This is a genomic window from Roseburia sp. AM23-20 (assembly GCF_003470905.1).
Lineage (GTDB): Bacteria > Bacillota > Clostridia > Lachnospirales > Lachnospiraceae > Roseburia > Roseburia rectibacter.
This window is the reverse complement of record NZ_QRHS01000001.1, coordinates 288,358-389,707: the sequence shown is the minus strand read 5'-3', so window position 1 is coordinate 389,707 and position 101,350 is coordinate 288,358. Positions and strand designations below refer to the sequence as shown.

Annotated in this window: 87 protein-coding genes, 3 tRNA genes, 1 other RNA gene and 1 other annotated feature (1 of these 92 cut by a window edge); of the genes, 79 read left to right on the top strand and 12 right to left on the bottom strand. The window is 41.5% G+C overall.

Annotation, left to right across the window (positions count from 1 at the left end):
* The first annotated feature begins 970 nt into the window (after positions 1-970).
* From DW650_RS01770 to DW650_RS01710, 13 genes are all read left to right on the top strand, one after another.
* On the top strand, positions 971-2,644 hold the full coding sequence (locus tag DW650_RS01770) for an alpha-glucosidase (RefSeq protein ID WP_118208922.1): 1,674 nt from the start codon (positions 971-973) through the stop codon (positions 2,642-2,644).
* Between the two features lie 238 nt (positions 2,645-2,882).
* Positions 2,883-4,520 (top strand): Na/Pi cotransporter family protein, encoded by a 1,638-nt coding sequence (locus DW650_RS01765; RefSeq protein WP_118208921.1) that lies wholly within the window; start codon positions 2,883-2,885, stop codon positions 4,518-4,520.
* 19 nt (positions 4,521-4,539) lie between these two features.
* Positions 4,540-5,385, top strand: coding sequence for a DUF368 domain-containing protein (locus DW650_RS01760; protein WP_117920957.1), 846 nt, complete (start codon positions 4,540-4,542; stop codon positions 5,383-5,385).
* Positions 5,386-5,528: 143 nt separating this feature from the next.
* Positions 5,529-6,521: a polysaccharide deacetylase family protein gene (locus DW650_RS01755; protein WP_118208920.1), complete on the top strand. Its 993-nt coding sequence runs from the start codon at positions 5,529-5,531 to the stop codon at positions 6,519-6,521.
* A gap of 24 nt (positions 6,522-6,545) precedes the next feature.
* A complete protein-coding gene (locus DW650_RS01750; RefSeq protein WP_118208919.1) occupies positions 6,546-7,397 on the top strand; it encodes a polymer-forming cytoskeletal protein in 852 nt (283 codons plus the stop codon).
* 6 nt (positions 7,398-7,403) lie between these two features.
* On the top strand, positions 7,404-8,099 hold the full coding sequence (pyrH, locus tag DW650_RS01745) for a UMP kinase (protein WP_006858906.1): 696 nt from the start codon (positions 7,404-7,406) through the stop codon (positions 8,097-8,099).
* Positions 8,100-8,171: 72 nt separating this feature from the next.
* Positions 8,172-8,726, top strand: a complete 555-nt coding sequence (gene frr / locus DW650_RS01740) for a ribosome recycling factor (RefSeq protein ID WP_117920962.1) — start codon at positions 8,172-8,174, stop codon at positions 8,724-8,726.
* Between the two features lie 112 nt (positions 8,727-8,838).
* Complete coding sequence (locus tag DW650_RS01735; protein ID WP_243006828.1) at positions 8,839-9,552, top strand: isoprenyl transferase; 714 nt, start codon at positions 8,839-8,841, stop codon at positions 9,550-9,552.
* Between the two features lie 30 nt (positions 9,553-9,582).
* Entirely contained in the window at positions 9,583-10,389 is an 807-nt protein-coding gene (locus DW650_RS01730; RefSeq protein ID WP_118208918.1) for a phosphatidate cytidylyltransferase, read from the top strand.
* A 15-nt stretch (positions 10,390-10,404) separates the two neighbouring features.
* The gene (locus DW650_RS01725; protein ID WP_118208917.1) at positions 10,405-11,550 is read left to right on the top strand and encodes a 1-deoxy-D-xylulose-5-phosphate reductoisomerase; all 1,146 of its coding nucleotides are present in this window, start codon (positions 10,405-10,407) and stop codon (positions 11,548-11,550) included.
* Positions 11,551-11,578: 28 nt separating this feature from the next.
* Positions 11,579-12,610, top strand: coding sequence for an RIP metalloprotease RseP (gene rseP, locus DW650_RS01720; protein WP_118208916.1), 1,032 nt, complete (start codon positions 11,579-11,581; stop codon positions 12,608-12,610).
* A 13-nt stretch (positions 12,611-12,623) separates the two neighbouring features.
* Positions 12,624-13,673 (top strand): flavodoxin-dependent (E)-4-hydroxy-3-methylbut-2-enyl-diphosphate synthase, encoded by a 1,050-nt coding sequence (gene ispG, locus DW650_RS01715; protein ID WP_118209035.1) that lies wholly within the window; start codon positions 12,624-12,626, stop codon positions 13,671-13,673.
* 21 nt (positions 13,674-13,694) lie between these two features.
* Entirely contained in the window at positions 13,695-18,230 is a 4,536-nt protein-coding gene (locus DW650_RS01710) for a PolC-type DNA polymerase III (protein ID WP_118208915.1), read from the top strand.
* A 105-nt stretch (positions 18,231-18,335) separates the two neighbouring features.
* On the opposite strand, the gene DW650_RS01705 is transcribed toward DW650_RS01710, so the two are convergent.
* Entirely contained in the window at positions 18,336-19,364 is a 1,029-nt protein-coding gene (locus tag DW650_RS01705) for a DUF5050 domain-containing protein (RefSeq protein ID WP_118208914.1), read from the bottom strand.
* A 191-nt stretch (positions 19,365-19,555) separates the two neighbouring features.
* Between DW650_RS01705 and pheA the strand changes: the two genes are divergently transcribed.
* From pheA to DW650_RS01680, 5 genes are read left to right on the top strand one after another with little or no spacing between them, the layout of a single operon-like run.
* On the top strand, positions 19,556-20,686 hold the full coding sequence (pheA, locus tag DW650_RS01700) for a prephenate dehydratase (protein ID WP_118208913.1): 1,131 nt from the start codon (positions 19,556-19,558) through the stop codon (positions 20,684-20,686).
* A gap of 50 nt (positions 20,687-20,736) precedes the next feature.
* The gene (locus DW650_RS01695; RefSeq protein WP_117920946.1) at positions 20,737-22,032 is read left to right on the top strand and encodes an ATP-binding protein; all 1,296 of its coding nucleotides are present in this window, start codon (positions 20,737-20,739) and stop codon (positions 22,030-22,032) included.
* 22 nt (positions 22,033-22,054) lie between these two features.
* Complete coding sequence (locus DW650_RS01690) at positions 22,055-23,587, top strand: Ppx/GppA phosphatase family protein (protein ID WP_118208912.1); 1,533 nt, start codon at positions 22,055-22,057, stop codon at positions 23,585-23,587.
* A 15-nt stretch (positions 23,588-23,602) separates the two neighbouring features.
* Entirely contained in the window at positions 23,603-25,741 is a 2,139-nt protein-coding gene (locus tag DW650_RS01685) for an RNA degradosome polyphosphate kinase (RefSeq protein ID WP_199654175.1), read from the top strand.
* A gap of 53 nt (positions 25,742-25,794) precedes the next feature.
* Positions 25,795-26,607 carry a Cof-type HAD-IIB family hydrolase gene (locus DW650_RS01680; RefSeq protein ID WP_117920943.1) on the top strand — a complete coding sequence of 271 codons (813 nt, stop codon included), beginning with the start codon at positions 25,795-25,797 and terminating at the stop codon, positions 26,605-26,607.
* A gap of 41 nt (positions 26,608-26,648) precedes the next feature.
* Here the strand turns inward: DW650_RS01680 and DW650_RS01675 are convergent, their stop codons facing one another.
* Positions 26,649-27,518, bottom strand: coding sequence for a PHP domain-containing protein (locus tag DW650_RS01675; RefSeq protein ID WP_117920942.1), 870 nt, complete (start codon positions 27,516-27,518; stop codon positions 26,649-26,651).
* Positions 27,519-27,745: 227 nt separating this feature from the next.
* On the opposite strand from DW650_RS01675, the gene DW650_RS01670 reads away from it, so the two are divergent.
* From DW650_RS01670 to DW650_RS01645, 6 genes are all read left to right on the top strand, one after another.
* Positions 27,746-28,189 carry a chemotaxis protein CheW gene (locus tag DW650_RS01670; protein ID WP_015560470.1) on the top strand — a complete coding sequence of 148 codons (444 nt, stop codon included), beginning with the start codon at positions 27,746-27,748 and terminating at the stop codon, positions 28,187-28,189.
* A 41-nt stretch (positions 28,190-28,230) separates the two neighbouring features.
* Entirely contained in the window at positions 28,231-29,931 is a 1,701-nt protein-coding gene (locus tag DW650_RS01665) for a methyl-accepting chemotaxis protein (RefSeq protein ID WP_118208910.1), read from the top strand.
* Positions 29,932-30,194: 263 nt separating this feature from the next.
* Entirely contained in the window at positions 30,195-30,692 is a 498-nt protein-coding gene (infC, locus tag DW650_RS01660) for a translation initiation factor IF-3 (RefSeq protein ID WP_118208909.1), read from the top strand.
* Positions 30,693-30,711: 19 nt separating this feature from the next.
* Complete coding sequence (gene rpmI, locus DW650_RS01655; protein ID WP_006858928.1) at positions 30,712-30,909, top strand: 50S ribosomal protein L35; 198 nt, start codon at positions 30,712-30,714, stop codon at positions 30,907-30,909.
* Positions 30,910-30,934: 25 nt separating this feature from the next.
* Positions 30,935-31,291 (top strand): 50S ribosomal protein L20, encoded by a 357-nt coding sequence (gene rplT, locus DW650_RS01650; protein WP_006858929.1) that lies wholly within the window; start codon positions 30,935-30,937, stop codon positions 31,289-31,291.
* A 90-nt stretch (positions 31,292-31,381) separates the two neighbouring features.
* Entirely contained in the window at positions 31,382-32,119 is a 738-nt protein-coding gene (locus DW650_RS01645) for a PHP-associated domain-containing protein (protein WP_117920939.1), read from the top strand.
* Between the two features lie 42 nt (positions 32,120-32,161).
* On the opposite strand, the gene DW650_RS01640 is transcribed toward DW650_RS01645, so the two are convergent.
* Positions 32,162-33,001: an AraC family transcriptional regulator gene (locus DW650_RS01640; protein ID WP_117920938.1), complete on the bottom strand. Its 840-nt coding sequence runs from the start codon at positions 32,999-33,001 to the stop codon at positions 32,162-32,164.
* 201 nt (positions 33,002-33,202) lie between these two features.
* Between DW650_RS01640 and galE the strand changes: the two genes are divergently transcribed.
* The 17 genes from galE (at position 33,203) to DW650_RS01555 (ending at position 48,799) form a co-directional block, all read left to right on the top strand.
* On the top strand, positions 33,203-34,219 hold the full coding sequence (gene galE / locus DW650_RS01635; RefSeq protein WP_117920937.1) for a UDP-glucose 4-epimerase GalE: 1,017 nt from the start codon (positions 33,203-33,205) through the stop codon (positions 34,217-34,219).
* A gap of 170 nt (positions 34,220-34,389) precedes the next feature.
* Positions 34,390-35,463, top strand: a complete 1,074-nt coding sequence (locus DW650_RS01630) for an NAD(P)H-dependent flavin oxidoreductase (protein ID WP_118208908.1) — start codon at positions 34,390-34,392, stop codon at positions 35,461-35,463.
* 128 nt (positions 35,464-35,591) lie between these two features.
* A tRNA-Glu gene (locus tag DW650_RS01625) sits at positions 35,592-35,663 on the top strand.
* A 34-nt stretch (positions 35,664-35,697) separates the two neighbouring features.
* Positions 35,698-35,769: transfer RNA gene (locus DW650_RS01620), tRNA-Glu, on the top strand.
* Between the two features lie 34 nt (positions 35,770-35,803).
* Positions 35,804-35,875: transfer RNA gene (locus tag DW650_RS01615), tRNA-Glu, on the top strand.
* Between the two features lie 281 nt (positions 35,876-36,156).
* Positions 36,157-36,624 (top strand): ribosome maturation factor RimP, encoded by a 468-nt coding sequence (rimP, locus tag DW650_RS01610; protein ID WP_117920935.1) that lies wholly within the window; start codon positions 36,157-36,159, stop codon positions 36,622-36,624.
* Between the two features lie 32 nt (positions 36,625-36,656).
* On the top strand, positions 36,657-37,865 hold the full coding sequence (nusA, locus tag DW650_RS01605; protein WP_118208907.1) for a transcription termination factor NusA: 1,209 nt from the start codon (positions 36,657-36,659) through the stop codon (positions 37,863-37,865).
* Positions 37,866-37,880: 15 nt separating this feature from the next.
* Entirely contained in the window at positions 37,881-38,171 is a 291-nt protein-coding gene (rnpM, locus tag DW650_RS01600; RefSeq protein ID WP_006858061.1) for an RNase P modulator RnpM, read from the top strand.
* 10 nt (positions 38,172-38,181) lie between these two features.
* Positions 38,182-38,490 carry a L7Ae/L30e/S12e/Gadd45 family ribosomal protein gene (locus DW650_RS01595; protein ID WP_117920933.1) on the top strand — a complete coding sequence of 103 codons (309 nt, stop codon included), beginning with the start codon at positions 38,182-38,184 and terminating at the stop codon, positions 38,488-38,490.
* Between the two features lie 5 nt (positions 38,491-38,495).
* Positions 38,496-41,435: a translation initiation factor IF-2 gene (gene infB / locus DW650_RS01590; protein WP_118208906.1), complete on the top strand. Its 2,940-nt coding sequence runs from the start codon at positions 38,496-38,498 to the stop codon at positions 41,433-41,435.
* A gap of 12 nt (positions 41,436-41,447) precedes the next feature.
* Positions 41,448-41,843, top strand: coding sequence for a 30S ribosome-binding factor RbfA (gene rbfA, locus DW650_RS01585; protein ID WP_117920931.1), 396 nt, complete (start codon positions 41,448-41,450; stop codon positions 41,841-41,843).
* A 38-nt stretch (positions 41,844-41,881) separates the two neighbouring features.
* A complete protein-coding gene (locus tag DW650_RS01580; RefSeq protein WP_199654173.1) occupies positions 41,882-42,835 on the top strand; it encodes a DHH family phosphoesterase in 954 nt (317 codons plus the stop codon).
* A gap of 14 nt (positions 42,836-42,849) precedes the next feature.
* Positions 42,850-43,785, top strand: coding sequence for a tRNA pseudouridine(55) synthase TruB (gene truB / locus DW650_RS01575; RefSeq protein WP_118208904.1), 936 nt, complete (start codon positions 42,850-42,852; stop codon positions 43,783-43,785).
* Positions 43,782-44,711 (top strand): bifunctional riboflavin kinase/FAD synthetase, encoded by a 930-nt coding sequence (locus tag DW650_RS01570; RefSeq protein ID WP_117920928.1) that lies wholly within the window; start codon positions 43,782-43,784, stop codon positions 44,709-44,711. Before truB ends, DW650_RS01570 begins: the two co-directional genes overlap by 4 nt.
* 108 nt (positions 44,712-44,819) lie before the next feature.
* A complete protein-coding gene (locus DW650_RS01565) occupies positions 44,820-46,025 on the top strand; it encodes a C40 family peptidase (RefSeq protein WP_117920927.1) in 1,206 nt (401 codons plus the stop codon).
* A 151-nt stretch (positions 46,026-46,176) separates the two neighbouring features.
* Positions 46,177-46,443 carry a 30S ribosomal protein S15 gene (gene rpsO / locus DW650_RS01560; protein WP_006858056.1) on the top strand — a complete coding sequence of 89 codons (267 nt, stop codon included), beginning with the start codon at positions 46,177-46,179 and terminating at the stop codon, positions 46,441-46,443.
* Between the two features lie 262 nt (positions 46,444-46,705).
* Complete coding sequence (locus DW650_RS01555; protein ID WP_118208903.1) at positions 46,706-48,799, top strand: polyribonucleotide nucleotidyltransferase; 2,094 nt, start codon at positions 46,706-46,708, stop codon at positions 48,797-48,799.
* Positions 48,800-48,963: 164 nt separating this feature from the next.
* Here the strand turns inward: DW650_RS01555 and DW650_RS01550 are convergent, their stop codons facing one another.
* Positions 48,964-49,659: a hypothetical protein gene (locus DW650_RS01550; protein WP_118208902.1), complete on the bottom strand. Its 696-nt coding sequence runs from the start codon at positions 49,657-49,659 to the stop codon at positions 48,964-48,966.
* A 2-nt stretch (positions 49,660-49,661) separates the two neighbouring features.
* Entirely contained in the window at positions 49,662-51,185 is a 1,524-nt protein-coding gene (locus DW650_RS01545; protein WP_118208901.1) for a DUF1538 domain-containing protein, read from the bottom strand.
* A 209-nt stretch (positions 51,186-51,394) separates the two neighbouring features.
* On the opposite strand from DW650_RS01545, the gene DW650_RS01540 reads away from it, so the two are divergent.
* Positions 51,395-52,315: a S8 family peptidase gene (locus tag DW650_RS01540; protein ID WP_118208900.1), complete on the top strand. Its 921-nt coding sequence runs from the start codon at positions 51,395-51,397 to the stop codon at positions 52,313-52,315.
* A gap of 91 nt (positions 52,316-52,406) precedes the next feature.
* A complete protein-coding gene (gene cls, locus DW650_RS01535; RefSeq protein ID WP_118208899.1) occupies positions 52,407-53,942 on the top strand; it encodes a cardiolipin synthase in 1,536 nt (511 codons plus the stop codon).
* A 52-nt stretch (positions 53,943-53,994) separates the two neighbouring features.
* On the opposite strand, the gene DW650_RS01530 is transcribed toward cls, so the two are convergent.
* A complete protein-coding gene (locus tag DW650_RS01530) occupies positions 53,995-55,212 on the bottom strand; it encodes a D-alanyl-D-alanine carboxypeptidase family protein (protein WP_118208898.1) in 1,218 nt (405 codons plus the stop codon).
* A gap of 132 nt (positions 55,213-55,344) precedes the next feature.
* On the opposite strand from DW650_RS01530, the gene DW650_RS01525 reads away from it, so the two are divergent.
* The 15 genes from DW650_RS01525 to DW650_RS01455 all read left to right on the top strand — a co-directional run bounded on the left by DW650_RS01525 (position 55,345) and on the right by DW650_RS01455 (position 71,336).
* Positions 55,345-56,094, top strand: coding sequence for a segregation and condensation protein A (locus tag DW650_RS01525; protein ID WP_118208897.1), 750 nt, complete (start codon positions 55,345-55,347; stop codon positions 56,092-56,094).
* Between the two features lie 24 nt (positions 56,095-56,118).
* A complete protein-coding gene (scpB, locus tag DW650_RS01520; protein WP_117920961.1) occupies positions 56,119-56,688 on the top strand; it encodes an SMC-Scp complex subunit ScpB in 570 nt (189 codons plus the stop codon).
* Positions 56,689-56,782: 94 nt separating this feature from the next.
* Positions 56,783-58,027 carry a D-alanyl-D-alanine carboxypeptidase family protein gene (locus tag DW650_RS01515; protein WP_118208896.1) on the top strand — a complete coding sequence of 415 codons (1,245 nt, stop codon included), beginning with the start codon at positions 56,783-56,785 and terminating at the stop codon, positions 58,025-58,027.
* A 177-nt stretch (positions 58,028-58,204) separates the two neighbouring features.
* Positions 58,205-59,638 carry an acyl-CoA carboxylase subunit beta gene (locus DW650_RS01510; protein ID WP_118208895.1) on the top strand — a complete coding sequence of 478 codons (1,434 nt, stop codon included), beginning with the start codon at positions 58,205-58,207 and terminating at the stop codon, positions 59,636-59,638.
* A 12-nt stretch (positions 59,639-59,650) separates the two neighbouring features.
* A complete protein-coding gene (locus DW650_RS01505) occupies positions 59,651-60,391 on the top strand; it encodes an OadG family transporter subunit (protein WP_118208894.1) in 741 nt (246 codons plus the stop codon).
* 66 nt (positions 60,392-60,457) lie between these two features.
* Positions 60,458-60,817, top strand: coding sequence for a biotin/lipoyl-containing protein (locus DW650_RS01500; protein ID WP_118208893.1), 360 nt, complete (start codon positions 60,458-60,460; stop codon positions 60,815-60,817).
* Positions 60,818-60,833: 16 nt separating this feature from the next.
* On the top strand, positions 60,834-61,982 hold the full coding sequence (locus DW650_RS01495; protein ID WP_055193117.1) for a sodium ion-translocating decarboxylase subunit beta: 1,149 nt from the start codon (positions 60,834-60,836) through the stop codon (positions 61,980-61,982).
* Positions 61,983-62,027: 45 nt separating this feature from the next.
* A complete protein-coding gene (locus tag DW650_RS01490) occupies positions 62,028-63,446 on the top strand; it encodes an oxaloacetate decarboxylase subunit alpha (protein ID WP_117920916.1) in 1,419 nt (472 codons plus the stop codon).
* 150 nt (positions 63,447-63,596) lie between these two features.
* The gene (locus DW650_RS01485) at positions 63,597-65,402 is read left to right on the top strand and encodes an ABC transporter ATP-binding protein (RefSeq protein WP_117920915.1); all 1,806 of its coding nucleotides are present in this window, start codon (positions 63,597-63,599) and stop codon (positions 65,400-65,402) included.
* Between the two features lie 96 nt (positions 65,403-65,498).
* Positions 65,499-66,431, top strand: coding sequence for a MurR/RpiR family transcriptional regulator (locus DW650_RS01480; protein WP_118208892.1), 933 nt, complete (start codon positions 65,499-65,501; stop codon positions 66,429-66,431).
* Positions 66,424-67,686 (top strand): NAD(P)/FAD-dependent oxidoreductase, encoded by a 1,263-nt coding sequence (locus DW650_RS01475; RefSeq protein WP_118208891.1) that lies wholly within the window; start codon positions 66,424-66,426, stop codon positions 67,684-67,686. Before DW650_RS01480 ends, DW650_RS01475 begins: the two co-directional genes overlap by 8 nt.
* A 70-nt stretch (positions 67,687-67,756) precedes the next feature.
* Complete coding sequence (gene cmk, locus DW650_RS01470) at positions 67,757-68,431, top strand: (d)CMP kinase (RefSeq protein WP_117920912.1); 675 nt, start codon at positions 67,757-67,759, stop codon at positions 68,429-68,431.
* Between the two features lie 17 nt (positions 68,432-68,448).
* Positions 68,449-69,318: a 4-hydroxy-3-methylbut-2-enyl diphosphate reductase gene (ispH, locus tag DW650_RS01465; RefSeq protein ID WP_118208890.1), complete on the top strand. Its 870-nt coding sequence runs from the start codon at positions 68,449-68,451 to the stop codon at positions 69,316-69,318.
* A complete protein-coding gene (rpsA, locus tag DW650_RS01460) occupies positions 69,299-70,423 on the top strand; it encodes a 30S ribosomal protein S1 (protein WP_117920910.1) in 1,125 nt (374 codons plus the stop codon). The genes ispH and rpsA overlap by 20 nt, the downstream gene beginning before the upstream one ends.
* Positions 70,424-70,553: 130 nt before the next feature.
* Positions 70,554-71,336, top strand: coding sequence for a CheR family methyltransferase (locus DW650_RS01455; protein ID WP_117920909.1), 783 nt, complete (start codon positions 70,554-70,556; stop codon positions 71,334-71,336).
* 109 nt (positions 71,337-71,445) lie between these two features.
* On the opposite strand, the gene DW650_RS01450 is transcribed toward DW650_RS01455, so the two are convergent.
* Positions 71,446-72,549: a ribonuclease H-like domain-containing protein gene (locus tag DW650_RS01450; protein ID WP_118209034.1), complete on the bottom strand. Its 1,104-nt coding sequence runs from the start codon at positions 72,547-72,549 to the stop codon at positions 71,446-71,448.
* Positions 72,550-72,843: 294 nt separating this feature from the next.
* Here DW650_RS01450 and rsxC point away from each other — a divergent pair, with 294 nt between their 5' ends.
* The 7 genes from rsxC (at position 72,844) to DW650_RS01415 (ending at position 80,066) form a co-directional block, all read left to right on the top strand.
* Complete coding sequence (rsxC, locus tag DW650_RS01445; RefSeq protein WP_118208889.1) at positions 72,844-74,172, top strand: electron transport complex subunit RsxC; 1,329 nt, start codon at positions 72,844-72,846, stop codon at positions 74,170-74,172.
* An 87-nt stretch (positions 74,173-74,259) separates the two neighbouring features.
* Positions 74,260-75,210: an RnfABCDGE type electron transport complex subunit D gene (locus tag DW650_RS01440; RefSeq protein ID WP_117920907.1), complete on the top strand. Its 951-nt coding sequence runs from the start codon at positions 74,260-74,262 to the stop codon at positions 75,208-75,210.
* Position 75,211: 1 nt separating this feature from the next.
* Complete coding sequence (locus DW650_RS01435) at positions 75,212-75,823, top strand: RnfABCDGE type electron transport complex subunit G (protein ID WP_006858036.1); 612 nt, start codon at positions 75,212-75,214, stop codon at positions 75,821-75,823.
* Positions 75,823-76,545, top strand: coding sequence for an electron transport complex subunit RsxE (gene rsxE, locus DW650_RS01430; RefSeq protein ID WP_117920906.1), 723 nt, complete (start codon positions 75,823-75,825; stop codon positions 76,543-76,545). The genes DW650_RS01435 and rsxE overlap by 1 nt, the downstream gene beginning before the upstream one ends.
* Positions 76,546-76,559: 14 nt before the next feature.
* Positions 76,560-77,156, top strand: coding sequence for an electron transport complex protein RnfA (locus DW650_RS01425; protein WP_006858034.1), 597 nt, complete (start codon positions 76,560-76,562; stop codon positions 77,154-77,156).
* A gap of 13 nt (positions 77,157-77,169) precedes the next feature.
* Positions 77,170-77,961 (top strand): RnfABCDGE type electron transport complex subunit B, encoded by a 792-nt coding sequence (locus tag DW650_RS01420; protein ID WP_118208888.1) that lies wholly within the window; start codon positions 77,170-77,172, stop codon positions 77,959-77,961.
* 179 nt (positions 77,962-78,140) lie between these two features.
* A complete protein-coding gene (locus DW650_RS01415; protein ID WP_118208887.1) occupies positions 78,141-80,066 on the top strand; it encodes a [Fe-Fe] hydrogenase large subunit C-terminal domain-containing protein in 1,926 nt (641 codons plus the stop codon).
* A 102-nt stretch (positions 80,067-80,168) separates the two neighbouring features.
* Here DW650_RS01415 and DW650_RS01410 read toward each other — a convergent pair whose 3' ends face one another.
* Both DW650_RS01410 and DW650_RS01405 read right to left on the bottom strand, forming a co-directional pair.
* Positions 80,169-81,638 carry a methyl-accepting chemotaxis protein gene (locus DW650_RS01410; protein WP_118208886.1) on the bottom strand — a complete coding sequence of 490 codons (1,470 nt, stop codon included), beginning with the start codon at positions 81,636-81,638 and terminating at the stop codon, positions 80,169-80,171.
* A 157-nt stretch (positions 81,639-81,795) separates the two neighbouring features.
* Positions 81,796-82,599 carry a hypothetical protein gene (locus DW650_RS01405; RefSeq protein WP_117920902.1) on the bottom strand — a complete coding sequence of 268 codons (804 nt, stop codon included), beginning with the start codon at positions 82,597-82,599 and terminating at the stop codon, positions 81,796-81,798.
* Between the two features lie 242 nt (positions 82,600-82,841).
* Between DW650_RS01405 and thrC the strand changes: the two genes are divergently transcribed.
* Positions 82,842-84,332 (top strand): threonine synthase, encoded by a 1,491-nt coding sequence (thrC, locus tag DW650_RS01400; protein ID WP_118208885.1) that lies wholly within the window; start codon positions 82,842-82,844, stop codon positions 84,330-84,332.
* 105 nt (positions 84,333-84,437) lie between these two features.
* Here thrC and DW650_RS01395 read toward each other — a convergent pair whose 3' ends face one another.
* Both DW650_RS01395 and DW650_RS01390 read right to left on the bottom strand, forming a co-directional pair.
* Complete coding sequence (locus tag DW650_RS01395) at positions 84,438-85,331, bottom strand: chemotaxis protein CheX (RefSeq protein WP_117920900.1); 894 nt, start codon at positions 85,329-85,331, stop codon at positions 84,438-84,440.
* A gap of 2 nt (positions 85,332-85,333) precedes the next feature.
* Positions 85,334-85,711: a response regulator gene (locus DW650_RS01390; protein ID WP_006858027.1), complete on the bottom strand. Its 378-nt coding sequence runs from the start codon at positions 85,709-85,711 to the stop codon at positions 85,334-85,336.
* 203 nt (positions 85,712-85,914) lie between these two features.
* On the opposite strand from DW650_RS01390, the gene DW650_RS01385 reads away from it, so the two are divergent.
* The 3 genes from DW650_RS01385 (at position 85,915) to DW650_RS01375 (ending at position 88,594) form a co-directional block, all read left to right on the top strand.
* Positions 85,915-86,256, top strand: a complete 342-nt coding sequence (locus DW650_RS01385) for a hypothetical protein (RefSeq protein WP_117920899.1) — start codon at positions 85,915-85,917, stop codon at positions 86,254-86,256.
* A gap of 117 nt (positions 86,257-86,373) precedes the next feature.
* Positions 86,374-87,048, top strand: coding sequence for a response regulator transcription factor (locus tag DW650_RS01380; RefSeq protein ID WP_117920898.1), 675 nt, complete (start codon positions 86,374-86,376; stop codon positions 87,046-87,048).
* Positions 87,038-88,594 (top strand): sensor histidine kinase, encoded by a 1,557-nt coding sequence (locus DW650_RS01375; protein WP_118208884.1) that lies wholly within the window; start codon positions 87,038-87,040, stop codon positions 88,592-88,594. Before DW650_RS01380 ends, DW650_RS01375 begins: the two co-directional genes overlap by 11 nt.
* A gap of 29 nt (positions 88,595-88,623) precedes the next feature.
* Here DW650_RS01375 and DW650_RS01370 read toward each other — a convergent pair whose 3' ends face one another.
* Complete coding sequence (locus DW650_RS01370) at positions 88,624-89,988, bottom strand: citrate/2-methylcitrate synthase (RefSeq protein WP_117920896.1); 1,365 nt, start codon at positions 89,986-89,988, stop codon at positions 88,624-88,626.
* 173 nt (positions 89,989-90,161) lie between these two features.
* Between DW650_RS01370 and DW650_RS01365 the strand changes: the two genes are divergently transcribed.
* The 10 genes from DW650_RS01365 to pheT form a co-directional block, all read left to right on the top strand.
* A complete protein-coding gene (locus tag DW650_RS01365) occupies positions 90,162-90,581 on the top strand; it encodes a cytidine deaminase (RefSeq protein WP_117920895.1) in 420 nt (139 codons plus the stop codon).
* Positions 90,582-90,680: 99 nt separating this feature from the next.
* A complete protein-coding gene (locus tag DW650_RS01360) occupies positions 90,681-91,733 on the top strand; it encodes an FIST signal transduction protein (protein ID WP_118208883.1) in 1,053 nt (350 codons plus the stop codon).
* Positions 91,734-91,745: 12 nt separating this feature from the next.
* A complete protein-coding gene (locus DW650_RS01355; protein ID WP_117920893.1) occupies positions 91,746-92,708 on the top strand; it encodes a methyl-accepting chemotaxis protein in 963 nt (320 codons plus the stop codon).
* Positions 92,709-92,830: 122 nt separating this feature from the next.
* The gene (pckA, locus tag DW650_RS01350; protein ID WP_117920892.1) at positions 92,831-94,435 is read left to right on the top strand and encodes a phosphoenolpyruvate carboxykinase (ATP); all 1,605 of its coding nucleotides are present in this window, start codon (positions 92,831-92,833) and stop codon (positions 94,433-94,435) included.
* Between the two features lie 229 nt (positions 94,436-94,664).
* Positions 94,665-95,738, top strand: a complete 1,074-nt coding sequence (locus DW650_RS01345) for a 5' nucleotidase, NT5C type (protein WP_117920891.1) — start codon at positions 94,665-94,667, stop codon at positions 95,736-95,738.
* Between the two features lie 66 nt (positions 95,739-95,804).
* Positions 95,805-95,997: non-coding RNA, 6S RNA (ssrS, locus tag DW650_RS01340), on the top strand.
* A gap of 251 nt (positions 95,998-96,248) precedes the next feature.
* Complete coding sequence (locus tag DW650_RS01330; protein ID WP_118208881.1) at positions 96,249-98,504, top strand: SpoIID/LytB domain-containing protein; 2,256 nt, start codon at positions 96,249-96,251, stop codon at positions 98,502-98,504.
* On the top strand, positions 98,501-99,358 hold the full coding sequence (locus DW650_RS01325) for a YihY/virulence factor BrkB family protein (protein ID WP_118208880.1): 858 nt from the start codon (positions 98,501-98,503) through the stop codon (positions 99,356-99,358). The genes DW650_RS01330 and DW650_RS01325 overlap by 4 nt, the downstream gene beginning before the upstream one ends.
* A gap of 43 nt (positions 99,359-99,401) precedes the next feature.
* Positions 99,402-99,631: a binding site (T-box leader), on the top strand.
* A 112-nt stretch (positions 99,632-99,743) separates the two neighbouring features.
* On the top strand, positions 99,744-100,763 hold the full coding sequence (pheS, locus tag DW650_RS01320; RefSeq protein ID WP_015560506.1) for a phenylalanine--tRNA ligase subunit alpha: 1,020 nt from the start codon (positions 99,744-99,746) through the stop codon (positions 100,761-100,763).
* 25 nt (positions 100,764-100,788) lie between these two features.
* Positions 100,789-101,350, top strand: the beginning of a protein-coding gene (pheT, locus tag DW650_RS01315) for a phenylalanine--tRNA ligase subunit beta (protein WP_118208879.1). Its footprint extends 1,856 nt past the window's final position; only the first 562 of its 2,418 coding nucleotides appear in the window; the start codon lies at positions 100,789-100,791; its stop codon lies beyond the right edge, outside the window.

The window sequence follows — 101,350 nt, the reverse complement described above, 5'->3', positions numbered from 1 at the left end:
TGACATGAGTTTCCTCGTGTAGGGTGGTTCCGGGGGTTTTCGATTGGCAAATTGCATCAAGCCGGGACTCGTTTTGTTCCGTTGTACGAAAATAAGAAAGTCTAAGTATGCCTGATTTATATTGTGGCGGAGTGACGTGTGCGTCTTAAATGTGCCATCCGGGCACATTAAGACTTGTGCTGCCGTCCGTAGCAGCACAACACTGTATTGCGGACAGGCAGTCTAAGATTGACTAATTTTCTCCAAAAGTCACAAAACAGGTCCCGGCTTAATGCGATTTGCCAGCCACTAAGTTGTGAACCACCCTTCGCCGGAGAACTCATTTTACAACCTTGGGGGTGCGTAAATTTTTAGTGTTTTGTGTCTGAATCTGATAAAAAATATTTCCAAATAACTATGTTTAATAGATTATTATTGGTTTGATAATACTGGAAAATCCGCACTTACGCCCCCCGATTTTGAGATGAACCGCCCACCCAAATGGTGTTTCATAACCTGGAGGCTGGCATCTTGCGCAAAGCCGGAGCTGATTTTGTGACTTTGGGAGAAAATTAGAAAATCTTAGTGTGTCTGTAGATACACAGTGATGTTCTGCCACGGATGGCAGAACAAGGCTTCACGAGCCACGGATGGCTCGTTGAACGCCGGTCACGTCACTCCGAGAAAATCTAACTCAGACACACTTAGACTTTTCTTATTTTCGTACAACGGAACCAAAATTAACTCCGGCTTTGCGCAAGATGCCACTCACAAACCTGCGACACACCATTGGGACGGGCGATTTATTTCATAAACAAACCAGCATTTGTCGGGCAGCTATGATAGCAGTATTGTACAATATTATCCAACCATAATGCAAGAAAAACGAATAAAAATCAAATATAATATTTACATCAGCTGAAAAAGAAAACAGAATTATGCAAAAAATATAAAAAAGAATATTGAAATAAAATGTGTCAGGAGGAAAAAAATGAAAAGAAAATGGTGGCATGACAAGGTAGCATATCAGATCTATCCAAAGAGTTTTCTGGATACAAACGGAGACGGCATTGGTGATCTGAGAGGAATTATCTCAAAACTGGATTATTTAAAAGAACTTGGCATTGATATCATCTGGCTTTCTCCGATTTATAAATCACCGTTTATTGACCAGGGATATGATATATCTGATTACTATAAGATTGCAGAAGAATTTGGAACTATGGAAGAATTTGACGAGCTGCTTGCCGAAGCAAAAAAGCGTGACATGTACATTGTTATGGATCTTGTGGTAAACCATTGTTCGAGTGAACATGAATATTTTAAGGCGGCTTTAGCTGATCCGGACGGACCTTATGCAGATTATTTTTATTTTGTAAAGGGAAAAGATGGAAAAGAACCAAGCAATTATCGTTCTTATTTTGGTGGAAAGGCATGGGAGCCGGTGCCGGGATCGGATAAATACTATCTGCATATGTTTGCTAAGGAACAGCCGGACTGGAACTGGGAAAACAAAGAAGTACGGGATAAGATATATAAGATGATCAACTGGTGGTTAGATAAGGGACTTGGTGGATTCCGTATTGATGCGATCATTAATATCAAGAAAGATACAAGTTTTCCTTCCTATGAACCGGATGGGGATGATGGTCTGGTGTCATGTGTGAAGATGGTAGAAGAGACAGACGGCGTCGGAGAATTTTTAGAGGAGATGAAACATGAGACTTTCGAGAAATACGACGCTTTTACAGTTGGTGAAGTATTTAATATGAAAGAGGACGAATTAAGGGAGTTTGTCGGGGATGATGGTCATTTCTCAAGCATGTTTGATTTCTCTGCACATGAACTGACCTATGGTGAGCATGGATGGTATGACAGCAAAAAGATAGATTTTAAACGCTGGCGAGAAATTTTGTTTGCTTCCCAGAAAGAGATGGAGGGCATTGGGTTTAAGGCAAACATCATTGAAAATCATGATGAACCGAGAGGTGCAAGCCGTTACCTTCCGGATTATGCGCAGAATGAAATGGGCAAAAAAATGCTTGCCACAACTTCAATCCTGCTTCGGGGAATCCCGTTTATTTATCAGGGACAGGAAATCGGTATGACAAACTGTCATAGAAACGATATTTCAGAATATGATGATATCAGTACAAAAGATCAGTATCAGGTTGCAATCGAGGCAGGATGTACGAAAGAAGAAGCATTGGCATGCTGCTATGAAAACAGCAGGGACAATGCGCGTACACCAATGCAGTGGAGTGCAGATGAAAAAGGAGGCTTTAGTGTACATGTGCCTTGGCTTGCAATGAATCCAAATTATAAAGAAATCAATGTCCGTGAGCAGGAAGGACGGGAGGACTCAGTACTTTCCTATTATAAAAAGCTGATCGCACTGCGCAAATCACCGGAATTTAAAGAAACTTTTGTTTATGGAAGAGTAGTACCAGTTTATGAAGATACGGATACAATATTTGGATTTATGCGTATTGGAGAAGAAAACGGACAGAAAATACTTGTAATCGCAAATTACGGAAAAGATGCGGCAGAGTTGATGCTGCCGGGAGAGGTAAAAGAAATTTTGCTGTCAAATACAGGTAGAAAAACTCTGCCGGGTGAGAAGATTATGCTGGAGAGTCTTGAGACAGCAGTACTTTTTCTGTAAGCAGGCATATAATAAACAGCATCTTTCTGGAACAAATATAATGACATTTGGCAGATGCAGGCATTACATAGAATTGACAAAAACTTCATAAAAAAAATACAGGAAGCGTTAAGAATCCGATATCCCGGTTGACGGTAAAAAATACGTCTGATATGTTAAAAGAGTGTGTAAAAAGCGGCAATGACGTGTTTGCAGGAAAAACGGAAAATGCCGTAATAACTAAAAAAAGAGGGATAAAATGGGAGCAAAAGAATTTGCATCATTATTAGGAGGACTGGCGCTTTTTCTGTATGGAATGAACATGATGAGCCAGGGGATGGAGGCTGCTGCCGGAAATAAGATGAAACAGATCTTAGAGCGGCTGACAACGAACCGGTATTTAGGTGTTTTAGTAGGAGCAGTGATCACTGCGATCATACAGTCATCCTCCGCAACAACAGTTATGGTCGTAGGTTTTGTTAATTCCGGCATGATGACATTGCGGCAGGCAGTCGGAGTGATCATGGGTGCTAATATCGGTACGACCATTACAGGACAGCTGATCGCACTTGATGCCGGGGCGATCGCACCGTTTATTGCGTTTTTAGGTGTTGTGCTGGTTGTTTTTCTGAAACAGCCAAAAGTAAAAAACATAGGAGGTATTTTAGCAGGGCTTGGTGTTCTTTTTATTGGAATGGAAATGATGAGCACAGCAATGATGCCGCTTCGGGATTCCAAAGCGTTCATTGTTATGATGACAAAATTTTCCAATCCTCTGCTTGGAATTTTAGCAGGTGCAGTTTTTACAGCATTGATCCAGTCCTCATCAGCGTCGGTTGGAATCCTTCAGGCTCTTGCGGCAAGTGGGGCGATTTCTTTTTCTGGAGCAGTGTATGTGCTGTTTGGACAAAATATCGGTACCTGTATTACAGCAGTGTTAGCGTCGATTGGAACAGGCCGGAATGCTAAGCGGACGACGATCATCCATCTTTCATTTAATATCATAGGAACAGCAGTCTTTACGATACTCTGTATGCTGACGCCACTGACTTCCTGGGTAGGAGGACTTACACCTGCAAATCCGGCAGCGCAGATCGCAAATATGCATACGCTGTTTAATATTGTAACAACAATATTATTGCTTCCGGCGGGAAATCTTCTGGCAAAACTGGCAGAAAAGATTCTGCCGGATGTGGACGAGCCGGAGGAGGGAATGTATTTAAAGTATTTAAAAAATACAAAACCGGTGACGGAAGGGAAAATCGGCGTATCAGCAATCAATTTCGAACTGACACACAAAGAGATAGCGAGAATGCTTGAGATCGCAAAGAAAAATGTTTCTGACAGTTTTACGGCATTTTTAAACTGTGATGATGGATTTATTCCGAAAGTGGAAGAAAAAGAGGAGTACGTGGATTTTTTAAACCGAGAGATTTCAAAGTACATATCCAAAAACATGGCACATGAGACAAATACGCAGGGAAGCAGGATATTAAGTGCCTATTTCAAAGTGACCAGCAACATAGAAAGAATCAGTGATCATGCAATGAATGTCTGCGGATATTCTGAGTGGCTGAAGGAAAAAGATGTCAGATTTTCAAAAGAAGTAAAGGAAGAAATTTTGCAGATGCAGCAGACCTGCGAGGAACTTTTGACGCTGCTTTTAAATGAAAATATGGAGGCGCTTGATGGATTAAGCCGTATTTCGGCACTCGAACAAAAGATGGATGACATGACAGAGGATTACAGAAATCGTATGATGCACCGGATACAGGAAGGTACTGCGTCAGGTGAGGGGAGTGTTCTCTATACAGAGATGCTCACTGATTTTGAGAGAATCGGAGATCATGCATTAAATATTGCACAAGAGATGACAGAAGTAAGGTTGGCAGAATAACAGAAGTTGGAGGAATATTATGTCATTTTTAAAAGATGTATTGCGGGGAATCGCAATCGGTGTTGCAAATATCATTCCGGGTGTCAGTGGAGGAACTATGATGGTTTCCATGGGAATATACGGGGATGTGATCTCTGCTGTGACGGAAATGCCTAAACATTTTTGGAGGAGTGTCAGGCTTTTACTGCCATATGCAGTTGGGATGCTGTGTGGGATCGGTGGATTGTCGTTTGTGATCGGATATTTTTTTCTGGAATTTCCGTTTGAGACAGCAATGTTATTTATTGGTCTGATCTTTGGCGGAGTACCACTTTTATTGCCAAAAGTAATGGGAAAACGTGCTTCGGTTTCGGAGATATTGCTGTTTTTACTGTTCTTTGGACTGGTCGTATGGATGCAGTTTTGGAAACAGGGAACAGATGTTTCTTTAGAACCCGGTATACAGAGCAGTATGTCCTTATTTCTGGTCGGAACAGTAGCTGCAGCGACCATGGTCATTCCAGGTGTCAGTGGATCAATGCTTTTGATGTCTCTTGGGTACTATACGCCGGTCATAAACAGGATCAGTGAATTCCTGGCTGCATTGCCGGGATTAAGGTGGGAAGTGCTGTTTTCGTGTGCGGCAGTTCTCATTCCGTTTGGCATTGGTGTAGTGCTGGGAATATTTCTTGTTTCAAAACTCGTGGAATATCTCCTGAAAAAACAGGAGAGAAGAACTTATTTTGCGATTATGGGACTGGTCATTTCATCACCGATCGCAGTTCTTTCGGGAATGAATATTGTTTCCATTGGGATTGGACAGCTTTTGCTGGGAATATTACTTTTTATTGGCGGTTTTTTTATTGCAAATATGCTTGGAAAATAAAATAGTAGAAGATAAATAAAAATAATCAGACAATAACAAAAAAAGTGCGGAAAAATTAATCAATTTTTTTGCGCTTTTTTATTTGAAAAATAAAAAAATGTGTTACAATAGATAGGTACTAACGATTACCTTGGGGGTATTGTATGCAGGATAAAGATTCAGAAATGCTGAATCACCAGCGGAAACGCAGAAAAAGGATTGCGAAGATCCGAAACGGTATTATCTTGATTGTAGCAGGATGGATTGTTCTTTCCATGATTCTGATCGTGGCATTATTTTTTAAGATGGTGTCACTGGAACATAAGATAGACCGGCTGGTGACAAGCAGCAGCGAACAGAATACAGATCAGGTCAATGCAGGCGCTGCCGCAAAGCTGAGTGGCGGTGTGATAGCAGAGGAAACAGAAGATACGGAAATTATGCAGACGGAGATGACCTGGGATAAAGTAACACCTCCGGCTACGGGAATATCCGATGAAGATAATATGGCATCGGACGGAGATTTACATAAGGTATACTTAACATTTGATAATGTACCGTCTGAACATACGTCTGAGATTTTAGACGTATTAGAAGAATATGGTGTGAAAGCTACTTTCTTTGTGAATGGAAGCCAGGATGAAGAAATGATTCCTGTTTATAAAAGGATTGTAGATGAGGGGCATACTCTTGGCATGAATTCTTATTCAAATCAGTATAGTGTGATCTATCAGTCAGAGGAAGCGTTTGAGCAGGATTATATGACACTGAAGAATTTCTTAAAGCAGACCACAGGAGTGGACAGCTTTTATTATCGTTTTCCGGGAGGAAGCAGTAATCTCATCAGTAATGTGCCGATGGATTATTTTATCCATTATCTTAATACGCAGGGAATTGTCTATTACGACTGGAATGTATCGGCTGGAGATGGCGCTTCAACTGTGTATACATCTGAGGAAATAGTTGAAAATGTGACAGATGATGTAGTAAAATATAAAACGTCGGTGGTTTTACTGCATGACGGGAAAGATAAGTCAGCAACGGTAGAAGCTTTAGGACCTTTGATTGAGGCTTTAGAGGGAATGGGCGCACAAATATTACCGATTGATGAAGATACACAGGTTATTCAGTATGTGAAAGCAGACACAGTGGAATAACTGAGAATAAATGGAGGAATGAACATGGGATTTTTCAAGGATTTTAAAGATGACTTCTCACAGGCAGTCAATGAACTGATGCCTGCAGATGACAACCTGGAAACCAGCACGAACGAAGATGACGTTGAGGTTAATACGTTAGAAGGCGAAGTGGATGTTGAGACAGAACTTTCCAAGCTGGATGGTCTGTTAGAACAGGTGACAAAGCAGGAAGCTGAGAAAGCAGCCGCAGCAAGAAGTGCCGCAGAAATGGCAGCACAGCATGCAAGTGTACAGCCGGAAAAAACAGCAGCACCTGTAACAGAAAAAAATGAAACAGTTTCAAATATTACAAAAGCAACCCAGGAGGAAAGAAAAATGGCTGACAATACAACAGCACCTGCAACTAATAACCAGAGCGCACCGGTATCTGATGAGGTATCTGTAATCACAGAGGGAACAATCATCAAAGGTGACATTGTATCAAACGGTTCTTTAGATGTAAGAGGACAGGTAGAAGGAAATGTAGGATGTAACGGCAAATTAGTTGTAACTGGTGTCGTAAATGGAAACAGCAGTGCGTCTGAGTTTTTTGCAGATGCAGCAAAGATCGAGGGAGAGGTTGTCAGCACAGGAACCGTTAAAATCGGTCTTGGTTCTGTTATCATCGGTAATGTAACTTCCACTTCCGCAGTGATCGCAGGAGCTATCAAAGGTGATATCGATGTACAGGGACCGGTTGTTGTAGACACATCCGCAGTTGTTATGGGTAACATCAAATCCCGTTCTGTACAGATCAACAACGGCGCAGTAATCGAGGGATTCTGTTCACAGTGCTACTCTGACGTGGATGTACAGAGCCTGTTCAATGGTAATGCTCAGAAAGGAAACGAGTAATCGAATATGAAGAGAGTATTCTTAAAATTAAGCGGTGAAGCTTTAGCTGGTGAAAAACATACCGGATTTGACGAGCCGACTGTTACAGAAGTGGCGCGACAGGTAAAACAGATTACAGATCAGGGCATTCAGGTCGGCATCGTGATCGGCGGAGGTAATTTCTGGAGAGGAAGAACCAGTGAAACCATTGATCGTACAAAGGCGGATCAGATAGGAATGCTTGCGACAGTTATGAACTGTATCTATGTTTCTGAAATTTTCCGTTCCGTTGGAATGAAAACACAGATCCTGACACCATTTGAGTGTGGAAGCATGACAAAACTGTTTTCAAAAGACCGTGCAAATAAGTATTTTGAAAAAGGAATGGTCGTATTTTTTGCAGGAGGAACCGGACATCCGTATTTTTCAACGGACACAGGCATTGTGCTCCGTGCGATCGAGATGGAGGCAGAGGGAATCTACCTTGCAAAAGCAATTGATGGTGTTTATGACAGCGATCCAAAGATCAATCCTTCCGCTGTAAAATACAGCGAGGTATCTATACAGGAGGTTATTGACCGCAAACTTGCAGTGGTTGACCTTACTGCATCGATCATGTGTATGGAAAATAAAATGCCGATGTTTGTTTTTGGACTGAACGAGGAAAACAGCATTGTAAAGGCAATGACAGGCGATTTTAATGGTACGAAAGTAACCGTATAATTCATGACAGCAGAATGTTTACAGAATATACATTCTATTGCAATAAAAACCGCGAAAGGTATGGAAAAATATATGGATGAAAGATTAGTTCAGTTTGATGAAAAAATGCAGAAAACAATGAATAACCTGTCTGAGGAGTTTGGAAGCATCCGTGCCGGACGTGCTAATCCGCATGTCCTTGACAAGTTAAGAGTTGACTATTACGGAACACCGACAGCAATCCAGCAGGTGGCAAACGTTAATGTCCCGGAACCGAGAATGATTCAGATCCAGCCGTGGGAAGCATCCATGGTAAAAGAGATCGAGAAGGCAATCTTAACATCGGATCTTGGAATCAACCCGACCAATGATGGAAAAGTGATTCGTCTTCTTTTCCCGGAACTCACAGAGGAAAGACGTAAAGAACTGGCAAAGGATGTTAAGAAAAAAGGTGAGAGTGCAAAAGTTGCAATTCGTAATATCCGTCGTGATGCCAATGATTCTTTCAAGAAGTTAAGTAAGTCTGCAGATGTGTCCGAGGACGAAGTGAAAGAGTTAGAGGACGGCGCACAGAAAATGACTGATAAATATATCACTGAGATCGATAAGGCTGTTGAGGCAAAAACAAAAGAGATCCTGACAGTTTAAGGATTTTTGTGTAGAATATAGAGGTGAGGACATGACAAAAGCGTGTCCTCATTTTCGCTTTATGAAATGAAAATGATTTTTCATGAAAAGTAGGCAGGAACGGAGGATCAAAATGAAAATTCCACAGCATGTAGCAATTATCCTTGACGGAAACGGAAGATGGGCGAAAAGTAAGGGAATGCCAAGAAATTATGGACATACAGTCGGAGCAAAAAATGTGGAAACAGTCTGCAAAGCAGCACATGATATGGGAATCAGATATCTGACCCTGTATGCTTTCTCAACAGAAAACTGGAACAGACCTGAGGGAGAAGTGGCAGCGCTCATGAAGCTTCTCGAAAGTTATCTGAAGAACTGTATCAAAACAGCAGACAAAAATAATATGCGTGTGCGTGTGATCGGAGATACCACACGTTTAAGTGACCGGTTCCAGGCACAGATTACAGAACTGGAAGCAGCTTCTGCGAATAATGATGGCCTGAATTTACAGATTGCTATTAATTATGGAAGCAGGGATGAAATGATCCGTGCAATGAAAAAACTTTATCAGGATATGGAGAATGGAACAAGGCAGATATCAGAATTAAATGAGGATGTGTTTGCGTCATATCTGGATACAGCAGGGATTCCGGACCCGGATCTTCTGATCCGGACAAGTGGAGAACAGCGCCTTTCAAATTATCTGTTGTGGCAGCTTGCGTACAGCGAATTTTATTTCACGGATGTACCATGGCCGGATTTTGGAAAAGAGGAATTAGAAAAAGCTGTAGAAGCGTATAATAAGAGAGACAGAAGATTTGGTGGATTGACAGAGGAATCCAAATAAACTGAAAGAGGAAAGGGCAGGTTTTCGTATATGTTTAAAACAAGACTGTTGAGCGGCATTGTGTTAGTTGCAGCCGCATTGGTGCTTATTATCACAGGGGGAGATGTATTACTCTTTTCGACATTACTCATTTCGTATATCGGGATGTTCGAATTGTACAGGATTTTTCATGTGGAAAAAGAATTACCGGGAATCGTGGGCTATCTTGCAGCAACTGTATTTTACTGTAATTTAAAATGGGATTTTCTGCCGGATATTATGGTAGTTGTTTTAGGTTTTCTGATGGCACTTATGTTTGTTTATGTCTTTACCTATCCGAAATATAAGACAGAGCAGATGCTGGCTGTATTTTTTGGAGTGTTTTATGTTGCTGTGATGCTTTCTTATGTATACCAGACAAGGATGCTTAACGCAGGCGCTTATATTGTCTGGCTGATCTTTTTGTGTTCGTGGGGATGCGATACCTGTGCGTACTGTGTAGGCATGCTGATCGGAAAACATAAGATGTCTCCAAAATTAAGTCCGAAAAAGTCTGTTGAGGGAGCAATTGGCGGAGTAGTTGGAGCTGCACTTTTAACTGTCATTTATGGCATGATCTTTAAAAATGCGATGGGTGTTACCATGCAGCATGTGTGGATCATGGCGGCGATCAGTGCGGTTGGAGCGCTGATTTCCATGGTGGGTGATCTGACTGCCTCTGCAATCAAAAGAAACTATGAGATCAAGGATTACGGAAAGCTGATCCCGGGTCATGGCGGTATCTTAGACCGCTTTGACAGTGTGATCTTTACTGCACCGATGATTTATTTCCTTGCAGCAAATTTTATTGTATTGTAAACAGAGGATACGGATATGAAAAAAATAGCAATCTTAGGTTCGACGGGGTCGATAGGTACGCAGACACTTGATATCGTAAGAGAACAGAAGGATATTGAGGTTGTTGCGCTTGCAGCAGGAAATAATATTACATTGTTAGAGCAGCAGGTCAGGGAGTTCTCTCCAAAACTGGTATGTGTGTTCAAGGAAGAAGCTGCAGAAGCACTGAAGATTAAAATAGCAGACACAGATACGAAAGTGGTTTCAGGGATGGAGGGACTGATCGATGTGGCAGTTCATCCGGAGAGTGAGATTTTAGTTACTGCGATCGTTGGCATGATGGGAATCCGGCCGACAGTTGCTGCAATTAAGGCAGGTAAAAAAATTGCCCTTGCAAATAAAGAAACACTGGTAACGGCAGGGCATATTATTATTCCATTAGCAAAAGAATATCATGTGCCCATCCTTCCGGTGGACAGCGAACACAGTGCAATTTTCCAGTCGCTGCAGGGAAATGCGGGCAATCGTATTGAAAAGATACTGCTGACAGCATCCGGTGGACCATTCCGTGGAAAAAGTACGGCTGATCTTGCAGGGATGAAAGTGGAAGATGCCCTAAAGCATCCGAACTGGTCAATGGGAAGAAAGATAACAATAGATTCATCCACACTTGTCAATAAAGGACTTGAAGTTATGGAGGCAAAGTGGCTTTTTGGGGTGGAATTAGATCAGATTGAAGTGGTCGTTCATCCACAGAGTGTGATCCATTCTGCTGTGCAGTATGAGGACGGGGCAGTGATCGCACAGCTTGGAACACCGGATATGCGTCTGCCGATCCAGTATGCACTTTATTATCCAGAGCGCAGAAAAATGTCAGGTAAAAGACTTGATCTTTTTGAACTGGGAAGCCTGACGTTTGAGAGACCGGATACAAAGACATTTAAAGGTCTGGCATTAGCTTACGATGCAATGAGAAAGGGCGGCAGCCAGCCAACGGTATTTAATGCAGCAAATGAGCGGGCGGTGGCAATGTTTTTAAATCGGAAGATCAGTTATCCGCAGATTACGGAAATCATTGAGGACTGCATGGAATATGTGGCTTATAAAAATGATCCGAGTCTGGATGAGGTATTAGAAACAGAACAGGCAGTATATGAGTATATTGAACAGAAATGGGTATAAATGCAGAATGGAAAGGTATTAGAAACGGATGAAAATTATTATTGCATTATTGATCTTTAGTATCATTATTATATTTCATGAACTGGGGCATTTTTCACTCGCAAAGGCAAATGGAATCCGTGTCAATGAATTTTGTCTTGGACTCGGACCGACGATCTTTGGTGTGACGAAGGGGGAAACAAAATATTCCCTGAAACTGCTTCCGTTTGGCGGTGCCTGTATGATGGAGGGCGAGGACGGTGAAAGCAGCGATGACAGAGCGTTTGGGAAAAAGTCTGTATGGGCAAGGATCAGCGTGGTCGCTGCCGGACCGGTCTTTAATTTTATCATGGCATTCTTTTTTTCATTCATCCTTCTTTCATGCAACGGATATGATATTCCTAAGATAACGCAGGTCAGTGAGGGATTTGCAGCAGAGCAGGCAGGAATGCAGGCGGGGGATGTCATTGTAAAGATGAACGGAAAACATATTCATTTTTACAGAGAGGTCAGTTCCTACTCAATGTTTCATGCCGGTGAGACTGTCAAAGTAACTTATGAGCGTGATGGGAAAAGATATACGGCAGATCTGACACCGTTATTTGATGAAGAACTTGGCAGATACCGTTATGGTTTTGTCGGAGGAGAAGTGGAAAAAGGAAATATTTTTAAGAATTTCTTATACAGCGGTTATGAAGTAAAATACTGGATCGATACAACTCTTGGAAGTTTGAAAATGCTTGTCACGGGTGGTGTTACCTTAAATGATATGAGCGGTCCGGTAGGTCTGGTCGATGCGATCGGTGACAGTTATGAGGAGAGTGTTTCCTATGGTTATTATGCGGCATTTTTACAGATGCTCTATATTTCCATTTTAATTTCCGCAAACCTTGGTGTCATGAATCTGCTGCCACTTCCGGCACTGGACGGTGGAAGACTTGTATTTCTGATCGTTGAAGCGATCCGGGGCAAAAAGGTGGATCCGGATAAAGAGGGCATGGTGCATTTTGTAGGGCTTATGCTATTGATGCTTTTGATGGTAGTCGTAATGTTTAACGATATCCGAAAAATTTTCATGTAGAGGTGAAATGACAGTGAAAACAAAAACAGTAAAAATCGGTTCTAAGGTGATCGGAGGCGGCAATCCGATCCTGATCCAGTCAATGACAAATACAAAGACAGAGGATGTTGCAGCGACAGTGGCACAGATCAATAAACTTGCTGCTGCAGGCTGTGATATCATAAGATGCGCAGTACCTACCATGGAAGCTGCAGAAGCACTGACAGAGATAAAAAAACAGGTAACGATCCCGGTTGTGGCTGATATTCATTTTGATTACCGTCTGGCGATCGCAGCGATCGAGCATGGTGCGGATAAGATCCGTATCAATCCGGGAAATATCGGAAGCAGGGAGCGTGTGCAGGCAGTCGTAGATGCAGCAAGAGAGCGCCAGATCCCGATCCGTGTCGGTGTTAACAGTGGTTCCCTAGAGAAAGATCTTGTAGAAAAATATCACGGTGTGACCGCCGAGGGAATCGTGGAGAGTGCATTAGATAAAGCAAAAATGATCGAGGATATGGGATATGATAACCTTGTCATCAGTATCAAATCCTCAGATGTTATGATGTGTGTGAAAGCACATGAACTGATCGCGGAGAAAACGGATCATCCACTGCATGTCGGAATCACAGAAGCAGGAACAATCATCAGCGGCAATATCAAATCCTCAATCGGACTTGGTCTGATCTTATCTCAGGGAATCGGAGACACAATCCGCGTGTCATTGACCGGAGATCCATTAGAAGAGATCAAATCTGCGAAGCTGATCTTAAAGACACTTGGACTGAGAAAGGGCGGCATTGAGGTTGTTTCCTGTCCTACCTGTGGAAGAACCAGAATTGACCTGATCGGACTTGCCAACCAGGTCGAGAACATGGTTGCAGATATTCCGCTTGATATCAAAGTTGCGGTTATGGGCTGCGTGGTCAATGGACCAGGAGAAGCAAAAGAAGCGGATATCGGAATTGCCGGAGGAATCGGAGAAGGGCTTATCATCAAACACGGGGAAGTTTACAAGAAAGTACCGGAATCTGAACTGTTAGAGAGCCTCAGGTTTGAACTGCTGCACTGGAATGAGAATTAAGTAAGTTGGAGTTGAAACAACATGACAAAAATGTTTTTTGATGTATTTCCGACACTGGAAGTGAACGGGGATATGAAAAAACTGTTATCGGAGACGGAAGTTACCAAAGTCGGTATGAATCATGAGAAAGATCATATCCGGATCTACTTAAATGGAAAACGTCTCATACATAAAAAGAATATATATCAGTTGGAAAAAAACATACATGACCAGATCTTTAAAAACAGACACATGGATGTCAAGGTCATTGAAAAATATCAGTTGTCAGAGCAGTATACAGCGGAGAAACTGATGGATCTGTATAAGGACAGTATCTTAGAGGAGCTGAAAAATTACAGTCTGATGGAGTATAATCTGCTGCGTTCCGCTAAAATGGAGTTTACAGGGGATTCACATCTGCTTTTAACTTTAGAGAATACGATCATTGCGCAGACCAGATCACATGAGATCGTTGAATTTTTAGAGAAAGTGGTCTGTGAGCGCTGTGGACTTGATCTTTCCGTGGAACTTGCTTTTGAGGAACCGAAAGAGAGTAAACATAAGAAAAACAGTGACTTACAGATACAGTTTGAAATAAAAAATATTTTAAAACGCGTACAGCTTCATGCGGATGATACACCGGTAAAAGTGGAATCACAGGATGACAGAGATGTGCAGACTGCGAATATGACGACAAAAACTGCCACAAAGGAATCAAATAATGCAAAAGAATCTGCAAACGCAGGAAATAATGCAAAATTTGCAGCGAATACAGCAAAAATGGCAGACGAAAAAGGGGAAAAATCTTTCGGGAAAAAAGAATTTCGAAAGAAATATGATGGTGGTTCCTATGGCGGATACAAAAAATCAGATAATCCGGATGTTTTATATGGAAAAGATTTTGATGATGAGACGATCCCGATCGAGAAGATCGTCGGAGAAATGGGAGAGGTTACGATACGCTGTCAGGTCATGACACTTGAGACGAGAGAAATCCGCAATGAAAAAACAATCGTGATTATGTCGGTAACCGATTTTACGGATTCGATCGTCTTAAAAATTTTTACCAGAAATGACCAGCTTCCGGAGCTGCTTGAGGGTGTGAAAAAAGGTGCATTTTTAAAGATTAAAGGTGTTACGACAATCGATAAATTCGATAGTGAACTTACGATAGGTTCGATTGTCGGAATCAAAAAGATACCGGATTTTACGTCTGTCCGTATGGATACAAGCCCGGAAAAACGTGTGGAACTGCATTGCCATACAAAGATGAGCGATATGGATGGTGTTTCCGAGGTAAAAGATATCGTAAAACGTGCCGTGAAATGGGGACATAAAGCAATCGCTATCACTGATCATGGGGATGTACAGGCGTTCCCGGATGCAAACCATGCGATCTCGCCGGATGATGACTTTAAGGTTATCTATGGTGTGGAGGCATATCTGGTGGATGATTTAAAAGATATCATTACCAACTCGAAAAACCAGAATCTCGATGATACTTATGTGGTATTTGATCTTGAGACGACCGGATTTTCTCCTGAAAAAAATAAGATCATAGAGATCGGTGCGGTAAAAGTGGAGCATGGGGAGATCACAGACCGGTTCTCCACTTTTGTAAACCCGGAAGTGCCAATCCCATACAGGATTGAGGAACTGACCTCCATCCGTGATGATATGGTAATTGATGCACCAAAGATCGAGACAATCCTGCCGCAGTTTATGGAGTTCTGCGGGGATGCGATCATGGTCGCCCATAATGCTGATTTTGATATGAGTTTTATCATCAAAAACTGTGAGAGGCAGGGGATTGAGAAAGATTTTACGATCATTGACACGGTTGCCTTAGCACGAATCCTGATGCCGCAGCTAAACCGGTTCAAACTTGATACAGTGGCAAAAGCACTTGGAGTCTCTTTAGAGAACCACCACCGTGCAGTGGATGATGCAGGATGTACGGCAGAGATTTTTGTAAAGTTTGTAAAGATGCTTCATGACCGGGGGATGGAGACTTTAGATGAAGTTAACCAGATGGGACAGGCTTCACCGGAGACGATCATGAAGATGAATACATATCATGCGATCATCCTTGCGACAAACGATATCGGACGTATCAATCTGTACCGTTTGGTCTCATTGTCACATCTGACTTACTATAACAAAAGACCGCGTATTCCGAAAAGCGAATTTGTAAAATACCGTGAAGGTCTGCTGTTAGGTTCTGCTTGTGAAGCGGGGGAGCTTTACCGTGCGATCGTAGGTGGAAGACCGGAAGAAGAGATCATAAGACTTGTAAAGTTTTATGATTATCTGGAGATCCAGCCACTTGGCAACAATGAATTTATGCTAAAAAGCGATAAGGAATCGGTCAGTACGATCGAGGAGCTGCAGGATATCAACCGTCGTATCGTAAAACTTGGAGAAACATTCGGAAAACTTGTTGTTGCAACCTGTGATGTACACTTCCTTGATCCGGAAGATGAGATTTACCGTCGTATCATTATGGCGGGAAAAGGATTTAAGGATGCAGATGACCAGGCTCCGCTTTATCTTCGGACAACAGAGGAAATGCTCAAAGAATTTGAGTATCTGGGCTCTTCAAAAGCGGAAGAAGTTGTTATCACAAACCCGAACAAGATTGCGGATATGTGCGAGAAAATTGCACCGGTACGTCCGGATAAATGTCCACCTGTGATTGAAAATTCGGATCAGATGCTGCGTGATATCTGCTATACCAAGGCACACAGTATGTATGGGGAAGAACTTCCACCAATCGTAAAGGAGCGGTTAGACCGTGAGTTAAACTCCATCATTTCCAACGGATATGCGGTTATGTATATCATTGCACAGAAACTGGTATGGAAATCAAATGAGGATGGATATCTGGTTGGATCACGTGGTTCCGTAGGTTCATCCTTTGCGGCAACAATGTCCGGTATCACGGAAGTAAATCCACTTCAGGCACATTACCGCTGCCCTAACTGTAAATACAGCGACTTTGATTCGCCGGAGGTTAAGGCATTTTCCGGCAGAAGCGGTTGCGATATGCCGGATAAGATCTGTCCGGTCTGTGGTGAAAAATTAGTGAAAGACGGATTTGATATTCCATTCGAAACTTTCCTTGGATTTAAGGGAAATAAGGAGCCGGATATCGACTTAAACTTCTCCGGTGAGTATCAGAGTAAGGCACATGCGTACTGTGAGGTTATCTTCGGTTACGGTCAGACATTCCGCGCCGGTACGATCGGTACACTTGCAGATAAGACGGCATTTGGTTATATTAAGAATTATTATGAAGAACGTGGTATTCATAAGAGAAACTGTGAGATCGACCGTATTGTACAGGGATGTGTCGGCGTAAGAAGAACAACCGGACAGCATCCGGGTGGTATCGTCGTACTTCCGGTGGGAGAGGAGATCAACACTTTTACTCCGGTACAGCACCCGGCAAACGATATGACAACTGCGACAGTCACTACGCATTTCGACTACCATTCGATTGACCACAACCTGTTAAAACTTGATATATTAGGACACGATGATCCGACCATGATCCGTATGCTTCAGGACTTAACGGGAATCGATCCGGTTACGATCCCTCTGGATGATGAAGCAGTCATGTCTTTATTTAAGAATACATCAGCACTCGGTGTCACACCGGAGGAGATCGGAGGTATTCCGCTTGGATGCCTTGGTATCCCGGAGTTTGGCACAGAGTTCGCCATGCAGATGGTTATCGATGCGAAGCCGCAGGAATTTTCGGATCTGATCCGTATTTCCGGTCTGTCACACGGTACCGATGTATGGCTTGGCAATGCACAGACATTGATCGAGCAGGGACTGGCGACGATTTCTACTGCCATCTGTACGCGTGATGATATCATGATCTACCTGATCCAGATGGGACTTGACAGTGAGCAGTCCTTTACGATCATGGAGTCTGTACGAAAGGGAAAGGGACTTAAGGAAGAATGGAAGACGGAGATGCGTGCACATGATGTGCCGGAGTGGTACATTGATTCCTGTTTAAAGATCAAATACATGTTCCCGAAAGCGCATGCGGCAGCTTACGTTATGATGGCATGGCGTATTGCATACTGCAAAGTATATTATCCGCTTGCCTACTATGCAGCCTATTTTTCCATCCGTGCGACCGGATTCAACTATGAGATCATGTGTCAGGGAAGAGAGCGCCTTACCTATTTTCAGAAAGATTATGAGCGCAGAAAAGACTCACTTTCCAAGAAAGAGCAGGATGTTTACCGTGATATGAAGATCGTGCAGGAAATGTATGCAAGAGGCTTTGATTTTATACCGATTGATATTTACCGGGCAAAACCGGATCGTTTCCAGATCATTGACGGAAAACTGATGCCTGCATTAAATACCATCGATGGTATGGGAGACAATGCTGCGATCGCGGTGGCAGAAGCAGCAAAGGATGGGAAATTCTTATCCAGGGATGATTTCAGACAGAGAACAAAAGCAACGAAGACGGTCATTGACCTGATGGGAGATTTAGGACTGCTTGGCGATATGCCGGAATCGAACCAGCTTTCACTGTTTGATTTCACGTAGAAAAAAGATAAAAAGGTATGAAAAAACACAGAAGACTAACAAAAAGTCCCTGTGTTTTTTTGATAAAACCATTGCTGGCTGTATATCTGTATATCCGCTGCAGGATCACTTGTCGGAAGAACCTGTTCCTGGATTGAAAACTTCGACGTCAGAAGGATCAGCGATCGGTGTTTTGTACATGACACCCGATGCAAAATCCCTGAAATAGATATCCGTTTCTGTGGCATTGATATTGGTATAGTTGCCCTCTGTGATCACGGTGTAATCACTGCCGTCCGTTTTCATACGGCAGAGAGCAGGCGCGCTTGTACTGTTGCGCTGGAAATAAATATAGTCACCGGTGATGTTATAGCAGTCAATGCGGTCATCGCTTAGAGTGACAGGCGCCCCCCCGGAAAGATCTGTGCGGGTAAGTGTATAATTCTGTTCGTTGTCCAGAAAAAAGAGTGTATCACCAATTACAGCCGGCATATAATAATTTCCTTTAAGTACAAGTTCTGCCGTATCAGTAACTGTATCAAAACGCCAGATGCTATGTTCGTTCGATACACCATTATAATAGATATACTGTCCAACTGTCGAGCAGGGACGGTATGGTGTTTTATCTACCTGCTTCATGCCGGTGCCATCAATGCCTACTTCATAAAAAGTTGTAAAATCCTTATCATCATAATGCAGATAATAAACTTTATTTCCGACTAAAGAGGCATAAAGACTCGCGGAAGAATCAAGGAGAATGCTCTTTTTATGCTTGCTGCGGTCAAGCCGGCAGAGACTGTCTGTGTTGATCGTCAAAAATGAAAATGGTTCTGTAAAAACCGGATTGTTGCGCACATAGTAAATATAATTGTCATCCGTATTGATAAAGGTGGCAACATCATCAGAAATCTTTGTAAGGTCTGAACCATCACTGTTCATAGAATAGAGTTTACTGCCGTCAGAAGGATTGGCAAAATAAATCGTACCATCAGCTGCCGTGCAGAAGATGCCGGCATTATAAAGATTGCCAGCCGTGTTGCCGTTTATGTAATCGTCATTGAATTTTGTCTCGTTTGATTTGTGGTGGTAGACACCAAAACCGACACCGGCGGCGAGTACGAGGATAACTAAGAGAATCGTGATAACTTTTTTCATAAGGCCTCCATTCTGAGAGCATTTTATGCTGACGTGACAATGTGTTTGATTTGCTTCTCATCTGTGTTTATTATAGCATTTTCAGATCACGAATACTATATTTTTCCTATGGAATATCACTTTTTCTGCCCTTGATATTAGCACGTTAATGTAATATATTAGAAGTAATACAAATAACAAAGGTGGAATCCATGAAAGACTTAAAAGAATTAAGAGACCAGATCGATGTCATTGACAGACAGATCGTAGATTTATATCAGGAGAGAATGGAGATTGCAGCAGGTGTTGCAGAATATAAGATCAATACCGGGAAAAAGGTATTTGACAAAGAACGCGAAGATTCAAAACTTGCAACTCTGACAGCACTTGGCAAAACAGATTTTAATAAACATGGGATACGTGAACTGTTTGAGCAGATCATGTCGATGAGCAGAAAACGTCAGTATCAGCTTTTAACCGCACACGGCATGTATGAAAAACCAGATTTTACAGAAGTGGAAAGTTTGGATTATCACAATGCGCGTATTGTATTTCAGGGGACAGAGGGAGCGTACAGCCAGCTTGCCTTAAAAGAATACTTTGGAGAGCAGACAGACAGTTATCACGTGGAGACCTGGCGCGATGCCATGGAGGCGATCAAAAACGGAGAAGCTGATTATGCAGTTTTACCGATTGAAAATTCCTCGGCGGGTATCGTATCTGAAAATTATGACCTGATGGTAGAATATGATAATTGTATCGTAGGGGAGCAGATCATACAGATCAATCATGCACTGCTTGGACTGCCGGAAGCAGAACTTTCTGATATCACAGACGTCTATTCTCACCCACAGGCACTGATGCAGTGCGGCAGATATCTTGAAAGCCATAGAGAGTGGGAAAAACACAGTCTGAAAAATACAGCAATGGCTGCCAAGAAAGTAAAAGAAGACGGCAAAAAACATAAAGCAGCGATTGCAAGCAGCCTGACGGCAGATATCTATGGACTGAAGGTACTCGATGAATGTATCCAGAATAACAAGATGAACGCAACACGCTTTATCATTGTATCCGGTAAACGTGTATTTACTTCAAAAGCGGAAAAGATCAGTATCTGTTTTGAAGGTATGCACGAGAGTGGATCTCTTTACCATATGTTATCCCATTTTATTTACAACGGCATCAATATGAACCATATCGAATCAAGACCGGTTCAGGGGAAAAACTGGGAATATCGTTTCTTTGTTGACTTTGAAGGAAATTTAAATGATGCAGCAGTACAGAATGCATTAAGGGGACTCGCAGAGGAAACATTGGGATTAAAGATCCTTGGAAATTATTAGAACGAAAGAAATGTGTGAAAAACTTTTCATACAGAGAAATGGAGAAAGACATGAAAAGCACAAAAAATCTGATTTTATATAAAAATTTTGAAAATGGAAAATTATTCTATAACATGGCATGGATCATGGAGAATTATGAGAATGAATATTACAACAGAGAGGATATCGAAGCTCTGTTATATGAGTGCTTTAACCAGTTATCAGAACTTGCTGTAAGCCATGGATTTAAAGGAAACCTCTGGCATAATTTTATTGCATTTATTCTGGTCAATAATGAAAATGCATACAGCTGTGGATGTGAGATCAGGGGTGGCATGGAAGGTTCTGTTAATCAGATCGCACTTCATGATTTTAAGATCATGAAAGATTTATTTGATTTTGATTTTACCGGGCTGGCAAAAGATTATGAGATCGACTGTATGGATGCATTACTGCATTATGAAAGTGCAAGTGACAGCGGAAAATTATTTAATAAGAGGATTCGTGACCGCATCTGTGAACTGACGGAAAAATTAGAACAGGCGGCTGACGCAAACGATTTTAAGGATGCCGTTACGGAGTTTTATGGTGAATTTGGTGTTGGAAAGTTAGGACTGCATAAAGCATTCCGTGTGTTACATAAAGAAGAAGGTGCACAGATCGTACCGATCACAAATATTGCACATGTAAGATTAGACGATCTGGTCGGATATGAGATCGCAAAACAGAAACTGATCGACAATACGGAGAGTTTTGTCCGTGGAAAAGAGGCAAACAACTGCCTGCTTTATGGAGATGCAGGAACCGGAAAATCAACCAGTATCAAGGCAATCGCAAATCAGTATTACGACAGGGGACTGCGTCTGATCGAAGTGTACAAGCATCAGTTCTGCGATTTGAATGATGTGATCGCACAGATTAAAAACCGTAATTACAAATTTATTATTTATATGGATGATCTGTCATTTGAGGAATTTGAGATCGAATATAAATATCTGAAAGCAGTGATCGAAGGAGGACTTGAGAAGAAACCGGATAATGTTTTGATCTACGCAACTTCAAACAGACGTCATCTGATCCGTGAGACATTCTCTGATAAAGAGGAAGTAAGGGAGGATATGCATACTTCAGATACAGTACAGGAAAAGTTGTCCCTGTATGCAAGATTCGGTGTTTCTATTTATTTTGGTGCACCAAGCAAAAAAGAGTTCCAGAATATCGTAGTCTCACTTGCCAAAAAGAATGGCATTACCATGGAAGAAGAAACACTTCTTGCCGAGGCAAACAAATGGGAACTTGCCCATGGCGGACTGTCAGGAAGAACAGCACAGCAGTTTATTAATTATCTGCTTGGAAAACAGGAATAATTTGAAAGCAGGAGGATAAGATATGGCAATTCATACATTTGCAGCGATTTATATCGGTTCTTATGAGGTGAGCTTGAAAATTTTTGAAATCTCTGCCAGAAAAGGTATTCGCAAAATCGATTATATCAGAAGCCGGATCGAGCTTGGGCGGGATGCGTATTCGCGCGGCGTGATCGGGTATGAGCTGGTGGAAGCTCTCTGTGATACGTTAGAACAGTTTACAGGCATCATGAAAGAGTATCAGGTGGATGGGTATGAGGCATATGCAGCTGCAGCGCTCCGTGATGTGAGCAATGAATTGTTTATCTTAGACCAGATCCGTATCCGCACCGGACTTACGGTACATGTCTTAAGCAACTCTGAGCATCGTTTTATCAGTTATAAATCGGTTGCGATGCGCAGTGAGTTTGAAGAACTGATAAAAACAGGTGCAGCAGTAGTTGATGTCGGTGGCGGCGGTATGCAGATCACGATCTTTTCAAAGGGGAAAGTGATCACTACACAGCATCTTGGACTTGGAACCATGCGGATGCAGGAACAGCTTGCAAAAAAAAGCTGCAGTTTAGAGCAGTATGAGCTGCAGATCGAAGAACTGGTAGAAAAAGAACTAAACGTGTTTATGGCAATGTTCACAGAACAGGTAAAGGTAAAAAATCTGATCATCATCGGGGACTATATCATGGAAGTTGCCGGTAAAGTCACAGGGAAAAAACATGCAAATCTGATGGAAACCAATGATTTCCTGGCTTTTTTGGATGGACTTGACAAAAAGACTGTGGAGCAGATCTCAGAGGAATTGAATTTATCAAATGAAAATGATTCCCTGATCATTCCATATATGATCATTTTTAAATGTATGGCACGTAAAATGAAAGCGGAAAAAATCTGGGCACCGGGTGTCATTGTCAGTGATGGTATTGCATATGATTATGCACAGAAACATAAACTTTGTAAACCGGTTCATGATTTTGATGCAGATGTTATCTCAGCAGCGGGAAATCTGTCTGCACGTTATATGAGTTATTCGCCACACATTGATGCATTGACGCAGATGGCTACACTGATCTTTGACACAATGAAAAAAATTCACGGACTGGGAAAAAGGGAGAGACTTTTACTGCAGGTGGCTGCAATTTTACATGATTGTGGTAAATATATCAGTCTTGCGAACGGACCGGTCTGTTCTTATGATATTATCATGGAATCGGAAATTATAGGACTTACGCATATGGAACGTGAGATTGTTGCGTACACGGTTCTTTATAATACCTATCCGCTGCCTGCCTACGAAGAGTTTGAAAACGATATCAGTCATGAAAGCTACCTTGTCATTGCAAAACTTTCTGCTATATTACGTGTATCAAATGCTATGGATCGCAGCCATAAACAGAAATTCAAAAATGTGCGTGCAGCAGTAAAAGGAAAAGAACTGGTGATCACGATTGAGACGGATGATGATATTGCGCTGGAAAAGGCACTGTTTGATGCGAAGGTTTCTTACTTTGAAAACATATTCAGCATAAAACCAGTGATAAAGGAGAAACGTGTGTATTAAATGGAGGACACCACTATGGAAAAGGAAAAAGATTTTAAAAATCCACAGTATTACGAAAACAGAGAATTAAGCTGGTTGAAATTTGATAACCGTGTATTAAATGAAGCACGCGATAAGAGCATCCCACTCTTAGAGCGTCTGAAATTTGTCAGTATCACTTCATCGAACCTGGATGAATTTTATATGGTGCGTGTTGCTTCTTTGAAAGATATGGTACATGCTGATTATAAAAAAAGAGACATTGCAGGTATGACAGCGAAAGAGCAGCTTGCTGCCATCAATGAAAAAACAAGGGAAATGGTGGATCTGCAGTACACTACATATAACAGATCCCTGCTTCCACTGCTTAAAAAAGAACAGATCTACATCATTGATGCATTTGAGGATCTGACAGAGGAACAAAAAAGATTTGTAGACCGTTATTTTGAGGAGAATGTTTATCCGGTACTGACACCGATGGCAGTGGATGCATCACGTCCGTTTCCGCTCATCCGCAATAAGACATTAAACATTGCTGCATTGCTTTCAAAAAAGAATACAAAAAGTGAAAAGCAGGAACTGGATTTTGCGACAGTACAGGTTCCGGGAGTACTTCCAAGACTGGTACAGATCCCTTCGGAAGAAGAAAGTGTCAGGAGCTTTATCCTGTTAGAACAGATCATTGAAAAAAATATCGACAAACTGTTTTTAAATTATGAAGTACTCTGTGCGTACCCATACCGTATCATGCGAAATGCGGATCTGACAATTGATGAGGACGAGGCAGAGGATCTTTTAAAAGAGATCCAGAAACAGCTTAAGATGAGACAGTGGGGCGAAGTGATCCGTCTTGAAGTAGAGAGTGGAATCGATAAACGTCTGCTGCGGTTCTTAAAGGATGAACTGAAAGTGGCAGAGGAAGATATCTTCTGTATTCAGGGACCGATCGATCTTACTTTCCTTATGAAAATGTATGGACTTTCCGGTTGTGATCATTTGCGTTACAAGCCGTATACACCGCAGAAGAATCCAAAGATCGAGCCGGGAGAAAATCTGTTTGAACTGATTAGAAATGGAGATATTTTTTTACATCACCCATATCAGACCTTTGACCCTGTCGTTGACTTTATCCGACAGGCGGCATCTGATCCCGATGTTCTTGCGATTAAGCAGACTCTTTACCGTGTCAGTGGTAATTCACCGATTATTGCTTCTTTGGCACAGGCAGCGGAAAATGGCAAGCAGGTATCTGTTTTAGTAGAATTAAAAGCACGTTTTGATGAAGAAAATAATATTGTCTGGGCGAAAAAATTAGAACAGGCAGGCTGTCATGTAATTTATGGACTGGTTGGTTTAAAAACCCACAGTAAGATCGCACTGGTTGTCCGCAGGGAAGAGGATGGCATCCGCAGATATGTGCATCTTGGAACCGGTAACTATAACGATTCAACAGCAAAATTATATACGGACTGTGGAATCTTTACCTGCAATGAAGCGATTGGAGAAGATGCGACAGCGGTATTCAATATGCTTTCCGGTTATTCTGAACCACTTTCCTGGAATGAACTGTCACTTGCACCAATCTGGCTGCGTAATAAATTCATGAAGCTGATCGGCAGGGAGACGGCACATGCAAAAAAAGGAAGACCTGCCCGTATTGTTGCCAAGATGAATTCACTCTGCGATCCGGGAATCATAGCAGCGCTTTATGAGGCGTCGGCAGCAGGGGTAAAGATCCAGCTGATCGTGCGTGGTATCTGCTGTCTGAAAGTAGGCATCGAAGGCGTGAGTGAAAATATCGAAGTGCGTTCGATTGTTGGAAATTTCTTAGAGCACAGCAGAATTTTCTGGTTTGAGAATAACGGTGCGGATGAAGTTTATATGGGAAGTGCAGACTGGATGCCGCGTAACTTGGACCGTCGTGTTGAAATATTGTTCCCTGTTCTGGATGATGATGCAAAAGAATCTGCAAAACATATTCTTGAAGTTGAATTATCTGACAATACCAAGGCTCATATCTTGAAATCAGATGGAAATTATGAGAAAATAGATAAAAGAGGAAAAGTTTTAGTCAATTCACAGATGCAATTCTGTGAGGAAGCCGTTGCGGCGGTCCCGAAACAGGATCATGTATACCGGGAAAGGGTGTTTGTTCCGGCAGAGCCTGCAGAATAGCGGAAGTGGTGGAGTGTGAAATGGTTTTTCACATATAAGAAGGGGAGAGGTATATGAATCACAAAATTTTATGTGTGGATCTGGATGCAACATTACTGTGCGATGATAAAAGTATCTCACAGAAGAACCGTGATGCAATTCACAAAATGTTAGAGGCAGGACATTACATAGCACTTGCAACCGGAAGACCGGTTGAAACGGCAAGAGAAGTCGCAAGAAATCTGGGGTTAAATACACCTGGGTGTTATATGATCGCATTCAATGGTGCGGTGCTTTATGACTGTGCGGCAGACCGCGTATTGTTGCAGCGTTCACTTCCGATTGAGGTTGTGCAGGAGCTTTTTGATAAGGCAAAACGTGCCGGTTTATATGTGCAGACCTATAACAGTACGGATCTTATCACTACAAAACATACCAAAGAGCTGGATTATTATGTGAAACAGGCACATATTTCCTATAAGATATCACCGAATATTCTGGATGCTTTAGAGGAAGAACCACAGAAGGTTATGCTGATCTCGCTGGATCAGAGAGACAAGTTAGAACGTTTCCAGAAAAGGAATTTGAAATGGGAACAGGGAAAATGTAACAGTTTCTTCTCAAGCAGCCAGTATCTTGAATATAGTCCTAAGAATACAAGCAAGGCGACCGGTATTTTAGAACTGACAAAGATTTTAAACATGCCGATGGATACGACCATCGCAGTCGGAGATGAAGATAATGATGTTCCGATGATAAAAACTGCGTACGTAGGGGTTGCAGTGAAAAATGCCACCGAAAAAGCAAAAGCAGCAGCGGATTATGTCACGGTAAATGACAATAATCATGATGCCATTGCTGAGGTGATTGAAAAATTTGTACTATGATCCACCGAACCTGTTTCCCCGTAAAATATATGGGATATGGACTATTTTCCGGCATGTATTTTGATTGCTTCTAATACAGAATAAGGGATATAAAGCTGTCCGCGTCCGATGCCAAGTTTTATGGCAGGTTTGTTTTCCCCATGAAAATCTGAGCCGCCGCTGATGAGCAGATTATTTTCTTTTGCAATACGTTTGACAAGCTGTTCTTCTCCGGTGGTATAGGTAGAGTAGATGGCTTCAATGCCGTCAAGTCCTGCCGCCTTTAAGTCGTCGATCAGAAGTTGTAATTGTTCTACACCCAGATGATAAAGCAGCGGATGCGCAAGGATGGCGACACCACCGGTTCTTTTTATAAGTGAGACGGCTTCCATTGGAGATACTTTAAAACGTCCGACATAGCAGCGGCAGCCATCACCGATGTATTTGTCAAATGCTTCGGAAACGGATTTGATCCATCCGTGTTCATAAAGAAAACGTGCGATGTTTGCGCGTGTAATGACACTATCCGGATTTTCTGCCAGGAGGGCTTCCATAGTAATTGGAAATCCTTCTTTTTGCAGGGCAAGGATCATTTTTTCGTTCCGTTTATCACGGCAGTCACGGAAGTCTGCAGTCATTTTTAAGAGTTCCGGGTCATCCGGGTTAATGTAGAGACCGACGATGTGGATTTCCTTTTCCTGTTTTTTCCCCGGAAACGTGTAAGCAGTGGAAAGTTCAATGCCCGGGATCAGCTCAATACCGGCTTCCTTTGCAGCATCCATAGCTTTTTTGATACCGGTGGCAGTATCATGGTCCGTCAGAGCGATAGCGGAAAGACCGGCTTTTTTTGCTTCGGCGATCACCTCAGTGGGTGTAAATGTTCCATCTGATTCCGTGGAATGTACATGCAGGTCAACAATTCTATTATCCATAGTCTGTAAGTCCTTTCATATCTGTATTTTATAACAACAGAGCTGTTATGGTAGAGTAAAGTCTGTTATTATATGAAAACGGTTAAGCAATTTCATCGTAGCATGAATGGAATATATTTGTCAAAAAGTTAAAAAATATAAAAAAAATGGTTTACATATTTTACCAGAATGGTACAATAGTCGCAGGATGGTTTTTAGGCAAAAAATACAGCAAAGAAGGTGAAAAAATGCAATTACTGACGTTTATGCTCAATAATGTCCGTTTTGGAATACCGGTGGATGATGTCGAGTCGATTGAAACTAGAATGAGTGTGGTAGGTGTTCCAAATGCACCTGCGCATATCGAAGGAATCGTGAATCTGCATGGTGATATCGTTCCGATATGTAATCTTGCTGACTATTTCGGATATCCAAAACAGGATATAAAAAATGTTATTGTGGCAAGTATGAATGGCATGAAGATTGGTCTTGAAGTAGAGAGTGTCCGTGAGATCATTGATGTAAATGAAAAACAGGTGATTCCGATGCCGACGATCATGAATGCCAATCAGAGCTGCTTTAATGATGTGGCATCCTATGATAAGCAGCTTATCGTGATGTTTGAGGTTTCAAAGCTGATGCCACAGTCCGAGCAGCAGGGGATAAAGCAGCTTATCGATGACAATACCTGACAGACATAGTAAATAAAGCGCACAAACAGGAGGAAAAGGTTATGTATAAGAATCTAAAAATTCAGGAACGGCTGAAAAAATGCTTCACAGTCGTTGCACTGCTTGCATCCATTGCAGGTGTTATTGGAGCAATTATGATGCTTATTATAGCTACGCAGTATAAACATGCACTTACTAATTATGGTTTTTCGCAGGGTGATATCGGAAAGGCAATGATCGTTTTTGCAGATGCGAGATCAGCAGCGCGCGGTGTGATTGGTTACAATGATACTGATATGATCGCAACCATGAAACAGATACATGATGAAAAGAAACAGAAGTTTGATGATTACTGGGCTATAGTTGCGAACACCTGTGTGACAGGCACTGAGAAAGATCTCTATGAGCAGGTGAACACACTTGTTCAGCAGTACTGGGATGCAGAAGCCCAAGCGATGGAGATCGGCGCTTCCACGGACAATGAAGACAGCATCAAAGCCCAGCAAATGATGAACGATACCGTAGATCCATTGTATGAGCAGGTTTACAGCCTTACAGCTGACTTGCTGAATGTAAACGTAAACGAGGGAAACTCCCTTGAGGCAAAGCTTTCTGCCATGAGTATTATTTTCCTTATTGTGATTGTTGCAATGATTGTATTTGCATTTGCACAGGCAATGAGAATGGGAAGTTCCATTGCAAAGGGTATCGCAGTACCACTTGGTGAGTTGAGTGACAGATTTACAACATTTGCAAAAGGTAACCTTACCGATCCGTTCCCGGTAGTAGATACCCAGGATGAGGTTGCAGATATGATCAATACAGCGAATGAGATGAAAGAAACATTAAAGCTTGTTATTGCTGACTGTGGCAAACATCTTGCAGATATGGCAAGTGGTAACTTCGATATCAGAACAGACTGTCCGGAAGTATATCAGGGTGAATTTGAGAAGCTGCTTCTCGCTATGCGTGATATGAAGGATCAGATGATCGTAACATTACGTTCTATTGAAGATGCGTCCAGTCAGGTATCCGCAGGATCTACAAACCTTGCAGAGGCATCCCAGAGTCTTGCAGAGGGTGCTACTGAGCAGGCAGGTGCAGTAGAAGAGTTACAGGCTACGATCACAAGCATCACAGAAAATATTGAAAAATCTGCAGATCAGGCACATGAGTCCTATGTACAGGCAAAACAGTATGCAGACGAAGCTGACAACAGCCGTGTGCAGATGACAGCAATGGTAGATGCAATGACACGCATCAACGAGACATCCAAAAATATCGAGAATATCATTTCTGAGATTGAGGATATCGCATCCCAGACAAACCTGCTTTCCTTAAATGCTTCCATTGAGGCGGCAAGAGCAGGAGAGGCAGGAAGAGGATTTGCGGTTGTTGCTGACCAGATCCGTCAGTTAGCAGAGCAGAGTACAAAATCTGCAGTAGATACCAGAAAACTGATTGAAGGATCCTTAGAGGAGATCGCAGAAGGAAACAAGGCGGCAGACAAAGCTGCAGCATCCATTGAAACAGTTGTAGAAGGAATCGGCAAAATTGCCGAGTCTGCCAGAAATGTCAGACAGGTATCCAGAGATCAGGCAACTGCCATGGAACAGGCAGAGCAGGGTGTCAACCAGATTTCGGAGGTTGTTCAGGCAAACTCCGCAACCGCACAGGAGTCCTCTGCTACCAGCGAGGAGCTTTCTGCTCAGGCAGTATCCTTAGATGAACTGATTAGTAAATATGTTCTTCCACAGGAATAATTAATAAGAAAACACTTGACAGAGATATTTTGAAGTGGTATAGTTAAATAGTTGTTGAAAACAAAGTAGAGTATCCACTCTCACCGGAGCACCAGCATTCGTGTGACTCATGGTTTTATATTCAAGGCATCGGGAATATTCCTGTTGTTTGAAGTACCGCACCTTGCGAGTATTGAGTATTAAAAGTGGATAGTCTGCCTATCCACTTTTTTTGATGCAAGTAAAGAATAATATTTTGGAGGTGCAATACCATTAGCGAGTTAATGATTAATGAACAGATCAGAGACAGAGAAGTTCGTCTGATCGGAGAAAACGGAGAACAGCTTGGCATTATGTCAGCAAGAGAAGCAATGAAGCTGGCTGAGGAAGCAGAGCTTGATTTGGTCAAGATTGCTCCGACCGCAAAGCCGCCGGTATGTAAGATTATCGATTACGGTAAATATCGTTATGAGATGGCTAGAAAAGAGAAAGAAGCCAGAAAAAAACAGAAAGTGGTCGAGTTAAAAGAGATTCGTCTGTCACCGAATATTGATTCAAATGATTTGAACACCAAAATGAATGCTGTAAAAAAATTCTTGAGCAAAGGTGATAAAGTAAAGATTACTTTAAGATTCCGCGGACGTGAGATGGCACATATGAATGCCAGCAAACACATTCTGGATGATTTTGCTGAGAGTCTTGCAGAGGTTGCAGTAGTGGAAAAAGCACCAAAGGTTGAAGGCAGAAGCATCAGCATGGTGTTGGCAGAAAAAAAATCATAATTTTAAGGAGGAATATATCATGCCAAAAATGAAAACAAGCAGAGCAGCTGCAAAACGTTTCAAAGTAACAGGAACAGGAAAATTAAAGAGAAATAAAGCTTACAAGAGACATATCTTAACAAAGAAAACAACAAAGAATAAGAGAAATCTTAGAAAACCGGCTATCGTAGATGCTACAAACGTTAAGAATATGAAGAAGATTTTACCATACATGTAAGAAAGTTGTTAAGGAGGAATAGATCATGGCAAGAGTTAAAGGCGGTTTAGGCGCTAAAAAAAGACATAATAGAACATTAAAATTAGCAAAAGGTTACAGAGGAGCTCGTTCTAAACAGTACCGTGTTGCAAAACAGTCTGTTATGAGAGCCTTAACAAGTTCTTATGCAGGTAGAAAAGAAAGAAAGAGACAGTTCCGTCAGTTATGGATCGCTCGTATCAACGCAGCAGCAAGAATGAACGGAATCTCTTACAGCCAGATGATGCACGGCTTAAAAGTAGCTGGTGTTGATATCAACCGTAAAATGTTAGCAGAGATGGCTGTAAATGATGCAGCAGGATTTGCAGCATTAGCAGAAATTGCTAAGAAAGCAGTTGCTTAATTATAGGACAAGACTTAAGAGAACTTATTCCGGTGGGACAACCTGCCGGGGTAGGTTCTTTTTCTATGGAAGACAAAGTGGAGGTTTTTCATGCAGATAAACGGATATTTATATGACACCCATGTACACACGTCAGAGGGTAGTGCATGCGGACAGAATACAGGAGCAGAGATGGCGGGAGCGTATCAGAAAGCGGGATATGCCGGCATCGTTGTAACAGACCATTTCTTCTATGGAAATACGGCAGCAGACCGGAGTCTTCCGTGGAAAGACTGGGTGGAACAATTCTGCAAGGGATATGAACATGCAAAAGAAGAAGGCGATAAGATTGGATTGCAGGTATTCTTTGGATGGGAGTCAGGATATCAGGGAACAGAATTTTTAATATATGGGTTAAGTAAGGAATGGCTGTTAGAACATCCCGAGATCAAGGATGCAGATGTAAAAGAGCAATATGAACTGGTGCATGCCGGTGGAGGCATTGTCAGTCAGGCTCATCCGTTCCGTGAGGAGGACTATATTCCGGAAATCCGTCTTTTCCCGGACTGTGTGGATGCGGTAGAGGGAATCAATGCCACACATGAGAGTCCGGCAAGCACGGCGCATAAAAACATTTTATATAATGAGAAAGCCATTGCCTATGCAAGAAAACATGAACTTCCTATTACGGCAGGCTCTGACCAGCACACCACAAAGATGATTGGTGGTGGTATGCTGTTTGACAGAAGACTTGCTGATGAAAAAGATTTTTGTAAGGCGGTGCTTGCGGGAGAAGCAAAAGCATACTGGAATGGCAGTGAGTTCTATGCGAAAACCAGTGATATGTAAAAACGATATTGAAAAAGGAAATCATGTATGTTAAATGCGGTATTATGACTGGGGAGTACGCGAATGTGCCCGGTATTCTTTTGGGGACATTTGCTTTTGCTTGTGAAATGTTTTGGAAAAATATAAGCTGTTGTCAAAACCAAGTGAGTTCGCAATTGCAGTGATGGACAGATTGGAGTGTTCTAAAAGATAACACGCCTGTTTCATGCGAAAATCCGTCAGATATTCCTTTGGTGACTGACCGAGCACTGACTCAAAAGAGCGGAACAGGTGGCTGCGGCTGACCCCGACATAGTCTGCAATATCTTCCACGGTAATTGCATAAGAATAATTGGAAGAGATATATTCGATGCCTTTTTGCACATAACTGTTGGCAGAAATTTGTTCTGTTGTGTGGGAGGCGTCGTGTAAAAACATGGCGAGCATTGTATAGAGCCGTCCGGTCATTTCCACGGCATGCTGAAATTCGTTGCCTCTTGCATCATATATATGAAGTATCTGCCGGTGAATGTCATCTCCGTGAGGTGTAGAGCGGATAATCGGTTTTTCAGGCGAAAAATCAGTTGCTTTTAAGATCATGGAAGCGTCACTGCCTGTAAAACCTACCCATGCATATTCCCACGGATCCGCTTCGGCAGCGTAATAAACAACCTCTGTGTTTGGATAGACTAAAAATGAGTCTCCCGCCTGTAATTCATAAGTGCGTTTTCCGATCTTATAGAATCCCTTTCCTGAAATAATATAGTGGATCAGATAATGATCCCGGATTCCCGGCCCCCACTGATACAGGGAATCGCATCGTTGAAATCCTACATTGTACACAGAAAGAGAAACCAGTTCCTTTTCCGTTACTTTGTAGGAATTTTTATATTTTTCATACATAGAAATCCTCCATTATTTACTGGTAATTAACTGCCAGTGTATTTTATAAATATAAGTATACTGGCTGCCATACTAATATGCAACATTTTTACATATTATTTGTACATTTTTGGCTATACATTTTCATAAGAATGGGGTAAGATGTACCCATAACGTTGAAGGTAAATAAAAAGACTTGTTATGGAAAGGTGGAAGAAAACTATGGCAATTTTAGTTACCGGCGGTGCCGGATTTATTGGAAGTCACACATGTGTAGAATTATTAAATGCAGGTTATGAGGTTGTTGTTCTTGACAATCTGGTAAATGCATCTGAGAAATCATTAGAGCGTGTAAAAGCAATCACAGGAAAAGATGTAACTTTCTATAAAGGAGATATTTTAGACCGTGAGATCTTAAATGAGATCTTTAAGAAAGAGAAAATTGACAGCTGCATTCATTTTGCAGGATTAAAGGCTGTTGGTGAGTCTGTACAGAAACCTTGGGAATATTACAACAACAATATTTCAGGAACATTAACTCTGGTAGATGTAATGCGCCAGCATAACTGCAAGAACATTATTTTCTCATCTTCAGCAACGGTATATGGTGATCCGGCTGAAATCCCGATCACAGAGAACTGCCCGAAAGGTCAGTGTACCAATCCTTATGGCTGGACAAAATCCATGTTAGAGCAGGTACTGATGGATATCCAGAAAGCTGATCCGGAGTGGAATGTTATTTTACTTCGTTACTTTAACCCGATCGGTGCCCATAAGAGCGGAACAATGGGAGAAAACCCGAATGGTATCCCGAACAATCTGATGCCGTATATCACACAGGTGGCAGTTGGAAAATTAAAAGAACTTGGTGTATTTGGCAATGATTATGATACACCGGATGGAACTGGTGTCAGAGATTATATTCATGTCGTTGATCTTGCACTTGGTCATGTAAAGGCATTGAAGAAGATTGATGAGAACTGTGGTCTTGCAATCTATAACCTTGGAACTGGTCATGGTTACAGCGTACTTGATATTGTGAAAAACTTCGAAGCTGCAACCGGCGTAAAGATTCCATACGCAATCAAACCAAGACGTGCAGGAGATATCGCAACATGCTATTGTGATCCTTCAAAAGCGGAGCGTGAGCTTGGCTGGAAGGCACAGTATGGTATCAAGGAAATGTGTGAAGATTCCTGGAGATGGCAGAAGAATAATCCGAATGGATATGACGAATAATCTGTAAGACAGACTATATAACAGAAGATGGAAAATACCCTGTAATGCCGATGCGGCAGAGCAGGGTATTTTTCTTTATAAATAATAATATGGTTGTCATTGACATGATATATATTAAATGCTACTATAATACATAGTAATAAAAACTATATATAATAGAGAGGGATATTATGAAACCAATTTTTTCAATGAACAGTTTTGAGGGATGGAATCTGAGCCTGCCGCTGATACAGGGAGGCATGGGAGTTGGTGTGAGTTTAAGCGGTCTGGCAGGTGCAGTTGCGGCGGAGGGAGGTATGGGAGTGATCTCCACAGCACAGATCGGATTTGAAGAACCTGATTTTGTGGGAAATGAAGAAGAATGTAATCTGCGCGGTATCCGGAAACATATTGCTAGGGCAAAAGAATTGTCTGCTGGAAGAGGAATGGTGGCAGTGAATGTCATGGTTGCATTACAGCAGTACAGAGAACATGTAAAAGAAGCAGTGCGTGCGGGGGCAGATGCTGTGATCTGTGGAGCAGGGCTTCCAATAGACCTGCCGGAACTGGTAGAAGCGGGGAAGGCAAAGATCGCACCCATTGTATCATCAAGGCGTGCTGCGTCCCTGATCTTAAAAACCTGGGATAAGAAATACGGCAGAACAGCAGATTTTATTGTTGCTGAGGGACCAGAAGCAGGCGGCCATCTGGGATTTTCAAGAGAACAGCTTGAGGACATTCCCAAAATCCGTTTTGCGGAAGAACTGACTGCGATCATGGAAGAAAAGAAACAGTATGAGGAGAAATACCATAAACAGATCCCTGTTTTTGCGGCAGGTGGAATCTGGGATGCAGCCGATGCGAAACAAATCAAGGAACTTGGGGCAGATGGCATTCAGGCAGCGACAAGATTTGTTGCAACAAAAGAATGTGATGCGTCTTTAGAATACAAGAATGCTTATGTGACAGCAGAAGAGTCGGACGTAAAAATTATCAAAAGTCCGGTCGGCATGCCGGGACGTGCATTGAATAATGCGTTTGTCCAGAAAACAGAAAATACGGCACAGCGGGTGGAACGCTGTTATCATTGTATTAAAAACTGCAAACCTGCGCAGATTCCATACTGCATTACACAGGCATTGATCCGTGCCGTACATGGAGATATCGAAAACGGGCTTGTATTTTGCGGTTCAAATGTTGGAAAAATAGAACGGATTTCGACGGTTAAGGAAGTAATAGAGGATTTAATGTATGAAAAGGTGTAAATGTGCCATGAAAACAGGAAAAAATGCGACACGAAATTGTGTAAATTGTTCATATTTTTAAAAAAATAAAAAAAGTTCAAAAAAAGACTTGCAAATAAAAAAAAGCATGCTATAATAAGTATCAGTTCGGCTCGTTGGTCAAGCGGTTAAGACGCCGCCCTCTCACGGCGGAAACAGGGGTTCGATTCCCCTACGAGCTACTCTGTTTTATAACAGGGATGAACAAATACTTATGGCCCGTTGGTCAAGCGGTTAAGACGCCGCCCTCTCACGGCGGAAACAGGGGTTCGATTCCCCTACGAGCTATTCTGTTTTATAACAGAGATAATCAAATATTTGTGGCCCGTTGGTCAAGCGGTTAAGACGCCGCCCTCTCACGGCGGAAACAGGGGTTCGATTCCCCTACGAGCTACTCACTGTTATTTCGAAAGAGATAAACAGCCCAACCCGGAAGTTGTCAGTATACCAGATGGTGTATTGGCAATTTTTTTATGTAATAGGAAATTTCATTGAAATCCCGCAAAAGGCTTGCATTTTAGAAAGGAAAGTGTTACAGTAATAAGTGATAACACGATGACTTGATTGAGAGAGGACGAAAGCCCTCTCTCAATTCACGTTTAGGAGCCATGTATTCTGATGAGTGAAAGAATCTGGCAAAAGGAAAACTGAATATGGAAGAAAGAAGGTGTACACATGTCAAAACGTGAAACATACGAAACGCGCACCGAAGAACTGATTACTCCGATTTTGGACCGAATGAATTTTGAACTGGTCGATGTGGAGTATGTAAAGGAAGGCGGTACCTGGTACTTGAGAGCCTATATCGATAAGGAAGGCGGCATTACCGTAAATGACTGTGAGGCAGTGGCGCGGGAGATGAACGAGATTTTAGATAAAGAAGATTTCGTTGAAGATTCCTATGTTTTTGAGGTCAGCTCTCCGGGACTTGGAAGACCGTTAAAAAAAGAAAAGGATTATGTCCGCAGCATGGGAAAAGAAGTAGAGATACGAACATACCGTGCGATTAACCGTGAAAAGGAATTTTATGGTATTTTATCTGCATATGATGAAAATACCGTGACAATAAAGACAGAGGATGAGACGGAAATGACGTTTGAAAAAAGCGATATTGCGCTGATCCGTCTGGCATTTGATTTTTAAAGATAAACTATAAACTAAAGGAGGATTTTAAAATGAGTAATAATGAGTTGTTAGAAGCGTTAAATATATTGGAACAGGAGAAGAATATCAGCAAGGATACATTGCTTGAGGCGATTGAAAATTCTCTTGTTACAGCATGCAAGAATCATTTCGGTACATCTGATAATGTAAAGGTATCGATTGATCCGGAAACCTGTGAGTTCCATGTGTTTCAGGAAAAAACAGTTGTTGAAAATGTAGAAGATCCGGTAGAGCAGATCAGTCTGGTCAATGCCAAAATGATCAATTCCAAATACGAGATCGGCGATGTTGTCAATATTGAGGTGCAGTCTAAAGAATTTGGCCGTATTGCAACACAGAATGCAAAGAATGTGATCTTACAGAAAATCCGTGAGGAAGAGCGTAAGGTTTTATATGATCAGTATTACAGCATGGAAAAAGATGTTGTGACCGGTGTGGTACAGCGCTACATTGGAAGAAATGTCAGCATTAATTTAGGAAGAGTTGATGCGATCTTAACAGAAAATGAACAGGTGAAAGGTGAGGTGTTCCAGCCGACAGAACGTATCAAAGTGTACATTCTGGAAGTTAAGGCTACTTCAAAGGGACCAAAGGTATTAGTATCAAGAACACATCCGGAACTTGTAAAACGTCTGTTTGAATCTGAGGTTGCTGAAGTCCGCGAGGGTATCGTTGAGATTAAAGCAATCGCCCGTGAAGCAGGAAGCAGAACAAAGATCGCAGTATGGTCCAATGATCCGGATGTTGATCCGGTTGGCGCATGTGTTGGTATGAACGGTGCCAGAGTTAATGCGATCGTTGGTGAGCTGCGCGGTGAGAAAATTGATATCATTACCTGGAATGAGAATCCGGCAATGATGATCGAAAATGCATTAAGCCCGGCAAAGGTTATTTCCGTTATTGCAGATGCAGAAGAAAAATCAGCAAAAGTTGTTGTACCGGATTACCAGCTTTCTCTTGCAATCGGTAAAGAAGGACAGAATGCAAGACTTGCAGCACGTCTGACAGGATTTAAGATCGATATTAAGAGTGAGACACAGGCGAGAGAGTCCGGTGACTTCCTTGATTATGAGAATGATTACGAGGAAGATGAGTATTACGATGAGGACGGCGAGTCCTATGAGGATTACGAAGACAGCAGCGCACCGGCAGAAGACAGCTATGAGGCTGACGGAACAGAAGAAAACAATGTTGAAGCTGACGGAGAGGACAGAGAATAAGAGGTATTAAGAAGAATGTCAAATAAAAAGATTCCGATGAGGCAGTGTGTCGGCTGTCATGAAATGAAAGCCAAAAGAGATATGATCCGTGTGATCAAAACAGCGCCGACGGAAGAAGGGGAAACGGAGATCATTTTAGATGCGACTGGAAGAAAGAACGGAAGAGGTGCTTATATCTGTCCGAACCGTGAATGTCTTGCAATGGCGATAAAGAATAAAGGGTTAGAACGATCATTTAAAATGCCGATCCCAAAAGATGTATATGAAACGCTGACAAAGGAGATGGAACAGCTTGAAACCAGATAGAGTGTTATCTATGCTAGGAATTGCCGCAAAGGCCGGCAGTGTGGCGAGCGGAGAATTTTCTACGGAAAAGGCAGTAAAAGAGGGCAGGGCATACCTTGTCATCGTTGCACAGGATGCGTCAGACAATACAAAGAAAATGTTTCGCAATATGACAGAGTTTTATCAGGTGCCAATGTATGAATATTCAGATAAAGAAATGCTTGGGCATTTCATTGGAAAAGAATTTCGTGCGTCGCTTGCAGTCACGAACGAGGGACTGTCGCACTCGATAGAAGAGAGACTGAAACAACAATCACAACTGAATAGTGGGAGGAATTAAGATAAATGGCAAAAATGAGAGTATATGACCTTGCAAAAGAATTAGGAATAGAGAGTAAACAGATTATAGAGACATTAAATACGACAGAATATGCAGTAAAAGCAGCTTCAAGCAATGTGGATGATCCGGCACAGGAGATTGTGAGAAAGAAGTTCGGAAAATCTGCTGCACCGGAGAAAAAGGCGCAGAACAAAGAAAATGCAACGGAAAATAAACCGGCAGATAATAAGGCAGCTGCACCGGAAAATAAACCGGTACAGAAACAGCAGGCAAATGAACAGACAAAATCAGCAGAAAATGCAGAGCAGCGTCCGAAGAAAAAATCAAGCATTACTGCTGTATTCAATGCACAGTACAGTAAACAGGGCAATAACCGCGGTGGTAATAACAACAGACGTCCGGGCAATGGCGACAGACGTCCGGGTAATGGTGAACGCCGTCCGCAGGGACAGAACCAGAACCGTGGCAATGCGCAGGCAAGACCGACATCCGGTTATGATGTGAGAAAAGCATTTGAGCGTGCGATCAACCCGGAGGCTGCAAAGGCAGCAGAAGAGGCAGAACGTCTTGCAGCAGCAAAAGCAGCAGAGTTAAAGGCACAGAGAGATGCTAAACCGGCAGCTGAAGAAACGAAAAAACCGGTTGAGACTGTACAGGTACAGACTCCGAGAGAAAATGTATATGCACAGAATCCGGAATATCGTCCGCAGAATAATGATCGTCGTCAGGGAAATAATAATGACAGACGCGACCGTAATAACAATGGTCAGCGCCGTCCACAGGGAGACGGAAGAAACCAGAGAAACAATGGTGACAGACCACAGCGTCCATACGGTGACAGAAACGGAAGAAATGACGGACAGCGTCCATACCAGAACAATGGCAGACCGGGACAGGGTCAGGGCGACAGAAATAATAACAGAAACAATGGCTTCCGTGGCGGAAATAACGGTGGTGGCAGACTTGACCGTGAGATCGACCGTTTCAATAAAGAGGCAGCGGCAGCAGCTCCGGAAGAATTAAGAGGAAAAGAATCGAGAGAGCGTGATAAAGACAGAAACAAAAACGCAAGACAGCGTAATGATTATGATGCACTTGGCGGAAAGAAACAGGAACGTTTTATCAATCTTGAGAAGAATGGCGGCAAGAAGAAACCACAGCAGCAGCCAAAACAGCAGCCGGAAGAGGATGCGATCCGTACACTTGTTCTTCCAGAGAAACTTACGATCAGAGAATTAGCTGATAAGATGAAAGTACAGCCATCTGTCATCGTAAAGAAGCTGTTCTTAAAAGGAACAATGGTTACTGTGAATCAGGAAGTAGATTACGAGCAGGCAGAAGAAATCGCATTAGAGTTTAACTGTATCTGTGAACCGGAGGAAAAAGTTGATGTGATCGCTGAACTCTTAAAAGAGGAAGATGATCCGGAGGATACTTTAGTAGCACGTCCACCAGTTGTCTGTGTTATGGGTCACGTTGACCATGGTAAAACATCTTTACTGGATGCAATCCGTTCTACCCGTGTGACAGACAGAGAAGCGGGCGGTATCACACAGCATATCGGTGCGTCTGTGGTATCTATCAATGGACAGAATATTACATTCTTAGATACACCGGGACATGAGGCATTTACCGCAATGCGTATGCGTGGTGCAAATTCTACTGATATTGCAATCTTAGTTGTAGCAGCAGATGATGGTGTTATGCCACAGACTGTAGAGGCGATCAACCATGCAAAGGCAGCAGGTGTTGAGATCATTGTTGCAATCAACAAGATCGATAAACCAAGTGCAAACATCGAGCGTGTAAAACAGGAGTTATCCGAATATGAGCTTATTCCGGAAGACTGGGGTGGAAGCACGATCTTCTGTCCGGTATCCGCACATACAAAAGAGGGTATCGACAACCTGCTTGAGATGATTCTTTTAACAGCAGAAGTGCTTGAGTTAAAAGCAAATCCAAAGCGTAATGCAAGAGGTCTTGTCATCGAAGCACAGCTTGATAAAGGACGCGGTGCTGTTGCAACTGTTCTGGTACAGAAAGGTACTTTAAAAGTTGGTCAGCCGGTAGCATGCGGAAGCTGCTATGGTAAAGTCCGTGCGATGATCGATGATCAGGGAAGACGTGTCAAAGAGGCTGGTCCTTCCATGCCGGTTGAGATTTTAGGTTTATCTTCTGTTCCGGAAGCAGGCGAGACATTCGTTGCAATGGATACTGAGAAAGAAGCAAGAGCATTTGCAGAGACCTATATTTCCGAGGGCAAGAACCGTCTGATCGAAGATACAAAAGCAAAGATGTCCTTAGACGATCTGTTTTCACAGATCCAGTCCGGAAATGTCAAAGAACTCGATATCATCGTAAAAGCCGATGTACAGGGTTCTGTGGAGGCAGTAAAACAGAGTCTTGTAAAACTGTCGAACGAAGAAGTAGTTGTAAAAGTCATTCATGGTGGTGTTGGTGCGATCAACGAGTCTGATGTCAGCCTTGCATCTGCATCGAATGCGATCATCATCGGATTTAACGTTCGTCCGGATCCGACTGCAAAACTTACTGCAGATAAAGAAAATGTAGATATCCGTCTCTATAAAGTCATCTACAATGCGATCGAGGATGTAGAGGCAGCAATGAAGGGAATGTTAGACCCGGTATACGAGGAGAAAGTCTTAGGCCACGCAGAGATCCGTCAGATCTTCAAGGCTTCCGGAGTCGGCAATATTGCAGGTTCTTATGTGCTTGACGGTATGTTCCAGAGAGGATGTAAAGTTCGTATCTCCCGTGAGGGTGAGCAGATCTTTGAGGGTGATTTAGCTTCCTTAAAGAGATTTAAAGATGATGTGAAAGAAGTAAAAGCAGGATTTGAGTGCGGTCTTGTATTTGAAGGCTTTGGAGATTTCCAGGAATTAGATATCGTAGAAGCGTATACAATGGTTGAGGTACCGCGCTAAAAGAGGATTGATATGAGAAAAAACAGTATTAAAAATACCAGGATCAATGGTGAAGTGCAGCGTGAACTTTCCAATATTATCCGCGGGGAGATCAAAGACCCGCGGATCAATCCGCTGACAAGTGTTGTTGCAGTGGAAGTTGCACCGGATTTAAAGACATGCAAAGCATATATCAGCGTTTTAGGAGATGAGGAATCCCAGGCAAAAACGCTGGCAGGATTAAAGAGCGCGGAGGGATTTATCCGCAGCAAACTTGCAAAAACAGTCAATCTGCGCAATACACCGGAGATCCGTTTTGTATTAGACCAGTCAATCGAGTATGGCGTAAAAATGTCTAAGATGATTGATGAGGTTACAAAAGATATCAGAGATGATAACGAGGAAGAAACAGATACAAACAATGATTAAGATGCACAGATCATGTGTATTTGGGGATGGAGGAGAAAATGAAAAGTCTTGATGAACTTTTCCAGGGAGTGAAAACAGTTGCCATTGCAGGCCATGTAAGACCGGATGGAGACTGTGTCGGTTCCTGCCTTGCAACTTATAATTATATCACAACCTATTATCCACAGATAGAAGTCAGCCTGTATCTGCAGCCGATTCCCAATATTTTCAAGTTTATGAAAAATTCAGATAAGATCATAAGCGACTGTACTGCGGATACAAGTTATGACCTGTTTATCGCACAGGACTGTGGTGATCTCGGAAGACTTGGGGATGCGGCAAAATATTTTGAACATGCGAAAAAAACAGCATGTATCGATCATCATATCAGCAATCAGAGCTTTGCAGATGAAAATTATATTTTTCCGCAGGCAAGTTCTGCATCGGAGCTTGTATTTGAACTGATTCCGAGAGAACGGCTGAATAAGGAAATCGCAGAGTGCATTTATACCGGGATCATTCATGATACCGGTGTGTTCCAGTACTCCTGCACATCGGCAAAAACGATGGAAGCAGCAGGTGTTCTGATGGGACTGGGAATAGATTTCCCGAAGATCGTGGATCAGACATTTTTTACGAAGACTTATGAGCAGAACCGTATTATGGGACTTGCGTTAGTCAAAAGTAAGCTGCATCTGGATGGAAAATGCATTTCGAGCATCATTACTGCGGAAGAAATGAAAGAATATGACGTATTGCCGAAACATTTAGATGGAATCGTCAGTCAGCTCCGCGTGACAAAAGATGTGGAAGTGGCAGTATTTTTATACCAGACAGATGAGGAAAATTATAAAGTCAGCACCCGGTCTGCAAGTTATGTGGATGTTGCAAAGATCGCTGCAAAATACGGCGGTGGCGGGCATGTCAGGGCAGCCGGTTTTTCTGTGACAGGAGATCCGGATGTACGGCTGAATGAAATCATTGCAGATATTAAAGAACAGATCACAGATTGATTTTGGGGAAATTTATGATTAACGGAATTATCAATGTATACAAAGAAAAAGGATATACATCCTTTGATGTGGTCGCAAAATTAAGAGGCATTTTAAAAACAAGGAAAATCGGACACACAGGGACACTCGATCCGGATGCGGAGGGAGTGCTTCCTGTGTGTCTTGGTAAGGCGACAAAAGTCTGCGACCTTTTGACGGATAAAAATAAAGAATACGTTGCTGTGATGCTGCTTGGAAAAGTGACAGATACGCAGGACGTCACCGGAACTGTTTTAGAGGAACATCCGGTAGAAGTAAGTGAAGAACAGGTAAAAGAAGCAGTTCTTTCTTTTGTGGGAGACTACATGCAGGTGCCTCCAATGTATTCTGCATTAAAAGTAAACGGCAAGAAGCTGTGTGATCTGGCAAGAAGCGGTGTAACTGTGGAACGTCAGGCGAGACCGGTTCAGATTTATTCGATAGAGATCATCAAAATGGAACTGCCGAGAGTCTGCATGCGTGTGCGCTGTTCGAAAGGAACTTATATCAGAACGTTATGTCAGGATATCGGTGAAAAACTTTCCTGCGGAGCATGTATGGAATCACTTTTGCGGACAAAAGTATCTGAGTTTTGTGTACAGGATGCATTGCGGCTCTCAGAGATTGAGGAGCGTGTCAAAAAAGCGGTAGGACAGACAGCACCGGAGCAGTGGGAAGCAGGGATGTTTGACTTTATTTATACGGTTGATTCCGTATTTTTACAGTATAAAAAAGCGGTGATCTGCAGAGAATGGAACAAACTGTTATATAACGGAAACCGGATGAAAAAAGACATGTTTGTTTCCTATCAGAGTAAATGGGAACAGCAGCCGATCCGTATTTATGATGAGGAAGGGCGTTTTATCGGAATTTATGAGTACTCAGATATACAGGGGGATTATAAACCGGTAAAACTGTTTATGGAAGCATGAAATATCTGAAAAATACAACCGAATTTTATATAGAAGAACCAACGGTACTTTCGCTTGGAAAATTTGATGGAATACACAGAGGACATGAACTTCTGATGGAACATCTTGCTGCTAAGAAAGAAGATGGACTTGCTGCTGTCATATTTACCTTTAATATTCCACCGCGGAAAAGTGTGGAACAGGTTGAAGCGAAAGTTTTGACGACTAATGAAGAAAAAATGCATATCTTTGAACAGATTGGGATTGATTATCTGGTTGAGTGTCCGTTTACAAAAGAAATCATGTGCATGGAACCGGAAGATTTTATAGCAAAGATTGTACACCAGCTCCATGTGAAATGTTTTGTGGTTGGTTCAGATTTTCATTTTGGACACAACCGCAGAGGCGATTATCACATGCTGAAAGATCTGTCGGACAAGTATGGTTATGAGGTGCTTGTCATTGACAAGATGCAGGAAGATAAGAGAGATATCAGCAGTACATTTGTCCGGGAAGAGATTGCAAAAGGCAATATCGAGAAAGCGAATCACCTGCTGGGATACCACTATTTTGTGACAGGAGAGATCCTTCATGGGAGACATTTAGGCAGCACTAAACTTGGAATCCCGACGATCAATCAGATCCCGCCGGAAGAAAAACTTCTTCCGGAGAGCGGTGTATACGTGACTGAAGTACGGCTCGCTGACAGGTGTTACCGTGGTGTTACGAATGTTGGTGTAAAACCGACGATTGAAGGAAAAAATCCGATCGGAGTTGAAACCCATCTTCTGGATTTTGCAGGAGATCTTTATGGAAAAGTTGTAACGGTAGAGTTCCTGACCAGAGTACGTGAGGAACGGAAATTTCCATCCATTGAGGCTCTGAAAGAGGAAATGCAGAATAACATTGCATATGCAAGGGCATGGTTTGGGAAAAATGAAACCTAAATATTACGAAAATATTACATAAATATGTTGACATTGTAAAAAATGACTGCTATACTTGAGCAGTATTGAATAAATAAGGTATTTTGGAATATTTGGAAAGGTACGGATATGAAAGCAAAATGGGTTAAGGCAGCCGGACTCCTTGCAGCCGGTTCTCTTATATTTTCAGTAGCTTATATTGATGAAAAGTCAGGTTCAAAAGATGGACGTGCAGTGATGGCAGAGAGCACATCTTTACAGGAAAATGAGGTATCTGCCGGAGTTTCTTCCACATTGGGCGGACAGATTGGAAATTATGCAATGACGGATGCAAAGGTGACTTCTGGTGTTACGGATGCAATGTCAGATTATCTTTCTGTTACGGCTGCAGATATGGTCAGTGTTTCGGAGTCAGACCGTGATGTGACCGCATCCGGTCAGGAGGAAGAGACGCAGGAAGAGGATAAAGAAAAAGCACTTGCAGAAGCAGCAGGCGAATTTGGCTATACGAACCTTGGCATTGCACAGGCGGACGGTAATATCAATGTCCGTGAAGTACCTGGAACAGAGGCAGAGATTGTTGGCAAACTGCCAAATAATGCAGGATGTGAAATTATTGGAACAGACGGTGAGTGGACGCAGATCGAGTCAGGAAAAGTAAAAGGATATGTAAAATCAGAATATCTTCTGACCGGGGAAGCTGCGATCGCAAAAGCACAGGAGGTAAAGCAGACTGTTGCGACCGTGACAACGACAACACTTTATGTCCGTGATGAGGCAAATACAGACAGTCATGTTATCACCATGATGCCGGAAGGAGAAGAACTTGAGGTACTTGAAGTTCTTGACGGCTGGGTAAAGATCAATGTTGACAGTGATGAGGGATATGTTTCATCTGATTATGTCAGTATAGCAACGGAACTGCCGAAAGCACAGACCATGACAGAAGTTCGTTATGGACAGGGTGTATCGGATGTGCGCGTATCACTTGTTTCCTATGCTACACAGTTTGTTGGAAACCCATATGTCTGGGGAGGAACAAGTCTTACAAGAGGGGCAGACTGCTCCGGATTTGTATTAAGTGTATTTGCTAATTATGGTATTTCACTTCCGCATTCTTCTAAGGCACAGGCAAACTGTGGAACAAAGATTGCTGCGTCGGACGCACAGCCGGGAGATCTTTTCTTCTATGGCAATGGCAGCAGTATCAATCATGTGGCTATTTATATTGGCGGAGGTCGTGTGGTACATGCAAGTTCTCCAAAGTCCGGTATCAAGATTTCCGGAGCATATTACAGAACGCCGGTTAAAGTAGTGCGTGTGATCAATAATTAAATTTAGGCATTTACAACAGGATGAACCCATGTTATAATAACGAAGTATGAGTTTAGCCCATATTCGGTAGATGGACACTCCGACCTTTTACTGAGTATCATATCCCGGCACAGCCGGAAAGGGCGTTTAATAAGAAAAGGAGGATCATAAAATGATCGCAAAGGAAAAGAAACAGGCAATTATCGCAGAGTATGGCAGAACACCGGGAGATACAGGTTCACCGGAAGTACAGATCGCTATCTTAACAGCACGTATCGAGGAATTAAATGCTCATCTTGCTGAGAACAAAAACGACTATCATTCAAGACGTGGTCTTTTAAAGATGGTTGGTCAGAGACGTGGTTTACTGGCATACTTAAAGAAAGTTGATATCGAAAGATATCGTTCCTTAATTGAGCGTTTAGGTCTTAGAAAATAAGATCTTCTCCATACAGAGCCGCTTCCGCATGGAAGCTGGCTTGTATGGATACCGTATGGAATCTGTTCCATGCGGTTTTATCGAGTGGAGATATACTCCACTCGATTTTCAGTTAAATAAGAAAGGGTCCCCAAAAAGATTCTTTCCAAAGATGGATTACAGGCAGAAGTATATTTCCGAGACCACTGAAAAATGTATGAAAAGTCGTGTATTTTTCAGTAGTTTCGGTGCTTCTGTCTCCACAGAGAAAAGGAGAAAACGAATGTATAAAAGTTTTTCAATGGAACTTGCCGGCAGAACATTGACTGTTGATATCGGCAGAGTGTGTGCCCAGGCAAATGGTGCTGCATTATTAAAATACGGCGAGACAACTGTCTTATCTACAGCTACCGCATCGGACAAGCCGAGAGATGGCGTTGATTTCTTCCCGCTCAGTGTTGAGTATGAGGAGAAGATGTATGCAGTTGGAAAGATCCCTGGAGGCTTCAATAAGAGAGAGGGAAAAGCATCTGAGAATGCGATCCTGACTTCTCGTGTTATTGACCGTCCAATGCGTCCGCTGTTCCCGAAAGATTACCGTAATGACGTTACCATCAACAACATGGTTATGTCTGTTGACACAGAGTGCCGTCCGGAGGTTGTAGCAATGATCGGTTCTGCACTTGCAGTTACCATTTCTGACATCCCATTTGCAGGTCCTTGTGCTATGACACAGATGGGTATGGTAGATGGCGAGTTTATCATCAATCCGTCCCAGAAAGTATGGGATACCGGTGATTTACAGCTTACGGTTGCATCTACATCAGAGAAAGTCATCATGATCGAGGCCGGTGCGAATGAGATCCCGGAAGAGAAAATGATCGAGGCAATCTATAAATGTCATGATGTAAACCAGACGATCATTGCGTTTATCAATCATATCGTAGAAGAAGTCGGCAAGCCAAAACATGAGTACACAAGCTGTGCAATTCCGGAAGAAATGTTTGCTGCAATGAAAGAAATCGTAACACCGGAGCAGATGGAAGAAGCTGTATTTACCGACGAAAAGCAGAAACGTGAAGAGAATATCCGTGAGATTACAGATAAACTTGCTGAGGCATTTGCAGATAACGAAGAATGGTTAGCAGTGCTCGGTGAGGCTGTTTACCAGTATCAGAAGAAGACTGTCCGTAAGATGATCTTAAAAGATCATAAACGTCCGGATGGCCGTGCAATCAATCAGATCCGTCCACTTGCAGCAGAGGTTGACCTGATTCCAAGAGTTCATGGTTCTGCAATGTTTACCCGTGGACAGACACAGATCTGTGATGTTGTTACATTAGCTCCACTTTCTGAAGTACAGAAGATTGACGGATTAGATGAGAATATTACAACAAAGAGATATATCCATCAGTATAACTTCCCTGCATATTCTGTAGGTGAGACAAAGGTTTCACGTGGACCGGGACGTCGTGAGATCGGTCATGGTGCATTAGCAGAGAAAGCACTTATGGCTGTACTTCCTTCTGAGGAAGAGTTCCCGTATGCAATTCGTGCTGTATCCGAGACATTTGAGTCAAACGGATCTACTTCCATGGCTTCTACCTGTGCATCCTGTATGTCATTAATGGCAGCAGGCGTTCCGCTTAAAGCAATGGTTGCAGGTATTTCCTGTGGTCTTGTTACCGGTGATACAGATGATGATTATCTTGTTCTTACTGATATCCAGGGACTTGAAGATTTCTTCGGGGATATGGACTTTAAAGTAACCGGTACGCACAAAGGTATCACTGCGATCCAGATGGATATCAAGATTCATGGTCTTACAAGACCGATCGTTGAGGAAGCGATCAGCCGTGCAAGAGAGGCAAGAATCTACATCATGGATGAGGTTATGTCAAAAGCGATCGAAGAGCCGAGAAAAGAAGTAAGTGCGTATGCACCGAAGATCGTTCAGATTCAGATCAATCCGGACAAGATTGGTGATGTAGTCGGACAGAGAGGCAAGACAATCAACGAGATCATCGACCGCACTGGTGTTAAGATCGATATCACGGATGACGGTGCAGTTTCTGTATGCGGTACAGATGCTGAGATGATGAATAAAGCAATCGAGATGATCAAGATCATCACGACTGACTTTGCTGAGGGACAGATTTTTACCGGTACGGTTGTAAGCATCAAAGAGTTTGGTGCATTCATTGAGTTTGCTCCGGGTAAAGAGGGGATGGTTCATATTTCCAAAATTTCCAAAGAGCGTATCAACCGTGTAGAAGATGTCTTGACATTAGGAGATAAGGTTAAAGTTGTATGCCTTGGAAAAGATAAGATGGGACGCATCAGTTTCTCTATGAAGGATGTTCCGGCAGAGGCATAAGAAAAGATAGACAATTTGAAAATTGCAAATGGTCTGTATATTTTGGTATACAGACCTGAAAAAAGAACTGCGTGTTGATCTGAAAACACGCAGTTCTTTTTGTAACTATATTCAAATACCGGCGATTGGATAGCAGGTAATCATGACGGAATGTATCATTGACATTATAATCCCATAATTCCGTCTACCGGCAGGGAAAAAGCGACGCCGTGTGCAGGAGAGTCCATGCCATGAGCAGAACTGATCGCCTGCATGATCTCGGTTTTTTTATCTTTTGGAACAACGATTGCGACAATTTCCTGTTCTTCCTGGATCGTGATACCGAAAATGACGGCTGATTTTCCGGGGCTGCAGCGCAGACCTTTTAGAATTGTGCCTCCGGTTGCACCGGCAGCGCGTGCGGTATTCATGACAGCATCACTGTATCCCTGATTGATCGTTACAAGTATCATGGCATGTGTAATTGTTTCACTCATTTTTTTCACTTCCTTTTCAACATCGTCTCTGTCTGATTCTGCTGTATGTTCATTTAAAAGTTTATAGAGAAAACCCTGCATGCCGTTCATTGGAATACTTACGGCAATACCGGTTCCTTTCTTATGAAGACTTAATGCCTGATTCATCTCAGCAAGCAGAATTTTCTTGCGCTCATTTGGAATAAAACAGAGTGTAATACTTTTCTGGATGCTTCCAAGACCACATAATTCCAGCCATTCCGAGCTGGCTGTGCCGATTCCATGCATCTGATAGTAGACCGGTATATGGGAATCTGCTAAAAATTCACATAATCGTTCCCGGATATGGGAATCTGTAATAATTACAAGACAACGGTAAACCTCTCTTTTTTTCTGTTCCTGCATCGTTAAAATTCCTCCTCAAAATCCAGAATCTCATTATCGTCAATTCCAATGAGTGCAGCGGCAGGGGTACTTGCTTTCTTTAATTTGATATTATAAGAAACTCCCATAACCTGAACTGCAATGAGTGGTGCCATGGCAACCATGGCGACAACACCAAAAGCGTCTGTTACGACATTGCCTCCGATTGCAGTACAGGCACCCATGGCGAGAGGAAGCAGGAAAGTGGAAGTCATAGGACCACTTGCAACTCCACCTGAGTCAAATGCAATACCGACAAATACTCTGGGTACAAATCGTGTCAGAATCAGTGCGATCAGATAGCCGGGGATTAAAAGCCAGTAAATATTTAAACCGGTAAGAACACGCAGCAGAGCAAGCGCAACTGAGGCGGATACACCGATCGACAGACTTAAATTCATAGTGTCTCTTGAAATAGAACCGTTTGTGACATCTTCAACCTGGCGGTTCAGTACCTGAACGGCAGGCTCAGCTTTTACGATATAATAACCGATCAGAGCACCGATCGGAATCAGGATCCATTTCCATGGCTGTCCGGCAAGACTGCTTCCAAGAAGACTTCCGACAGGCGCAAATCCGACATTTACACCGGTTAAGAAAAGAATCAGACCGATGATCGTGTAGAGAAAACCGATGATCATCTTGATCATCTGCGGGCGGTGATAACGCCTGGAAATAAGCTGGAAAATCAAAAAAACAAAAAGTACCGGAAGAATGGACAGAAGTACTTCTTTGGCGTAATCCGGTACCATATGTACAAATTCGCGGATTACATCCTGCATGGTGATCACGTCAGGAATTGTTGTTTCATTGTAAGCGGCACCGGTTGGATGATAAAAGATGCCAAGCAGCAGAACCATCAAAACCGGACCGACGCTGCAAAAAGAGATCAGTCCGAAACTGTCGCTTGAACCATTTTTATCATTTCTGGTGGCGGAGAGTCCAACACCGATCGCCATGATAAAAGGAACTGTCATAGGACCTGTTGTCACACCGCCGGAATCAAATGCGACTGCGATAAAATCAGCAGGTGCCGCAAAAGAAAGAAGAAACAGCGCAATATAAAAAATGCACAACAGGACTGGAAGACTGATCCGGAAAAGAATACGGAGTACGGCGATTACCAGAAATACACCGACACCAAGTGCAACCGTAAAGATCAGAGTATTGTTTGGAATAGAAGGAACCTGATTTGCGAGAACCTGAAGATCCGGTTCTGCAAGAGTAATGATAATACCCATTAGAAAACAAACACCGATTAAAATAGGAAGTTTTCTTGTTTTCATAATGGAAGAACCAACGCCTTCGCCGAGAGGAGTCATGGCAGTTTCTGCACCGAGCTGGAAAAAAGCCATACCAATGATCAACATAAATGCACCGACTAGGAAGAGGGCAATCGTACCTGTTTCCATGGGGACGACAAAAATAGAGAGCAGAAGTACGATCACAGTGATCGGGAGAACCGCGTTTACGGATTCGTCAAATTTTTCTTTGAGTTTTTTGTTCAAGATGGCATCACACTACTTTCTTTTTTTATTTTTAAAGCAAACCATAATAGTTCACTAATTAACTATTATTTATTTTAAGAAAAAACATTCCGGCTGTCAAACATTCTTCTGAATTTTCAGAAAAAATTAACATTTTCTTATCATTTTTTAGCAGAAAGAATACTTTTTCATATAATAATATGGAAGTTTTTTAATAGAAGGGGGCTGCTATGGATCGGGTTAAGAAGATCATTCACACAGATTATGCATACAGATCAGGACTTAGCGGGCAGAATATTACGGTTGCAGTGATGGATACCGGCATTGTCCCACATCCGGATTTTGAAGACAGGATTATATATTTTAAGGATTTTTGTAATGGAAGAAATGAAATGTATGATGATAATGGGCATGGGACGCATGTTTCTGGGATCATTGCAGGAAATGGAAAAATGTCGGAACAGTATGTGAAAGGTACTGCACATAACGTCCGCAGATACAGTGGCGTTGCACCAAAATGCAGGATCATCATGTTAAAAGTATTAGACGAAAATGGAAATGGAAATACTAAAAAGGTACTTGATGCTGTAAACTGGGTGAAAGCAAACAGAAAACTGCATCATATCAGAATATTAAATATATCCGTTGGAATGCTGCCTGGAGCGGGTTTGGAAGAGCAGAGAAAACTGTTGCATGCGATCGATGAATTGTGGGATGAGGGAATCATGGTGGTTGCTGCTGCAGGAAACAACGGACCGAAAGAAAATACTGTGACGATACCGGGTATTTCAAGAAAAGTACTGACCGTCGGAAGCAGTGATGATGATACCAGTGACCATGGGAGAAAAGTTTTAAAAACAGGATATAGTGGCAGAGGACCGACTGCATGCTGCATTGTCAAACCGGAGATTCTTGCGCCGGGAACCGGGATTACGAGCTGCAGCAGGGATGCAATGGGATATCAGGTAAAAAGCGGGACTTCTATGGCAGCACCGGTTGTATCAGGGGCACTTGCGCTGGCATTTGAAAAATATCCATCGTTTACTCCGGCAGAAATGAAACTTCGCCTTTATGAGAGAGCATATCCGCGAAGCACGCAGCTTGGAAAAACCGGCTGGGGAATGATACATGTGGATTATCTCGTCCGTTGACTTTTGAACGGAAAATTATTACAATAAGCACATGCCTGCGATGAAATAAAACTTTATTTTATTAAAAAACAGCGCAGAAATGGAGTTTTGTATGAAGAAAATATTACATCTCATATTTGGAAGATTTTTTGTAGTAGCCATGGCGATCATTTTACAGGTGTTATGGTTATGTGTTGTATTGTGGCAGCTTAGCTACAAGTTCACATATGTCAATCTGCTCGTACGTGTGATTGCGATCATTGTCGTACTTGTCATCGTCAATAAATGGACAAATCCGGCGAATAAACTTTCGTGGACATTTTTGATACTGCTTTCACCGGTTTTCGGACTTATGGTATATCTGTTGTTTGGAAGATCAGGTCTGACAAAACATACCAGAGAGAGAATGGATGCAGTTAACCGACAGGTAGAAGCCTTGTTTCAGAGAGATATCGCAGCAGAAGAGGAATTGGAAAAAGAAAGCCGGTCGGCATATCTGCAGTCATCTTATATTGATAAATGGGCAGGCTTCCCTTTATATCAGAATACACAGACGAAATATTACAGATGCGGGGAAGAAATGTTCCCGGATATGTTAGAGGCATTGCGTGGTGCAGAACATTTTATTTTTCTCGAATATTTTATCATCGAGGAAGGGTATATGTTTAATGCAATCCTGGATATTCTGGAAGAAAAGGCAAAAGCAGGAGTGGATGTGCGGTTTATCTATGATGATGTCGGCAGTATCAATTCTATTTCCTTTGGATATTATAAGAAGCTGCAGGAGAGAGGAATCCCCTGCGTGACATTTAACCCATTTAAACCGTTGATCTCTGTGGTGATGAACAACCGTGATCACAGAAAGATTTTTGTGGTGGACGGTTATATCGGATTTACAGGTGGAATCAACCTTGCAGACGAATACATCAACAAAGTACAGAGATTTGGCTACTGGAAAGATACCGGAGTCAGGATTGAGGGAGAGGCTGTCTGGAGTCTTACGGCAATGTTCCTTGAAATGTGGAACTATATTAATCGTTCCACAGAAGATTACAGCAGGTTTCTGCCATCGGTATATCAGCAGAAAAAAACTGATTCGGATGGTTTTGTGCAGCCATATGGAGACAGTCCTCTGGATAATGAAAATGTCGGAGAAAATATTTATTTAAATATCATAAGCCGTGCAAAAAAATATGTATATATTTTCACACCGTATCTGATCATAGACCATGAGATGCTGATCTGCCTTTCTAATGCGGCAAAGAGCGGTGTGGATGTAAGAATTGTGACACCGGGAGTGCCGGATAAAAAAGCAGTCTATCTTCTGACACAGTCATATTATGAACCGCTTTTAAAAAATGGTGTAAGGATCTTTCAATATACACCAGGATTTATCCATGCAAAATGTTTTGTCTGTGATGATGAAATTGCAACAGTCGGCAGTGTGAACCTTGACTACCGGAGTCTGTTTTTACATTTTGAATGTGGTGTATTTATGTATCAGTCTAAGGCAGTCATGCAGGTAAAAGAAGACTGCCTTAAGACATTTGCTGAGTCAGAGGAGATGGACGTGGCATTCTGCAGGGAGAGAAAACTTCCAGTACGTATGGTGCAAAGTCTGATGCGTCTGTTTGCACCATTGTTGTAGCATATGATGATGGGACTGGCAAAAATGTGTGATGTAGATCGTTTGAAATATCTCATGGAACAAAGTACAGGAGGGTGCGGCAAAAATAATCTTTATATTCTGCAGCATTAACTGTATCTGTATATACGATACTGACACTGCCGATGGGTGTTCCGTTCAGGAAATACACCGCTTTTCCGGCAGTGCCGCCTTTTTTTACAGGCGCTGTCACACTTTCCGGCAGTTCTATGCTTTTGGTAATGCCGGAAAGATCACTTCCATCTGTTGTCATATACTGAAAAGGTCTTTGGTAGATGATGCCGACAGAATCAGCAAGGCCTTTTTCTACCGGAAGGGCGTCTAGTTTATCTTCATGATTGTCACAGTAGATCCTGCATTTCCCAAATCCGTAATTTAACAGTGATGTAGCATCAGCAGAGCGGGACTTGATATCGGGTGCACCCATGATGACAGCAATCAGTTCCATGCCGTCTTTTTTTGCAGTTGCAGAAATACAGTACATGGCAGTATTGGTAAATCCGGTTTTCAGACCGGTGGCGTACTGGTAATGCTTGATCAGTTTATTGGTGTTGGTCAGCCCAAACTCAGAGGAACCTTTTGCAGTAGTGTGGGTGATATTTTCCATCCAGATCGTACAGTAATCGTGGATTTTTGGATATTTTGTGATCAGTTCGCGTGACATTAAGGCAATATCGTTTGCACTGGTCATATGCCCATCGGCGTCTAAACCACAACAGTTGATAAATGTGGTATCATTCATGCCGAGCCCTTTGGCACGTTCATTCATCATGCGGACAAATTCTGACTCTGAGCCGGCAATATGTTCTGCCATGGCAACACAGGCATCGTTCGCACTTGCGACACTGATGCATTTGATCATCGTATCGACGGTCTGTGTTTCGCCTGGTTCTAAAAATACCTGTGAACCTCCCATGCTGGCTGCGTGCTCGGAGACAGTCACAGTATCATCGAAAGAAATCTGTTTTGAGGAAAGAGCATCAAAAATCAAAAGCAGAGTCATGATCTTGGTCACGCTTGCCGGATGTCTCGATTCGTGGGAGTTTTTTTCATAGATAATGGCTCCGGTAGATGCCTCCATTAAAATTGCACTTGGTGCGGAAATATTTAAATCAGCAGCCGGTACAGTTTCTGTATTAGAGCTAAATGAGATAGAGTCTGCAGTGCCCGGAGTGAAACAGGAAGATACAGGAAATAATGTGCTTTGCATAAAAAGATTAAGACTAAGCAGAAAGGAAACCACAAATTTCAAAAATATGCCCTCCGTAGGGTTCTGTTATAATTTATTTTAGGAGTACGGGATGTACATTATGCATAAAAATCTTGAATTTTGCAGGAATCCACGGTAAAATCATTATTTGTGGAATGAGAGGGTGTTACATAGATGGAATTAACAGTAAAGCTTCAGGTGTTTGAGGGTCCACTGGATCTGCTTTTACATTTATTGGAAAAAAATAAAGTAAATATATATGATATTCCGATCGTGGAGATTACCAGCCAATACATGGAATATATTGCTGAGATGCGCAGACAGGACTTAAATGTGATGAGCGAATTCCTTGTGATGGCGGCGACATTACTTGATATTAAATCCAAAATGCTGCTTCCTGCAAAAGAAAGTGAAGATGAGCAGGAGGAAGACCCAAGAGCCGAACTTGTGCAGCAGTTATTGGAATATAAAATGTATAAATGTATGGCATATGAACTTAAGGATCGTCAGATCGATGCGGAAAAAGTCCTGTATAAAGTACCGACGATTCCGCCGGAAGTGCTTGCATATGAAGAACCGGTAGATGTGAATGAACTGATGTCCGGTATCACACTCGCAAGATTGAACGATATATTTCAGTCTATCATAAAAAAACAGGCGGACAAGATCGATCCGGTCCGCTCTAAATTTGGAAAAATTGAGAAAGAGGAAGTGTCACTTTCCGATAAGATGTCGTATGTGGAAGAGTACAGCATGCATCACGGACATTTCTCATTCCGGAGCCTTTTAGAAGCGCAGTCCGGGAAAATGGAAGTGGTTGTGACATTTCTTGCAATATTAGAACTGATGAAAATTGGAAAGATAGTTGTTTCGCAGGAATACACATTCGATGATATAAAAATTGAATCAAAAATTGCTGCGTAGCTGCAGAGCAAAATGGGGACTGGCATGGAAGAAAAGAAATATGAAGCAATCGTTGAGGCAATCCTGTTTACGATGGGAGAGTCAGTGGAATTGGAACGCATAGCAAAAACACTCGAACTTGATACAGAACAGACAAAAAAGATCGTGGAAAATCTGATGAAACGCTACGAAAATGACAGTATCGGGATCAAGATCATGGAACTTGACGGTTCTTACCAGATGTGTACAAAAGGAGAAATGTATGAATATCTGGTAAAAATTGCCAAACAGCCGAAAAAACATGTGTTGACCGATGTTTTACTTGAGACGCTGTCGATCATCGCCTACAAACAGCCGATCACAAAAGCAGAAATTGAAAAGATAAGAGGGGTTTCCTGCGACCATGCAGTAAATAAACTGGTAGAGTATAATCTGGTATGTGAATTGGGAAGACTTGACGCACCGGGCCGTCCGTTGCTTTTTGGAACGACAGAAGAGTTCTTAAGGAGCTTTGGCGTACATTCGATAGATGAACTCCCTGTGCCAAGTCCGGTCCAGGTTGAGGAATTTAAACAGGAAGCAGAAGCGGAAATGCATATGAAACTGGATATCTGATCCGGTTTTATATGTATTTTTTTTGATGTAAATGCACATGTTTTTGATGTTGTGTACATAAGGATTGATGAAATACTTTTTTGGAGTTTTGCATATGTGGAAAAAGCTGCTGGCGTGGATACTTATTACTGTAATTTTAATTGGAAACGGTATACAGGTGGTGGAAGCTTTTGAACAAAGTGGGAATGTGCAGATGGAGAAAATAATGGGAGAGCCGGATCAGAATTCTTTGTATGCAAGGTCGGCGGTGCTCATGGATGCGGATTCCGGACGTATCCTGTATGAAAAAAACGGACATCAGGCGATGGCAAATGCGAGTACAACAAAAATTCTTACCTGTATCATTGCACTTGAAAATTGTGAGTTAGACAGTGAAGTGACCGTGAGTGCACTTGCAGCTTCACAGCCGAAAGTACATCTTGGTATGAGGGAAGGACAGCGTTTTTATCTGAAGGATCTGCTGTACGGACTGATGTTAGAATCTTATAATGACTGTGCAGTGGCAATCGCTGAACATATCGCAGGCACAACGGCTGATTTTGCAGCAATGATGAACGATAAAGCAAAAGAGATCGGCTGTGAGGACAGCTATTTTATTACACCAAACGGACTGGATGCAAAAGATGAAGACGGTTTTCACCATACGACAGCGGCGGATCTTTCGCTGATTATGCGGTATTGTATCAAAGGTTCTAAGATGGCGGGACAGTTTCTTACGATCACACAGGAAGGGCAATATCAGTTTCATGATATGGATGGGAAAAACAGTTATACCTGTTACAATCATAATGCGTTTTTGCAGATGATGGATGGGGCATTGTCCGGTAAAACTGGGTTTACCGGTAATGCGGGATACTGTTATATAGGCGCATTACAGCGTGATGACAGGACTTTTATTGTAGCACTGCTTGCCTGCGGGTGGCCGAACAATAAAACATATAAGTGGGCAGATGCGAAGAAACTTATGCAGTATGGAATTACAATGTTTAAAAAAATAAAACTGGATGAGATTGAGCTGAACACAAAGGAATCTGCTGCTGTAGAGGTGAAAGGCGGGCAGAGTAAAAAGATCGGTGGAGAGGTAAGAACAGAATTGGAAATATCGCCGATAGAAGGACTGACAGCACTGTTGATTGGAAATGAGCAGGAAATACAGGTAAAGTATGAAGTGACGCCAAAACTTTATGCACCGGTAATGAATGGGGATTTTGCAGGAGAAATTACATATCTGCTTGGGGATGAGATTCTGGCAAAACGTACAGTTACGGTAAAGGAGACGGTAAAAAAAATAGATTTTTGCTGGTGCATAAAAAAAGCAGCCGAATTATTTCCACTGTAAATGCCCAAAACACTATGTATGTGAAAAAAAACTGTCAAAAAATTAACAATTCACTTGAAAATTTGTCACCGACCATCTATAATTTATCCTAGCGGAATTTGTTATATTTTTACATTATTCACTATGTACCATGTCGAAAGATGTGGTAACAAACTTTATAGATGGAGGGCAAAAAGGATGAATAGTAGTAATGATAGCTTGGCAATGCAGCGTATTACCAAGTTAGTCGATGAGAACAGTTTCATGGAAATCGGTTCTCTCGTAACCGCAAGAAATACAGACTTTAATCTTGCAGACACAGATACACCGTCCGATGGTGTAATTACCGGACATGGTCTGGTGGATGGCAATCTGGTATTTGTATACAGCCAGAATGCAGCCGTATTAAACGGTACTATCGGAGAGATGCATGCAAAGAAGATCGCAGCCGTATATGATATGGCAATGAAAATGGGAGCACCGGTGATCGGATTTATCGATTGCGCCGGAATGCGTTTACAGGAATCTGTTGATGCATTAAACGGATTTGGTGAGATCTACGCAAAGGAGGTCGCAGCATCCGGCGTTGTTCCACAGATTTCCGCTATTTTCGGAAGCTGTGGCGGTGGACTTGCAGTAGTACCTGCATTATCTGATTTTGCATTTATGGAGAGCAAAGGAAAAATGTTCATCAACTCCCCGAATGCGATCGATGGCAACCGTATTGAAAAATGCGATACATCCTCAGCAGAGTTCCAGAGTGAGAAGAATGGCTGCATCGATGCAGTTGGAACAGAGGATGAGATCATTGCACAGATTCGTGAGTTAGTAAGCATTCTTCCTTTAAATAACGAAGGAGATGTATATACATCTGAATGTGAGGATGATTTAAACCGTGCATGTGAGAACATGGCAGCTATGAAAGGTGATCCGAGATATTTACTCAGCGAGATCTCTGACGGACATGTTTTCTTTGAGACAAAGAAAAACTACGCAAAAGACATGGTAACCGGATTTATCCAGTTAAACGGAATGACAGTCGGCGCAGTTGCAAACTGTTCAGAAGTTTATGATGAAGAAGGCAAAAAAGCAGAAGAGTTCTCCGGAGCTTTAACAGCAAGAGGATGCAACAAGGCAGCAGAGTTCGTTAATTTCTGTGATGCATTTGAGATCCCTGTATTGTCTTTAACAAATGTAAAAGGATATGCAGCTACTGTATGTGCAGAAAAAGGACTTGCAAAAGCACTTGCACGTATGACTATGGCGTTTGCTGATGCAACCTGCCCGAAAGTTAACGTAATTACCGGAAATGCAATCGGAAGTGCTTATGTGACAATGAACTCCAAAGCAATCGGAGCAGATTTTACATATGCATGGACAGATGCAAAGATCGGTATGATGGATGGAGATCTTGCAGCTAAGATCATGTACGCAGATGCATCTGCAGACGAACTTGCAGCAAAAGCAAAAGAATATGATGCATTACAGTCTAGTGTCATGACTGCAGCAAGACGCGGTTATGTAGATCTTATTTTAGATCCGGCAGACACCAGAAAGTACCTTGTAGATGCATTTGAATTATTATATACAAAATGTGCAGGTGTACCGGACAAGAAACATGGAACAAAATAGAAAGGTGAAGTTATGAAGAAAAAATTATCTCTTATGCTTTGTCTTTGCTTTATGGTTCTGGCAATGACAGCATGTGGAACGGATCCTAAGAGCGTTGATTATTTTGGTATGAGCTATTCTGATATTCAGGATAACATGGAGCAGACAGTATCTGCGCTTGTTTCATTTTCAGATGAAGATATACAAAGCGGTGCAGAATATTATGATTCCAACGGAATGGCTGCGTTTGCCCATTTACTGACATCCTGGGGTGAAACAGTTCCGGATTTAGGTTCATATCAGGGACTTGGAGAGCTTACTGTGACGAAAGCACAGAAAACCGTGACTGCAGATCAGGTTTTACATTTCTCAGACAGAGATGTAGTTGTTTCATATGTATATGAATATAATTACGAAACAGAATCACCGGAACTTACAGATGCCAGTGCAGATTTTGTGTATTCACTTGGTGAGAAAATGGAAAAAGCCGGCATGAATACATTGATGGGAATGGGAACCGTATTCGTAGTTCTTATCCTGATCAGTCTGATCATCAGCTGCTTTAAAGTAATTCCGTATTTACAGAACAAAAAAGCAAATGCTGGTGCAAAGAAAGAAGTGGCAGATCCTGTAGTAGACCAGATCGAACAGCGTGAGGAAGCAGCTTCTCTTACCGACGATTTAGAACTGGTTGCAGTTATTTCTGCAGCGATCGCAGCGGCAGAAGGAACGTCAGCAGATGGATTCGTAGTACGTTCTATTCATAGAAGATAGACGAAAAAAGACAAGTTATAAAATAGTATGTCGTTAAAAAAGTAATGATCACAGGAGGATGATTCAATGAAAAGCTATACAATTACCGTAAATGGAAATGTTTATGATGTTACTGTAGAAGAAAATGGTGCAGTAAGCGCACCGGCAGCAGCACCGAGACGTGCAGCAGCTCCGGCACCGGCAGCAGCTCCGAAGGCAGGTGGCGCAGGCAATGTTAAGATCGAAGCAGGTGCAGCAGGAAAAGTATTTAAGATCGAGTCTTCTGTAGGCGCATCTGTAAAGAAAGGTGACACAATCTTAGTTCTTGAAATCATGAAAATGGAGACACCGGTTGTTGCTACCGAAGATGGTACTGTAGCAAGCATCAATGTAAGTGTTGGTGATATGGTAGAAGCAGGTGCATTACTGGCAACTTTAAACAACTAATTTTAGGAGGATAACAATGAGTTATTTTACTGAGACAATGGGCAACCTCCTTCATCAGACTGCCTTTTTCAACCTGACATGGGGAAATTTCGTAATGATCTTAGTTGCATGTATTTTCCTGTATCTGGCTATTGCAAAAGGGTTTGAACCGTTGTTACTCGTTCCAATCGCATTTGGTATGCTTCTGGTAAATATTTATCCGGATATCTTTGCAACTCCGGAACAGATGAGTAACGGTGTCGGTGGTTTATTCCATTATTTTTATACCTTAGATGAATGGTCAATCCTGCCATCCCTTATTTTCCTTGGCGTTGGTGCGATGACCGATTTTGGACCTCTGATCGCAAACCCGATCAGCTTCCTTTTAGGAGCAGCAGCACAGTTTGGTATTTTCGGCGCATATTTCCTTGCAATCCTGATGGGATTCAATGATAAAGCAGCAGCAGCCGTTTCTATCATCGGTGGTGCAGATGGTCCTACTTCCATTTTCCTTGCAGGAAAACTTGGACAGTCCGGTCTTATGGGTCCGATCGCTGTAGCAGCATACTCTTACATGGCATTGGTGCCGATCATTCAGCCACCAATCATGAAGTTATTTACAACGAAAAAGGAACGTGCCATTAAGATGCAGAATTTACGTCCGGTATCCAAACTTGAGAAAATCTTATTCCCAATCGTGGTAACCGTTGTCGTATGTCTGATCCTTCCGACCACAGCTCCGCTCGTTGGTATGTTAATGCTTGGTAACCTGTTCCGTGAGTGTGGTGTTGTCCGTCAGTTATCGGAGACAGCATCTAATGCATTGATGTATATCGTAGTTATCTTACTTGGTACATCTGTTGGTGCATCAACAAGTGCTGAGGCATTCTTAAATGCAACAACCTTAAAGATCGTTGCACTTGGACTGATCGCATTTATGTTTGGTACAGCAGCCGGAGTATTGTTCGGTAAATTACTCTGCTTCATTACCAAAGGCAAGATCAACCCGCTCATCGGTTCTGCTGGTGTATCTGCAGTTCCTATGGCTGCACGTGTATCACAGAAAGTTGGTGCAGAGGAAGATCCTACGAACTTTTTACTTATGCATGCAATGGGACCAAACGTTGCCGGTGTTATCGGTACAGCAGTAGCAGCTGGTGTATTTATGGCAATCTTTGGAATTTAATCAGACAGCGGAACAAAAACAGATTCGCTGTATAAGGAGGAAAAAATGGCTGAAGTTGTTAAAAAACCTTTAAAAATAACAGAGACAGTACTGCGTGATGCTCATCAGTCTCTGATCGCAACAAGAATGACAACAGAGCAGATGCTTCCAATCGTAGATAAAATGGACAAGGTTGGATTCTACGCTGTTGAGTGCTGGGGAGGCGCTACTTTCGATGCATCCCTTCGTTTCTTAAAAGAAGATCCATGGGATCGTCTGCGTAAATTAAGAGACGGATTCAAAAATACAAAATTACAGATGTTATTCCGTGGACAGAATATCTTAGGATACCGTCCGTATGCAGATGACGTGGTAGAGTATTTCGTTCAGAAATCTATCGCAAACGGTATTGATATCATCCGTATTTTTGACTGTCTGAATGATCTTCGTAACCTTCAGACAGCAGTAAGCGCATGTAACAAAGAAAAAGGACATGCACAGGTTGCTTTATCTTACACACTTGGTGATGCGTATACCTTAGATTACTGGACTGATATGGCAAAAAGAGTAGAGGATATGGGAGCTGATTCTGTATGTATCAAAGATATGGCAGGACTTTTAGTTCCTCAGAAAGCAGACGAACTGGTTCGTGCGATCAAAGATGTGATCGATATCCCGTTAGAGTTACATACACACTATACATCAGGTGTTGCTTCCATGACATACATGAAAGCAGTTGAGGCAGGATGCGATATCATTGATACAGCAATGTCTCCATTTGCACTTGGAACATCCCAGCCGGCTACTGAAGTTATGGTAGAGGCATTTAAGGGTACAGAGTTTGATACCGGTTTAGACCAGAACAAACTGGCTGAGATCGCAGATTACTTCCGTCCGATGAGAGAGGAAGCATTAGAGAGCGGTCTGATGAACCCGAAAGTATTAGGTGTAAACATCAAGACTTTATTATATCAGGTACCGGGTGGTATGTTATCCAACCTGATCTCCCAGTTAAAAGAGCAGGGCAAAGAAGACAAATACGAGGAAGTACTTGCAGAAGTACCACGTGTTCGTAAAGATCTCGGTGAGCCACCGCTTGTTACACCTTCTTCACAGATCGTTGGTACACAGGCTGTATTTAACGTATTAATGGGTGAGCGTTACAAAGTAGCTACCAAAGAGACAAAAGATGTTCTTCTCGGAAAATATGGTCAGACTGTAAAACCGTTCAATCCGGAAGTTGTCGATAAAGTATTAGGTGATGAGAAGAAGAATGCGATCACATGTCGTCCGGCAGATCTGTTAGAGCCAGAACTTGACAAGATTGAAGCTGAGATGAAACAGTGGAAACAGCAGGATGAGGATGTATTATCCTACGCATTATTCCCACAGGTTGCAACTGAGTTCTTCAAATACCGTGAGGCACAGCAGAAAAAAGTAGATGCAACAATCGCAGATACAAAGAATGGTGCATATCCGGTATAAGCAGAAATAATATTGACAAAAGATGTCATAACAGTATCTTAAGATACTGTTATGGCATTTTTTTGTTTTGCAGAATGAACAATGTGAAATATTGCTTTTTGTATAAAAAAGAATTAGAATCATCCTATAAATTTTAAAGGATATGAAAAAATGAATGATTTTGAACGAAAGACTTTGCCAAAAAGTGGCATAGATACGGAAAACTGGTTTATAGAGAGTTATCAGAGACATAAAGGACATCCGATACAGATCCTGATAGCACTTTATAAAGGAAATTATCATAAATTTGTTATGGCTGTGATCTGTTTTTTTATAAAACATGCCTGCGTGTGGGTTCTTCCGATCATAACTGCAAATATTATCAATGATGTCACGACTGCAAATCCGGATACAGTCAGAAATATCTGGTTTAGTGTAATTCTTGAAACTGGTCTGATCGCACTGAATATTCCGATGAATTATCTTTATACATCTTATAAAAGTCTTGCAACGCGTTATGTGGAAACAGGACTCCGGAAAGCATTGATCCGGAAATTGCAACAGTTGTCAATTGCTTATCATGTGGAGACGCAGTCCGGCAGACTGCAGTCGAAGATCATGCGTGATGTGGAGGCTGTTGAAACACTTTCTACACAGATGTTCTTAAGTATTTTAAATATTGCGTTAAATATCGGGGTCGCACTGGTCGTTACAGCGTCGAAAAGCAGGATTGTGTTTGTCTTTTTCCTGCTGACTACTCCGGTTGCTGCAATTACCATGGTTTCGTTTCGTTCTGTCATGAAAAAACGTAATACGGAATTTCGAAAAGAAATGGAAGAAACGTCCGCTCGTGTGATGGAAATGGTGGAACTTGTTCCGGTGACAAGAGCGCATGCCTTAGAGGATGAAGAAGTACACAAAATGAGTGGACAGCTTTTTGCAGTTGCCGAAAAAGGATATAAACTGGATCTTGTACAGGCATTGTTTGGCTCGGTTGGATGGGCTGTATTTCAGGTGTTTCAGGTCGTTTGTCTTGCATTTACCGGCTATCTTGCGCTGCGCGGACGTATCATGGCGGGAGATATTACTCTTTATCAGAGCTATTTTGCAACAGTTGTCAATCAGGTGTCTGCAATCGTGACGCTTCTCCCGACAATCGCAAAGGGAATTGAATCTGTTAATTCCATTGGTGAAGTGCTTCTTTCAGAGGATGTGGAACAGAATGAAGGCAAAAAACAGTTGGAGGATGTAACTGGAACTTTTGATTTCTGCGATGTTTCTTTTCATTATAAGAACAGTGATAAACCGGTGCTGAACCATTTTAATCTTCATATAAAACAGGGAGAGACAATCGCATTAGTCGGGGAGTCCGGTGCGGGAAAATCAACCATTTTGAATCTTGTGATCGGATTTCATCTTGCGGATGGGGGAAAAGTTCTTTTAGATGGTAATGATATGAAAGAAATAGATCTGCGTACATACAGAAAGCATCTGGCTGTTGTACCGCAGACATCCATTTTGTTTTCCGGAACTATCCGTGAAAATATTACATATGGGAACGAACATGTTACGGATGAAGAATTAGAACGTGTCATCCGGGCAGCAAATCTTACAGATCTGATGGAAAGTCTTCCACATGGTGTTGATACTGTAGTTGGAGAACATGGAGGAAAACTTTCAGGAGGACAAAGGCAGCGTATAGCAATTGCAAGAGCACTGATCCGTGACCCTGAAGTAATCGTTCTCGACGAAGCTACGTCTGCTTTGGACAGTATTTCTGAGAAACTGATACAGGAAGCACTTGGAAATCTTACAAAAGGACGGACAACATTTATAGTTGCACATCGTCTGTCGACGATTCGGGATGCGGATAAAATAGCGGTTCTTGCAGATGGACATTGTGTGGAATATGGTACATTTGAGGAGCTGATGGAACAAAAAGGTGAATTTTACAAAATGAAAATGATTCAAAGCTGACAAAAAGAAAAAGTTTTGGTATAATAGAAATGTTGGTGTGCAAAGACATATCACAAATTGCAGACAATGTCATAATCATGACAGGAACGAGGGGTTATGGGCAGTAAAAATGATTTGAGTAATCGGATCAACGAGTCATACAGTAAATTGAGCAAGGGACAGAAACTGCTTGCCACTTATATTACGGATAACTATGATAAAGCAGTATTTTTGACAGCAGCAAAATTAGGTGAGGTAGTCGGAGTCAGTGAATCCACGGTAGTACGCTTTGCCATGCACCTTGGTTATCGGGGATATCCTGAATTTCAGAGTGCCTTAGAGGAACTGGTGCGTAATAAATTAAATTCTATCCAGCGTATGGAAGTTACCTATGGCAGGATCAGCCAGTCAAAAATATTAGAATCTGTTTTAAAGTCAGATGCGGAAAAGATTAACAGTACACTGGAAAAAATAGACCAGACAGCATTTGAAATGGCGGTGGATACCATTTTACATGCAAAACACATTTATATAATAGGAATCAGAAGCTGTGCACCGCTTGCGTCATTTATGGCATTTTATTTTACTCTGATGTTTGAAAACGTACATCTGATACAGACAAGCAGTTCTAGTGAGATCTTTGAACAGATGGTACGTATCGGAAAAGAAGATGTGATCATTGGTATCAGTTTTCCAAGATATTCCATGCGTACACTAAAAGCAATGGAGTTTGCGAACAACCGCAGTGCGAAAGTTATTACATTAACAGACAGTGTACATTCGCCAATGAATTTATATTCTTCCTGCAACCTGATCGCGGACAGTGACATGGCTTCTATTGTCGATTCACTGGTTGCACCGCTCAGTGTGATCAATGCCCTGATCGTTGCTCTTTGTATGAAAAAGCAGAGGGATGTGGCAAAGACGTTAGAAATGTTAGAAGGAATCTGGGATGAATATCAGGTTTATGAAAATGATGAGATCAATGCGATTGATGATTCGATAAAAATGCGATATGCCAAAATAGGAGACAGCGATTTTCATGAATAAAATCATTGTAATAGGTGGAGGACCGGCTGGAATGTTTGCTGCGATCGCTGCAGCAGAAGCAGGAAGTCAGGTTACACTGCTTGAGAAAAATGAAAAATTAGGAAAGAAACTATATATCACCGGGAAAGGACGCTGCAACATCACCAATGCAGGAGATATGGATAATCTCTTTGCTAATATCATGACCAATGCAAAGTTTTTGTACAGTGCGTTTTATTCTTATGATAATCAGAGAGTAATTGATTTTTTTGAAAGCAACGGACTTCGGACGAAGATAGAACGTGGAAACAGAGTGTTCCCTGTTTCAGATCATTCTTCAGATGTGATCGCCACATTACAAAAAGTGCTGAAAGAGAAAAAAGTAAAGATAATGCTGCATACACAGGTGCAGAGACTGTTAGAGGAACCGTCTGTGGATGATATGTTCCAGAATGTTGTCACCGGGGTAAAGTTAGAAGACGGCACTACAATGCAGGCAGATGCGGTGATCGTTGCAACAGGCGGATTTTCCTATCAGACAACCGGATCTACAGGGGATGGTTACCGCTTTGCAAAGGAGATGGGGCATACGGTAACGGATATCCATCCGTCGCTTGTTCCCTTTCTTGCAAAAGAGGTATATGTGCAGCAGATGCAGGGACTGGCTTTAAAAAATGTAGAAGTGCGTATTTTAAATGGAAAGAAATTGTTATATCAGGAGTTCGGCGAGATGTTGTTTACGCATTTTGGCGTCAGCGGGCCATTGCTTTTGTCGGCAAGTGCGGCGATAAAACCGTCTCTTACGGCAGGAGAACTTTCCATGTTTATAGATTTAAAGCCGGCACTTAGCGAAGAACAGTTAGACCATCGCCTGCTGAGGGAGTTTGATGAGGCAAAAAATAAACAGTTTAAAAACTCGATTGGAGGACTTTTCCCGGCAAAAATGATCCCGGTAATGCTTGAACTTAGCGGAATCGATCCGGAGAAGAAAGTCAATGAGATTACAAAAGAAGAGCGCAGATGTTTTATCGGACTGATCAAGGCATTTCCTGTTACACTTTGCGGACTGCGCGATTTTAATGAGGCAATTATCACAAAGGGTGGCGTAAAGGTCAAGGAAGTGAATCCGTCCACGATGGAATCAAAACTGGTACCGCATTTATATTTCTGTGGAGAAGTGTTAGACCTTGATGCGATGACAGGTGGTTATAATTTACAGATTGCCTGGTCGACTGGATATCTTGCGGGGGTATCTGCTGCGCAGACAGAAAAATAAGGCATTTAAAAATTATGCTTTTGCAAGATGCAAAAAGCATATCTGGTTAAGATAGAAGGAGAAATAAAAAATGAGTATGAATATTGCAATTGACGGACCGGCAGGGGCAGGAAAAAGCACGATCGCAAAGCGCCTGGCAAAAAAACTTGGTTTTATCTACGTGGATACGGGAGCAATGTACCGCGCAATGGCGTATTATTTTTTACAGCATGATATTGATGCAAAAGATGAGAGTGCAATTGCGGCTGCCTGTCCGGATGTAGATGTTACGATTACCTATGAAAACGGCGAACAGCAGGTACTTTTAAACGGAGAGAATGTAAATGGTGTGATCCGTAATGAGGAAGTTGGAAATATGGCATCATCCACAAGTGTTTATCCGGTAGTCCGCGAAAAGTTAGTTGAGCTGCAGCGTCAGCTTGCAAAGTCAGCAGATGTGATTATGGATGGAAGGGACATCGGAACATGTGTGCTTCCGGATGCCCAGGTGAAAATTTATCTGACAGCAAGTTCGGCAACACGTGCGAAACGTCGTTTCGATGAATTGACGGAAAAAGGTGTAAGCTGTGATCTTGCGGAAATTGAGAAAGATATCATCGACCGCGATTACCGCGATATGCACCGCGAAACATCACCGCTCTGTCAGGCAGAGGATGCTGTTTTAGTTGACAGCTCGGAAATGAATATTGATGAAGTGGTAGATGCCATTTATCAGGTTTATCTGAAGGCAGAAAAGGAAGTATAAAAAGGAAATCTGAAAATATGAAAGTAACATTGGCAAAAAGTGCGGGTTTTTGTTTTGGCGTGAAGCGTGCAGTCGATACCGTATATGAGCAGTTAGAAAAGAGTATCAACAAAAATCAGCCGATCTATACGTTTGGCCCGATCATTCACAACGAAGAAGTGGTGCATGACCTGGAAGAAAAAGGAGTGACTGTTTTAGAGAGCGTTGAAGAACTTGAAGAGAGGGCACCGCAGGGTGGAACAGTTATCATTCGTGCACATGGAGTGGAAAAGGGAATATCCGGGAAAATAAAAGAATTGGGTTATACACTTGTGGATGCAACCTGTCCGTTTGTGTTAAAGATACACCGCCTTGTGGAAAAATACAGTACCGATGGAGCACAGATTGTAATTATTGGAAATGAAAAACATCCTGAGGTGAAAGGAATCAAAAGCTGGTCGCTTGATCCGCATACGGCTGTGATCTCAACCCCGGAAGAAGCAGAAAAATATCAGGCAGAATCTGGGAAAAAGGTATGTATTGTAGCACAAACGACATTTAATTACAATAAATTTCAAGAATTAGTTGAAATTATAAATAAAAAAGGTTATGATATAATTGTTTTAAATACAATCTGCAATGCCACCGAGGAAAGACAGACTGAGGCAGCAAAGATTGCCCGTGATGTGGACGCCATGATTGTCATAGGGGGCAGAAATAGTTCCAATACGCAGAAGTTGTTTGAAATATGTAAAAACGAATGCAACAATACTTACTATATACAAACTGTAAAAGATTTGGATGTCACATGTTTTGAGTCCATCGATAACGTAGGTATTACCGCAGGGGCTTCTACCCCAAACAAAATTATTGAGGAGGTTCAAAAGAATGTCAGAAATGAGCTTTGAACAAATGCTGGAGGAATCATTTAAAACAATAAGAAATGGAGAGGTAGTTGAAGGTACCGTTATCGATGTAAAACCTGATGAGATCGTATTAAATATCGGCTACAAATCAGACGGAATCATTACTCGTAATGAATATACGAATGAAGCTAACGTTGATTTAACAACACTGGTATCTGTCGGCGACACCATGGAAGCAAAGGTTCTTAAGGTAAACGACGGTGAGGGACAGGTATTACTCACATACAAACGTCTTGCAGCAGAAAAAGGCAGCAAGAGATTAGAAGAGGCTTTTGAAAACAAAGAAGTATTAACAGCAAAAGTAGCACAGGTATTAGATGGTGGTCTTTGCGTTATCGTGGATGAGACAAGAGTATTTATCCCGGCAAGCCTTGTATCTGATACTTACGAGAAAGATTTATCCAAGTACAAAGATCAGGATATCGAATTTGTAATCAGTGAGTTTAATCCAAAACGCAGAAGAATCATCGGTGACAGAAAACAGCTTTTAGTTGCTAAGAAATTAGAGCAGCAGAAAGAACTTTTTGCAAAGATCAAAGTCGGTGATGTTATGGAAGGAACTGTTAAAAATGTAACAGACTTCGGTGCATTTATTGATCTTGGCGGAGCTGACGGTCTGCTTCACATCTCTGAGATGTCCTGGGGCAGAGTAGAAAGTCCTAAGAAAGTATTTAATGTTGGTGATCATGTACGTGTATTCATCAAAGACATTAATGAGACAAAGATTGCACTCAGCATGAAATTCCCGGCTGAGAATCCATGGAATGGTGCTGCAGAGAAATATGCGGTTGGAAACGTTGTAAAAGGAAAAGTGGCAAGAATGACAGACTTTGGTGCATTCGTAGAGCTTGCTCCGGGTGTTGACGCATTACTGCATGTTTCCCAGATTGCAAAAGAGCATATTGAGAAACCATCTGATGTATTAAAAGTAGGTCAGGAGATTGAAGCTAAGATCGTTGATTTCAACGAGGACGAGAAGAAGATCAGTCTTTCCATCAAAGCATTACTTGCTCCTGAGACAAATGAGTCAGAAGATGCTGATGTTGCAGATGTCGATATCGATGCAGTTGCAGCAGAAGAGAACTAAATTCCGTATACAGTAATATGGATAAAAATAGGCTTTCACAGAATGTGTAAAGCCTATTTTTGATATGGCATGAAAGTAAATCTGTTTTTACAGAACTTTTGTGCAAAAGGAAACAGGAGGAAAGTAGATTATGCTTGAAACCGATAATTATGAAAAGTTTAAAAAAGATATTTTACAGCTTGCAGGAATCGATCTGAATTCTTACAAGGAAAAACAGATGCGTCGTCGTATTAATACGCTGATCACCAAGAACAATGTCAAGACATACAATGATTATGTAGCCCTGATTAAGAAGGATAAAGAGAAATTTGATCAGTTTATCAATTTCCTGACGATCAATGTTTCTGAGTTTTACCGTAATCCGGATCAGTGGAAGATATTAGAGGGAGAGGTATTTCCGGCACTGATTAAAAAATTTGGTAAAAACCTGAAAATCTGGAGTGCAGCCTGTTCGACAGGAGATGAGCCATATTCACTTGTCATGGCTCTTTCAAGACAGGTGCCGCTTACTAATATTAAGATCATTGCGACAGATATTGACAATCAGGTGCTCGATACAGCAAGAATGGGGCTGTACAATGAAAAGAGTATCGCTTCCGTACCGGATGACCTTAAGAAAAAATATTTCACAAAAGTTGGTTCTTCCTATCAGATTTCAGATGAGATCAAAAAAAGAGTGGAATTTAAGAAACATGATCTGCTAAAAGATCCTTATCCAAGTGGCTGCAATCTGATCGTTTGCCGTAATGTGGTTATTTATTTTACAGAAGAGGCAAAAGATGTGATCTATCAGAAATTCCATAAAGCTCTCCAGCCTGGTGGCGTGCTTTTTATTGGAAGCACAGAGCAGATCATGAATTACAGAGAACTTGGATTTGACAGACATACATCGTTTTTCTTTGAAAAACAGTAAAAGATATATAAGAAAGATAAGAGACATCAGAGTCTCTGAGATGAAAAACAGGAAGTCATATTTCAGACTTCCTGTTTTTTGATAAGATTTTTATTGGTTTTTGTAAAGACTACATTTTTTTATTGCAGATAAACTGCAGTACATGCAGACAATATTCTCTTTGCATTTCTTTGGAAACAGCAAAATCTTCTGTAAGTTCAAAGTAGCTTTTCTTATCTTTAAACATATGCCGGAATGCCGGTTTTACGATTTCCTGATACTGGGGAAGAAAAATGGCATTCCTTTTTTCATAACAGGTTCCTGCGGTAGCCTTTTTCCTGCGTTCTTTTGGAATCGATGCAGCAAGGCTTGAAGGGATAGCGAGATCCTCCTCGGGCAGATACCAGTAGTTTTTATAATCAGAAAGAAAATATTTAAGCTCTCCTGTATATAAGCGGACACAGAGTGTTGTCTGGTCTGTATCGACCACTAGATGGAAATCCTCATAATGACAGGAAACACGTTTAGGAACCGAAAAATCGTTTTGCAGAGAAAAGAGAAGCTCCCTGCATGGTCTGCCGTCATAAGAGACATATTCATTTGCATTGATGGATGTTACGGTAAATGCCCCGTCAAACAGTTTTACGTAGGACAGGACAGAGAGAAGTTTTGGCATATCGATAACATCCTCATAATTGTGCTGTTTTAAAAGAGAGATAAGTTTCTCATCGGGATTTTTCTGATATTCTTGATATACTTTGATCAGTTCGCCGCCGTTATACATATCTTGGCGGTTTAAACCGATGAATTGTTCCACTGTTTTCTGCTTGAGATCAGGCAGGGCAAAAAGAAAACGGAAGCCGGAGATCATTTTATAAATATCAACATATTCATAGGAAGAAAATGGTGCGGAAATTTTGTATTTCTGGCATTTGTTTGTCAGGTACGGAATATCAAAACCGATTCCGTTAAATGTGATGATCGTATCAAAATTTTTCAGATAATCTAAAAATGCATGCAGCACATCCGATTCATCTGCTGGAGTTTCTGCAAAAAACTGATCGACAATCAACAGATTTTTCTTCCGCGCAGCACATCCGATCAGATAGAGTGATGTGCGGGCAGCTGAAAATCCGGTTGTCTCTATATCAAAAAAAAGAGATTTTTCTGTAAATATCTGTTCTGTCAGCGAATCGTTTAATGTAAAAGGCATTTCTTCGTGCCAGTATTTCATAAAAGTCTCCATTCCTGCGCTTTTTCTGCGCATGTGTATTCCCTATATGTACTGCCATTTATGGCAGGTAAATTCATTGGATTACTGCAATTTTATCATATATATAAGGAAAATGGAATTACTCTTAATTGGTGGAATTATCTCAATAATTGTGAAAATTTTGTCAAAAGGTACTAAAAAAAATACAAGGAACAGATGTAATATGTATCATTTTGTGGTATAATCTATAGGATAAATGTTCTATGAGCTATATCATAGAATAGAATACAATTAAGAGAAAGTGGGGCACGAAAAATGGGTTTAAAGACATTTAAAGGCGGCGTCCATCCTTACGAAGGCAAGGAATTAGCAAAGGATGCGCCAATTGTGGAAGTTTTACCCAAGGGCGACCTGGTGTATCCGTTATCACAGCATATCGGAGCACCTGCAAGTCCGATAGTGGCGAAAGGCGACAGAGTATTAAAGGGACAGAAAATCGCAGAAGCGGGCGGTTTTGTATCGTCTCCAATTTATGCATCTGCTTCCGGTACTGTAAAAGCTATTGAACCGCGTCGTGTGGCAGTTGGCGATATGGTCAATTCCATCGTGATCGAAAACGACGGAGCGTTCGAAGAGGTTTCTTATACACCGTGTGAAGATGTAACTGCTTTATCAAAAGAAGAGATCATTGATAAAGTAAAAGAAGCCGGTGTTGTCGGCATGGGTGGTGCAGGTTTCCCGACTCATGTAAAATTATCACCGAAAGAACCGGAGAAAATTGAGTACATTATTGCAAACTGTGCAGAGTGTGAACCGTATCTGACGGCAGATTACCGGAGAATGCTAGAAAATCCGGAAGAACTGATCGGTGGTATGAAGATCATCCTTCAGATTTTTGACAAAGCAAAAGGTGTATTCGGTATTGAGAATAACAAACCGGATTGTATCGAAAAACTGCAGGAACTTGTAAAAGATGAGCCGCGTATCGAGGTTTGTCCGTTAGAGACAAAGTATCCGCAGGGTGGTGAGCGTCAGCTGATTTACGCGGTAACAGGACGTTCTATCAATTCTAAAATGCTTCCGGCAGATGCTGGCTGTATCGTAGACAATGTTGAGACGATCATTGCAATTTACAATGCTGTCAAACTTGGCAAACCGGTAACAAACCGTATCTCTACGATCACTGGTGATGCGATCGAGCATCCTGGCAACTTTTTATATAACATCGGTACGAGTTATCAGGAACTCGTTGATGCGGCTGGTGGATTTAAAGTACAGCCTGAAAAGATCATTTCCGGTGGCCCGATGATGGGATTTGCAATGTTCGGATTAGACGTTCCGACCACAAAGACATCATCTTCCCTGTTATGTATGTCACAGGATGAGGTTGCAGCAGCAGAGAAATTACAGACAGCATGTATCAACTGCGGACGTTGTGTGGAGGCATGCCCGGAGCAGTTGATCCCGTCAAGACTTGCAAAGTTCTCAGATAAGGGACTTTCCGAAGAATTTGAAAAATGGCATGGATTAGAGTGTGTGGAGTGCGGCAGCTGCAGTTTTGCATGCCCGGCGAAGAGACAGCTTGCACAGTCCATTAAGACCATGAAGAAACAGGTCCTTGCTGCAAAACGCAACAAGAAATAATGAAAGCATGATTCGCAGAGATTTTCGGAAAATGTGTTTTCACAATATTAAATAAAATTTTAAAACTGAAGAAAGAGGTGGATTCCTGTGAGTGATTTATATCATGTTTCATCATCACCACATGTGCGTTCCAAAGATACAACGGAAAGAATCATGCTTTATGTAATTATTGCATTGCTTCCGACAACTTTATTTGGTATCTATAACTTTGGATACAGAGCACTGATTTTAATTTTAGTAACAATCGCATCCTGTGTTGCATCAGAGTGGATCTTTAACAAGATCGTACATAAAAAACAGACGATCAATGATCTGAGTGCTGTTGTGACAGGATTACTTTTAGCATTGAACCTCCCGGCTACACTTCCATGGTGGGAAGCAGTTCTTGGCGGTGTATTTGCAATTATTGTTGTAAAATGTATGTTCGGCGGCCTCGGACAGAACTTCATGAACCCTGCACTGGGTGCAAGATGTTTCCTTCTGATCGCATTTGCAGCGAACATGACAAACTTTACGATTGATTCTTATACCGGAGCAACACCGCTTGCGGCAATGAGAAACGGGGATGCAGTAAATACCATGGATATGCTGATCGGACGTACTGCCGGAACAATCGGTGAGACTTCTGCAATCGCTATTTTGATCGGTGCGATCTTCCTGATTTTAATGGGAGTGATCGATCTTAGAATCCCGGCAAGCTATATTATAACATTTGTTGTTTTCATGCTTCTTTTCAGCGGACATGGTGCTGACTGGACTTATATTACAGCACAGCTCTGCGGTGGTGGTCTCATGCTTGGTGCATTCTTTATGGCTACTGATTATGTTACTTCACCGATCACACCAATGGGACAGATCATCTTTGGTATCTGCTGTGGTATCTTTACCGGACTGTTCCGTTGCTTTGGTGCAAATGCAGAAGGTGTTTCTTTTGCAATCATCTTAAGCAATATCTTAGTTCCGATGATCGAGAAATATACAGTTCCGAGAGCATTTGGCATGGTAAAAGAAGCCAAAAAGCAGGAAGGAGGCAAATAAGATGAATAAGAAGATCGTTCATGACGCATTAATTTTATTTGCTTTTACAATCGTACTTGGACTTTTACTTGGAGTTGTGTACGGTGTCACAAAACCTTCAATTGACAAGGTAAATGAAGAAAAAACACAGAATGCCTACAAACAGGTATTTACAGATGCAGATCATTTTACAGATTATGCAGATTTTGATGCAGACGCAGCACAGGCTCTGTTAGATGAAAACGGATATTCCGATGAGATCGAGACAGTAGTTGCAGCACAGGATGCATCCGAAAATACACTTGGTTATGTATTTACGGTAACCGCAAAGGACGGAAGTCAGGGATCTATCACATTCTCCGTAGGTATCCAGAATGATGGAACTGTAAATGGTTATTCCATCACATCTATTTCTGAGACACCTGGTCTTGGTATGAAGGCGCAGGAAGAAGATTTCTACGGTCAGTTTGAAAACAAAAAAGTAGATTCCTTTACCGTTGTTAAGTCAGCTCCGTCAGCCGACAACGAGATCGAAGCAATTTCAGGTTCTACCATTACATCAAAAGCTATGGCTAACGGTGTAAATGCCTGCCTGACATACTTCCAGAATGTTTTAGCGGGAGGTACAAATTAATGAACAAGAATGTAGAACGTTTATATAACGGTATTATCAAGGAGAATCCTACCTTCGTTCTGATGCTTGGTATGTGTCCGACATTGGCGGTTACTTCCTCAGCAGTCAACGGACTTGGTATGGGACTTTCCACAACAGTGGTACTTATTTTATCCAATATGCTGATTTCAGCATTCCGTAAAGTGATCCCGGATGGTGTCCGTATGCCGGCATTCATCGTAATCGTTGCATCACTTGTTACCATGGTTCAGTTTATCATGCAGGCATATACACCAAGCCTTTCCGAGTCTTTAGGTGTATATATTCCTCTTATCGTAGTAAACTGTATCATCCTTGGACGTGCAGAAAGCTATGCTTCTAAGAACCCGGTAATCCCGTCTATGTTTGATGGTATTGGTATGGGACTTGGATTTACATTTGGTCTTACCTGCATCGGTTTGATCCGTGAACTTTTAGGAGCAGGTCAGATCTTCGGATTCCAGATCTTATCCTTAAAATGGTTTACACCGATCACAATTTTCGTTATGGCTCCTGGTGCATTCTTAGTATTGTCCTGTCTGGTTGCTATTATGAACATTGTAAGAGCGAAGATGGAAGCAAAAGGAAAACCGTTAGCAGAGCCTGCAGGATGCTTGAGCGGCGACTGCTCCGGCTGCAGCCAGGCTGCACACTGCAGCGGTAAAGCAACTGTAAAAGCAGATGCTGCCGGAAAAGAAGAGTAGGAGGATAGGTACAGATGAAAGAATTACTTTTGATTGCAATCGGTTCTGCGATTGTAAATAACGTTGTATTAAGTCAGTTCCTTGGTATCTGTCCGTTCTTAGGAGTTTCCAAGAAAACAGAGACAGCAGCCGGAATGGGCGGTGCAGTTGTGTTCGTTATCACGATTTCCTCGTTTGTAACAGCACTGATCTATAAATTTATTCTTGCAAACAGCTATCTGATGAGCAAGGGGATCGATCTTACTTATTTACAGACGATCGTATTTATTCTTGTTATCGCAGCATTAGTACAGTTTGTTGAGATGTTCTTAAAGAAATCAATGCCGGCATTGTATCAGAGTTTAGGTGTATACCTTCCTCTTATCACTACAAACTGTGCCGTATTAGGTGTTGCATTAACAAACGTTACAAAAGAATATGGAATCTTAGAGAGTGTTGTAAATGGTTTTGCAACTGCATTCGGATTCCTGATCGCGATCGTTCTGATGGCGGGTCTGCGTGAAAAAATTGAATACAATGATATTCCAAAACCATTTCAGGGTACTGCGATCGTTCTGATCACAGCAGCTTTGATGTCTATCGCGTTTATGGGATTCTCAGGAATGATTTAGGAGGAAAAATAAGATGAACGTTACAGCAATATTAGTTGCAGCCCTTGTTGTGGGCGGCGTAGGTATCTTGATTGGATTTTTCCTTGGTATTTCCGGAGAAAAATTCAAAGTAGAAGTTGATGAGAAGGAAGTTGCTATTTTAGGCGAACTTCCAGGAAATAACTGTGGTGGTTGTGGTTATGCCGGATGTTCCGGACTTGCTGCAGCGATCGCAAAAGGTGAAGCACCAGTCAACCAGTGTCCGGTCGGCGGAGCTCCGGTTGCAGCTAAGATCGGTGCAATCATGGGTGTAGATGCAGGTGCAGGTGAGAAAAAAGTTGCTTTCGTAAAATGTGCAGGTACCTGTGATAAGACACAGAAAGACTATGAGTACACCGGTAATGAGGACTGTGCATCTATGGCATTTGTTCCAAACGGTGGACCCAAAGCATGTAACTATGGCTGCTTGGGATATGGTTCCTGTGTGAAAGCATGTCCATTTGATGCGATCCATATCGTAGACGGCATTGCATTAGTTGACAAAGAGGCATGTAAGGCTTGTGGTAAATGTGTAGCTGCCTGCCCGAAACACTTAATCGAGCTGGTTCCTTACTCTGCAAAACATATTGTTCAGTGTAGTTCTAAGGATGTCGGCAAGAATGTAATGAAGGCATGTTCCGTTGGATGTATCGGATGTCATCTCTGTGAGAAGAACTGTCCGAAGGATGCCGTACATGTCATTGACAATGTAGCATATATTGATCAGGAAAAATGTGTCGGATGTGGTATCTGTGCACAGAAATGTCCGAAGAAGATTATTCTTTAATTTAAGTACAATTAGAAGAACAAAAGAACAGGCTGCTCAAAGCGGTCTGTTCTTTTGTATATTATTTTATAAACATTCAAAAAAATAAGTGATAAAAATTGTTATTAACACAAAAATATGATAAAATATCACTATAACAATATATTTTTTATGAAAATTATACAAAGTGGGTGGACAAAATGGAACTTATTTACGCAAATGATAATTGTACCGGATGCAACAAATGTGTAAGAGATTGTCCGGTGCTGATCGCCAATGTTGCAACAGATGCAGGAAAGGTAACAGTTGACTCTGAAAAATGTATTGCATGTGGGGCATGTTTTGATGCATGTGAGCATAATGCCAGAGAATATCAGGATGACACAAAATCATTTTTTACAGCATTAGAAGCAGGAAAAAAGATTTCTGTTATTTTAGCTCCTGCATTTTTGGCAAATTATCCGCATGAGTATAAAAAGGTACTTGGATATCTGAAGGAAAAAGGTGTAAATCATATTTACAGTGTTTCTTTCGGTGCAGATATCACGACATGGGGATATTTAAAATATATTACAGAACATCAGTTCCTGGGTGGCATTTCCCAGCCATGTCCGGCAGTTGTCAATTATGTGGAAAAATATATTCCGGAATTACTGCCGAAAATGATGCCGATTCATAGTCCGATGATGTGTATGGCAATTTACATAAAAAAATATTTAAAATGTGATGATGAACTTGCATTTATCAGTCCTTGTATCGCAAAGAAGACAGAGATTACAGATCCAAATTGCTATGGCTATGTAAAATATAATGTGACATTTAAAAAGCTTTTTGAAACGATTGGAAATAAATATCAGGGCTGTAAGGAATATGAGGACGAACTGGAATATGGGATGGGTGCGCTTTATCCGATGCCGGGTGGACTCAGAGAGAATGTAGAGCATTTTCTTGGAAAAGAACAGGTGGTAAGACAGGTAGAGGGCGAAGAGGAGGCTTATCGCTACCTGCATGAGTACTTAGAACGTATCAGAACAAACAGGAGACAGCCATTTATGGTCGATATTTTAAACTGTTCGAAAGGATGCATCTACGGAACAGCTACAGAACCGGAACGCAATACGGATGATGTTATGCTGACGTTAAGTGATATGCGAAACAGAGCTTCCGACAGGACAGAAACGAAAAAGGGACTGTTTTGGAAAAAAGGAAAGAATGGTTCTCCATGGGATGACTCCGTGCCGGAAAATGAACGCCTCGCAAATCTGATGAAAGCATTTGCAGATCTGGATATCAATGATTTCGTGCGTAAATATACAAATAAGAATGTTGTTATTAAAGAGCCTTCCGAGCATGAAATTCAGGAGATCTTTACATCCATGAATAAGACGGATGCAGCCAGCCAAAAAATTAACTGTGAGTCCTGTGGCTATTCATCCTGCCGCAATATGGCAAAGGCAATCTATAATCATGTGAATGTAAAAGAAAACTGTGTACATTATGTTAAGAGTGTTGCAGAAAATGAAAAAGAAAAGATCCAGAATCTTATGGAGGAGGAACAGCAAAAACAAGAGATTCATAATCAGAAACTTGCCGGCATTACAGAACAGTTTGTATCTTTGAGCGATAATATTGATCAGCTGGGTGCTGCCAATGAGACGTCAGCAAACGAGGCGACAACTCTTGCACAGCATATACAGGAAATTTCCAATTTCTGTCAGCAGTTAAACAGCTCTTTGGCAACGATATCTGATTTTATTAATATTTATAAGGCTAGTAATGAGGATATTTCCTCGATCGCAGGACAGACAAATCTTCTTTCACTGAATGCTTCCATAGAGGCGGCACGGGCAGGAGAAGCGGGACGCGGATTTGCAGTAGTTGCAAGCGAAATACGTGAATTGTCTGATTCGACAAAAAATCTGATCGTTGAAAATGATGCGAAAGCAGAAGAGATCATTCCTAAGATTAATGCAAGCATTGATTCGATCAAAGATCTGATTGAGAATATTAATGAAATGAACGAGAAAGTAGCAACGATTGCTGCAACATCGGAGGAGATTTCGTCACAGACATCCTGCGTGCAGAGTATGGCAGATGAACTTCGCGATGCAGTAGAAAATATATAGAAATGACAGTTTTGTAAAGCAGACAGATGGAAATAGCAATTTATCAAAAAAATACATCTGACAACAATACTCCGGTTGTCAGATGTATTTTTTTCAATAAATTTAAAACTGTTTTTGGGTAAATGTTACGAGTTCCTGCATTTTTGAAGCAATATTATCAAGTATATCTGTGTTTTTACTTTCGGCTTCTAACGTCTCGTGTGCATGTGCAGTCAGTTCTTCTGATATTGCAGAAAGTGTCTGGACGGAATCAGAAATAACCTGATTTGCATCTTTTAATTCTGAGGTGCTTGTGGTCAGGTTCTGTATACCATTTTGAATGGAAAGTGTATTTTCATGAATGGAAGAGAAGCTGTCTGCAGTATTTTGCGCACTTTCTTTTTCCTGATTGATACCGCCAATCATCTGCTGTATCACAGTAACAACTTCATTGATAGCAGAAGTAACATTATTGATCAACTCAGTTATCTTTATGGTCGCATCCTTTGTCTGTGAAGCCATTCCTGTGATTTCGGTGGCAACAACAGAGAACCCTTTTCCTGCTTCTCCGGCTCTTGCAGCTTCAATACTTGCGTTTAGTGCGAGAAGGCTGGTCTGGGATGTAATCCCGCCGATCAATTCTACGATAGAATGCATTTCTTCCATATAATGATTTAATGTTTCTAACTTTGCGGCAGCTTCCACGCTGTTTTCAACAGAAGTATCTACCTGGCTGGCAAGAAGGTGCATGGAATTACTTCCTTCTGTTACGATGTCTAACGTGTGCTGCATATTTTCACTGATCTGCTGTGTTACATCATTGACAACCACAATTTTATCCTGAATGGATTTTGTCTGCACACCCTGTTCCCTAACTGCTTCTGTTGCATCTGCTGTACCGCTGGATACTTCCTGCATGGCATGCTGGGTTGTCTGGGCTGCGGTGCTTAATTTATCAAGTTCCTGATGGATACTGTTGATTTCCTGATTAACATGATCTGATAATTCAGACAGGTTTGTCAGTAATTTCTCTGACTGTGTCTGGGATTCCTCGGCACGTTTGATTTTCTGTGTCATATTGAGGTTTAAAGTCTGTGAAGTATAGTAAGAATAAATACCGACCATAATCATAATGACGACCTGGATTACAGCATTGTCCTGTCCGGAATAACCAAATTTTCCATTCTGAGAACCTACAATTACGACAATAAGACTTTCAATCGTGGTTCCGGCGTTGACCATAAGAGAATATTTTACATCGTTATAAACGGAAATAATTAAAATCATTGGAATAACGAATAAAAAAACCAGACCGTTTGTGGCAGTAAAAAGTGCAAAACTGTAAAAAACAGCAAAACCGATCGCAACGAGATGTTTGATCGCGGCTGATTCATGTGATTTGTTCCAGAAATAAAATTCTGCAATGACAGGTGCAAAACCGAGAATCATAATGATAAGAATATAACCCCAGGTCTGAAGTCCGGAAAGCACCTGCAAAATACAAAACAGTGTCATGATACTCGAATCAATCAGATGAGCATACATACAGGTTTTATTATTTCGTTCAAGATCGCTGAAAGTGGTTTGGCTCATAAATATGTCTCCCTTTATGTATAGTTATTCAGTAGGAATGGTAATTCATCAAAACATTTGTGTTTATTGTACTACTTTTTAGACAAATATACAATAACGTGATTTTGAAAACAGGCGAGCACAACTTGACATTTTCAGTCAGGCTATGCGTCAAAGATCATATTGTGCCAGAGTTTTTTAGATAAGAAAGATAACGTTCAGACAGCTTTATTTTTGTATAAATTTCCGCATATTCTTTTGGTGAAAGTGTATCAATATAATTTTCAGGAAAATCTTTTTGGATTCCGGCGGCTTTTGCGAGGTCTGCAGCCTTGTTATATGCAATAGCAGCTTTTTCCTCACTAGAATAGGTTCCGACGATATAGTTGCCATTAATATGTATCGTAGCACGATATTTGGTAATTCCTTTTACCATATAACGAGCGACACCGTGAAAACGGTTAATCACAAGGATGTTAGCATAACGATAGTCCGATGGGTCCCCGTTGACAAACTGATAATCCCTGCCGGCAACTGCATATGGACGTATCCCATAGCGTGACAGAATGGAATACTGCATCCCGTAATCACTGACAAAAAGGTGTCCCTGCCGTTTCTGGATCTTGTGACTGGAATAATAAAAAAGATCGTCAATGTCAAATTTTAATTCTTCATGTTCTGAAAGGAAATAACTGAAATATCCTTTACGGAGATAGATCGGATTTTTAAAATAGAGTCCATTATCACGAAAATTAAGCAAAATGATGATTTTTTCATATGGAAGAGTTGTTTTGTATGAGTAGACATTGTCAATGGTTATGACTGAGTCAGAAAGAGCCTGTGATGCTTCCTTATAAGCCAGATGAGCTGTATCTTCTGATGAAAAACTTCCAAGACTGATGTGTTTGCCGGAATAATTGATGCTGGAACGATAGTAGATGGTTCCATCTATTTTTGTAGCAGGAAAAACTCCTTTTAACATAAAAATCTCCATTCTGCGGTTAAAGTTGTTATGATGCATTGATGAGATGTAATCAGCATATCATGTTTCCGGAAAGGTTGCAAGATGATGCGATTTTTGTAAAATAATATTTTCATACGTTAAAGCATTGACATGAAGCAATCATTTCCTATATAATACTAAAAAGTATTGATATAATACTGGAAGGTATTGGAAATCCCAAACTTAATTACGATGAATAAAAAGATAAGAGGACGAAGAAAATGGAATTAATGTATGCAAGCACAAGAGACGCAAATGAAAAAGTGACAGCATCACAGGCAATTTTAAAAGGACTGGCAAATGATGGCGGTTTATATGTACCGACTGAGATCCCGTCTTTGGATGTAAGCATGGAAGAACTTTCTAAGATGACTTATCAGGAGACTGCCTATGAAGTACTCAGACTGTTTCTGACAGATTATACAGAAGAAGAGCTGAAAAACTGTATTAATGCTGCCTATGACAGTAAGTTTGATACAGAAGAAATCGCACCGTTAGTGGACGCAGATGGTGCGTATTATCTTGAATTGTTCCATGGTCCGACGATCGCTTTTAAAGATATGGCATTATCCATTCTGCCACATCTTCTGATCACTGCAGCAAGAAAGAATAATGTCAAAAATGATATCGTGATCCTGACCGCTACATCCGGTGATACCGGAAAGGCAGCATTGGCAGGCTTTGCAGATGTAAAGGGAACCAAGATCATTGTATTTTATCCAAAGAATGGCGTCAGCCCGGTACAGGAAAAGCAGATGGTAACACAGAAAGGTGATAATACTTTTGTTGTTGGTATCCATGGCAATTTTGACCAGGCACAGACCGGTGTTAAGAAAATGTTTTCTGATGCAGAATTTGCAGAGGAGATGGACGCTGCAGGTTATCAGTTTTCATCTGCAAACTCTATCAATATCGGACGTCTGGTACCACAGATTGCATACTATGTATATGCATATGCAAAATTATATGCAAACGGTGTGATTGCAAAAGATGAGAAGATCAATATTGTGGTTCCTACCGGTAACTTTGGAAATATCCTGGCAGCGTTTTATGCAAAAAATATGGGCATTCCGGTAGCAAAACTGATTTGTGCTTCAAATGAGAATAAAGTCCTTTATGATTTCTTCTCTACCGGTACCTATGATAAGAACCGCGAATTTATGCTGACAAGTTCTCCATCTATGGATATTCTGATCTCAAGCAACCTTGAACGTCTGATCTATCGTATTGCAGGTGAGGATGCTGTGAAGAATGCTGCACTGATGAAAGAATTAAATACAACCGGCAAGTACGAGATCACACCGGAAATGAAAGAGAAACTTGCTGATTTCTACGGAAATTATGCGAGCGAGAAAGAGACAGCAGATACCATCCGTGATCTGTATGAGAAAACAGGTTATGTGATTGATACACATACAGCAGTTGCTGCATCTGTATATCATAAATATAAAAAAGATACGAATGACACAGATACCAAGACCGTGATCGCATCAACAGCAAGTCCGTTTAAATTCAGCAGAAGCGTTATGGATGCGATTGATCCAAAATATGATTCTTTATCTGAGTTTGAGCTGGTGGATGAATTAAGCAGGATCGGCAATGTAAAAATTCCACAGGCAATCGAGGAAATCCGCAGTGCCGAGGTTCGCCATAAGACTGTATGTGAAGTGGAAGAGATGCCAGAGGTTGTAAAACAGTTCCTTGGAATATAATAAATAAGCAGATAACAGAAAATAGAATGTTCATTCCGCAAACATTCTATTTTCATCAAAAAAACGACTGTGTTTTGCACAGTCGTTTTTTTATCATAATGAAATTTATAATTCGTTGTGAATCAGTTCAAAGATAAAATGAATCGTTCCGAAAGAATAAACAACCGGTAACAGATATGCTTCATGTTCAAATGTGATCAATTCATCTGTCACAACATTTGGAACATCAAGCTGCAGTTCAAGCCCCTGTTCGTTTGACATATTAACGTTGAACAGACCATTATGAAGATTTAAGAAATCTTCAAGAGAGGACTGTACATATTCATCAAAACTGTTGAAATCTTCATCAACATAACGGGATGCAAATGCAATACATGTACTTTCCGGCATGTCAATATAAGTACGGATGGAAAACTTACCGTTGATCTGCTGGCTGATACAATAGTTTGTCGGATATTCTTTACAAAGTTCAGGACGAACTGGTGAAAAATCATCTCCGATAAAACGAACGAGATCGTTAAACAAAAGATGCAGGAAAGAAAGTTCACCAGGTGAAAGCTGACGTTCTGCAACGACAAAGAAATTTTCTACAAGGTGGTTTACGATATCCTTTGTCTCTGCGGACATATCTGCATCATAAAGTTCATTATCTGACTGATAACCGATGATAAGAGACTGAAGCTGCTCATTATTAATAACACCATCATTTAATAATGCCTGACCAAGAAGTAAGAAGTTAGGATTCTGTGTCTGCAGTAACTCTGTAACCTGTGCTTCTGTCAGATAGCCCTCGCGGATGGCAAGTTCGCCGAAACGTTTATCTTCATGTGTCTGCATGATGATTACGCGGTCCACTTCACTGGCTGACATATATCCTGCATGCATGGCGAGAGTTCCTAATTTCGGATGCTCAGAATTTGCTTCCTGCATAGCATGCATTAACTGTTCTTTTGTGATTCCGTGTGATAATAAGTAGTTTCCGAAAAATTGAGCGTACATGTCTATCTCCCTTCAAATCTTGAAGTAATAATATGTTCGATCTGATCCGCATTGATCGGTTTCTGGATAAAATCACTGGCACCTGCCTCAATGGCTTCGCGGAGCTGGGACTGCGTACCGACAGAAGAGACAATAATGATAGTAGCATCTGGATCAAAATCAGTAATCTCATGTATGACAGCATTGCCATCTTTGATCGGCATAACGATGTCAAGAAATACAAGCGAAGGGGATTCTTTTTTGTAAATATCAATAGCATCCTGTCCGTTTGCAGCCTCTAAAAATGTTGGTGTGCCAAACTGGGAGAGGATATCCTTTAACTGTTTTCTTGCTAAAATAGAATCGTCACTGATGAGAATTTTTGTGTCATCAAATTTCATGGTTTTTTGCCCCCTTCTATAAGTATGTTGTTTTTATTTTACACTAATCGGCGCAAGAGTTCAATGTTTCTTGACCGAAAATATGGGATTTTATGTAAAAAAACAAATTAAAACGTCTGGTTGCGCCAATTTTGTATTGCGTTTATAATAAAAAACATGAGACAAAAAAGTCGAAATACAAAGATTTATGCTGGAGGTTTAAAATGAAAGTAATGGTTGTATTTGATGCGGTAATTCTGCTTTTTGGGATCTATATGGTAGTATCTTCACTTCAGATGAAAAAAAGTGGCAGGATCAATGCCATGGTAATTGCAGAAGAAGAGATGAAAAAATGTAAAGATACAGCAGGATTTATAGCATTTATTTACTGGAGAGAGGCGTTGTTCGGAGGAATCGTTGCCCTAGTCGGACTGGTTGGTATCATCAATGAACTTACGAATTTCTTAGGAAAGCTGACTTTGGCAGAACTTGTGATCTTTCTTGGGTCATTTTTATGGTTCCAGAACAGCTTAAAGACTGCACGGGAAAAGTTCCTGCACATTTAAGACGTTCATAGGAGAGCATATTTTCACAAGATACAGATGATAGTCACACAGCCGTCACATAAGCCGGTTATAGTAATGAACAGAAAAAAGTCAGTTTGTGGGAGGAAATGAGACGTTATGGAACGCATTTTAGTTGTAGACGATGAAGATAAGATCCGTGCGATCATCCGGAAATATGGAGAATTTGAAGGGTATGAGATCACAGAGGCACATGATGGGATGGAAGCAGTCGAAATTTGCCGGAAAGAAGATTTTGACCTGATCATACTAGATGTAATGATGCCGGAACTGGATGGGTTTTCAACCTGCCGGGAAATCCGCAAATTCAAAGAAATTCCTGTTATTATGCTATCGGCACGCGGTGAAGAATATGACAAGATTCACGGATTTGAACTTGGAATCGATGATTATGTGGTAAAACCGTTTTCTCCACGTGAACTGATGATGCGTGTGAAAGTTGTGATCAGCAGAAACAATAAAAAAGATGTAAGAAACGGACATGAAATTTTTCAGGCGGAAGGTCTGATTATTGATTTTACGGGACGGACTGTGACCGTAGACGGAAAACGTGTCGAAATGTCACCAAAAGAATATGAACTTTTGTTTTATCTGGTGAGAAACCGTAATATTGCACTTGATCGTGAGAAGCTGATCACAGAGGTATGGGGATATGATTATTATGGAGATGACAGAACATTAGATACCCATATCAAACTTTTGAGGAGCAGCCTTGGGGAATACCGCAAATTTTTAGTGACACTAAGAGGGGTGGGATACCGGTTTGAAGCATGAAAAAATCAGTATTAAGTGGAGGGTATTTACTTATCTGCTCATATTTACAGGAATACTTCTTGTTGTATTATGGCTGATCCAGATCTGTTATCTGGATTCATTTTATACCATGATCAAAAGCAGGGAAGCAGAACAGGTTACATCAGTGGCTGCAGGAATATTAACATCAGACGAAGAAGATAAAGATACCATGATCCATGATATTGCAGCCAAAAATAACATGGCGGTATATGTAACAGATATACAGGGGAATGAAATATACAGCGCAGAGTATATTGTAAATTCAAGACTCACAGATATGCCGTCAGAGCAGATACAATATTATTATGAACAGGCAAAAGAACATGGCGGTATATTTAAGGTAGAATACGAAGGTGGGATCAACCCGGAGTTCTGGGATGATAACATGAAAAAACCTGAAAATGTAGAAGAAGATTTACTGAGGGATGAAAAAGAACCGTTAGAACCTGCCACAGAAGATGGAACCGAAAACGGAAATGAACGTGTTTTTCATGGCTTTTTACAAAAACGGGGACAGGAGCGCATTAAGAGTGTGATCTATGTGAAAGCAGTGGAGTGTAAAGGTCAGGAATATATTCTGATGGTCAATACACAACTGACACCGGTGGATGCAACAGTCAATACACTGCGTATTGAGCTGGTATGGATCACGGTTATTATGATTTTGCTTTCACTTGGAATTGCTCTTTTGTTATCCAGGCAGATATCAAAGTCACTGATCCGGATCAATGAGTCAGCGAAAGCACTTGCAAAGGGAGATTTTGATGTACGTTTTGATGGAAAAGATTATCGTGAAGTAGCAGAACTTTCAGATACGCTCAATGCAACAGCGAAAGAACTTGGCAAAAATGAGTCTCTGCGGAGGGAATTGATTGCAAACGTATCACATGATTTAAGAACGCCTCTTACGATGATCATTGCCTATGCAGAGGTGATGCGGGACCTTCCGGGAGAAAACACACCGGAAAACGTCCAGGTGGTGATCGATGAAGCCGGACGACTGACAAACCTTGTAAATGACATGCTTGATATATCAAAACTTCAGGCTGGTGTTATGGAAAAAAATGATACCGAATACAATCTGACGGAAAGTATCGAATCTGTTCTTGAACGCTATAATAAACTGAAAGAGCAGGATGGTTACTGCATACATTTTGAATATGACAGAAAAGTTCTGGTAAAGGCGGATGAATACAAGATATATCAGGTGATCTATAATCTGATCAACAATGCGGTCAATTATACCGGAAAAGATAAAACAGTGTGGGTGCGTCAGAAAATTTTACAGGATTATGTTCGGATAGAAGTGACAGACAGCGGAGAAGGTATTGCAGAAGATGCACTTCCTTATGTGTGGGATCGCTATTATAAAGTGGATAAAACACACAGGCGCGCTGTAATGGGAACGGGTCTGGGCCTTTCCATCGTAAAAAATATTCTGGAACTTCATCATGCCAGATATGGTGTGGAGAGCACCCCCGGATGTGGATCAACATTCTGGTTTGAGCTTCCAATAGAAAAATAGCAGAATTGAGAAAAACGCTGACTTTCCGGTCAGCGTTTTTCCATTGGAATATATTCTTTATGTTCACCAATATTTTTATAAGCAGGACGCATGATCTTACCGTTGATGGCAACTTCTTCAAGACGGTGGGCACTCCATCCGGCAATCCTGGCAATCGCAAAGATCGGAGTATAAAGTTCCACTGGAAGTCCTAACATACTGTAAGCAAAGCCGCTATAAAAATCGACATTTGGACTGACACCTTTATAGATCTGACGTTCATCTGCGATGATCTTTGGTGCTAATCGTGATACAGCATCATAGAGAGCGAATTCTTTTTCATAGCCTTTTTCGGCAGACAGTTTTTCTACAAATGAACGGAAAATGCGTGCACGAGGATCAGAAAGAGAATATACCGCATGCCCCATACCATAGATCAGACCGGCATGGTCAAAAGCCTCTTTATGTAATAAAGCTCTCAGATAGCGGCTGATTTCCTCTTCGTCATTCCAGTCGGAGAGGTTTGCTTTCATGTCTTCAAACATGCGGACAACTTTGATGTTGGCACCACCGTGCTTTGGACCTTTTAAGGAACCTAAGGAAGCGGCGATCACAGAATAAGTATCTGTTCCGGATGAAGATACCAGATGTGTGGTAAAAGTGGAGTTATTTCCACCTCCGTGCTCCATATGAAGAATCAGCGCTGTATCTAAAAGTTTTGCCTCTAAAGGTGTAAACTGGCTGTCCGGACGCAGAATATGCAGAATGTTTTCTGCAGTGGAATATTCGGCTTTTGGTGGATGAATAAAAAGGCTTGCACCATCATGATAATGTTTATAAGCCTGATAACCATATACGGAAAGAAGCGGAAACAGGCTGATAAGCTGTAAACATTGCCGCAGTACATTTGGAAGCGATATATCATCAGCAAGATCGTCATAGGAATAGAGCGTAAGAACACTCCTTGCAAGCGTATTCATCATATCTTTGCTTGGAGCTTTCATGATAATATCGCGGACAAAACTGGTAGGAAGCGTACGGTATTCACTGAGCATTTTTGTAAATTCCATCAGTTCTGTTTTGGTGGGAAGTTTTCCAAAAAGAAGCAGATAAGTACATTCTTCGAAACCAAAGTGGCTGTTTTCCGATGTGCCGTCAATAATATCTTTGACATTGTAACCACGGTAATAAAGTTCACCATCTGCCGGGCGCATTTCACCGTCGATCATTTTTGTGGAACAGACATCAGATATTTCTGTAAGACCGACTAAAACACCTTTACCATTAATATCGCGCAGACCACGTTTAACATCGTATTTTGTATAGAGAGCAGGATCAATTCTGGCACACTGTTCGCTGAGCTTTGACAGATGCTGTAATTCCGGGGTAATTTCGCAGAAACGATTGGCAGTCATAATAATCCTCCGTATTTTTTGATTTATTACTTTATAACATTAAAGTATTTTTACTTATCATATCATAAGTATTTCTTATGACACAAGAGTTTTCTAAAAAAACTTTTCATGAAAGAGTTTTTCAGGTAAAATATAAACAGATGACTTAACACATTTAAAGAGAGGAAACAAAAATGGATATAAAGAAACTGGCACAGGAATCAATAGCGGCAAAAGAATTTGCTTATACACCGTATTCACATTTCAGGGTAGGAGCTGCCCTGCTTACAAAAGATGGAAAAATATACCGGGGATGTAATATAGAAAATGCTGCCTATACACCGACAAACTGTGCAGAGCGGACAGCTTTTTTTAAAGCTGTATCAGAAGGGCAAAAAGAATTTACTGCGATTGCGATCAACGGGGACGCAGATGACTATCTTTATCCATGTGGGGTATGCCGGCAGGTCATGGCAGAGTTTTGTGATCCGGAAACATTTCAGGTGATTCTTGTGAACACACCGGATGATTATAAGATATTTACATTGGAAGAGTTGCTGCCTGGAGCATTTACAAAGAAGGATATCACAAAAGCAACCGGAAAAGAGTTGTAAAATATAGCTGATAAACTTGACAGACAGCACAGGAAATAGGATAATTTTTACAGATATGTTTGGAATCTGAAACAGAAAAGATAAAGGAGAGACAAACAGATGAAAGAGAGTTATGGAACAAGTTCCAGTGGAAATTTAAAAGAAGCTGTACGGGGGTTGGGGAATCCGGCATTTTTGATCCTGATGTCAAATGCAGAGCAGCTTGAAGCTCATGCAGCTGAACTGGAAGAATTATATCCGGGTGTACCGAGCATTGGATGCATCGGAATGAGTTACCAGACAGGTGTGACGGAAAAAGGTGTCAGTGTAACAGCGTTTGAAGGTGTAGAGGCTGTGACAGACGTATTAGAGCAGGCATCCATCATGCCGGTCAAATATATCAGCAGGGTTGAAAAGGCTTTACAGAAGATAAATGCGTCATCTGAAAATACTGTCTGTATTGATTTTTGTACAGGGAATGATGCGGCGGTTCTTACGACCATGTACAGTATTCTGGAAAAAAAGAAAATTTCACTGACAGGTGGAACAGGGGATGGTGGAAAAGTTTCCGTAAATGGAAAGGTATATGAAGATGCAGATGCTTTTGCATTTGTGAAAAATACCGGTGGCAAAGTTAAAGTGTATAAGGAAAATATTTATTATCCACTTCCACAGTATCGTTTTATTGCATCAAATACAGACCGCAGTAAATACACAGTCGGGGAACTAAACGGAAAGCCGGCAAAACAGGTCTATGAAGATACACTTGGTATCCGGGAACAGGATATTGTAAACCAGACTTTTAAAAACCCGATCGGTAAAAAGAACGGGCAGGATATCTGTATTATCTCAATCAAAGAAGTAGCGGGAAATGCATTGGGCTGCTATCGTCAGGTCAATGATTCCGATGTGCTTTATCTGCTTGAGACGAATGATTATCCTTCCATCGTGGAAGAGACGGTGCGGCAGATCAAAGGTGATTTTGCAAGGATTTCTGGTGTTTTTTCCGTAAATTGCATTTTCCGTTATCTATTCTTCTCCCAGGAGCATTATATGGATCAGTATTTAAAGACAATGGGGACACTTGGTATGCATGCAGGTTTAGTTGGTTTTGGGGAACATTATAACAGCCAGTTTGTAAATCAGACCATGTCGTGTGTTGTATTTGAGTAAGGGGGAGAGAGAATGTTTCAATTCAAAAAAGAGATAAAAGAACAGGTGAGTCAGACAGAAGAAAAATTAAATCTGCATCCGGTAATACATGTGTCTGAAAGTCTGCTTGACTACCAGAAAAAACTTTCACAGACAGAGGTAAGATCTCTGGATGAATTACAGGAAATCCAGAATGCATTTCAGGCGGTTTTAGAGGAAAATGAACAGCTCAAAGAGAAGCTTGGCTCTTTTCATGAAACGTTTGAAACAGTTGGCGAAACGTCAGGACAGTTTGCCGGTGTGCGAGAAGATATTACAAAATCGGTGGAAGAGGCACAGCAGAAAGTCGGTGGCTTAAAGGAGAGTTCAGGGGAAGTACAGGAACATTTTGATGAGATCCAGCGCACATTCGAAGATTTCCAGGCATCCGTGCAGAAAATCAAAGAATGTATGGGACAGATCATCTCAATTGCCAACCAGACCAATATGCTTGCATTGAACGCATCCATTGAGGCGGCGCGTGCCGGGGAGCAGGGAAAAGGATTTGCCGTTGTTGCAGAGGAAGTAAAGAATCTCGCCAGTGAGATCAAAAGCCTTGTCAGCACCGTAGATGGAAGCATTGTGGAAGTGGAACAGGATACGGAAAATTTAAACCAGAGCATTGCTACATCGAAAGAGTCACTCGGGAAAAGCTTAGAGAGTGCAGATGAGACATATGAGGTGTTTGACCGTATTACGGCGGCTGCAAGCGGAGCAGACCAGGTACAGCAGGAGATTGCAGGCGTGCTTGATGATTCAAGGGAAAAACTTGCCGATGTAAACCGTTCGCTTGAGCGGGAAAAGGCAGAGTATGATACAGTTCGCATGCATATAGAGCGGGCAAATGATCTTGGAACACAAAAGAGTACCATGTTCGAAAATATGGAGAATTTACTGGTGCAGATCACACCGATTGCAAAAGAGTTAGAACAGAAGAATTTTACAGCCGGAGAATAAAAAAAAGGGTGACATTATTTTACAAAAACTGATTGACAAAAAAATAACATTGTGTATATTTATATTAGCGGAATTTTTTAAAAAATACCCTGATTATTTTAAAGGAAAGAGGTTAAAGAGCAATGGCAAATATCGATTTAAGCAAGTATGGCATTACCGGAGTAACAGAGATCGTTCACAATCCTTCTTACGAGATGTTATTCGAGGAAGAGACCAAAGCAGGTCTTGAGGGTTATGAGGTTGGTAAGGAAACAGAACTTGGTACAGTTAACGTTATGACTGGTATCTATACAGGACGTTCCCCGAAAGATAAATATATCGTTATGGACGAGAATTCAAAAGACACTGTATGGTGGAATTCAAAAGAATATCCAAACGATAACCATCCTATGTCAGAGGAAACATGGGCAGCAGTGAAAGATCTTGCAAAGAAAGAGCTTTCAAACAAGAGACTGTTCGTAGTAGATGCTTTCTGTGGAGCAAATAAAGATACACGTATGGCAGTTCGTTTCATCGTTGAGGTTGCATGGCAGGCTCATTTCGTAACAAACATGTTCATCAAGCCAACAGCAGAAGAATTTGAGAACTTTGAGCCGGACTTTATCGTATACAATGCTTCAAAAGCAAAAGTTGAGAACTACAAAGAGTTAGGTCTTAACTCAGAGACATGTGTTGCATTCAACATTACATCCAAAGAGCAGGTTATCGTCAATACATGGTACGGCGGAGAGATGAAGAAAGGTATGTTCTCTATGATGAACTACTATCTCCCACTTAAAGGCATCGCTTCCATGCACTGTTCAGCAAACGCTGATATGAACGGCGAGAATACAGCAATCTTCTTCGGACTTTCCGGAACAGGAAAGACAACACTTTCTACAGATCCGAAACGTCTCTTAATCGGTGATGATGAGCACGGCTGGGATGACAACGGTGTATTCAACTTCGAGGGTGGATGCTATGCAAAGGTTATCGGTCTTGACAAAGAGTCTGAGCCGGATATCTACAATGCAATCAAACGTAACGCACTGTTAGAGAACGTTACTGTTGATGCAAACGGAAAGATCGATTTTGATGACAAGAGCGTTACAGAGAACACTCGTGTATCTTACCCGATCAACCACATTACCAATATTGTTAAACCTGTATCATCTGCACCGGCTGCAAAGAATGTAATCTTCTTATCAGCAGATGCATTCGGAGTACTTCCTCCAGTATCTATCCTGACACCAGAGCAGACACAGTACTACTTCCTGTCTGGATTTACAGCAAAACTTGCTGGTACAGAGCGTGGAATCACAGAGCCGACACCTACTTTCTCAGCTTGCTTCGGACAGGCATTCTTAGAGCTGCATCCTACAAAATATGCAGAAGAGCTTGTTAAGAAGATGGAGAAGAGCGGCGCTAAAGCATACCTTGTAAATACAGGATGGAATGGAACAGGAAAGAGAATCACAATCAAGGATACAAGAGGAATCATCGACGCTATCCTTTCTGGTGATATTCTTAAAGCTCCAACAAAGAAAATCCCAATGTTCAACTTCGAGGTTCCTACAGAGCTTCCAGGTGTAGATTCAGGTATTCTTGACCCACGTGACACATATGCAGATGCATCTGAGTGGGAGACAAAAGCAAAAGATCTTGCTGACAGATTCATCAAGAACTTTGCTAAATACGAAGGAAACGATGCTGGTAAAGCATTAGTTTCTGCAGGTCCTCAGAAATAATAAAGTGCACGCTTTGCGAGCAGACTTATTGTTATGAATGACGATCGGGTGTGACTTGGTTCACACCCGATTTTTTAATTCATAGGAAATTATGTCCTATGAATTAAAAAGCCCTCCGGGCAGGATCGCACTGCGTCGGAGTGGAATTATGTCGCTGGAGCGACCCGCCGCAGGCGGAGAATCCTGTAAAGCAGGATTCTTTCTTGCAGTAAAAAATAGGAGGATATTTATGCTGACTTATGGAATTGACTGGGATGATGTGATTTCTGATCTGAATACACATGCAATTACGCTTGCAAATAAGGAACATGCCTTGAATCTGAAATTAGAAGATATCAATTCATGGGAAAATGTCGGTAAGGCATCGATCATCAAGCAGTACTATCAGGACGAACGGATTTATCGTATGCAGACAGTGACGGATGAAGCCAAAAATTTCATACATGAACTGCAGAAAAAAGGGAAAGTATATATTATTACAGCAATTGCACCGCAGTTTATGAGCCTGCGCGCAGAACAGATTCTGACAGCATTTCCTGATTTTCCGGAACAGAATATTATTATGGGATTCCAGAAATCGCTGGTTCGTTTTGATGTTACGTTAGATGATGGACCGCATAATATTCTTAAAAGTTGTGCTAAATATCCGGTTTTAATGCGCCGCCCATGGAATGATTCACTTAGCGGCATTCTATCTGTAAATCATTATGGGGAATTTTTGCAGTTAATAGATCAGATCAAAGAGTCAATGCTGTTAGATAAAAAGCCGGTTTCATTTCCGTCTGTGATAGCATTGGTCGGACCGTCCGGTTCCGGCAAAAATGAACTTGCCAAAAGGTTAGAAAAAGCGGGAGCAGGAAAGATTGTTCATTCGTATACGACAGGAACAGCAGATGGGTTCCATCAGAGACTTTCGGCTGAAGAGTTTAAAAATAAAAAAAATGATTTTGTAACAGTAACCGTGTATGCCGGAAATAAATATGGTATCCTGGCGTCTGATATTGCAAAAATGATCGAAGATGGGATTAATCCGATCGTGCCGCTTGATATCGGTGGTGCAATAGCTATGAAACGATTGTTTTCAACAGCCATATTGTTTTGCAGGAGCAGTCGTGAAAAAATGATTTCCAATATTTTAGAAAAAACTATCAGTAATCAGGAAAAAATGTACCGTCTATTATCATTGGAAAATGAAATTGACAATGAAGAACTCTGTGACTTCTCTATACGGACAGATAATATGGAAGAAGCTATTGAACAGGTAAGGATGCTTTTGTCAATAGAGAAAATAGATAGAAAGTAAAACAAAATTTGGCACTAATTAATAGTTGCGAAATGGGGCATATTAAAGTATAATAAGACTATCAAAAACGGCCTGGGATGTGCGACACCCTACATTTTTGAACCTACATTTACTTTTATGGGATTCTTATATTCGAAGGCAGATGTCAAGCCATCAGTACTTCAGTACATGAGCAGTGGAAGACAGAAACCGACGTGCGGTTACCCACCTAGCGGTCGCTAGGAGTCAAAAACGTAGGAAACGGCATTTTGGGTTTTTGACAAAAGATCATAAGGTACAGAAGATTTTTTAGTACAGAAGAGATGAAGAGTACAAAAGAAAATTTGATGTACAGAAGAATATTTGGCATACAGATGAAAAAGATCTGCTATACAAAAGAATATTTAAAATACAAAAGAACTTTTGTTTTCGGACAAAAGATCAGGGAAGCTGCTTTGAAATATAAGCAGCTTCTTTTGTGCAATAAAATGACAGAAATTATATGTATTTGGTACAGAAACGGGGCTCAACGTGAAAAAAAGAAATATACCTAAAATTTCAGCAGTCATACTGGGAGTTTTAATTTGTGTTTTTATAGGTGTACTTATAAACAAACTGAAAGAGAATTATGATCCGGAAGTTTTTTCGGAAGATTATATCAGTATTGATGAAGTAAAACAGGAACTGGCTTTTACCGTGTATTCAAAGGATGAATGGGACGACTGGTTTTCAGGCAGGAAACAGGAGTATCTGACACAGTCAGTGCTGGATGAACTGTTAAAAAAACTGGGTGTTTCAGAACAGATTGATTTTGTGGTAAAAAGAAAAAACTCAGCCATCCCGCGTACAGAATGGAATCAGATATATGAGCAGATACTTGGATTTCTTGATATGGAACAGAGCGTGACAAAAGAGTCTTTGCTTGTGTTAAATAGTCTGGAGCTGGATGATCAGACGGTTCTTGTAACGAATCAGGGTGACTATTATACCAGATTACAAAATACATATTTTACAAACTGGATGGCATATGAGATTTATATAAGAGAGAATCAGTGCATTGGCATTGCACAGGTATCCAGACAGGGACAAACGGTCGAGAATGTATATTTAAAATCCTGCCAGAGGGAACAAATCTGTTTTTTATTTGCCGGTGCAGTTTATGAAATAGAATTGAACGATGATCAGATATCCTGCGAACCGGGAGTCTGTGACCTCGTATTTACGGATGGTACGCTTACTGCAATCAAGACAAAACAGGATTTTATACAGGGGCAGATGTTGTCTTATGATGATTCTGAGATTGAGATAGAAGATTATGGAAGAATCCACCATAATGGAAAACTTCCGGTTTATCAGACTTATGGCGATGTGTCTGAAAAATCGATATCGGATGTTGTTTTAGGTAACATGGATGTTGCTTATGTGACAGCAGGGAAGGAAGTCTGTGCGATCCTTATTCTACAGCCTGCTGATATAAAAAATATCCGGGTTCTTCTTTTAGCGGATGATGGTACAAATGTCCGGAAAGATATATATTTAAAATGTTCTGCGAAAGCTGTAGTGACCTGTGGCGATGAAACAAAAAATACAGAACCGGATGAACTTCTTCACCCTGCGGATGCATTGACAGATACCTCTGGAAAAACTTATGTTTTGAAGCCGGAAACGGAAGATGGACGGATCTATCTGTGTGACCAGAATGGGACAGCTACGTCAAATGGCTATTTTGGAACGATCGAGGTGAGAAATACAGAGAATGGGTATACGGTCGTGAATGAGCTGCCATTAGAAGAATATTTATCTGCGGTTGTGCCAAGTGAAATGCCGTCAAATTTTTCGGCAGAGGCATTAAAGGCACAGGCGGTATGTGCGCGCAGTTACGCTTATATACAGCTTATGCGGGCAGATCTTGCGGCATACGGAGCGCATATCAATGACAGTACATCTTATCAGGTTTACAATAAAGTGGAGCAGACCAAGGAGTCCGTTGCGGCTGTCGATGCAACATGTGATCAGGTGATGACCTGGATGGGAAAGGTTGTGGAGGCATATTATTTCTCTACATCAATGGGGTATACAGATACGGCAGAAATCTGGAATGTGGATGATCCTGCTGATTATGGATATCTGAAAAAAACATGTTTAAATCAGACGGATGATGGGATGGACTTATCGGATGAAACAACATTTACCCGGTATATTAAGGGCAACGCGGATGGATATGATAGTGATATCCGTTATTACAGGTGGTCTGCAACAGCAGATTTATCGGATAAAACGGAACAGGTAAATGAGATCTTATCAGCAAGACATTCCATTTCACCCCAAAATGTGTTATATTATGAATCTGACGGCACAACAGAGATGGATGTTTCTGAGGTCGGAAAGAAAATGGGAGACATTACCGGAATGTCAGTGGAAGCAAGAAGTGGTTCCGGTTCGATCCTTACATTGAATCTTACTTATGAACATGGTGTCGTAAAAGTAAAGACAGAATACAATATTCGTAAGATTCTTGGCTGTATGATCGAAAAAATAGTCTATGCAGATGCAACGGAATCAGAAAATATGACGATGCTGCCAAGTGCATTTTCAACGATCGAAAAGCAGGAAGACGGAACCTATCTGTTATCCGGCGGGGGTTATGGTCATGGACTTGGCATGAGCCAGAATGGCGCAAATGGAATGGCAAAAGCCGGTATGGGCTATCTGGATATTTTAAATTATTTTTATCAGAATATTACCGTGGAAACAATTGGAGAAATGGAAGGAAAAGAGACGTTATGATCTGGAAGATTATAGGAAATGTGATGTCGTTTATGGGAAAATGTAAGCGGGATAAGATCAATGCATATTCTGCGCAGTCTGCGTTTTTTATTATATTATCACTGATCCCGTTTCTCATGGTTTTTTCGTCCCTGTTACAGTATACATCTGTGACGGAGGGGACACTTTTAAAAATTATAGAAAGAGTTATGCCGGAATACATAGCACCGTTTCTTATTTCCCTGATCGATGAGGTGTATAACAGATCTGCGGGCATTATTTCCATTACAGCGATCGCAGCTATCTGGTCTGCAGCAAAGGGAGTACAATATATGACTGATGGTCTTAATTCAGTCAATGACCTTGAAGAGACAAGAAACTGGTTTGTGCTGCGCCTCTGGGCAGTCGTTTATACAGTAGTGTTTGTGATCGCGATTATATTTACGCTGCTTGTAATTATTTTTGGAAATTCGCTTCAGAAACTGGCATCACAGTATATTCCGTTACTGCGGCATGCTGTGGATCTGCTGTCACATTTTCGAGGTCTGATCATGTTAGCAATGCTGATCCTTTTCTTTGATATAATCTTCACTGCACTGCCGAATAAAAAGCTGACCTTTAAAAGCCAGCTTCCGGGAGCTGCGATCTGCGGAGTGGCATGGTATGTTTTTTCTATTGGTGTATCTATATATGTGGATTATTTTAATGGTTTTTCCATGTATGGAAGCCTGACAACGATCGCACTTATCATGTTATGGCTTTATTTCTGCATGTATATCATGATGATGTCGGCGGAAGTAAACGTTATTTTCAATGACAGTATCCGGAAGTGGCTGCTCAAAGATAAAGAGAAGAAAAAAAGAAAAAACTCTTGAACTAATAAATTGCCTGTGCTACAATGCAATACAGAGTGAAAAAGAAAAGGCATTGAACGTGATTAGTAGTGCACTATAATTCTTTCAGAGAGAATGGGTCACCGGCTGAAAACCCATTTAAGACAAGGTAGGAATCGAAGTTCGCACGGGAGCCGCATTTGTGAAATGACAGTAGCAGATGACGTTTATGCACGTTACGCATGTTAAGAGCTTCCTGCCAGCTACTATGGCAGAAAGAATCAGGGTGGTACCGCGGAATCATTCGTCCCTGGACGAATGACTCTGCGTTTTTTGTTGCTGAAACAAATCCATCACAGGAAATTGTGTCACAAAAATAATTTGTAAGACAAATATCTGAAAGAAATAATGCAGAATGGAGATTATCATGAAAGAAAAATTGCAGAAAATCAGAGAAGATGCGATCCGTCAGATCGAGGCATCCGGCGATCTGTCAAAATTGAATGATGTGCGTGTTGCAGTTCTTGGAAAAAAAGGAGAACTGACCGCCGTATTAAAGAGTATGAAAGATGTCAGTCCGGAAGAACGTCCATTAGTCGGACAGCTTGTCAATGAGACAAGAGAGAGCATCGAAAAGATCTTAGATGAAACAAAGAAAAAATTAGAGGCAGCAGAGTTAGATGCAAAACTCCGCAGAGAAGTTATTGATGTGACACTTCCTGCAAAGAAAAATAATGTCGGACACCGTCATCCAAATACGATCGCATTAGAAGAAGTAGAGCGCATCTTTACCGGAATGGGATACGAAGTAGTAGAAGGACCGGAAGTAGAGTACGATTATTATAACTTTGAGGCACTTAATATCCCGGCAAACCATCCGGCAAAGGACGAGCAGGATACGTTCTATATCAATGACAAGATCGTGCTCCGTACACAGACATCTCCGGTACAGGTCCGTGAGATGGAAAAAGGACATCTCCCGATCCGTATGATCGCACCGGGCCGTGTATTCCGTGCCGATGAGGTAGATGCGACACATTCTCCGTCTTTCCATCAGATCGAGGGACTTGTCGTTGATAAAAACATTACGTTTTCTGATTTAAAGGGAACACTTGCAGAATTCGCAAGACAGTTATTCGGACAGGATACCAAAGTAAAATTCCGTCCGCATCACTTCCCATTTACAGAACCGTCCGCAGAGATGGACGTGACCTGTTTTAAATGTGGCGGTAAAGGATGCCGTTTCTGTAAAGGAGAAGGCTGGATCGAGATCTTAGGCTGTGGTATGGTACATCCGCGTGTACTGCGTATGAGCGGTATTGATCCGGAAGAATACTCAGGATTTGCATTCGGTATCGGATTAGAGCGTATTGCACTGCTCAAATATGAGATCGACGATATGCGTCTGCTCTATGAAAATGATCAGAGATTTTTAAATCAGTTCTAGGAAAAAGATAGGAGAATATAGCATTATGAATACTTCATTAAAGTGGATCAAAGACTTAGTTCCAGGTCTTGACTGTACACCACAGGAATATATGGATGCCATGACATTATCCGGCTCTAAGGTAGAAGGATATGAGAACATGGATGAGGATCTTGATAAAATTGTGATCGGACAGGTAAAGAGCATTGAAAAACATCCGGATGCAGATAAACTTGTCATCTGTCAGGTAGATATCGGAACAGAGACGATCCAGATCGTAACAGGAGCTCCAAATGTAACTGAAGGCTGCAAAGTGCCGGTCGTATTAGATGGCGGAAAAGTTGCAGGCGGTCATGACGGCAGCAAAACAGAGGGTGGCATCAAGATCAAAAAAGGAAAGCTGCGCGGTGTGGAATCAAACGGTATGATGTGCTCGATCGAGGAACTCGGTTCCAACAGAGATATGTTCCCGCTTGCACCGGAAAATGGTTTATATATTCTGCCGGAAGATGCTCCGATCGGAGAAAATGCAGTAAGTTATCTGGGATTGAATGATACGGTTGTTGAGTATGAGATCACTTCAAACCGTGTAGACTGTTTTTCCATTC

Coding starts and splice junctions, on each gene's coding strand:
- DW650_RS01770 (WP_118208922.1), top strand. CDS start 971: ATGAAAAGAAAATGGTGGCATGACAAGGTAGCATATCAGATCTATCCA.
- DW650_RS01765 (WP_118208921.1), top strand. CDS start 2,883: ATGGGAGCAAAAGAATTTGCATCATTATTAGGAGGACTGGCGCTTTTT.
- DW650_RS01760 (WP_117920957.1), top strand. CDS start 4,540: ATGTCATTTTTAAAAGATGTATTGCGGGGAATCGCAATCGGTGTTGCA.
- DW650_RS01755 (WP_118208920.1), top strand. CDS start 5,529: ATGCAGGATAAAGATTCAGAAATGCTGAATCACCAGCGGAAACGCAGA.
- DW650_RS01750 (WP_118208919.1), top strand. CDS start 6,546: ATGGGATTTTTCAAGGATTTTAAAGATGACTTCTCACAGGCAGTCAAT.
- pyrH (WP_006858906.1), top strand. CDS start 7,404: ATGAAGAGAGTATTCTTAAAATTAAGCGGTGAAGCTTTAGCTGGTGAA.
- frr (WP_117920962.1), top strand. CDS start 8,172: ATGGATGAAAGATTAGTTCAGTTTGATGAAAAAATGCAGAAAACAATG.
- DW650_RS01735 (WP_243006828.1), top strand. CDS start 8,839: ATGAAAATTCCACAGCATGTAGCAATTATCCTTGACGGAAACGGAAGA.
- DW650_RS01730 (WP_118208918.1), top strand. CDS start 9,583: ATGTTTAAAACAAGACTGTTGAGCGGCATTGTGTTAGTTGCAGCCGCA.
- DW650_RS01725 (WP_118208917.1), top strand. CDS start 10,405: ATGAAAAAAATAGCAATCTTAGGTTCGACGGGGTCGATAGGTACGCAG.
- rseP (WP_118208916.1), top strand. CDS start 11,579: ATGAAAATTATTATTGCATTATTGATCTTTAGTATCATTATTATATTT.
- DW650_RS01710 (WP_118208915.1), top strand. CDS start 13,695: ATGACAAAAATGTTTTTTGATGTATTTCCGACACTGGAAGTGAACGGG.
- DW650_RS01705 (WP_118208914.1), bottom strand. CDS start 19,364: ATGAAAAAAGTTATCACGATTCTCTTAGTTATCCTCGTACTCGCCGCC.
- pheA (WP_118208913.1), top strand. CDS start 19,556: ATGAAAGACTTAAAAGAATTAAGAGACCAGATCGATGTCATTGACAGA.
- DW650_RS01695 (WP_117920946.1), top strand. CDS start 20,737: ATGAAAAGCACAAAAAATCTGATTTTATATAAAAATTTTGAAAATGGA.
- DW650_RS01690 (WP_118208912.1), top strand. CDS start 22,055: ATGGCAATTCATACATTTGCAGCGATTTATATCGGTTCTTATGAGGTG.
- DW650_RS01685 (WP_199654175.1), top strand. CDS start 23,603: ATGGAAAAGGAAAAAGATTTTAAAAATCCACAGTATTACGAAAACAGA.
- DW650_RS01680 (WP_117920943.1), top strand. CDS start 25,795: ATGAATCACAAAATTTTATGTGTGGATCTGGATGCAACATTACTGTGC.
- DW650_RS01675 (WP_117920942.1), bottom strand. CDS start 27,518: ATGGATAATAGAATTGTTGACCTGCATGTACATTCCACGGAATCAGAT.
- DW650_RS01670 (WP_015560470.1), top strand. CDS start 27,746: ATGCAATTACTGACGTTTATGCTCAATAATGTCCGTTTTGGAATACCG.
- DW650_RS01665 (WP_118208910.1), top strand. CDS start 28,231: ATGTATAAGAATCTAAAAATTCAGGAACGGCTGAAAAAATGCTTCACA.
- infC (WP_118208909.1), top strand. CDS start 30,195: ATGATTAATGAACAGATCAGAGACAGAGAAGTTCGTCTGATCGGAGAA.
- rpmI (WP_006858928.1), top strand. CDS start 30,712: ATGCCAAAAATGAAAACAAGCAGAGCAGCTGCAAAACGTTTCAAAGTA.
- rplT (WP_006858929.1), top strand. CDS start 30,935: ATGGCAAGAGTTAAAGGCGGTTTAGGCGCTAAAAAAAGACATAATAGA.
- DW650_RS01645 (WP_117920939.1), top strand. CDS start 31,382: ATGCAGATAAACGGATATTTATATGACACCCATGTACACACGTCAGAG.
- DW650_RS01640 (WP_117920938.1), bottom strand. CDS start 33,001: ATGTATGAAAAATATAAAAATTCCTACAAAGTAACGGAAAAGGAACTG.
- galE (WP_117920937.1), top strand. CDS start 33,203: ATGGCAATTTTAGTTACCGGCGGTGCCGGATTTATTGGAAGTCACACA.
- DW650_RS01630 (WP_118208908.1), top strand. CDS start 34,390: ATGAAACCAATTTTTTCAATGAACAGTTTTGAGGGATGGAATCTGAGC.
- rimP (WP_117920935.1), top strand. CDS start 36,157: ATGTCAAAACGTGAAACATACGAAACGCGCACCGAAGAACTGATTACT.
- nusA (WP_118208907.1), top strand. CDS start 36,657: ATGAGTAATAATGAGTTGTTAGAAGCGTTAAATATATTGGAACAGGAG.
- rnpM (WP_006858061.1), top strand. CDS start 37,881: ATGTCAAATAAAAAGATTCCGATGAGGCAGTGTGTCGGCTGTCATGAA.
- DW650_RS01595 (WP_117920933.1), top strand. CDS start 38,182: ATGCTAGGAATTGCCGCAAAGGCCGGCAGTGTGGCGAGCGGAGAATTT.
- infB (WP_118208906.1), top strand. CDS start 38,496: ATGGCAAAAATGAGAGTATATGACCTTGCAAAAGAATTAGGAATAGAG.
- rbfA (WP_117920931.1), top strand. CDS start 41,448: ATGAGAAAAAACAGTATTAAAAATACCAGGATCAATGGTGAAGTGCAG.
- DW650_RS01580 (WP_199654173.1), top strand. CDS start 41,882: ATGAAAAGTCTTGATGAACTTTTCCAGGGAGTGAAAACAGTTGCCATT.
- truB (WP_118208904.1), top strand. CDS start 42,850: ATGATTAACGGAATTATCAATGTATACAAAGAAAAAGGATATACATCC.
- DW650_RS01570 (WP_117920928.1), top strand. CDS start 43,782: ATGAAATATCTGAAAAATACAACCGAATTTTATATAGAAGAACCAACG.
- DW650_RS01565 (WP_117920927.1), top strand. CDS start 44,820: ATGAAAGCAAAATGGGTTAAGGCAGCCGGACTCCTTGCAGCCGGTTCT.
- rpsO (WP_006858056.1), top strand. CDS start 46,177: ATGATCGCAAAGGAAAAGAAACAGGCAATTATCGCAGAGTATGGCAGA.
- DW650_RS01555 (WP_118208903.1), top strand. CDS start 46,706: ATGTATAAAAGTTTTTCAATGGAACTTGCCGGCAGAACATTGACTGTT.
- DW650_RS01550 (WP_118208902.1), bottom strand. CDS start 49,659: ATGCAGGAACAGAAAAAAAGAGAGGTTTACCGTTGTCTTGTAATTATT.
- DW650_RS01540 (WP_118208900.1), top strand. CDS start 51,395: ATGGATCGGGTTAAGAAGATCATTCACACAGATTATGCATACAGATCA.
- cls (WP_118208899.1), top strand. CDS start 52,407: ATGAAGAAAATATTACATCTCATATTTGGAAGATTTTTTGTAGTAGCC.
- DW650_RS01525 (WP_118208897.1), top strand. CDS start 55,345: ATGGAATTAACAGTAAAGCTTCAGGTGTTTGAGGGTCCACTGGATCTG.
- scpB (WP_117920961.1), top strand. CDS start 56,119: ATGGAAGAAAAGAAATATGAAGCAATCGTTGAGGCAATCCTGTTTACG.
- DW650_RS01515 (WP_118208896.1), top strand. CDS start 56,783: ATGTGGAAAAAGCTGCTGGCGTGGATACTTATTACTGTAATTTTAATT.
- DW650_RS01510 (WP_118208895.1), top strand. CDS start 58,205: ATGAATAGTAGTAATGATAGCTTGGCAATGCAGCGTATTACCAAGTTA.
- DW650_RS01505 (WP_118208894.1), top strand. CDS start 59,651: ATGAAGAAAAAATTATCTCTTATGCTTTGTCTTTGCTTTATGGTTCTG.
- DW650_RS01500 (WP_118208893.1), top strand. CDS start 60,458: ATGAAAAGCTATACAATTACCGTAAATGGAAATGTTTATGATGTTACT.
- DW650_RS01495 (WP_055193117.1), top strand. CDS start 60,834: ATGAGTTATTTTACTGAGACAATGGGCAACCTCCTTCATCAGACTGCC.
- DW650_RS01490 (WP_117920916.1), top strand. CDS start 62,028: ATGGCTGAAGTTGTTAAAAAACCTTTAAAAATAACAGAGACAGTACTG.
- DW650_RS01485 (WP_117920915.1), top strand. CDS start 63,597: ATGAATGATTTTGAACGAAAGACTTTGCCAAAAAGTGGCATAGATACG.
- DW650_RS01480 (WP_118208892.1), top strand. CDS start 65,499: ATGGGCAGTAAAAATGATTTGAGTAATCGGATCAACGAGTCATACAGT.
- DW650_RS01475 (WP_118208891.1), top strand. CDS start 66,424: ATGAATAAAATCATTGTAATAGGTGGAGGACCGGCTGGAATGTTTGCT.
- cmk (WP_117920912.1), top strand. CDS start 67,757: ATGAGTATGAATATTGCAATTGACGGACCGGCAGGGGCAGGAAAAAGC.
- ispH (WP_118208890.1), top strand. CDS start 68,449: ATGAAAGTAACATTGGCAAAAAGTGCGGGTTTTTGTTTTGGCGTGAAG.
- rpsA (WP_117920910.1), top strand. CDS start 69,299: ATGTCAGAAATGAGCTTTGAACAAATGCTGGAGGAATCATTTAAAACA.
- DW650_RS01455 (WP_117920909.1), top strand. CDS start 70,554: ATGCTTGAAACCGATAATTATGAAAAGTTTAAAAAAGATATTTTACAG.
- DW650_RS01450 (WP_118209034.1), bottom strand. CDS start 72,549: ATGAAATACTGGCACGAAGAAATGCCTTTTACATTAAACGATTCGCTG.
- rsxC (WP_118208889.1), top strand. CDS start 72,844: ATGGGTTTAAAGACATTTAAAGGCGGCGTCCATCCTTACGAAGGCAAG.
- DW650_RS01435 (WP_006858036.1), top strand. CDS start 75,212: ATGAATAAGAAGATCGTTCATGACGCATTAATTTTATTTGCTTTTACA.
- rsxE (WP_117920906.1), top strand. CDS start 75,823: ATGAACAAGAATGTAGAACGTTTATATAACGGTATTATCAAGGAGAAT.
- DW650_RS01425 (WP_006858034.1), top strand. CDS start 76,560: ATGAAAGAATTACTTTTGATTGCAATCGGTTCTGCGATTGTAAATAAC.
- DW650_RS01420 (WP_118208888.1), top strand. CDS start 77,170: ATGAACGTTACAGCAATATTAGTTGCAGCCCTTGTTGTGGGCGGCGTA.
- DW650_RS01415 (WP_118208887.1), top strand. CDS start 78,141: ATGGAACTTATTTACGCAAATGATAATTGTACCGGATGCAACAAATGT.
- DW650_RS01410 (WP_118208886.1), bottom strand. CDS start 81,638: ATGAGCCAAACCACTTTCAGCGATCTTGAACGAAATAATAAAACCTGT.
- DW650_RS01405 (WP_117920902.1), bottom strand. CDS start 82,599: ATGTTAAAAGGAGTTTTTCCTGCTACAAAAATAGATGGAACCATCTAC.
- thrC (WP_118208885.1), top strand. CDS start 82,842: ATGGAATTAATGTATGCAAGCACAAGAGACGCAAATGAAAAAGTGACA.
- DW650_RS01395 (WP_117920900.1), bottom strand. CDS start 85,331: ATGTACGCTCAATTTTTCGGAAACTACTTATTATCACACGGAATCACA.
- DW650_RS01390 (WP_006858027.1), bottom strand. CDS start 85,711: ATGAAATTTGATGACACAAAAATTCTCATCAGTGACGATTCTATTTTA.
- DW650_RS01385 (WP_117920899.1), top strand. CDS start 85,915: ATGAAAGTAATGGTTGTATTTGATGCGGTAATTCTGCTTTTTGGGATC.
- DW650_RS01380 (WP_117920898.1), top strand. CDS start 86,374: ATGGAACGCATTTTAGTTGTAGACGATGAAGATAAGATCCGTGCGATC.
- DW650_RS01370 (WP_117920896.1), bottom strand. CDS start 89,988: ATGACTGCCAATCGTTTCTGCGAAATTACCCCGGAATTACAGCATCTG.
- DW650_RS01365 (WP_117920895.1), top strand. CDS start 90,162: ATGGATATAAAGAAACTGGCACAGGAATCAATAGCGGCAAAAGAATTT.
- DW650_RS01360 (WP_118208883.1), top strand. CDS start 90,681: ATGAAAGAGAGTTATGGAACAAGTTCCAGTGGAAATTTAAAAGAAGCT.
- DW650_RS01355 (WP_117920893.1), top strand. CDS start 91,746: ATGTTTCAATTCAAAAAAGAGATAAAAGAACAGGTGAGTCAGACAGAA.
- pckA (WP_117920892.1), top strand. CDS start 92,831: ATGGCAAATATCGATTTAAGCAAGTATGGCATTACCGGAGTAACAGAG.
- DW650_RS01345 (WP_117920891.1), top strand. CDS start 94,665: ATGCTGACTTATGGAATTGACTGGGATGATGTGATTTCTGATCTGAAT.
- DW650_RS01325 (WP_118208880.1), top strand. CDS start 98,501: ATGATCTGGAAGATTATAGGAAATGTGATGTCGTTTATGGGAAAATGT.
- pheS (WP_015560506.1), top strand. CDS start 99,744: ATGAAAGAAAAATTGCAGAAAATCAGAGAAGATGCGATCCGTCAGATC.